The 112522-nt window shown below is 70.3% G+C and carries 108 protein-coding genes, 5 tRNA genes and 1 other RNA gene (2 of these 114 running past the window's edge); 49 read left to right on the forward strand and 65 right to left on the reverse strand.

All coding sequences use genetic code 11. From position 1 onward, the window contains the following. Both FHX82_RS11240 and FHX82_RS11245 read right to left on the reverse strand, forming a co-directional pair. On the reverse strand, positions 1-639 hold the 5' portion of the coding sequence (locus FHX82_RS11240; RefSeq protein WP_145937073.1) for an aspartate-semialdehyde dehydrogenase. The gene continues 399 nt to the left of window position 1, outside the view; 639 of the gene's 1038 nt are visible here — the first part of the coding sequence; its start codon is at positions 637-639; the stop codon falls past the left edge of the window. Next, a complete protein-coding gene (locus tag FHX82_RS11245; RefSeq protein WP_145937072.1) occupies positions 639-1901 on the reverse strand; it encodes an aspartate kinase in 1263 nt (420 codons plus the stop codon). Before FHX82_RS11245 ends, FHX82_RS11240 begins: the two co-directional genes overlap by 1 nt. A 283-nt stretch (positions 1902-2184) precedes the next feature. Between FHX82_RS11245 and FHX82_RS11250 the strand changes: the two genes are divergently transcribed. Both FHX82_RS11250 and FHX82_RS11255 read left to right on the forward strand, forming a co-directional pair. Then, positions 2185-2388 carry a hypothetical protein gene (locus FHX82_RS11250; RefSeq protein WP_145937071.1) on the forward strand — a complete coding sequence of 68 codons (204 nt, stop codon included), beginning with the start codon at positions 2185-2187 and terminating at the stop codon, positions 2386-2388. Between the two features lie 22 nt (positions 2389-2410). Further along, a complete protein-coding gene (locus FHX82_RS11255; protein ID WP_145937070.1) occupies positions 2411-3001 on the forward strand; it encodes a nitroreductase family protein in 591 nt (196 codons plus the stop codon). Here FHX82_RS11255 and FHX82_RS11260 read toward each other — a convergent pair. Then, positions 2968-3480: an NAD(P)H-dependent oxidoreductase gene (locus tag FHX82_RS11260; RefSeq protein WP_183176553.1), complete on the reverse strand. Its 513-nt coding sequence runs from the start codon at positions 3478-3480 to the stop codon at positions 2968-2970. The genes FHX82_RS11255 and FHX82_RS11260 overlap by 34 nt on opposite strands. A gap of 67 nt (positions 3481-3547) precedes the next feature. Between FHX82_RS11260 and FHX82_RS11265 the strand changes: the two genes are divergently transcribed. Beyond that, the gene (locus FHX82_RS11265) at positions 3548-4381 is read left to right on the forward strand and encodes a sigma-70 family RNA polymerase sigma factor (RefSeq protein ID WP_145937068.1); all 834 of its coding nucleotides are present in this window, start codon (positions 3548-3550) and stop codon (positions 4379-4381) included. On the opposite strand, the gene FHX82_RS11270 is transcribed toward FHX82_RS11265, so the two are convergent. Continuing rightward, positions 4378-4764 carry a hypothetical protein gene (locus tag FHX82_RS11270; protein ID WP_145937067.1) on the reverse strand — a complete coding sequence of 129 codons (387 nt, stop codon included), beginning with the start codon at positions 4762-4764 and terminating at the stop codon, positions 4378-4380. The genes FHX82_RS11265 and FHX82_RS11270 overlap by 4 nt on opposite strands. Positions 4765-4998: 234 nt before the next feature. Here FHX82_RS11270 and leuA point away from each other — a divergent pair, with 234 nt between their 5' ends. Next, positions 4999-6774 (forward strand): 2-isopropylmalate synthase, encoded by a 1776-nt coding sequence (gene leuA, locus FHX82_RS11275; protein ID WP_145937066.1) that lies wholly within the window; start codon positions 4999-5001, stop codon positions 6772-6774. Between the two features lie 43 nt (positions 6775-6817). On the opposite strand, the gene FHX82_RS36900 is transcribed toward leuA, so the two are convergent. From FHX82_RS36900 to FHX82_RS11290, 3 genes are read right to left on the reverse strand one after another with little or no spacing between them, the layout of a single operon-like run. Further along, positions 6818-7177, reverse strand: coding sequence for a hypothetical protein (locus FHX82_RS36900; protein ID WP_145937065.1), 360 nt, complete (start codon positions 7175-7177; stop codon positions 6818-6820). Beyond that, positions 7174-7638 (reverse strand): hypothetical protein, encoded by a 465-nt coding sequence (locus FHX82_RS11285; protein ID WP_145937064.1) that lies wholly within the window; start codon positions 7636-7638, stop codon positions 7174-7176. Before FHX82_RS11285 ends, FHX82_RS36900 begins: the two co-directional genes overlap by 4 nt. A gap of 39 nt (positions 7639-7677) precedes the next feature. After that, positions 7678-8574: a LysR family transcriptional regulator gene (locus FHX82_RS11290; protein WP_145937063.1), complete on the reverse strand. Its 897-nt coding sequence runs from the start codon at positions 8572-8574 to the stop codon at positions 7678-7680. A gap of 77 nt (positions 8575-8651) precedes the next feature. On the opposite strand from FHX82_RS11290, the gene FHX82_RS11295 reads away from it, so the two are divergent. Next, the gene (locus tag FHX82_RS11295) at positions 8652-9560 is read left to right on the forward strand and encodes an EamA family transporter (RefSeq protein WP_145937062.1); all 909 of its coding nucleotides are present in this window, start codon (positions 8652-8654) and stop codon (positions 9558-9560) included. On the opposite strand, the gene FHX82_RS11300 is transcribed toward FHX82_RS11295, so the two are convergent. The 9 genes from FHX82_RS11300 to FHX82_RS11340 form a co-directional block, all read right to left on the reverse strand. Then, positions 9515-10162, reverse strand: a complete 648-nt coding sequence (locus tag FHX82_RS11300; protein ID WP_145937061.1) for a DedA family protein — start codon at positions 10160-10162, stop codon at positions 9515-9517. The genes FHX82_RS11295 and FHX82_RS11300 overlap by 46 nt on opposite strands. Positions 10163-10212: 50 nt before the next feature. After that, positions 10213-11313 carry an ABC transporter ATP-binding protein gene (locus tag FHX82_RS11305; protein ID WP_145937060.1) on the reverse strand — a complete coding sequence of 367 codons (1101 nt, stop codon included), beginning with the start codon at positions 11311-11313 and terminating at the stop codon, positions 10213-10215. Beyond that, positions 11310-12302, reverse strand: coding sequence for an ABC transporter ATP-binding protein (locus FHX82_RS11310; RefSeq protein ID WP_145937059.1), 993 nt, complete (start codon positions 12300-12302; stop codon positions 11310-11312). The genes FHX82_RS11305 and FHX82_RS11310 overlap by 4 nt, the downstream gene beginning before the upstream one ends. 2 nt (positions 12303-12304) lie before the next feature. Beyond that, complete coding sequence (locus FHX82_RS11315; protein WP_145937058.1) at positions 12305-13234, reverse strand: ABC transporter permease; 930 nt, start codon at positions 13232-13234, stop codon at positions 12305-12307. Next, positions 13231-14235, reverse strand: coding sequence for an ABC transporter permease (locus tag FHX82_RS11320; RefSeq protein WP_145937057.1), 1005 nt, complete (start codon positions 14233-14235; stop codon positions 13231-13233). The genes FHX82_RS11315 and FHX82_RS11320 overlap by 4 nt, the downstream gene beginning before the upstream one ends. 90 nt (positions 14236-14325) lie before the next feature. After that, positions 14326-15990 carry an ABC transporter substrate-binding protein gene (locus tag FHX82_RS11325; protein ID WP_145937056.1) on the reverse strand — a complete coding sequence of 555 codons (1665 nt, stop codon included), beginning with the start codon at positions 15988-15990 and terminating at the stop codon, positions 14326-14328. Between the two features lie 106 nt (positions 15991-16096). Next, on the reverse strand, positions 16097-16693 hold the full coding sequence (locus FHX82_RS11330; protein ID WP_229881270.1) for a uridine kinase family protein: 597 nt from the start codon (positions 16691-16693) through the stop codon (positions 16097-16099). Beyond that, on the reverse strand, positions 16665-17261 hold the full coding sequence (recR, locus tag FHX82_RS11335; protein WP_145937055.1) for a recombination mediator RecR: 597 nt from the start codon (positions 17259-17261) through the stop codon (positions 16665-16667). Before recR ends, FHX82_RS11330 begins: the two co-directional genes overlap by 29 nt. A gap of 3 nt (positions 17262-17264) precedes the next feature. After that, positions 17265-17636 carry a YbaB/EbfC family nucleoid-associated protein gene (locus FHX82_RS11340; RefSeq protein ID WP_145937054.1) on the reverse strand — a complete coding sequence of 124 codons (372 nt, stop codon included), beginning with the start codon at positions 17634-17636 and terminating at the stop codon, positions 17265-17267. Between the two features lie 107 nt (positions 17637-17743). Here FHX82_RS11340 and FHX82_RS11345 point away from each other — a divergent pair, with 107 nt between their 5' ends. Then, positions 17744-18544, forward strand: coding sequence for an N-acetylmuramoyl-L-alanine amidase (locus FHX82_RS11345; RefSeq protein WP_229881273.1), 801 nt, complete (start codon positions 17744-17746; stop codon positions 18542-18544). 1 nt (position 18545) lies between these two features. Here FHX82_RS11345 and FHX82_RS11350 read toward each other — a convergent pair whose 3' ends face one another. From FHX82_RS11350 to FHX82_RS11375, 6 genes are all read right to left on the reverse strand, one after another. Then, on the reverse strand, positions 18546-20522 hold the full coding sequence (locus FHX82_RS11350; protein ID WP_145937053.1) for a DNA polymerase III subunit gamma and tau: 1977 nt from the start codon (positions 20520-20522) through the stop codon (positions 18546-18548). A gap of 51 nt (positions 20523-20573) precedes the next feature. Continuing rightward, positions 20574-20670, reverse strand: an RNA gene (ffs, locus tag FHX82_RS11355) — signal recognition particle sRNA small type. A gap of 16 nt (positions 20671-20686) precedes the next feature. Further along, positions 20687-22588, reverse strand: coding sequence for an ArnT family glycosyltransferase (locus FHX82_RS11360; protein WP_145937052.1), 1902 nt, complete (start codon positions 22586-22588; stop codon positions 20687-20689). Positions 22589-22601: 13 nt separating this feature from the next. Further along, a complete protein-coding gene (locus FHX82_RS11365; RefSeq protein WP_145937051.1) occupies positions 22602-23837 on the reverse strand; it encodes a bifunctional glycosyltransferase family 2/GtrA family protein in 1236 nt (411 codons plus the stop codon). A 99-nt stretch (positions 23838-23936) separates the two neighbouring features. Beyond that, positions 23937-25457 (reverse strand): sensor histidine kinase, encoded by a 1521-nt coding sequence (locus FHX82_RS11370; RefSeq protein ID WP_145937050.1) that lies wholly within the window; start codon positions 25455-25457, stop codon positions 23937-23939. After that, positions 25435-26184 carry a response regulator transcription factor gene (locus FHX82_RS11375; RefSeq protein ID WP_145937049.1) on the reverse strand — a complete coding sequence of 250 codons (750 nt, stop codon included), beginning with the start codon at positions 26182-26184 and terminating at the stop codon, positions 25435-25437. The genes FHX82_RS11370 and FHX82_RS11375 overlap by 23 nt, the downstream gene beginning before the upstream one ends. 170 nt (positions 26185-26354) lie before the next feature. On the opposite strand from FHX82_RS11375, the gene FHX82_RS11380 reads away from it, so the two are divergent. Then, the gene (locus FHX82_RS11380; protein WP_145937048.1) at positions 26355-26993 is read left to right on the forward strand and encodes a single stranded DNA-binding domain-containing protein; all 639 of its coding nucleotides are present in this window, start codon (positions 26355-26357) and stop codon (positions 26991-26993) included. 131 nt (positions 26994-27124) lie between these two features. Here the strand turns inward: FHX82_RS11380 and FHX82_RS11385 are convergent, their stop codons facing one another. Continuing rightward, positions 27125-27376, reverse strand: a complete 252-nt coding sequence (locus FHX82_RS11385) for a DUF397 domain-containing protein (RefSeq protein ID WP_145937047.1) — start codon at positions 27374-27376, stop codon at positions 27125-27127. A gap of 219 nt (positions 27377-27595) precedes the next feature. Here FHX82_RS11385 and FHX82_RS11390 point away from each other — a divergent pair, with 219 nt between their 5' ends. Together FHX82_RS11390 and FHX82_RS11395 are read left to right on the forward strand one after the other, a co-directional pair. Next, complete coding sequence (locus FHX82_RS11390) at positions 27596-28033, forward strand: hypothetical protein (protein WP_229881275.1); 438 nt, start codon at positions 27596-27598, stop codon at positions 28031-28033. Further along, positions 28014-28190: a hypothetical protein gene (locus FHX82_RS11395; protein ID WP_183176555.1), complete on the forward strand. Its 177-nt coding sequence runs from the start codon at positions 28014-28016 to the stop codon at positions 28188-28190. Before FHX82_RS11390 ends, FHX82_RS11395 begins: the two co-directional genes overlap by 20 nt. Before the next feature lie 51 nt (positions 28191-28241). Here the strand turns inward: FHX82_RS11395 and FHX82_RS11400 are convergent, their stop codons facing one another. Further along, on the reverse strand, positions 28242-29102 hold the full coding sequence (locus tag FHX82_RS11400; RefSeq protein ID WP_145937046.1) for a helix-turn-helix domain-containing protein: 861 nt from the start codon (positions 29100-29102) through the stop codon (positions 28242-28244). A 207-nt stretch (positions 29103-29309) separates the two neighbouring features. On the opposite strand from FHX82_RS11400, the gene gnd reads away from it, so the two are divergent. After that, entirely contained in the window at positions 29310-30749 is a 1440-nt protein-coding gene (gnd, locus tag FHX82_RS11405; RefSeq protein ID WP_145937045.1) for an NADP-dependent phosphogluconate dehydrogenase, read from the forward strand. 35 nt (positions 30750-30784) lie between these two features. On the opposite strand, the gene FHX82_RS11410 is transcribed toward gnd, so the two are convergent. The 6 genes from FHX82_RS11410 to FHX82_RS11435 all read right to left on the reverse strand — a co-directional run bounded on the left by FHX82_RS11410 (position 30785) and on the right by FHX82_RS11435 (position 37979). Next, positions 30785-31501, reverse strand: a complete 717-nt coding sequence (locus FHX82_RS11410; RefSeq protein ID WP_145937044.1) for a Clp protease N-terminal domain-containing protein — start codon at positions 31499-31501, stop codon at positions 30785-30787. Between the two features lie 88 nt (positions 31502-31589). After that, the gene (locus FHX82_RS11415; RefSeq protein WP_145939377.1) at positions 31590-32618 is read right to left on the reverse strand and encodes an IS110 family RNA-guided transposase; all 1029 of its coding nucleotides are present in this window, start codon (positions 32616-32618) and stop codon (positions 31590-31592) included. Positions 32619-32841: 223 nt separating this feature from the next. Continuing rightward, positions 32842-33639 (reverse strand): IclR family transcriptional regulator, encoded by a 798-nt coding sequence (locus tag FHX82_RS11420; protein ID WP_145935965.1) that lies wholly within the window; start codon positions 33637-33639, stop codon positions 32842-32844. A 9-nt stretch (positions 33640-33648) separates the two neighbouring features. After that, complete coding sequence (locus FHX82_RS11425; protein ID WP_145935964.1) at positions 33649-34770, reverse strand: 5-methyltetrahydropteroyltriglutamate--homocysteine S-methyltransferase; 1122 nt, start codon at positions 34768-34770, stop codon at positions 33649-33651. Positions 34771-34808: 38 nt separating this feature from the next. Beyond that, positions 34809-36719, reverse strand: coding sequence for an APC family permease (locus tag FHX82_RS11430; RefSeq protein ID WP_145935963.1), 1911 nt, complete (start codon positions 36717-36719; stop codon positions 34809-34811). Between the two features lie 102 nt (positions 36720-36821). After that, positions 36822-37979 (reverse strand): beta-ketoacyl synthase N-terminal-like domain-containing protein, encoded by a 1158-nt coding sequence (locus FHX82_RS11435; protein WP_145935962.1) that lies wholly within the window; start codon positions 37977-37979, stop codon positions 36822-36824. A 190-nt stretch (positions 37980-38169) separates the two neighbouring features. Between FHX82_RS11435 and FHX82_RS11440 the strand changes: the two genes are divergently transcribed. Then, a complete protein-coding gene (locus FHX82_RS11440; protein ID WP_145935961.1) occupies positions 38170-40899 on the forward strand; it encodes a sensor domain-containing protein in 2730 nt (909 codons plus the stop codon). Between the two features lie 96 nt (positions 40900-40995). Here FHX82_RS11440 and FHX82_RS11445 read toward each other — a convergent pair whose 3' ends face one another. Beyond that, the gene (locus FHX82_RS11445; protein WP_145935960.1) at positions 40996-41610 is read right to left on the reverse strand and encodes a TetR/AcrR family transcriptional regulator; all 615 of its coding nucleotides are present in this window, start codon (positions 41608-41610) and stop codon (positions 40996-40998) included. 411 nt (positions 41611-42021) lie between these two features. Between FHX82_RS11445 and FHX82_RS11450 the strand changes: the two genes are divergently transcribed. From FHX82_RS11450 to FHX82_RS11460, 3 genes are all read left to right on the forward strand, one after another. Further along, positions 42022-42588, forward strand: a complete 567-nt coding sequence (locus tag FHX82_RS11450) for a hypothetical protein (protein WP_145935959.1) — start codon at positions 42022-42024, stop codon at positions 42586-42588. After that, the gene (locus FHX82_RS11455; RefSeq protein ID WP_145935958.1) at positions 42585-42971 is read left to right on the forward strand and encodes a hypothetical protein; all 387 of its coding nucleotides are present in this window, start codon (positions 42585-42587) and stop codon (positions 42969-42971) included. The genes FHX82_RS11450 and FHX82_RS11455 overlap by 4 nt, the downstream gene beginning before the upstream one ends. A gap of 68 nt (positions 42972-43039) precedes the next feature. Next, positions 43040-44347, forward strand: a complete 1308-nt coding sequence (locus FHX82_RS11460) for a glycoside hydrolase family 28 protein (RefSeq protein WP_183176556.1) — start codon at positions 43040-43042, stop codon at positions 44345-44347. Positions 44348-44396: 49 nt separating this feature from the next. Here FHX82_RS11460 and FHX82_RS11465 read toward each other — a convergent pair whose 3' ends face one another. The 6 genes from FHX82_RS11465 to FHX82_RS11490 all read right to left on the reverse strand — a co-directional run bounded on the left by FHX82_RS11465 (position 44397) and on the right by FHX82_RS11490 (position 46311). Further along, entirely contained in the window at positions 44397-44957 is a 561-nt protein-coding gene (locus FHX82_RS11465) for a GrpB family protein (RefSeq protein ID WP_145935956.1), read from the reverse strand. Positions 44958-45060: 103 nt separating this feature from the next. Then, the gene (locus FHX82_RS36905) at positions 45061-45501 is read right to left on the reverse strand and encodes a nucleotidyltransferase family protein (protein ID WP_229880730.1); all 441 of its coding nucleotides are present in this window, start codon (positions 45499-45501) and stop codon (positions 45061-45063) included. 101 nt (positions 45502-45602) lie between these two features. Next, positions 45603-45676: transfer RNA gene (locus tag FHX82_RS11475), tRNA-Phe, on the reverse strand. Positions 45677-45707: 31 nt separating this feature from the next. Then, positions 45708-45781, reverse strand: a tRNA-Asp gene (locus tag FHX82_RS11480). 13 nt (positions 45782-45794) lie between these two features. Then, a tRNA-Glu gene (locus FHX82_RS11485) sits at positions 45795-45867 on the reverse strand. A 204-nt stretch (positions 45868-46071) separates the two neighbouring features. Then, complete coding sequence (locus tag FHX82_RS11490; protein ID WP_145935955.1) at positions 46072-46311, reverse strand: hypothetical protein; 240 nt, start codon at positions 46309-46311, stop codon at positions 46072-46074. 544 nt (positions 46312-46855) lie between these two features. Between FHX82_RS11490 and FHX82_RS11495 the strand changes: the two genes are divergently transcribed. Beyond that, a complete protein-coding gene (locus FHX82_RS11495; protein WP_145935954.1) occupies positions 46856-47275 on the forward strand; it encodes a hypothetical protein in 420 nt (139 codons plus the stop codon). A 111-nt stretch (positions 47276-47386) separates the two neighbouring features. On the opposite strand, the gene FHX82_RS11500 is transcribed toward FHX82_RS11495, so the two are convergent. Then, complete coding sequence (locus FHX82_RS11500) at positions 47387-47590, reverse strand: cold-shock protein (protein WP_027941311.1); 204 nt, start codon at positions 47588-47590, stop codon at positions 47387-47389. Between the two features lie 383 nt (positions 47591-47973). Between FHX82_RS11500 and FHX82_RS11505 the strand changes: the two genes are divergently transcribed. Then, positions 47974-49173 (forward strand): L,D-transpeptidase, encoded by a 1200-nt coding sequence (locus FHX82_RS11505; RefSeq protein WP_183176557.1) that lies wholly within the window; start codon positions 47974-47976, stop codon positions 49171-49173. Positions 49174-49236: 63 nt separating this feature from the next. Here FHX82_RS11505 and FHX82_RS11510 read toward each other — a convergent pair whose 3' ends face one another. Next, the gene (locus FHX82_RS11510; protein ID WP_183176600.1) at positions 49237-49404 is read right to left on the reverse strand and encodes a hypothetical protein; all 168 of its coding nucleotides are present in this window, start codon (positions 49402-49404) and stop codon (positions 49237-49239) included. 153 nt (positions 49405-49557) lie between these two features. After that, complete coding sequence (locus tag FHX82_RS11515; RefSeq protein WP_183176558.1) at positions 49558-50913, reverse strand: MFS transporter; 1356 nt, start codon at positions 50911-50913, stop codon at positions 49558-49560. Positions 50914-51074: 161 nt separating this feature from the next. Between FHX82_RS11515 and FHX82_RS11520 the strand changes: the two genes are divergently transcribed. Continuing rightward, positions 51075-51638 carry a PaaI family thioesterase gene (locus tag FHX82_RS11520; RefSeq protein ID WP_145935953.1) on the forward strand — a complete coding sequence of 188 codons (564 nt, stop codon included), beginning with the start codon at positions 51075-51077 and terminating at the stop codon, positions 51636-51638. Between the two features lie 30 nt (positions 51639-51668). Here FHX82_RS11520 and FHX82_RS11525 read toward each other — a convergent pair whose 3' ends face one another. From FHX82_RS11525 to FHX82_RS11550, 6 genes are all read right to left on the reverse strand, one after another. Then, a complete protein-coding gene (locus tag FHX82_RS11525; protein WP_145935952.1) occupies positions 51669-54044 on the reverse strand; it encodes a serine/threonine-protein kinase in 2376 nt (791 codons plus the stop codon). A 7-nt stretch (positions 54045-54051) separates the two neighbouring features. Then, entirely contained in the window at positions 54052-55011 is a 960-nt protein-coding gene (locus FHX82_RS11530) for a glutamate ABC transporter substrate-binding protein (RefSeq protein ID WP_229880735.1), read from the reverse strand. Further along, positions 55008-56396: a GlnX family signal transduction membrane protein gene (locus FHX82_RS11535; protein WP_145935951.1), complete on the reverse strand. Its 1389-nt coding sequence runs from the start codon at positions 56394-56396 to the stop codon at positions 55008-55010. Before FHX82_RS11535 ends, FHX82_RS11530 begins: the two co-directional genes overlap by 4 nt. A gap of 213 nt (positions 56397-56609) precedes the next feature. Continuing rightward, positions 56610-56813, reverse strand: coding sequence for a cold-shock protein (locus tag FHX82_RS11540; protein WP_145935950.1), 204 nt, complete (start codon positions 56811-56813; stop codon positions 56610-56612). A gap of 160 nt (positions 56814-56973) precedes the next feature. Next, entirely contained in the window at positions 56974-57855 is an 882-nt protein-coding gene (locus FHX82_RS11545; RefSeq protein ID WP_145935968.1) for an acyl-CoA desaturase, read from the reverse strand. A 171-nt stretch (positions 57856-58026) separates the two neighbouring features. Beyond that, a complete protein-coding gene (locus tag FHX82_RS11550) occupies positions 58027-59643 on the reverse strand; it encodes a thiamine pyrophosphate-binding protein (protein WP_145935949.1) in 1617 nt (538 codons plus the stop codon). A gap of 130 nt (positions 59644-59773) precedes the next feature. Between FHX82_RS11550 and FHX82_RS11555 the strand changes: the two genes are divergently transcribed. Together FHX82_RS11555 and FHX82_RS11560 are read left to right on the forward strand one after the other, a co-directional pair. Beyond that, positions 59774-61045: a hydroxyacid-oxoacid transhydrogenase gene (locus FHX82_RS11555; protein WP_229880737.1), complete on the forward strand. Its 1272-nt coding sequence runs from the start codon at positions 59774-59776 to the stop codon at positions 61043-61045. Continuing rightward, positions 61039-61470: an acyl-CoA thioesterase gene (locus FHX82_RS11560; protein WP_145935948.1), complete on the forward strand. Its 432-nt coding sequence runs from the start codon at positions 61039-61041 to the stop codon at positions 61468-61470. The genes FHX82_RS11555 and FHX82_RS11560 overlap by 7 nt, the downstream gene beginning before the upstream one ends. On the opposite strand, the gene FHX82_RS11565 is transcribed toward FHX82_RS11560, so the two are convergent. From FHX82_RS11565 to lanKC, 4 genes are all read right to left on the reverse strand, one after another. After that, positions 61436-63121: an ABC transporter ATP-binding protein gene (locus FHX82_RS11565; protein ID WP_145935947.1), complete on the reverse strand. Its 1686-nt coding sequence runs from the start codon at positions 63119-63121 to the stop codon at positions 61436-61438. The two genes, FHX82_RS11560 and FHX82_RS11565, sit on opposite strands and share 35 nt — an antisense overlap. Further along, positions 63118-64725: an ABC transporter ATP-binding protein gene (locus FHX82_RS11570; RefSeq protein WP_145935946.1), complete on the reverse strand. Its 1608-nt coding sequence runs from the start codon at positions 64723-64725 to the stop codon at positions 63118-63120. The genes FHX82_RS11565 and FHX82_RS11570 overlap by 4 nt, the downstream gene beginning before the upstream one ends. Positions 64726-64822: 97 nt before the next feature. Continuing rightward, positions 64823-64975, reverse strand: a complete 153-nt coding sequence (locus FHX82_RS11575; protein ID WP_145935945.1) for a SapB/AmfS family lanthipeptide — start codon at positions 64973-64975, stop codon at positions 64823-64825. 17 nt (positions 64976-64992) lie between these two features. Beyond that, positions 64993-67533, reverse strand: a complete 2541-nt coding sequence (gene lanKC / locus FHX82_RS11580; RefSeq protein WP_145935944.1) for a class III lanthionine synthetase LanKC — start codon at positions 67531-67533, stop codon at positions 64993-64995. A 240-nt stretch (positions 67534-67773) separates the two neighbouring features. On the opposite strand from lanKC, the gene FHX82_RS11585 reads away from it, so the two are divergent. The 4 genes from FHX82_RS11585 to FHX82_RS11600 all read left to right on the forward strand — a co-directional run bounded on the left by FHX82_RS11585 (position 67774) and on the right by FHX82_RS11600 (position 69251). Next, positions 67774-68139, forward strand: coding sequence for a hypothetical protein (locus FHX82_RS11585; protein WP_145935943.1), 366 nt, complete (start codon positions 67774-67776; stop codon positions 68137-68139). Beyond that, a complete protein-coding gene (locus tag FHX82_RS11590; protein WP_145935942.1) occupies positions 68132-68542 on the forward strand; it encodes a hypothetical protein in 411 nt (136 codons plus the stop codon). Before FHX82_RS11585 ends, FHX82_RS11590 begins: the two co-directional genes overlap by 8 nt. A gap of 50 nt (positions 68543-68592) precedes the next feature. Beyond that, a tRNA-Lys gene (locus FHX82_RS11595) sits at positions 68593-68665 on the forward strand. Positions 68666-68825: 160 nt separating this feature from the next. Then, positions 68826-69251 (forward strand): hypothetical protein, encoded by a 426-nt coding sequence (locus tag FHX82_RS11600; protein ID WP_145935941.1) that lies wholly within the window; start codon positions 68826-68828, stop codon positions 69249-69251. Positions 69252-69711: 460 nt separating this feature from the next. On the opposite strand, the gene FHX82_RS11605 is transcribed toward FHX82_RS11600, so the two are convergent. Beyond that, entirely contained in the window at positions 69712-69921 is a 210-nt protein-coding gene (locus FHX82_RS11605; protein ID WP_145935940.1) for a hypothetical protein, read from the reverse strand. 58 nt (positions 69922-69979) lie between these two features. Continuing rightward, the gene (locus FHX82_RS11610; RefSeq protein WP_145935939.1) at positions 69980-71155 is read right to left on the reverse strand and encodes a hypothetical protein; all 1176 of its coding nucleotides are present in this window, start codon (positions 71153-71155) and stop codon (positions 69980-69982) included. On the opposite strand from FHX82_RS11610, the gene FHX82_RS11615 reads away from it, so the two are divergent. The 3 genes from FHX82_RS11615 (at position 71154) to FHX82_RS11625 (ending at position 73520) form a co-directional block, all read left to right on the forward strand. Continuing rightward, positions 71154-71456: a hypothetical protein gene (locus tag FHX82_RS11615; RefSeq protein WP_145935938.1), complete on the forward strand. Its 303-nt coding sequence runs from the start codon at positions 71154-71156 to the stop codon at positions 71454-71456. The genes FHX82_RS11610 and FHX82_RS11615 overlap by 2 nt on opposite strands. A 195-nt stretch (positions 71457-71651) precedes the next feature. Further along, a complete protein-coding gene (locus FHX82_RS11620) occupies positions 71652-73184 on the forward strand; it encodes a TROVE domain-containing protein (RefSeq protein WP_145935937.1) in 1533 nt (510 codons plus the stop codon). A gap of 63 nt (positions 73185-73247) precedes the next feature. Then, positions 73248-73520, forward strand: coding sequence for a PASTA domain-containing protein (locus FHX82_RS11625; protein WP_145935936.1), 273 nt, complete (start codon positions 73248-73250; stop codon positions 73518-73520). Between the two features lie 17 nt (positions 73521-73537). Here the strand turns inward: FHX82_RS11625 and FHX82_RS11630 are convergent, their stop codons facing one another. The 3 genes from FHX82_RS11630 to FHX82_RS36910 are packed head-to-tail and all read right to left on the reverse strand — an operon-like array spanning position 73538 to position 74738. Beyond that, positions 73538-73813, reverse strand: coding sequence for a DUF6295 family protein (locus FHX82_RS11630; protein WP_145935935.1), 276 nt, complete (start codon positions 73811-73813; stop codon positions 73538-73540). A gap of 12 nt (positions 73814-73825) precedes the next feature. Further along, complete coding sequence (locus FHX82_RS11635) at positions 73826-74566, reverse strand: dienelactone hydrolase family protein (protein ID WP_145935934.1); 741 nt, start codon at positions 74564-74566, stop codon at positions 73826-73828. Between the two features lie 46 nt (positions 74567-74612). Next, positions 74613-74738 (reverse strand): hypothetical protein, encoded by a 126-nt coding sequence (locus FHX82_RS36910; protein WP_260171895.1) that lies wholly within the window; start codon positions 74736-74738, stop codon positions 74613-74615. A gap of 221 nt (positions 74739-74959) precedes the next feature. Between FHX82_RS36910 and FHX82_RS11640 the strand changes: the two genes are divergently transcribed. Then, the gene (locus FHX82_RS11640) at positions 74960-75244 is read left to right on the forward strand and encodes a DUF3040 domain-containing protein (protein WP_145935933.1); all 285 of its coding nucleotides are present in this window, start codon (positions 74960-74962) and stop codon (positions 75242-75244) included. A gap of 2 nt (positions 75245-75246) precedes the next feature. Here FHX82_RS11640 and FHX82_RS37670 read toward each other — a convergent pair whose 3' ends face one another. From FHX82_RS37670 to FHX82_RS11670, 6 genes are all read right to left on the reverse strand, one after another. After that, complete coding sequence (locus FHX82_RS37670) at positions 75247-76779, reverse strand: RyR domain-containing protein (RefSeq protein WP_145935932.1); 1533 nt, start codon at positions 76777-76779, stop codon at positions 75247-75249. Positions 76780-76869: 90 nt separating this feature from the next. Further along, a complete protein-coding gene (locus FHX82_RS11650) occupies positions 76870-78726 on the reverse strand; it encodes a tetratricopeptide repeat protein (protein WP_183176559.1) in 1857 nt (618 codons plus the stop codon). A gap of 367 nt (positions 78727-79093) precedes the next feature. Next, the gene (locus tag FHX82_RS11655; protein WP_145935930.1) at positions 79094-81028 is read right to left on the reverse strand and encodes a hypothetical protein; all 1935 of its coding nucleotides are present in this window, start codon (positions 81026-81028) and stop codon (positions 79094-79096) included. 80 nt (positions 81029-81108) lie between these two features. After that, on the reverse strand, positions 81109-83031 hold the full coding sequence (locus FHX82_RS11660) for a class I SAM-dependent methyltransferase (protein ID WP_145935929.1): 1923 nt from the start codon (positions 83029-83031) through the stop codon (positions 81109-81111). A 53-nt stretch (positions 83032-83084) separates the two neighbouring features. Further along, positions 83085-83549 carry a DUF6328 family protein gene (locus FHX82_RS11665; RefSeq protein ID WP_145935928.1) on the reverse strand — a complete coding sequence of 155 codons (465 nt, stop codon included), beginning with the start codon at positions 83547-83549 and terminating at the stop codon, positions 83085-83087. After that, on the reverse strand, positions 83546-84550 hold the full coding sequence (locus FHX82_RS11670) for a LacI family DNA-binding transcriptional regulator (RefSeq protein WP_145935927.1): 1005 nt from the start codon (positions 84548-84550) through the stop codon (positions 83546-83548). Before FHX82_RS11670 ends, FHX82_RS11665 begins: the two co-directional genes overlap by 4 nt. A gap of 93 nt (positions 84551-84643) precedes the next feature. Between FHX82_RS11670 and rhaI the strand changes: the two genes are divergently transcribed. From rhaI to dusB, 4 genes are all read left to right on the forward strand, one after another. Then, on the forward strand, positions 84644-85810 hold the full coding sequence (gene rhaI / locus FHX82_RS11675) for an L-rhamnose isomerase (RefSeq protein WP_145935926.1): 1167 nt from the start codon (positions 84644-84646) through the stop codon (positions 85808-85810). Then, complete coding sequence (locus FHX82_RS11680; protein ID WP_145935925.1) at positions 85798-87819, forward strand: bifunctional aldolase/short-chain dehydrogenase; 2022 nt, start codon at positions 85798-85800, stop codon at positions 87817-87819. The genes rhaI and FHX82_RS11680 overlap by 13 nt, the downstream gene beginning before the upstream one ends. A 44-nt stretch (positions 87820-87863) precedes the next feature. Further along, on the forward strand, positions 87864-89153 hold the full coding sequence (locus FHX82_RS11685; RefSeq protein WP_221215881.1) for a rhamnulokinase: 1290 nt from the start codon (positions 87864-87866) through the stop codon (positions 89151-89153). 69 nt (positions 89154-89222) lie between these two features. Next, entirely contained in the window at positions 89223-90368 is a 1146-nt protein-coding gene (gene dusB, locus FHX82_RS11690; RefSeq protein WP_145935923.1) for a tRNA dihydrouridine synthase DusB, read from the forward strand. Here the strand turns inward: dusB and FHX82_RS11695 are convergent. Then, the gene (locus FHX82_RS11695; RefSeq protein WP_145935966.1) at positions 90365-91405 is read right to left on the reverse strand and encodes an aldo/keto reductase; all 1041 of its coding nucleotides are present in this window, start codon (positions 91403-91405) and stop codon (positions 90365-90367) included. The two genes, dusB and FHX82_RS11695, sit on opposite strands and share 4 nt — an antisense overlap. A gap of 134 nt (positions 91406-91539) precedes the next feature. On the opposite strand from FHX82_RS11695, the gene FHX82_RS11700 reads away from it, so the two are divergent. From FHX82_RS11700 to FHX82_RS11770, 15 genes are all read left to right on the forward strand, one after another. After that, entirely contained in the window at positions 91540-92427 is an 888-nt protein-coding gene (locus FHX82_RS11700) for an AraC family transcriptional regulator (RefSeq protein ID WP_145935922.1), read from the forward strand. Between the two features lie 197 nt (positions 92428-92624). Continuing rightward, on the forward strand, positions 92625-93434 hold the full coding sequence (locus tag FHX82_RS11705; protein WP_145935921.1) for an HpcH/HpaI aldolase/citrate lyase family protein: 810 nt from the start codon (positions 92625-92627) through the stop codon (positions 93432-93434). Beyond that, positions 93431-94600 (forward strand): phthiocerol/phthiodiolone dimycocerosyl transferase family protein, encoded by a 1170-nt coding sequence (locus tag FHX82_RS37675; RefSeq protein WP_145935920.1) that lies wholly within the window; start codon positions 93431-93433, stop codon positions 94598-94600. The genes FHX82_RS11705 and FHX82_RS37675 overlap by 4 nt, the downstream gene beginning before the upstream one ends. Next, positions 94597-96183, forward strand: a complete 1587-nt coding sequence (locus FHX82_RS11715; protein WP_145935919.1) for an MDR family MFS transporter — start codon at positions 94597-94599, stop codon at positions 96181-96183. The genes FHX82_RS37675 and FHX82_RS11715 overlap by 4 nt, the downstream gene beginning before the upstream one ends. 10 nt (positions 96184-96193) lie before the next feature. Beyond that, positions 96194-96937: a FadR/GntR family transcriptional regulator gene (locus FHX82_RS11720; RefSeq protein ID WP_145935918.1), complete on the forward strand. Its 744-nt coding sequence runs from the start codon at positions 96194-96196 to the stop codon at positions 96935-96937. Between the two features lie 188 nt (positions 96938-97125). Next, entirely contained in the window at positions 97126-98640 is a 1515-nt protein-coding gene (locus FHX82_RS11725; RefSeq protein WP_183176560.1) for an ABC transporter substrate-binding protein, read from the forward strand. Next, positions 98637-99578 carry an ABC transporter permease gene (locus FHX82_RS11730; RefSeq protein ID WP_145935916.1) on the forward strand — a complete coding sequence of 314 codons (942 nt, stop codon included), beginning with the start codon at positions 98637-98639 and terminating at the stop codon, positions 99576-99578. The genes FHX82_RS11725 and FHX82_RS11730 overlap by 4 nt, the downstream gene beginning before the upstream one ends. Next, the gene (locus tag FHX82_RS11735; RefSeq protein WP_221215380.1) at positions 99575-101455 is read left to right on the forward strand and encodes a dipeptide/oligopeptide/nickel ABC transporter permease/ATP-binding protein; all 1881 of its coding nucleotides are present in this window, start codon (positions 99575-99577) and stop codon (positions 101453-101455) included. The genes FHX82_RS11730 and FHX82_RS11735 overlap by 4 nt, the downstream gene beginning before the upstream one ends. Next, positions 101433-102254 carry an ATP-binding cassette domain-containing protein gene (locus FHX82_RS11740; RefSeq protein WP_145935914.1) on the forward strand — a complete coding sequence of 274 codons (822 nt, stop codon included), beginning with the start codon at positions 101433-101435 and terminating at the stop codon, positions 102252-102254. The genes FHX82_RS11735 and FHX82_RS11740 overlap by 23 nt, the downstream gene beginning before the upstream one ends. Positions 102255-102265: 11 nt before the next feature. Beyond that, a complete protein-coding gene (locus FHX82_RS11745; RefSeq protein WP_145935913.1) occupies positions 102266-102793 on the forward strand; it encodes a MaoC family dehydratase in 528 nt (175 codons plus the stop codon). After that, the gene (locus FHX82_RS11750; protein WP_145935912.1) at positions 102790-103992 is read left to right on the forward strand and encodes a CaiB/BaiF CoA transferase family protein; all 1203 of its coding nucleotides are present in this window, start codon (positions 102790-102792) and stop codon (positions 103990-103992) included. Before FHX82_RS11745 ends, FHX82_RS11750 begins: the two co-directional genes overlap by 4 nt. After that, positions 103992-105854, forward strand: a complete 1863-nt coding sequence (locus FHX82_RS11755; protein ID WP_145935911.1) for a CocE/NonD family hydrolase — start codon at positions 103992-103994, stop codon at positions 105852-105854. The genes FHX82_RS11750 and FHX82_RS11755 overlap by 1 nt, the downstream gene beginning before the upstream one ends. Before the next feature lie 61 nt (positions 105855-105915). Beyond that, positions 105916-106173 carry a hypothetical protein gene (locus FHX82_RS11760; RefSeq protein ID WP_145935910.1) on the forward strand — a complete coding sequence of 86 codons (258 nt, stop codon included), beginning with the start codon at positions 105916-105918 and terminating at the stop codon, positions 106171-106173. Positions 106174-106186: 13 nt separating this feature from the next. Further along, a complete protein-coding gene (gene glmS / locus FHX82_RS11765; protein ID WP_145935909.1) occupies positions 106187-108013 on the forward strand; it encodes a glutamine--fructose-6-phosphate transaminase (isomerizing) in 1827 nt (608 codons plus the stop codon). Between the two features lie 514 nt (positions 108014-108527). After that, a complete protein-coding gene (locus tag FHX82_RS11770; RefSeq protein ID WP_145935908.1) occupies positions 108528-109166 on the forward strand; it encodes a class I SAM-dependent methyltransferase in 639 nt (212 codons plus the stop codon). On the opposite strand, the gene FHX82_RS11775 is transcribed toward FHX82_RS11770, so the two are convergent. Then, positions 109163-109561: a hypothetical protein gene (locus FHX82_RS11775; protein ID WP_145935907.1), complete on the reverse strand. Its 399-nt coding sequence runs from the start codon at positions 109559-109561 to the stop codon at positions 109163-109165. The genes FHX82_RS11770 and FHX82_RS11775 overlap by 4 nt on opposite strands. A gap of 56 nt (positions 109562-109617) precedes the next feature. Further along, positions 109618-110265, reverse strand: coding sequence for a YdcF family protein (locus FHX82_RS11780; RefSeq protein WP_260171896.1), 648 nt, complete (start codon positions 110263-110265; stop codon positions 109618-109620). Positions 110266-110296: 31 nt separating this feature from the next. On the opposite strand from FHX82_RS11780, the gene FHX82_RS11785 reads away from it, so the two are divergent. Next, positions 110297-110536: a hypothetical protein gene (locus FHX82_RS11785; RefSeq protein ID WP_145935905.1), complete on the forward strand. Its 240-nt coding sequence runs from the start codon at positions 110297-110299 to the stop codon at positions 110534-110536. A 626-nt stretch (positions 110537-111162) separates the two neighbouring features. On the opposite strand, the gene FHX82_RS11790 is transcribed toward FHX82_RS11785, so the two are convergent. Next, positions 111163-111233: transfer RNA gene (locus FHX82_RS11790), tRNA-Gly, on the reverse strand. A gap of 93 nt (positions 111234-111326) precedes the next feature. On the opposite strand from FHX82_RS11790, the gene FHX82_RS11795 reads away from it, so the two are divergent. Then, positions 111327-112496 carry an oxygenase MpaB family protein gene (locus FHX82_RS11795; protein ID WP_145935904.1) on the forward strand — a complete coding sequence of 390 codons (1170 nt, stop codon included), beginning with the start codon at positions 111327-111329 and terminating at the stop codon, positions 112494-112496. A gap of 14 nt (positions 112497-112510) precedes the next feature. Next, on the forward strand, positions 112511-112522 hold the beginning of the coding sequence (gene dcd / locus FHX82_RS11800; RefSeq protein WP_145935903.1) for a dCTP deaminase. 570 nt of this gene lie beyond the right edge of the window; only the first 12 of its 582 coding nucleotides appear in the window; the start codon lies at positions 112511-112513; its stop codon lies off the right edge, out of view.

The raw sequence follows: 112522 nt of genomic DNA on the forward strand, positions 1-112522 counted from the left end.
CCCAGCCATGGGCAGGACGTTGAACGCGATCGGCGCGACGTATTTCGCGGGCGCGGGGACCGTCACCGCCGACCCGTCGTGCGTCAGCTCCGCCGCCCGAGACGCGACGGCGTTGGCCTGCGCGGCGAGCTCCTCGACGCCGGCCAGCCCGCTGCCCGAGACCGCCTGGTAGGTGCTGGCGATCAGGCGCAGCAGCCCGGCTTCGTCGTGCAGCGGCTTGAGCACCGGCATCGCCGCCATGGTGGTGCAGTTGGGGTTCGCGATGATGCCCTTGCGCGCGTCCTTGACCGCCTGCGGGTTCACCTCGCTGACGACCAGCGGCACCTCGGGATCCCGCCGCCACGCCGAGGAGTTGTCGATGACCGTGACCCCGGCCTCGGCGAACCGCGGCGCCTGCGCCTTGGAGGTCGAGCCACCGGCGGAGAACAACGCGATGTCCAAACCGGACGGATCGGCGGTGGCCGTGTCCTCGACCTCGATCTCCCCGTCGCCCCAGGGCAGCTTCGTGCCCGCGGACCGGGAGGACGCGAAGAACCGGATCTCGGACACGGGGAAGTCCCGCTCCGCCAGCAGTTTCCGCATCACGCCACCGACCTGCCCGGTGGCGCCGACAACGCCTACTCGCAGACCGTCTGCCATCACCGACCACTCCCTGCGTAGACGACGGCTTCCTCGTCGCCGCCGAGTTCGAATGCGTCGTGGATCGCGCGCACGGCCTCGTCGACCTGCGCGTCACGGATGAGCACGGAGATCCGGATCTCCGAGGTGTTGATGATCTCGATGTTCACACCGGTCTTGGCGAGCGCCTCGCAGAACGTCGCGGTGACACCGGGGTGCGAACGCATACCGGCGCCGACGAGCGAGACCTTGCCGACCTGGTCGTCGTACAGCACGGAGTTGAACTCCAGCTCCGGCTTGAGCTTCTCCAGCTCCCCCACCGCCTTCGGGCCGTTGGCCTTCGACAGCGTGAACGTGATGTCGGTGCGACCCGCGGTGTTCGAGACGTTCTGCAGCACCATGTCGATGTCGATCTCGGCATCGGCGATGGTCCGGAAGATCCGCGCCGCGGCACCGGCGTGGTCCGGCACCCCGGTGACCGTGATCTTGGCCTCCGAGCGGTCGTGGGCCACACCGGTGATCAACGCTTGTTCCACGGGGATCTCCTCAATCGAACCGGCCACCGTCGTGCCCGGCTTGTCACTGTAAGAAGAGCGGACGCGGATCGGGACGCCGTAACGACGCGCGTACTCGACCGACCGCAGGTGCAGGATCTTCGACCCGCTCGCGGCGAGCTCCAGCATCTCCTCGTACGGCACCGTGTCGAGCTTCTTCGCGTCCGGCACGATGCGCGGGTCCGCGGTGTACACACCGTCCACATCGGAGTAGATCTCGCACGCGTCGGCGTTGAGGGCGGCGGCGAGCGCCACCGCGGTGGTGTCCGAACCGCCGCGGCCGAGCGTGGTGATGTCCTTCGTGTCCTGCGACACGCCCTGGAAACCGGCGACCAGCGCGATGTAGCCCTGCTCCAGCGCCTCGGTGACCCGGCTGGGCGTCACGTCGATAATCCGCGCGTTGCCGTGCACGGAAGTGGTGACGACGCCCGCCTGCGAGCCGGTGAACGACCAGGCTTCGGCGCCGTGCGCGGAGATCGCCATCGCCACCAGCGCGTTGGAGATGCGCTCACCCGCGGTGAGCAGCATGTCCATCTCGCGCTCCGGCGGCACCGGGTTGACCTGCTGGGCGAGGTCGAGCAGCTCGTCGGTGGTGTCGCCCATCGCCGAGCACACCACGACGACGTCGTTGCCCGCCTTCTTGGTGGCCACGATCCGCTCTGCCACGCGCTTGATCCGATCCGCGCTCTCCAACGACGAACCGCCGTACTTCTGGACCACGAGCGCCACAGCTATCGGACCTCCTAGGTGCGCTTTTCGATGCAGCCTACCGGGGCGGACGGCCACGGCCACCCGCTTGTGTGGCCGCGACCACTGACTTCACGCTGCGTGACCGGAGGCCGGTCGCGTTTAGCGCAGGTCGAGCCCGGGAACGGCGATACCCGCTTCGGTCCGGGGCGAATTCTGTGGTCCTGAGCACTTCGTCCCGGTGAACCCGGGGAACGCGACAGCCGTGTCCGCCCGGTGCGCGCTCGTACTGTGGAGGGCGGGGGGAGGAAGCGCGGGAGGGGCCATGGACGTCGCGACCCGCCGGGTGTTCCGGCGCGTGGTGTGCCCCCGCTGCGGGCGGCGCCGCACGGAGATGCGGGTGTTCGGCACCGACCGGTGCGACGAGCGCGGCCTGCCGAAGCCCCGCCGCCAGGTGCGGGAGGAACTGCGCAGGCAGGCGCGGGCGTGGCACCCGGACGGGGAGTGCGACCGCTGCGCCCGCCGGTGATCCTGTGCGAGCATCGGGGCCGATGCGGAAACCAGCTGAGAGCAGCGCGCCACTCGCGGACCTGATCGCCGACCGGTGGAGTCCGCGCGCGCTCGACGAAACCGGCGAAGTCACCTGGGACCAGCTGCGTGCGTTGCTGGAGGCCGCGCGTTGGGCGCCGTCGTTCGGCAACACCCAGCCCGCGCGGTTCCTCGTCGGCCGCCGCGGCGACGACACCTTCCGGCGCATCCTCGCCACGCTCACCCCGCGCAACCAGTCGTGGGCGCGGCGGGCCGGCGCGCTGCTGGTCGCGGTGATGGTGACGCACAACGAGAAGGGCGAGGTCCCGTACGCCGAGTACGGGCTCGGCCTTGCCGGGCAGAACCTGGTGCTGCAGGCCGTCGCCGAGGGGCTCGTGGCGCACCAGATGGCGGGCTTCGACCCGGACGCCGTGCGCCGGGAGTTCGCCCTGCCGGAGGAGGCGGTGCCCCGCGTCGCGATCGCCGTGGGCGTCCAGGCATCGCCTGAGGTGCTCGGCGAGGAACGCGACGTCGAACGCGAACGCGCGGCCCGCAAGCGGCTGCCGCTGGAGGAGTTCGCTTACACCGACGCCTGGGGCGAAGCGGCTTTTTGAACGGTGCCCTCCCTGAGGTGAAGGCTGACGTCGGCGCCGAAAACGTCGGCGAAGATCCGCCGCAGGTAGGGCACCGCGTGGTTCCACCCGGCGCGCGGGCCGTCCGGCTCGTAGGTCCACCCGCTGACCACGGCGAGCGCCACCGGCTTCCCGGCGAGCGCGGTCCCGAGCCCGCCGCGCGGGTTCAGCCGCGGGTCGGCGATCAGGAGACCGAGCCACGCCTTCAGCGCGACCGGGATGCCGAAGTCGTACACCGGCGCGCCCACGACGATCGCATCGGCAGCGAAGACCTCGTCGGCGAGAGTGGTGACGAGGGTCGCCGCGCCGCCGAGCACCACGTCCTGCCAGGCGTCCGCGAGCCCGCGCATGGCGGCGAGGTCGCGGTGCACCACCTCCTGCCCCGACGTGAGCTCGGCGGTCAGCGCGCGGCTGACCGACCCCTCGTGGCGAATGCTCGCGTCCACACGCAACACAGTCATCTGGTGTCCCTTCGATGGGGTCTGTTCCGTCACCGTGCTGACGGCGCACGACGGGCGGAGGGGACACATGGCTGACGGGTTCGAGGCACACCGGGAGCGGCTGCGCGGAGTGGCGTACCGGATGCTCGGCTCGGTCTTCGAGGCGGACGACGCCGTGCAGGAGACGTGGCTGCGGTACAGCCGCACCGATACCAGCGGTGTCGCGAACCTCGGCGGCTGGCTGACCACGGTGCTCTCCCGCGTGTGCCTGGACCTGCTGCGCTCGCGCGGCAGCCGTCGCGAGGAGCCGCTGACGGACGAGCCGGGGGAAAGTCCGGATCCGGCGAGCGAGGTGGAGCTGGCCGACGCGGTGGGCCGGGCACTGCTCGTGGTGCTGGAGACGCTCGCGCCCGCCGAGCGCGTCGCGTTCGTGCTGCACGACGCGCTGGCGGTGCCGTTCGCCGAGATCGCGCCGATCCTCGGCCGGACGCCGGAGGCCACCAAGAAGCTGGCCGGCCGTGCCCGGCACAAGGTGCGCGGCGAGAAGCTGCCATCGCCCACCGCCGGACATCGCGTGGTGATCGACCGCTTCCTCGGCGCCATCCGGAACGGTGACGTGCCGGGGCTGCTCGAAGTGCTGGCGCCGGACGTCGTGCGCCGCGCCGACCCGGCGCTCCTCGCCCCGGGTGCGCCGGTCGAGCTGCGGGGTGCGCGCGCCGTGGCGGAGGAGGCGAAGCTGCTGTCCCGCGAGCGCGCCCGCTACGCCGAACCCGCGCTGGTGAACGGGTCGCCGGGAGTGGTCGTGGCACCACGCGGACGACTGGAGATCGCGCTGCTGTGCACGATCGAGGGCGGGAGGATCACCGCGTACGAGGTCGTCGCCGACCCGGCGCGGGTGGTCAGCGTGGCGCTGCTGCCCTAGCCGGTGGCGCCGAAGATGCGGCGGATCAGCTTGGCCACGATGCTGGAGACGATGAGCCAGAACAGGGCCGCGATGCCGTAGTTGACCAGGACCCGCAGCTTCTCGTCGTTCGGCTCGAACAGGTCCTTGAAGCCCAGCGACAGGCTGTCCGCCCACCCGCGGACCCACGACACGATGCCGTTGCCCGGGTTGGCCGAACCGACCGTGAAGATCACGTGCAGCACCAGGATCACGGCGAAGACCAGGCCCACCCAGCGCACGACGCCGGCCACGAGGCCGACGCCGGAGTCCTTGATGCGGCGCCAGTCCACGTCGGACCCACGCCTCGTCCGCGACTCCTCGCCGGCGAGGTCTTTGTCACTTCTCTCGGCGTGTTCGGCCATGCCGGAAGTGTGTCACGTCGAAAGGCCGATGGCTACTCACCGGTAATCCACCTGGCGGACGCCGAGCGGCCTCCCCTGTTTCCATCATCAACTTCGCCGGGTTAAGGTGGGTTCGTGGCGCGTGCTCTCCTGCTTCGCTGCCGCGACGGGGCCTGACCAGACCGGCCCCCCGTCGCGGGGCTTCGTGATGCCGCCGGTCGCCCGACCCGATTCCGGCAGGAGATCCCGTTCAGCATGACCACTTCCGAACCCAGCGTGAGCCGCGTCCGCAAGCCCTCCCGTCCCGCGCCCGCCGGCCAGCCCGCCTGGAACCCCCAGCTCGGCACCTCGATGCCGGTGCACCGCTACCGGCCCTGGTACCGCCTGGTCGAGGACATCCAGCTGCCCGACCGCACGTGGCCCGACAAGCGCATCGAGCGCGCGCCGCTGTGGTGCGCCGTCGACCTGCGTGACGGCAACCAGGCCCTGATCGACCCGATGTCGCCCGCCCGCAAGCGCAAGTTCTTCGAGCTGCTCGTGCGCATGGGCTACAAGGAGATCGAGGTCGGCTTCCCGGCCGCGAGCCAGACCGACTTCGACTTCGTCCGCGAGATCATCGAGGACGGCGCGATCCCCGAGGACGTCCGCATCCAGGTGCTGACGCAGTGCCGCCCCGAGCTGATCGAGCGCACCTTCCAGTCGCTGGAGGGCGCGCCGCGGGCGATCGTGCACATCTACAACTCCACCTCGATCCTCCAGCGCCGCGTGGTGTTCCGCGAGGAGCGCGAGGGCATCAAGAAGATCGCGTTGCAGGCCGCGGACCTGGTGGTGGAGTACGCGCAGAAGTACTCCGACACCGACTTCCGCTTCCAGTACTCGCCGGAGTCCTACACCGGGACCGAGCTGTCGTACGCGGCCGAGGTGTGCAATGCCGTCACCGACATCTGGCAGCCCACGCCCGAGCGGCCGGTGATCCTCAACCTGCCGTCGACCGTCGAGATGGCCACGCCGAACGTCTACGCCGACTCGATCGAGTGGATGGGCCGCAACCTGGACCGCCGCGACTCGGTGATCCTGTCGCTGCACCCGCACAACGACCGCGGCACCGGCATCGCCGCCGCCGAGCTGGGCTACCAGGCCGGGGCGGACCGGATCGAGGGCTGCCTGTTCGGCAACGGCGAGCGCACCGGCAACGTCGACCTCGTCGCGCTGGGCATGAACATGTTCAGCCAGGGCATCGACCCGCAGATCGACTTCTCCGACATCGACGAGATCAAGCGCACCGTCGAGTACTGCAACCAGCTGCCCGTGCACGAGCGCACGCCGTGGGGTGGTGACCTGGTGTTCACCGCGTTCTCGGGCAGTCACCAGGACGCGATCAACAAGGGCCTCGACGCGCTGAAGAAGGCCGCGGACAAGGCCGGCGTACCCGTGGACGAGTTCCCGTGGGAGGTGCCGTACCTGCCGATCGACCCGAGGGACATCGGGCGCACCTACGAGGCCGTCATCCGGGTCAACTCGCAGTCCGGCAAGGGCGGCGTGGCCTACATCATGAAGGCCGAGCACCAGCTCGACCTGCCGCGCCGGCTGCAGATCGAGTTCTCGCAGATCATCCAGCGCTACACCGACAGCGAGGGCGGCGAGGTCGACCCGCGCACGATGTGGAACGCGTTCGCGAAGGAGTACCTGGAGACCGAGACGCCGCTGCAGCTGGTCAACCAGCACGTGACCGCGAACGGCGACTACCGGCTGCGCGCGACGGTGCGGGTGGACGGCGAGGAGCAGGAGATCACCGGCACGGGCAACGGCCCGATCGCCGCGTTCTTCGACGCCCTGTCGACCGTCGGGTACGACGTGCGGCTGCTGGACTACAGCGAGCACACCCTGACCCCGGGCGACGACTCCCGCGCGGCTTCGTACATCGAGTGCGCCGTCGGCGACAAGGTGTACTGGGGCGTGGGCATCGACCCGTCCATCGTGACGGCGTCCCTGCGCGCGGTGATCTCGGCGGTGAACCGCTCGCAGCGCTGATCTCGCGGACCGGCCTTCCTCACCTGAGGGAGGCCGGTTTTCGTTATTCGGTGAACTTCGGGTGGCCGACCCCGGCGTACTTGATCCAGACAGTGCGCCGTTTCACGTCGAGCAGGTAGATCACGCGACCCCCGCCGGTGACCTCGATCTGCCACTGCGGGAGCTCCTCACCCTTGTGCATCCCAGTGCACAGCGGGCCCTTCAGCTGCTGGTGTCGGCTGTGCGGCCGGCCCGGGCCCGGGCCTGGGGCGCTCCGCATGATCTCCCATGCCCAGCGGGCGTTGTTCGGCGCGGCGTTGACCAACTCCTTCCAACCTTGGACGGCTTCCGAGGCGTCGAAGCGGATCTCCCACTCCTCGCCGACCCTCGGCTGCGGCACCTCGTCACCACGCTTCGGACTCACGGCCTGGGCACCGGCCCGAAGTCCTCGCCGTCCTGGCTCAGGATCCGCATGATCTCAGGGTCGGCCATGATCTCGGCCGTGTTCCGCCACTCGATGACCACCTGCGCGACCGGCGCGAAGTTGTCCAGCGACTCGCTGCCCTCCAGGACCCCCAGCAGCTCCTCCAGGAACTTCGGCGCATCATCGGCGGGCAGGAACCGCATCCACGGGAACACCTGTGGCGCGATCTCGAGCGCGCTCGCCCGCGCCTGCTCGCTGTGCTGCAGCAGCGTCACGAACAACTTGATCGTGACCGAAAGCGTCTCCGAGATCTGCTCGGCGCGGCTCTGCGTGGTGAGCACCAGGTCCTCCTCCGTCCGGCGGTGCACGCGCAGGACGCCATGGGGGGCGCTCTCCAGCTTCCCCAGCGTCTCCTTCGGCCTGTTCAACAGGTCCGAGAACGTGACTTCGTCGATGCTCATAGTTCGAAACTAGTTGAAAACTCGGATCGAGGCAACTCCTCAGCCCTCGCTCAATGACGCCGCCTCCGCGTGCAGTGCTTCCAGCACCTTGGTCACCGCCGGGCGGGTGGACGTGCCCGTGCGCAGCACCGCTTCGATGTGGCGCGCCGCGCGCAGGCCCGCCAGCGGGCGACTGACCACCGCGGGCGACATCGTGTACCTCGGCAGCAGCGCGACCCCGTGCCCGGCCAGGACCAGTGCCTCGATCACCCGGAAGTCGTTGATGCGGTGCACCGGCCGGGCGGGCACGCCGGTGCGCACCGACAGCGAGCGCAGCACGTCGTCCACCGGGAAGCCGACGTTCACGCCCAGCCAGCGTTCGCCCGCCAGCTCGGTGAGCCGCACCTTCTCCTGACCCGCCAGGCGGTGACCCGGCGGCAGCGCCACATCGAGCGGCTCCCGCAACAGGTGAACGATCTCCAGCCGGTCGGTCGGCAACTGTTCGGCGTGCTCGTCGCGGTGGGTGACCACGATGTCGAAGTCCGCGATCAGTGCCGGCACCTCCGCCGGGGTCATGTCGACGTCCCGCACGTCGACGTCCAGCGCGGGAAACTCCGTGAGCCGGTGCAGCAGGCCCGGCAGCAGCATGAGCGCGGCCGACGGGAAGATCGCGACACGCACCCGGCCGCGTGGCTCGCTGCGGTACGTGTCCAGCTCCGCCTCCGCGCGGTCGAGTGCCGCCAGCACGTCGTCCGCGCGGGCGACCAGCGCCCGGCCCGCGTCGGTGAGCCGCAGGCCACGGCCCGCGGGCTCGGTCAGCGCGAGCCCGACCTCCGCCTGCAACGCCCGCAGCTGCTGCGAAACCGCCGACGGCGTGCAGTGCAGGGCCCGCGCGGCGGACGTCACGCTGCCCCGGTCGGCGAACTCCCGCAACACCCGCAACCTGCTGATATCCACGTCTGTGAAGGGTAGCTGCAAGATCCCTGCAATTTATCTCGATTGTCCTTCAAAGTTCGAGAACGCAAGCTGGACGGGTGAGCGCACGCGACCGCCTTCTCGCCCTCTTCGTCGCCGTCCTGTGGGGCTGCAACTTCCTCGCCGTCCACTACACGCTCGGGCACTTCCCGCCGCTGTTCACCGGTGCGCTGCGCTTCCTCGTCATCGCGATTCCGACGATGCTGTTCGTCCCACGGCCGAAGGTGAAGCTGCGCTGGCTGATCGGGTTCGGACTCGGCTTCGGCACCGGGCAGTTCGCGTTCCTGTTCCTCGCGATGAACCTCGGGATGCCGACCGGGCTGGCGTCGCTGGTGCTGCAGGCGTCGGCGCCGCTGACCGTCCTGCTCGGCAGCGTCTTCCTGCGTGAACGCCTCACCCCGCGGCAGCTGGGCGGCATCCTGCTCGCCGTCGGCGGGATGGCCGTCATCGCCTGGCACCAAGCGGAACACGCCGTGCTGCTGCCGGTGGTGCTGACCCTGCTCGGCGCGCTGAGCTGGGCTGTCGGCAACGTCTGCGCGCGGCAGGCCCGGCCGGAGAACGGGCTGCACTTCACGCTGTGGATGTCGGTGGTGCCGCCGATCCCGATGCTCGCGCTGTCGCTGGTCTTCGAGGGACCGGCCGCGGACTGGCACTCGCTGGCCACCCTGAACACGGCGAACGGCTGGACCGCGATCGGCGGTTTCGGCTACGTCGTCGTGCTCGGCACGCTCGTCGGCTCCGGCGTCTGGACCACGCTGATGAACCGCAACCCGGCGAACATCGTCGCGCCGTTCTCGCTGCTCGTGCCCGTGGTCGGGATGAGCGCGTCGTTCCTGCTGCTCGACGAGCGGCCCGCGCTGGTCGAGGTGCTGGCCGGAGTGGTGGTGGTCGGCGGGGTGCTGCTCGGCTCGCTGCCGAGGCGTCAGCGGTCGGCCGAAGCCGTGCTGGCCGTCTCCTCCTCGTCGTGATGGCGGCGGCCCATCCGCTTCTTGAGCACCAGGCTGATGATCACCCCGGCGACCACCGCGACGCCCAGCGCCACGTACGAGAACCGCGACAGCCACTTCTCCGCGACGATGCCGAGGGAGTACACCAGCGCCGTCGTGCCGCCGGCCCATGCGATGCCGCCCAGCGCGTTCGCCGCCAGGAACTTGCCGTAGTTCATGTGCAGCGAACCCGCGAGCGGCCCGCACAGGATCCGCAGCAGCGCGACGAACCGGCCGAAGAACACCGCCCACACGCCGCGGCGGGCAAACAGCCGTTCGGCGTTGCGCACGTGCTCGGGCCCGAAGTGCTTCGGGAACTTCCGCCCGGCCCAGTCGAACAGCCGCCGCCCGCCCTTGCGGCCGATCAGGTAGCCGATGCTGTCGCCGACGATGGCGCCCGCGCTGCCGACGATCCCGACGAGCCACGGGTTGAGCCCCGCGTGGGTCGACGACAGCAGCGCGGCGCTCACCAGCACGATTTCACCGGGAAGGGGGATGCCGAGGCTTTCGAAGCCGATCACGGCCCCGACCGCGATGTACACCAGGAGTGGCGGGATCGTCTCCAGCCACTGGTCGATGTGCACTCCTCAGTCCCCCTCCGCAACCGTGTCTCAGGCCCGCCAGGGTACCGAAATCACGGCTCCAGCATCTCCGCGACGGACGAAGCGTGCGGAACCGCCGGCCCGGCCGTGGTGTCCACCTCGACCAGCTCCGGGCGCACCTCGTGCGGCGTGATCCGGCCGGCCTGGATGTCCTCCGCCCAGTGGCACGCCACCCGGTGCCCCGCGCCGATCTCCCGCAGCTGCGGGCGGTCGGTGTCGCACTTCGTCTCCTGCCGCCACGGGCACCGCGTGTGGAAGCGGCACCCGGTCGGCGGCGCGGCCGGCGAAGGCAGGTCGCCGGCGAGCAGGATCTGCTCACGGGTGTCCTCGACCTCCGGGTCCGGCACCGGGATCGCCGACAGCAACGCCTTCGTGTAGGGGTGCAGCGGCTCGGCGTAGAGGGTCTCGGAGTCGGTCTCCTCGACCATCGAACCGAGGTACATCACGCCGATCCGGTCGGAGATGTGCCGCACCACGGCGAGGTCGTGCGCGATCACCAGGTACGTCAGGCCCAGCGTGTCCTGCAGCTCCTCCAGAAGGTTGATCACCTGCGCCTGCACGGACACGTCGAGCGCCGACACCGGCTCGTCGGCCACGATCAGGTCCGGCTCGACCGCCAGCGCCCGCGCGATGCCGATCCGCTGGCGCTGCCCGCCGGAGAACTCGTGCGGGTACTTGCGCAGCGCGTTGTCCGGCAGCCCGACCGCGGACAACAGCTCCCGCAAACGCTTGCGGGTGCTTTCGCGGCCCTTGTCGAGCCCGTGTGCCCGCATGCCCTCGATCAGGATCGACTCGACCGACTGCCGCGGGTCGAGGCTGGACAACGGGTCCTGGAAGACCATCTGCATCCGCCGCCGCATCTTGCGCAGCGACTCGCCCTTGAGCTCCGACAGGTCCACCCCGTCGAACACCACGCGGCCGCCGGTCGGCTCGACCAGCCGCAGCAGCCCGCGGCCCAGCGTCGTCTTGCCGCAGCCGGACTCGCCGACCAGCCCGTACGTCTCGCCGCGCTTGATCTCCAGGTCCACCCCGTCGACCGCGTAGACGTGCCCGACCGTCCGGTCCAGCACCACGCCACGCTTGATCGGGAAGTGCACCTCGATGCCTTCCACCTGCACCAGCGTCTCGGTCACGAGCGCACCCCCTGCTTCACCGCGTATCCGACCGGGTTGTGGCAGCGCAGCAGACCGCCGTTGTCCGGCAGCAGCTCGGGCCGCACCTGGCGGCAGCGGTCCAGCGCGTTGGGGCACCGCGGCGCGAACGCGCAGGCGGAGTCCCAGGGGATGTTGTCGTTCACGGAACCCTTGATGGGCACCAGTTTCTCCCCGCGCGGCGCGTCCAGCCGCGGGATCGACTCCAGCAGCCCGTGGGTGTACGGGTGCCGGGACGCGGCGAACAACGCGTGCCGCTCGGCCTTCTCCACGATCCGGCCGCCGTACATGACGTTGACCTCGTCGCACAGCCCCGCGACCACGCCGAGGTCGTGGGTGATCATGATCAGCGCGGTGCCGGTGTCACGCACCAGCTCCGACAGCAGCGCCAGGATCTGCGCCTGGATCGTCACGTCGAGCGCGGTGGTCGGCTCGTCCGCGATGAGCAGCCGCGGCTTGCACGCCAGCGCGATCGCGATGAGCGCGCGCTGCCGCATCCCGCCCGAAAGCTGGTGCGGGTACTCGGTAAGCCGCCGCGACGGGTCTGGGATGCCGACCCGGCCGAGCAGCTCCTTCGCCTCGCCGCTCGCCTGCTTGCGGCTCATCCCGCGGTGCCGTTCCAGCACCTCGGTGATCTGCAGGCCGATCGGGATCACCGGGTTGAGCGACGACAGCGGGTCCTGGAACACCATGCCCAGGTCGCGCCCGCGCCGGTCGCGCAGCTGCCTGCGCGAGAGGGTGAGCAGGTCGGTGTCCTCGAACAGCACCGAACCGCTGACGCGCGTGCCCCGCTCGTTCAGCAGGCCCATGATCGCCAGCGCGGTCACGGACTTCCCGCTGCCCGACTCACCCACCAGGCCGACGGTGCGGCCCGGCTCGACGTCGAAGCTGATGCCGTCGACCGCGGTGAACTTGCGGATCCCCTTGCGTTCAAAGGTGACCGAGAGGTCTCGTACTTCCAGCAGTGCCACTACTACCGCCTGTTCTTCGGGTCGAGCGCTTCGCGCAGCGACTCGCCCAGCAGCGTGAAGCCCAGCGCCACGATGATGATCGCGATGGCCGGGTAGAACGCCAGTTCCGGTTTGACGTCGAGGTAGTCCTGCGCCTTGCCGAGCATCAGGCCCCACTCCGCACGGGTCCAGTCGGAGTCGCCGAGGCCGAGGAACGACAGCGCGGCCGCGTCGATGATCGAGGTGGCCAGCGTCAGCGTGGCCTGCACGATCACCGGGCCCACCGAGTTCGGCAGCATGTGCCGGAACACGATGGTGCTGCGCCGCACGCCGAGCGCGGTCGCGGCCAGCACGTGGTCGCTGCTGCGCTGGGCCAGCATCGCCCCGCGCAGCAGGCGCGCGAAGACCGGCACGCTCACCACGGAGACCGCGATGATCACCGTCCACTGTGAACCGGGGATCAGTGCGGCGATGGAGATCGCCAGCAGCAGCGACGGGATCGCGAGCAGGATGTCGGTGAACCGCATGAGCAGCGTGTCCACCCAGCCGCCGAGCGCGCCGGCGAACCCGCCGATCACCATGCCGACCGCGACGCCGATGAGCGTGGCGACCACGCCCACGATGAGCGTCTGCTGCGAACCGACCAGCAGCCGCGAGAAGAAGTCGTAGCCGTTCTGGTCGCTGCCGAGCAGGAACCCCGGCATGGCACCGGGGATCGAGTCCGGCCGCAGGTTCGCCTTCAACTGGTCGTACGGGATGTGCGGGTCCTTGGGCGCCAGGAACGGCGACAGGATCGCCAGCAGCACGAACAGGACCGTGATGACCGCGCCGATGATCGCGATCGGGCTGCGGGACATCCGCTTGAGCGCGTCGGCCGCGAGGCTCGTCCCGCCCGAGGTCTCCGCCAGGTCGTCGATGCGGTCGCGCTTGCGCCGCAACAGGTTCGTGGTCATCGCACCCGCACCCTCGGATCGATGATCGCGTACGAGACGTCGACCAGGAGGTTCACGATGACGTACACGAACGCGGCCAGCAGCAGCAGTGCCTGCAGGCGCGGGAAGTCACGGCGTTCGATGCCCTGCGCGAGCAGGTAGCCCACGCCCGGGATGTTGAACACCTTCTCCGTCAGCACCGCGCCCGCCAGCAGCAGGCCGGTCTGCAGGCCGATCGTCGTGGACACCGGCAGCAGCGCGTTGCGCAGGATGTGGCGGCGCCGGATCACCGGCGTCGTCAGGCCCTTCGACTCGGCCGTGCGCACGAAGTCCTCCTGCTGCACGTCCAGCACCGACGCGCGCGTGATGCGCACGATGACGGCGAACGGGATGCTCGCCAGTGCGATGCCCGGCAGGATCAGGTGCTTGAGCGCGTCCCACGCGGCGTCGAACTCGCCGGTCAGTATCCCGTCGAGCACGAAGAAGCCGGTGACGTGCGTGGCGTCGATCGTGACGTCCTGGCGCCCGGACGGCGGCAGGATGCCCAGCTTCTGCGCGAAGACGTACTTGAGCAGCACGCCGAAGAAGAACACCGGCACCGCGACGCCGACGAGCGTCGTGAGCACGGTGGCGTTGTCCAGCAGCCGCCCGCGGTGGCGCGCGGCCAGGTAGCCCAGCGGGATGCCGAACACGACCGCGAGGAACAACGCGAAGATCGACAGCTCCAGGGTGGCCGGGAAGGCCCGCCCGATCTCGGCGATGACGGAGTCACCGCTGATCAGCGAGCTGCCGAAGTCGCCGGTGATGATGCGGCCGAGGAACTTGACGTACTGGACGGGGATCGGCTGGTCGAGGCCCAGCAGGTGGTTGAGGTCGGCCAGCTTCTGCGGGGTCGCCTTGTCACCGAGCAGCGCGCCCGCCGGGCCGCCGGGCAGCATGCGCAGCCAGGCGAACACGAGGATCGAGAGCACGAGCAGGGTCGGCACGGCCTGCAGCAGCCGCCGGATCAGGAATCGCAGCATGTGGTGGAAGCCCTCACGGGGTCACTTCCGCGGCGAGCACCGCGCCCCGGGATCGCCGGGACGCGGTGCCGTTCGTCGGAAGCCTGGCCGTCAGCCCTTGGTGACCGTGTAGAAGCGCTCGTCGGTCAGCGGGGTCGGGATCAGGTTGTGGATGTTGCTCTTGACCACGATCGCCGGCGGCGACGAGGTCAGCGGGATGGCCGGGACGTACTGGGAGATCAGCACGCTGGCCTGCTCGTACGCGGTCTTCTTCGCGTCCGGCGTCACCTGGGAGTCCGCGTTGGCCAGGGCGGAGAAGATCTGCGGGTTGTCGAACCCGAACTCCGCCTTCTGGCGGCCGAAGAACGTGCCGACGAAGTTGCCCGCGTCGGCGTAGTCACCGGTCCAGCCCAGCAGGTGCAGGTCCTGCTTGCCCGCCTTCTGCACGTCGTCCTTGTACCCGCCGTTCCACGGCTCCTGGACGATGTTGACGTTGATGCCGACGGCCTTGAGGTCGTCCGCGATCGCGCCGCCGATGTCCACCGGGTTCGGCATGTACGGCCGGGTGACCTCGGTGGGCACGTAGAAGTTCAGCGTCAGCCCGGTGGCCCCGGCCTGCTGGAGCAGCGCCTTCGCCTGGTTCGGGTCGTAGCTGTGCTTCTCCACCGCGTCCGTGTAGCCGGGCACGTTGTTGGGCAGGAACTGGGTCTGCGCGTACGCGCCGCTGGGCAGCTTGTTCTTCGCCAGCTGGTCCTTGTTGATCGCGTACTCGATCGCCTTGCGGACCCGCACGTCCTGCAGCTTCGGGTTGTTCTTCTGGTTGATGCCCAGGTACAGGATGTTGAACGCGGGGCGGATCAGCACCTGGTTGCCGGCGTCCTTGAGCGAGTTGTAGTCCGCCGGGCTCGGGAAGTCGTAGCCGTCGATGGTGCCGGCGGCCAGTTCCTGCTTGCGGGCGTTCTCGTCCTCGATGATCTTGAAGATCAGCTTGGCGGTCTTCGCCTTCTCACCCCAGTAGTCGTCGTTGCGGACCAGGGTGATGGTCTTGTTCGTCTTGTCGTAGCTCTCGAACTTGTACGGGCCCGTGCCGGTGGGGTGCTCGTTCGCGTACGCGGGGTAGGTGAACGAGTCGCCGCTCTGGGTCACGTTGTCGGCGTCGTACTTCTTCAGCGCGTCCGGGCTGGAGATCGACAGCGACGTGAGGCCGAAGGCGTCCGGGAAGGCGCCCTTCGCCTTGTTGAGGTTGACGACCGCGGTGAGGTCGTCCTTGGCCTCGCAGGACTTGTAGACGGGGGAGCCGGTGGCGTCACCCTCGTTCTTCGCGAAGCCCTCGAAGACGTCGCCGTAGTAGATCATCTGGCTCTGGGCGGCGGCGCCCTTCATGTTGTACCAGCGGTCGAAGTTGAAGCAGACCGCCGCGGCGTTGAAGGGCGTCCCGTCGTGGAACTTCACGCCCTGGCGCAGGGTGAAGGTCCAGGACTTGCCGTCCGGGCTCGGCGTCCACGCGGTGGCCAGGTCGCCTTCGAGCTCGGTGGTGCCGGGCTTGTAGGTGACGAGCGTGTCGAACATCTGCCGCACGGGGCGGAAGCTCTCGCCGTCGTCGTTGAAGATCGGGTCGAAGTTCTTCGGCGCGCCCGCGGCCCCGAAGACGAACGTGTCGTCGGCGCCACCACCCGAACCGCGTTCGGAGGCGCAGGCCGACATGGAGACGGCGAGCGCACCGGACAACCCGATCAGGGCGAGCCGGCGCCAGCGTGCCACCCGCTGAGGGAGCATGTGAACTCCTAGTAGAAGTTGCAGTTTGATCGACGACCCTAGCCCCAGATGGGCGGATTGCTTAACCACGCGAGGTTACGATCGCGCTACGTAAGAACTGAAACACCTACACACTGGGAGTTTCCGGTCGCTCTGCGTAGAAGATCTGCCCGGAATGTCCTATCGCCGCTAGGCCGAACGGGTGGTCAACGGCGAACCAGCCCCGCTCGAACGCCTGCCACTTCTCCAGGTCCTTCCGCGCGTTTTCCCCGTCCCGGCGCACGGCTCGTTCGAGCCGCGTCCCAGGGTCTGGACCACCGAGCCAGCAGAGCGCTGTCAGCAGCGGCCGCACCGACCGGCGAGCCGCGGACACGCCTTCGAGGATGAGGACGTCCGGCACGGGCACGTGGACGCGCTCGCCGGGCCGCGGGCTGCCGCTGGTCCAGTCCAGCCGGACGTAGCTGCCCGGCTCGCCCTTCGAGAGCGGTTCGAGGACGCCCGACACGAGCCGCGGCCACCACGAGACGGGATCGTCCCAGGTGGCGAAGGAGTCGGTGCTGACGAGCGCCGAGCCCGGCAGCTCGGCGCACAGCTTCGCGGCGAACGTGGACTTGCCCGCACCGGACGGGCCGTCGACCGCGACCAGGCGGACGCGGCCCAGCCGGGGCGGCGCGGCGAGCACCGCGCGCGCGAGGTCAGAGAGCGCGGCGTCCGGAGAGGGCACGGCCGAGGGTGAGCTCGTCGGCGAACTCCAGGTCCCCGCCCATCGGCAGGCCGGAGGCCAGCCGGGTGACGGCGAGACCGGGGAAGTCACGCAGCATCCGCACCAGGTACGTGGCCGTCGCCTCGCCCTCGGTGTTCGGGTCGGTCGCGATGATCACCTCGGTGACCTCCTCGCCACCGATCCGGGTGAGCAGCTCACGGATGCGCAGCTGGTCGGGACCGATGCCGGACAACGGGTCCAGCGCGCCGCCCAGCACGTGGTAGCGGCCCTTGAACTCACGCGTCCGCTCGACGGCGAGCACGTCCTTGGGCTCCTCGACCACGCAGATCAGCGACGTGTCGCGGCGCGTGTCGCGGCAGATGCGGCACTGCTGCTGCTCGGAGACGTTCCCGCAGATCTCGCAGAACTGCACGCCCTCGCGGACCTTGCCGAGGACGTCCTGCAGCCGCGCGATGTCCGCCGGGTCGGCGGCGAGCAGGTGGAACGCGATGCGCTGCGCGCTCTTCGGCCCGATTCCCGGCAGGTGCCCCAGCTCGTCGATCAGGTCCTGGACTACCCCCTCGTACATCGCCTACTGGCCGAAGCCGGGCAGGCCGAGGCCGCCGAGGTCGGGCATCCCGCCGCCACCGCCGAGGGCGCCCGCCACCGGGCCGAGCTTCTCCTCGGTGAGCTTCTGCGCGTTCTGGCTCGCGTCCCGCACCGCGGCGACGACCAGGTCGGCCAGCGTCTCGGTGTCCTCCGGATCGACGACCTTCGGGTCGATGGTGAGGCTCTTCAGTTCCATGCCGCCGGTGACGGTCGCCGTGACCAGCCCGCCGCCCGCGCTCCCGGTGACCTCGGTGCGGGCGAGCTCCTCCTGCGCGGCGACGAGCTGCTGCTGCATCTGCTGCGCCTGCTGGAGGATCGCCTGCATGTCGGGCATTCCACCGCCGGGGTTGACCATGTTGCGTTTCCCATCCGTGAGGGACTAGCACGTAGTGCCCAGCGTAGTCGCGCGAACCGGGCAGGGTGCGGGTGGTGGGCGCGCCACGCTGTGACACCGTGAGCGGTATGCGGTCGCGGGTGTTGCCGGTGATGCTGGCTGGGTCGTTGCTGCTCACGTCGTGCACCGCGCACGTTCCCGCGCCCCTGCCTTCCCCGGCCGCCACGATCTCCGCGGTCGCGCCGTCGCTGGGCTCGCCCGCGCCGACGGTTGCGCGCAAGGGGCCGGTCGTGGTGCTCGACCCTGGGCACAACGGCGGCAACGCGAGCCACCCACGCGAGATCGACAAGCCCGTGCCCGCCGGGCGCGGCGAGACCAAGCCGTGCAACACCACCGGCACCGCCACCAAGTCCGGCTATCCCGAGCACGCGTTCAACTGGGACGTCGCCCAGCGCGTCGGCGCGCTGTTGACCGCTCGCGGGATCCTCGTCCAGTACACGCGCCAAGACGACAACGGCGTGGGCCCGTGCGTCGACCGGCGCGCCGCGTTCGGCAACGACTCCGGGGCCGCGGCGGTGGTGGCGATCCACGCGGACGGGTCGACCTCGTCGAGCGCACACGGGTTCCACGTGTCGTACTCGGACCCGCCGCTGAACGAGGCACAGGGACAGCCTTCGGTGTCGCTGGCCGAGGCCCTGCGCGACGGGCTGCGGCAGGCGGGTTTCGCGACCTCCACCTACCTCGGGAAGAACGGCATCTACCCGAGGGACGACCTGGCCGGGCTGAACCTCTCGACGCGTCCGGCGGCGCTGGTCGAATGCGGGAACATGCGCAACGCGGCTGAGGCGGCGGCGATGTCCAGCCCCGAGGGCCGCGCCCGTTACGCGCAGGCCCTCGCCACGGCGATCCTGGCCTACCTGAAGGTCTGAGTCAGTCCAGCGGGCGCGCGCCCAGGTGCTCGGCGAGGAGGCGGTGCGCCTCCTCCTCCGGGTCGATCGCCGGGGCGGCCGCGACCGGCGCCGGGTCGAAGGAGGATTCCTCGGCGAGCATCGCCGCCTCGTCCTCGTCCGGCTCCGGCGGCAGCGGGATGTCCGGTTCGGTGGTGGCGGGCTGGGGCTTCGCCGGGGCGGCCGCCGCCGGCGCCGGCCGTTGGAAGGTCCGCTGCGGCGGCGCCTCCCGCTGCGGCGGGCCCTGCGGGCGAGGGCCGTTGCCGGACGGACGCGCCGAGCCACCTCCGCCGCTGCCGCCGTGCACGCATTTCACCTGCCAGGTGCCACCCAGCACCTCGTGCAGCGCCGCGGCGATGAAGTCCGCGTTGCGCGCCTCGGAAAGCCTGCGTGCCAACGGTTCCGCCGTGTGCGACAGGATCACCAGCGAGCCTTCGACGCTCTGCACGGTCGCCTGCGTGAGCATCGCCTCGGTGCTGCGGCTCGTCTTGCGGATCGCGGCGAGCAGGTCCGGCCAGACTCGGCGGATCGCCGCGGCGTCCACTCCGCCCGGCGACGCGGGCGCCGGCGCCTGCACCGGTTCTTCTTGCGCCGCAACGGGTTCCGGCTGCGCCGCGACGGGCTCGGGCGCGGCCACGGGACGCGCGGGCTCGACCGGTTCCGGCGCCGGGCGCGCGGGCTCGGGACGGGGGGCTTCGGGCGCGGAACGCGCGGGCTCCGACCGCTGGGACGGGCGCTGGAAGGTGCGCTCCGAGACCGCAGCGGGCGCGGGCGCCTCGGCCGGACCCGCCGGTGCACCGGTGGCCGCACGGCGTTCGAGGCGTTCGAGCCGCTGCAGGACCGCCGCCTCGCCGTCGGACGCGGCGGGCAGCAGCATCCGGGCGCACAGCAGCTCCAGCAGCAGCCGCGGCGCGGTGGCGCCCCGCATTTCGAGCAGTCCGTTGTGGACGATCTCGGCGTACCGGGTCAGCGTGGCGAGGCCGACGCGCTCCGCCTGCGCCGACATCCGGGCCAGCTCGTCCTCCGGCGCGGACACCAGGCCCCGCGCCGCCGCGTCGGGCACCGAACGCACGAGCACCAGGTCCCGCAGCCGGTCGAGCAGGTCGGACGCGAACCGCCGCGGGTCGTGGCCCGCCTCGGTGAGCCGCTCGACGGTGCCGAACACCGCGGCCGAGTCCTCGACCGCCAGCCCGTCGATCATGTCGTCGATCAGCGCCACGTCGGTGACACCGAGCAGCGACAGCGCGCGCTGGTACGTCACGCCCTCCGGCCCGGCACCCGCGAGCAGCTGGTCGAGCACCGACTGCGTGTCACGCGCGGAACCGCCGCCCGCGCGGATCACCAGCGGGTACACGGCGGGCTCGACGTGCATGCCCTCGGCCGCGACGTTGCGCTCCAGCAGCTCCCGCATCGCACTCGGCGGGATCAGCCGAAAGGGGTAGTGGTGCGTGCGCGAGCGGATCGTCGGCAGCACCTTGTCGGGCTCGGTGGTGGCGAAGATGAAGATCAGGTGTTCCGGCGGCTCTTCGACGATCTTCAGCAGGGCGTTGAAGCCCTGCGTGGTGACCATGTGCGCCTCGTCGATGATGAACACCCGGTAGCGTGACTCGGCGGGCGCGTAGAACGCCCTGTCCCGCAGCTCGCGGGCGTCGTCGACACCACCGTGGCTGGCGGCGTCGAGCTCGGTGACGTCGATGCTGCCGGAGCCTTCGGGGGCGAGCGCGCGGCAGGAGTCGCACTTGCCGCACGGGTCTGGCGTCGGCCCCTCGACGCAGTTGAGGGAGCGCGCCATGATGCGGGCGCTGGAGGTCTTCCCGCAGCCGCGCGGCCCGGAGAACAGGTACGCGTGGTTGATGCGGCCGGCGGCGAGCGCCGTGCGGAGCGGTTCGGTGACGTGCTCCTGCCCGACGACCTCGGCGAAGGTCGCCGGACGGTACTTCCGGTAGAGAGCGAGAGCCACGGAGCGAGACTACCGTTCCCCGGCGATCTTCCGTCGGTGGACCAGTCCGGGCAAAAAGGGGACCCCCGCACCCGTCAGAGCCTGCTTATCCTTGCTGCCTTCCGGCCCTGGGGAGGTTCACAGGATGGACGCCGCGGGGGTCCGCCTCACAGTGTAGTGGAGAACTACGTCAGAGGTTTCGTCAGGTCGTAAACCGTGCTGTTGCCGACCGTCGTGGCGGTGAAGTTCTGCTCCACCCACTGCGAGATCGAGCCGCTGCCGTCACGGCCGCCGAAGCCGCCCATGCCGCCGGAGACGTAGTACGTGATCTCGTGGTTCGCCACGTACTGCTTGAACTCCTCCAGCGTCGGGGCGGGGTCGCTGCCGTTGAAGCCGCCGATTGCGATGACCCACTTGTCGGAGTTCAGCGCGAGGCCGGCCGCCGACTGGGAACCCTGTGCCGCGGCCGCCCACTTCGTGGTGGTGTTCTTCAGCAGGTCGATGACCGCGCTGTCCGATTGGCCGCCACCGAAACCGCCGCCACCGCCGGGTCCACCGCCCATCCCGCCGCCCATCCCGCCGCCGAAGCCGCCCGTGCCGTAGCCGGACGGTCCGGACGTGGGGATCGAACCGGTGTGCGGCGTGGCCGCCGTGACCACGGCGTACGCCGTCGTGCCGAGCATGCCCGTAACGAGGGCACCGACGCCGAGCACCACGCCCAGCTGCCGGATGCGGTCCACACCGAACAGCAGCCCCGCCACGAAGATCGCGGTGAGCACCAGGATCGTGAACCGCAGCCACGGCTGCCACGACGAGACCCGCTCCAGCAGGATGAAGTCCCACACACCGGTCGCCGCGAGCAGGACCGCGAGCCACACCCGCGCGGAGAAGTTGTGCCTGCCCTTCCACAGCTCCAGCGCGCCGATGCCGATCAGGCCGCCGATGCCCGGCGCCAGCGCGACCGTGTAGTACGGGTGGATCGTGCCGCTCATGTAGCTGAACACCAGCGCGGTCACGACCGTCCAGCCGCCCCACAGCAGCAGGCCGGCGCGGGTGCGGTCGGTGCGCGGGAAGAACCGCGTGAACCACAGCCCGGCCACCAGCGCGATCAGCGCGGCGGGCAGCAGCCACGAGATCTCCGACCCGAACGACGAGCCGAACATGCGGGTGATGCCGGTTTCGCCACCGAACATCGAGTTCCCGCCGCCACCTCCGCCACCGCCACCGCCGTTGCCCTCACCGCCGAAGATGCGGCCGAGGCCGTTGTAGCCGAAGGCGAGTTCGAGTGCGCTGTTGTCGGTGGAGCCGCCGATGTACGGCCGGCTCGACGCGGGCCACAACGCGACCACGGCGACGTACCAGCCCGCCGACACCACGACGGCGAGCCCCGCCGCGAGCACCTGCAGGACCCGCTTGCCCAGGCCCGTCGGCGCGGCGACCAGGTACACCAGCGCGAAGGCGGGCAGCACGAGGAACGCCTGCAGCATCTTCGCGATGAAGCCGAACCCGATCGCGACCCCGGCGAGCACCAGCCACCACGTGCCCGCCTTCTCCAGCGCGCGCACCGTGCACCAGGCGCCGAGCGTCATGAGCAGGACCAGCAGCGCGTCCGGGTTGTTGAACTTGAACATCATGGCCGCGACCGGGGTCAGCGCGAGCACCGAACCGGCCAGCAGGCCGGCCGCCGGGCCGTTCGTGCGGCGGACGGCGAGGTACAGCAGCCCCACCGAGCCGACGCCGCACAACGCGTTCGGCGCGAGCATGCTCCAGCTGGAGAACCCGAAGATCCTCCCGGACAGCGCCATCAGCCACATCGCGGCGGGCGGCTTGTCGACCGTGATCACGTTGCCCGGGTCCAGCGAGCCGAAGAACAGGGCTTCCCAGTTCTTCGTGCCGGCCTGCACCGCCATCGCGTAGAAGTCGTTGCCGTAGCCGGACGCGCTCAGGTTCCACAGGTACAGCGCCGCGGTCGCGAGCAGCAGCACGGCCACGGACGGGCGGACCCACCGTGGTCGTGTCACCTGGCGAGTGGCTGCGACGGGGCCGGTCCCGATGGACACGGGTGGCGCGGCGGACGCAGTCGTCATCTGCGAGATTCTCCTATCGGTTCTTGCGGAAGACCCAGTTGCGGAACAGCAGGAAGCGGAGCACGGTCGCCGCGAGGTTCGCCGCCACCAGCACCACCAGCTCCACGAGGCGGTTCGGCTCGCCGCCGGAGTGCAGCAGCGCGAGCGAACCGCTGGTGAGCGCGAGCCCGAGACCGAACACGATCAGCCCTTCGAACTGGTGCCGCCCGGCGCCGGACGAGCCTCGCACGCCGAAGGTGAACCGGCGGTTGGCCGCGGTGTTCGCGATCGCGGTGACCAGCAGCGCGAGCAGGTTGGACCACTGCGCGCCCACCGCGCCACGCAGCAGCACGTACAGCACCAGGTACGCGAGCGTGCTGCCGACGCCGATCGCGGCGAACCGCACCAGCTGCGTGGCCAGCCGCGGCGGCACCCCGGGCGTGGACACGCCGATCGGCGCGCGGCCGAGCTGGGCGCGGATCTCGCTGAGCGGCAATGATCCCTTCGCGAAGGCGCGGATCATGCGGGCGACCCCCTTCAGGTCCGCGGTGGCGGTGGCGACGATGTTCACCGAGGAGTCCGGGTCGTCGATCCAGTCCACCGGAACCTCGTGCGTGCGCAGCCCCGCGCGCTGCGCCAGCACCAGCAGCTCGGTGTCGAAGAACCAGCCGGTGTCCTCGACGAGCGGCAGGAGCTGCTTCGCGACGTCGGCGCGGATCGCCTTGAACCCGCACTGCGCGTCGGAGAACTTCGCCGCCAGCGTGCCGCGCAGGATCAGGTTGTAGCAGCGGGAGATGATCTCCCGTTTGGGCCCGCGCACCACCCGCGCGCCGCGGGCGAGCCGGGAGCCGATCGCCAGGTCGGAGTGACCCGAGATCAGCGGGGCGACCAGCGGCAGCAGCGCCGCGAGGTCGGTCGACAGGTCGACGTCCATGTACGCCAGCACCTGCGCGTCGGAGGCGGACCAGACGGCGTTCAGCGCCCGCCCGCGGCCCTTCTGGTCCAGGTGGACGACCTCGACCTCGGCGATCTCGTCCGCGAGCTGCCGGGCGATGACGAGGGTGCGGTCGGTGCTCGCGTTGTCCGCGACCGTGATGCGGTAGCGGTACGGGACGGTGTCACGCAGGTAGGCGTGCAGCCGCCGCACGCACTGCGGAAGGTCCTTCTCCTCGTTGTAGACCGGGATGACCACGTCGAGGACCGGGGATGGACTGCCTTCGGGGAGAGGAGCCCGCGCCGCTGCGGGGGAAGCGTCTGCGGAGGTCGTCATGGCGACAACGTTGGCGGGGCCGATTGTGCCGACCATGTGGTTCGGCTGTGCGGAAGCTGTGAGCCCGCCACTTACGGGCGAACGACGGGAGACAGTTGGTCAGTTGTTCACACGGGTGAAACTGTCGGCCTCGCCGGCCGCCGGAAAACGCACGCGGAACTCGGTTCGTCCCGGTCTGCTCGCGACGCTCACTTCGCCCTTGTGCGCGGCCACGACGGCGGCCACGATCGCGAGCCCGAGCCCGGTGCTGCCCGCCGCCCGCGAGCGGGAGGTGTCGGCGCGCGCGAACCGCTCGAACACCTCGGGCAGGACGTTCTGCGGGATACCGGGCCCGTTGTCGGTGACGGTCAGCATCACCGATCTGTCCTGAGTGGACAGTGCGGTGGTGACGTGCGTGCCGGGCGGCGTGTGCGTGCGGGCGTTGGTCAGCAGGTTGAGCACCACCTGCTGCAGCTGGTCGGCGTCGCCGACGACGGTGAGCGGTTCGGGCGGCACGTCCAGCACCCACCGGTGGTCAGGACCGGCGGCGTGCGCGTCGGCGACCGCGTCCATCACCAGGCGCGTCAGGTCCACCGGCTCGTGCACGCGGTTGCGCCCGGAGTCCAGACGCGCGAGCAGCAACAGGTCCTCGACGAGCGTGGTCATACGGGCGGACTCGGACTCGACGCGGCTCATCGCGAACGCGATCTCCGGCGGCACGGCGTCGGAGCTGCGCCGCGTCAGCTCGGCGTACCCCCGGATCGCGGCCAGCGGCGTGCGCAGCTCGTGGCTCGCGTCGGCGACGAACTGCCGCACCCGGCTCTCGCTCGCCTGCCGCGCGGTGAGCGCCGCCGCGACGTGCCCGAGCATCCGGTTGAACGCCGCGCCCACCTTGCCGACCTCGGTGCGCGGATCCGTGTCGGCCTCGGGCACGCGCACGGACAACGCGACCTCGCCGCGGTCGAGCGGCAGCTCGGAGACCTGGGCGGCGGTGTGCGCGAGCCGGTCGAGCGGGCGCATGGTGCGGCGGATCGTGACCGCGCCGATTCCGCCAGCCAGCAGCAGCCCGCCCAGCGCCACCCCGCCGAAGATGAACCCGAGCTGCCACAGCGTCGCCGTCACGTCGCTCAGCGGCAGGCCGGTGACCAGCAGCGTGCCGTCGGCGTGGCGGACCGAGACGACGCGGTACTCGCCGAGCTCGCCGAGGTCCACGCTGTAGCGCTGGCCGTTGGCGGGCAACGCGAGCAGCGTCCGCAGCTCCGGGGCCGGCACGTCCTTGGTGGGGAACGGGTTGTCGGGCGTCGGGGCCGTCGCGCCCAGCACCCCGGAGTGGATCACCCCGGCCTGGTCGACGAACACGCCCAGCGTGCCGATGCCCTGCCCCGGCACGCGCAGCGAGTCGGGCGGCCGCGGCCCGGCGGGGTACGACGGCGTGCCCGCGGGCGGCGGGCGCGCGCCGCGCTCGCTGGCGGCCGCGAGCCGGTCGTCGAGCTGGGAGATGAGGAAGCTGCGGAGTGCGACCTCGGTGACCAGTCCGACCACCAGGCACACCACCGCGAGCAGCGCGATGAGCTGCGCGATCAGCTTGCCGCGCAGTGAGGAGGGCAGAACGCGTCGGCTACGTGGCCGGCTTGAGGACATACCCCGCGCCGCGCATGGTGTGGATCATCGGCTCCCTGCCCGCGTCGATCTTCTTCCGCAGGTACGAAATATAGAGCTCCACGATGTTGGCCTGCCCACCGAAGTCGTAGCTCCAGACCCGGTCGAGGATCTGCGCCTTCGACAGCACCCGCTTCGGGTTGCGCATGAGGAACCGCAGCAGCTCGAACTCCGTCGCCGTGAGCGAGACCGGCTCACCGCCGCGGTGCACCTCGCGACTGTCCTCGTCGAGCGTCAGGTCGCCGACGACCAGCGTCGAGCCCATGCTGCTGGACACCGCGTGCGAACGGCGCAGCAGCGCCCGCAGTCGCAGCACGACCTCCTCCAGGCTGAACGGCTTGGTCACGTAGTCGTCGCCGCCCGCGGTCAGTCCCGCGATCCGGTCCTCGACCGCGTCGCGGGCGGTGAGGAACAGCACCGGCAGGTGCGGCACCTCGGCACGCAGCCGCGAGAGCACCTCCAGCCCGCTGAAGTCGGGCAGCATCACGTCGAGCACCACCGCGTCGGGGCGGAAGTCCCTGGCGATGCGCACCGCGTCGGTGCCGTTGCCCGCGCTGCGGATCTCCCAGCCCTCCATGCGCAGCGCCATCGAGACGAGCTCGGCGAGGGTCTCCTCGTCGTCGACGACGAGGACCCGCACCGGTGAACCGTCGGGACGCTGCAGGTCGGTCTTGCCCGGCCCGGAGGTGGCCGCGTTCATGCTGGTCATGGTCCCATCCTGGGCGCCGGTCGTGAGGTGCGCCTGTGCGCGCTCTGTGGGTTTCCTGTGAGCGCGCGAGTGCACAGCGTGCGCCCACGTCGTTCACAGCCTGCGCACAGAATGCCTGCCGACCCTGGTCGGCGTAAGCGCCCGCCGGGCGAACACCGGGAGAGGACACGATGACTACCGAGCCGACGACCACCCCGCCGCAGGCTCCTCCGCCGGCCTGGGGCGACCCGCAGCCACCCGCGCCGAAGTGGTCGGGCCGCAAGACCGCGATCGCCGCTGTCGTCGCCGTCGTGATCGCCGCCATCGGCGGGGTCGCGATCTACCTCGGCACGCAGAGCAGCGCCAGCGGCCAACAGGGCTTCGGCGGCCAGGGCGGCTTCAACCGCATGGGTGGGATGGGTGGCAGCGCGTCGCTGCTGACCCAGGCGCTGCACGGCGACTTCACCGTCTCCGAGAACGGCGGCTACGTCACCGAGCGGCTGCAGAGCGGCAGCGTGACGGCGCTCGACGCCACCTCGGTCACGGTCAAGAGCAAGGACGGCTACACGCAGACCTACGCGATCGACTCGTCGACGCAGAAGGCGAGCAACGTCGCGACCGGCACGTCCGTCGAGGTCATCGCGAAGGTGAGCGGCGACAAGGCGACCGCCACGACGATCACCGACGCGAGCCAGACGTCACGCAGCGGCGGCCAGCAGGGCGGTTTCCCCGGCGGGAGTCAGCAGGGTGGCTTCCCCGGTGGCGGCCAGCAGGGCGGCTTCCCGGGCGGTGGCCAGATGCCGGGACAGCAGGGCGGTTCGACCAACTGAACCAGCCCGCTACGACGAAGGCCGCCTTCCGGGTGCTCCGGAAGGCGGCCTCACTGTGGTCCTTCAGTGTGCCGTCGCCAGCTCGACGTCCACTGTGGTCAATAACACACGAACGCCGATAATCGCACTCGTCACGAGAGGTCGAACTGGCCCGCCTTGACGCCGGTCAGGAAGGCCTCCCACTCGCCGGTGTCGAACACGAAGACAGGGCTCTCCGGCAGCTTCGTGTCGCGCACGCCGACGAGGCCCGCGCTGCCGATGTTGACTTCGACACAGTTGCCGCCGTTGGGTTCGCTCGCGAACGACTTCTCCCACTGCGCATCCTCGAAGAGCGCCGCCGCGGTCTGCGGGTCGTAAGCCAGGGGGCGCGGGTGTTCCGCCATGGGTCCTACCTCCGTGCAAGTCCGGCGCGCTTCTGACGTGCGGGAACGCTGGGCGCGCCTGGTTTTTCCGGACCCCGACGGGTCCAGTCGAGTGATCGAAGGATTGACCGCTCGACACCAAGATTATTCCAGGAGTAGGATTATTCCATCGATCGGGGGGTAGCCCTCCAAGATCGTGAAGGCGACCCGCCGACGCTCATCCTTCCGGGGGAGGTTCTCGTGTTCCCAGGAGCAGCAGTCGCGCCCCCGGCGCTGGATCCCTTCGTGGTGGTGGGCCGGGTCAACGGGTACGAGGAGACGGCCTGCGCCGCCACGCCCGCGGACGCCCTCGAACTCATGCTGGACTGGCTCCGCGCCGATGAACGCGCCGCGGCCGTCTGGTACCTGCGCGAGGACTGGCCCGGCACGCTGACGCTGATCGGCCGCCCCGTGCACGGCGTCGTCGGCGAGTCCCGCCGCTGCGCCCACCTGTTCCGCATCCGCCCGGGAGCCGCGTTGCACGGCTCGGTCGTGGCGTGCTGCGGAACCGAACTCTTGCTACCGGAGATCGAATGGCTGCGTCCCGGCGCCGGAATGCCCTGCGAGTGCTGTCTCGTGCTCGGCGCCCGGACGCTGCCGGAACTGGAGGGATATCCGGATGACCGTCAGAATCGGTGATGTCGCCTCGGCCGTCCGCCGCCGCGGGCGCGACGAGGACAACGGCCCCGACGTGGCCGACGACCGCCCCCGCACCCCGGTCGTCGCGCAGCTGCGGCGCCCGCGGCACGCGTGGTGGTACCACCTGGAGTTCGCACTGCAGAAGTCTCGAGCCTGACAACGATGACATCCGGCTCGCGAGCCTGGGCCGGATCGCTCGTGCGGGTGGTCAGCCTTCGCCCATCTTGCGGCGGTAGCCGTCGGCCAGTTCCTTGAGGAACTCGCGCGTCTCCTGGCGTTCCAGCGCCGCTCCGCGCAGCCTGTCCCAGCTGTCCACGAACAGCTGGAAGTCCTTCTGGTCGTCCAGGTACACGCCGCTGGCCGGGTGCTCGATGTACGCGAAGTCCCGCGTGCGGTCGGCGAAGCGCATGATCGTGAAGTCGTTCGGCACCGAGGCGAGCCGGGCCTCGAACGTGAGCACGTGGATGTACACGCGCGGGCGCTTGTCGAGCTCCAGCAGGTGCTCGATCTGGTCCAGCATCACGGCGGGCGCCCGGCCACCGGGCGCGCGGCGCAGCGCGGCCTCGCTGAGGATGAACCGGTAGTACGGCGGCTGGGGCTGGTCGAAGACCGCCTTGCGGTCAAGCCTGTTGCGCACCAGCGACGTGACGTCCGTGGCGCCGAACTCCGTGAACTGCTTGAGCATGTAGTGCTCGGACTGCAGCGGGCCGGGAATGCGCTCGCCGTGCCACGTCATGATCTCGACGGCGGCCGGTTCGAGGTCGGTGAAGGTGCGGAACCAGTGCGGCACCACCGACCGGTAACCGGACCAGTGCCCGCGCTGCCCGGCGGCGGCGCGCGCCAGGTTCATCAGCGCTTCGGACTCTTCGCCGTTGATGCCGAACGCGTCCAGCATCGCCCGGACGTCGCCGAGTTTGACCCCGACGGCGCCGGACTCGATCTTGTTGACCTTGCCCTGCGTGCAGCCCAGCACCTCGGCCACCTGCTGCTGGGTCATCCTGGCCGCGGTACGGGCATGGCGGAGCTCGTTGCCGAGCTGCTTGCGCCGCGACGTGACGGTGCTAGCCATCGCTCACTTTCCCGCGCCTCGACCCTTCGTTCCCACCCAGTGATCCTAGGCCGTTGACCGTCTGTGATCACGCACCGGATTCGTCACGGTGACGACCGACAAGGATGGCAGGAAATACCACTTCGTGCCAGTTACCCACGCGTTCACCTGGGGCAACCGCCGCCCCGCGCTAGGGTTTCGAGTAGACGCAGAGACGGAAGGACGTCCATGAGCAAGAAGGCGAGTATCGGTGTCACCGGGCTGGCGGTCATGGGCCGCAACCTCGCCCGGAACCTGGCCCGGCACGGGCACACCGTCGCCCTGCACAACCGGTCCGAGCAGCGCACCCGCGACCTGGTCGAACAGTTCGGCGACGAGGGCGACTTCATCCCGGCCTACTCCGCGCAGGAGTTCGTCGACGCGCTCGAACGCCCCCGGCAGATCGTGATCATGGTCAAGGCCGGCGCCCCCACGGACGCGGTGATCGAGGAGTTCGCGCCGCTGCTGGAGGAGGGCGACGTCATCGTCGACGCCGGCAACGCGCACTTCGCCGACACGCGCCGCCGTGAAGCCGCGCTGCGGGAGCGGGGGCTGCACTTCGTCGGCACCGGTGTCTCCGGTGGCGAGGAGGGCGCGCTGCACGGGCCGAGCATCATGCCGGGCGGGTCGAAGCAGTCCTACGAGTCCCTCGGGCCGCTCTTCGAGGACATCTCGGCCAAAGTGGACGGTGAGCCGTGCTGCACCCACATCGGGCCGGACGGCGCCGGGCACTTCGTGAAGATGGTGCACAACGGCATCGAGTACGCCGACATGCAGCTGATCGCGGAGTCGTTCGACCTGCTGCGCGGCGCGCTCGGCTACGAGCCGGCGCAGATCGCCGACGTGTTCCGCACGTGGAACACCGGGCGTCTCGACTCGTACCTCATCGAGATCACCGCCGAGGTGCTCGCGCACACCGACGCCGCGACCGGCAAGCCGTTCGTGGACGTGGTGGCCGACCAGGCGGAGCAGAAGGGCACCGGGCGCTGGACGGTGCAGATCGGTCTGGACCTCGGGGTGCCGATCAGCGGGATCGCGGAGGCGGTGTTCGCCCGGTCGCTTTCGGGCAGCGCGGGCCTGCGCGAGGCGAGTCGTGGGCTGCCGGGGCCGTCGCGGACGCCGCTGACGGGTGCGGCGGCGGAGACCTTCGCCGACGACGTCGAGCGGGCGCTGTACGCGTCGAAGATCGTCGCCTACGCGCAGGGCTTCAACCAGATCCAGGCGGGCGGCGCGGAGTACGGCTGGGACATCGACCTCGGTGCGGTGGCCAGGATCTGGCGCGGTGGCTGCATCATCCGGGCGAAGTTCCTCGACGACGTGACGGCCGCGTACGCCGCCGAGCCGGGTCTGCCGACCCTGCTCACGTCCGGTGACTTCCGCAAGGCCGTCGAGGAGGCGCAGGACTCGTGGCGGTCGGTCGTGGGCACCGCGACGCGCCTCGGCATTCCCACGCCGGGCTTCTCCACCGCGCTGGCGTACTACGACGCCCTGCGCGCGGAGCGCCTCCCGGCCGCATTGGTGCAGGGACAGCGCGACTTCTTCGGCGCGCACACCTACCGCCGCGTCGACCGGGAGGGCTCGTTCCACACCGAGTGGGCCACCGACGAGCGGCCCGAGCACTCGGCCTGAGCCGCGGTGACGGGCGTTCCCCCAGGGAGCGCCCGTCACTTGCCGGGGAACATGGTGGCGAGCATCGCCTTGATCTCCTCCTCGACCCCTTCCTTCGTGATGCCCAGGTCGACGAGGATGTCGTACGCCGGGCCCTCGCCCTGGTCGAGCAGGCCGAGCAGGATGTGTTCGGTGCCGACGTAGTTGTGCCCGAGGCGCAGCGCTTCGCGCACGGTGAGCTCGATCGCCTTGCGGCTGCGGGCGTTGAAGGGGATGTGCACAGGCACGGTCCCGGCGGCGGCCGGCAGCACGGCATTGACGCGCTCGCCGAGTTCCGAGGGGCTGGCGCCGAGCTTGTCGATCGCCCTGGCCGCGAGGCCGTCGCGCTCGCCGACGAGCCCGAGCAGGATGTGCAACGGGTCGATCTCGTCGTTGCCGACCCCGCGGGCGGCCCCCTCGGCGGTGACGAGCACCTTGCGCGCCCGCTCGGTGAAGCGGCTGAACGGGCTCTCCCCACTCGCGGCCGTGAACTCCTTGGGCACGAAGCGTTTCTGCGCCGCCTGCTTCGAAACCCCCATGCTGGTCCCGATTTCGGCCCACGAGGCACCGGAACGCCTTGCCTGGTCGACAAAGTGGCCGATGAGGTGGTCGGCGACCTCGCCGACCTGCTCGGCGAGGAGCATGGCGTCGGACAGTTGCTGGAGCGCGTCGGCCCCGGGGTGCTGGCTCTTGACGGAGTCGATCAGATCGTCGAGCCGGACTGGATTCGTCATAGCGTCAACTCTAGGTTGACGATGGGCGTTGCGTCAACCTTGGGTTGACGATCACGGCTGTTCAAACCACCGGCTGCCGAAGAAGCTTCTATGTCAAGTGGTGGTGGTCGGTTTGTAGTGCGTGGTAGATGACGTTGGTGAGGTGGCGTTTGAGGGCGCGGATGGCGGCTTTTTTGGTGGCGTGGGGGTGTTGCTGGGTCCAGCGGTCTCGGAATTGCTGGGCGGGTGGGTGGTGGATGAGCTGGATGAGGGCGATGCGGTGCAGGCAGGTGTTGAGTTGCCGGTTCCCGCCGCGGTTGAGCCGGTATTGGGGTGTGTTGGAGGACCAGACCGGGATGGGTGCGGTGCCGGTGTGCATGGCGAACGCGGCGGGGCTGCGGAAACGGGTGATGTCGGCGACTTCCCCGATCAGTTTGGCCGCGGCGAGGACGTTGATTCCCACGATCGCCATCAGGGTGGGTGCGATCGGGGTGACCAGCTCGCTCAGGCGTCGCTCGAGTATCAGGATCTGCTCGGTCAGCCGGGTGATGTCGGCCAGCAGGTCCAAGGCGATGTCGCGGCGGACACTGGCGGGCAGGGCCGCAACCATCCCGGTGAGGGCGTGCTGGCGGCGGCGCCCGGTCAGTGTCCGCGTCCCCTCGTCCAGCCCGGGTGCCAGGTCATGCAGGTGCCAGCGCAGCCGGCAGATCGCGGCGGTGCGGGCCGCCACCACCGTCTCCCGCCGGTCGATCAGCAACCGCAGGTCCAACGCGACCTGATCCAACCTCGCCGCAGGCAAACGCGGTTCACGCAGCGCGGCCCGGGCGATCGCGAGCGCGTCGATCGGGTCGGACTTGCCCCGGGTGCGGGCACTGGCCCGGCACGCGACCATCAGCTTGGGCGGTACCCACACCACCGCCGACCCCATCCCGATCAGCGTGCGCACCAGACGACCCGCCACCGCACGCCCGTCTTCCACCGCCCACCGCCGCTGCCCGAACCGCCCGGCCCACACCCACAACCGCAACACCCCGGCCTCGTCAGCCGCCACCGTCACCTGACCGAGCTTGCGACCCACCTCGTCCACCGCGACCGCGGTATGGGTGTGCTTGTGCGGATCAATCCCAATGACCACCATGGTTCTCGCGTGTCCTTCCACTCCAGGGCAGGCATGCACCCCGGGCCAGGCTGGACGGACACACCTCAGTCGAGTTGATGGATGGCGTCTCGTCCACGCTTCTATCAAGTCACGCCCAGCCGGCCCGGGACCCCGGCCACGCTGGACAATTCTTCGCCAAGCCAACCACCAACACGCAGGTGACAGCGCCCTTGAGAGTCACCACGCAACCGAGGACCAGACCCTAACCGCCACACGACGGCACCAACACCCCACCACTGAGCGCCCTTGGTGCTCCGAGGTTCCGCGAGATCCCCCGTGCCGCCGCGCGGACGGCCGGGACCAGGGTGCGCGGCTCGACTCCGCGGACCGGGACCACGATCGAAATCGCCGCCACCACGCTGTCCTCCGGGCCGTACACCGGGGCCGCGACGGAGAGGGACACCATCTCCACTTGGCGGTCGCTCACCACGAAACCGTCGCGCCGGACGTCGGCCAGTACGCGGCGCAGCTCGTCCGCCGTGTCGATCGTCTTCGGCGTGTACGTCTTGAGCGGGCCGGCCAGCACCTGTTCCTGCACGTCGACCGGGGCGTGGGCCAGCAGCACCAGACCCACCCCCGTCGCGTGGGCCGCCAGCCTGCCGCCGGCGCGGGACATGATGCTCACCGCGTTGCGGCCGGAAATCCGTTCCACGTAGACAACTTCCGGCGCGTCAAGCACCGCCAGCTGCACGTTCTCGTGCGTCGCCTCGTAGAGGTCCTCCAGGAACGGCATCGCGGCCTCCCGCAGGCCCATGCCGCGCGGCGACAGCGACGCCACCTCCCACAGCCACAGGCCGACCCGGTACCGCCCGTCCTCCTGCCGCTCCAGCGCCCCGCGCCGGGCCAGCTCGCCGACGATCCGGTGCGTCGTCGACAGCGGCAGCCCGGCCCGGCGGCTGAGGTCCGAAAGGCTCAGCGCGGGCCGGTCCGGGCTGAACGCGCCGAGGACGGCCAGCACCCGGTCGACCACCGAAGGCGCCTGTGCCGAGGTGTGCCGCATCGGAAAAGGCTAACCCCAGACCGACGCGGCGGTCTCCACGATCCGCTCCAGCTTCGCCTTCTGCTGGTCCTGCGTCAGGTCGTTGCCCTCCTCCGTCGACGAGAACCCGCACTGCGGCGACAGGCACAGCTGCTCCACGTCGACGTACTGCGACGCGCCTTCGATGCGCCGCCGCAACGAGTCCACGCTCTCCAGCTCCCCGCGTTTGGTCGTGACGAGCCCCAGCACGACGTACTTGCCCTTCGGCACGAACCGCAGCGGCTCGAACCCGCCGGAGCGCTCGTCGTCGAACTCCAGGAAGTACCCGTCCACGTTCAGCTCGTTGAACAGCGCGTCCGCCACGAAGTCGTACCCGCCCTGCGCGACCCACGACGAACGGAAGTTCCCTCGGCACAGGTGGGTGGTGACGGTCAGCCCCTCCGGGCGCCCGGCGAGCGCGGCGTTCATCGTCTTGATGTTGCGCACGTGCTGCTTGTCCGGGTCCCCGCCCATCTTCGCGACGAGCGCGCGCTGCTCGGGGTCGTTGAGGTACGCGAGGCTCGTGTCGTCGAGCTGGAGGTACGTGCAGCCCAGCGCCGCCATGCCGGCGATCTCCTTGGCGTACGCGGCGGCGAGGTCCTCGTAGAACTCTTCGAGGTCCGGGTACACCGACTCGCTCACGGCCGCCCGGCCGCCGCGGTAGTACACCATGCTCGGCGAGGGAATGGTCTGCTTCGGCGTGATCCGTCCATCCACAATGGACTTGAGGAACTCGAAGTGCTGCCCGAAGATCACGCCGTCGAGCCGGACCTTGTCGTGCACCTTCAGCCCGGCGGGGTTGAACTCGATGTCCCCGGCGGCGTTGTGGAACTTGACGTGCAGCTGTTCTTCGCTCTTGCCGATGCCGCCCAGCTGGTAGATGAAGTCCATGTGCCAGGACGCGCGGCGGAACTCGCCGTCGGTGGCGGACTGCAGCCCGGCGGCGCGCTGCAGCTCGACCACCCCGCGGATGGCCTCGTCCTCGACGGCGCGGAGCTGGTCGGCGGTGATGCTTCCTTCGGCGAACTTCGTCCGTGCCTCGTGCAGCTCGGCGGGACGGAGCAGGCTGCCGACGTGATCGGCGCGGAACGGCGGTGTCGTGCGCGGAGTCATGCCCCGATCCTTCGCCCAACCCGGGGCCGGGGCAACCCTCAGCCGACGTGCACGAGCGGGCGCCGCTCCGGATCCCGCTCCGCCCGGCGCAGCACCTCGCGCGTCACCGGCGGCACGTCGCCGTCGCCGGAGAACAGGTAGCGCACGAGGAACTTGAACGGGTTGCCCTCGGTCCAGCCGAAGTACACGTGCGGCCGGATGCCCGTCTCGTCGCGGATCTTCAGCAGGATCGCGGCGATGGCGTTGGCGATCGACGGGCTCTGCACGCGCAGGATCCGGTAGCCGTAGCGCTTCTCGCCGTGGACGTGCAGCGTCGACTCGAACTCCGACGCGTCCGAAATGGTGACTTCGAGGAACACCGGCGGGCAGTCGTGCGGGAGGTGGCTGTTCTCGCGCGCCTCCTGCTCCTTGTCGCGGTACTCTTCCTCGTTCCGCGCGTCCGGTTCGTTCGCGATGATCCGGACGTGTCCGCTGCGGACTGCCTTGTCGAGGATGCGCCGGGCAGCGGCGTCGAACTCGACGTCCACCGCACGAAGTTCCAGCGAACGGGTGGCGCGCGAGACCAGTGAGGTCGCGATGATCGCGAGGATGAAGAACGCGGCGATCTTCACGCCGTCCGGGCGCTCCACGATGTTCGCGACGGTGGTGTAGACGAAGACGACAGTGATCAGCGCGTAGGCCGCGAAGGCCACGCGCCGGCCGCGGCGCCACGCCGACAGGGTCACCGCGAGCGCCGCCGACGAGATCAGCACCAGCACGCCCGTCGCGTAGGCGCCACCCTGCGCGTCCACGCTCGCGTCGAAGATCCAGGTGATCACGAACGCGATCACCGCGATCACGATCACCAACGGCCGGGTGGCGGCCGCCCAGCTGGGCGCCATGCCGTAACGCGGCAGGTACCGCGGGACCAGGTTGAGCAGCCCGGCCATCGCCGACGCACCGGCGAACCACAGGATCGCGATCGTGCTCGCGTCGTAGACGGTGCCGAACGCGTTGCCGAGGTACTCGTGCGCCACGTAGGCCAAGGCACGGCCACTCGCGCTGCCGCCCTCCTCGAACTCCCGCTGCGGGATCAGGACCGTGGTGGCGAAGCTGCTGGTGATCAGGAACGCGCTCATGACCAGCGCGGCGGTGGTGAGCAGGCGGCGCGTGTTGCGGATGCGGCCGCGCAGCGGGTCGTCCCCACCGCCCTGGACCAGCGGCATCACGGACACGCCGGTCTCGAACCCGGACAGGCCCAGCGCGAGCTTCGGGAACACCAGCAGCGACACGCCGACCATCGCCCACACGCTGCCGTGTTGCGTGACCAGCAGGTTCTTCCAGTCGACGACGAGGTGCGGGCTGGTGAAGACGTGGACGAGCGCGTCCACCACCACGACGACGTTCAGCGCGAGGTAGATCCCGACGAGCGTGACGGCGACCCCGATGGCCTCGGCGAACCCCTTGAGGAACACCGCGCCGAGCAGGGCGATCAGCAGGAGCGTGAGCAGCATGTTCTCGCCGTGCAGCCAGCTGGGCACGTACGGGTTCTGCACCGCGTGCTCGGCGGCGTCCGCGGCCGACAGCGTGATGGTGATGACGAAGTCCGTCGCGGCGAACCCGAGCAGCGCCAGCACCAGCAGCTTGCCCTTCCACCGCGCCAGCAGCTTCTCCAGCATCGCGAGCGAGCCCTGCCCGTGCGGGCTCTCCGCGGCCACGCGGCGGTAGATCGGCAGCGCGCCGGCCAGCGTCAGCACGATGAGCACGACCGTCGCGAGCGGCGACAGCAGCCCGGCCGCGACCGCGGCGATGCCCGGCTGGTAGCCGAGCGTGGAGAAGTAGTCCACCCCGGTGAGGCACATGACCTTCCACCACGGGTGGCTCCGCTCGGCGGCCTGTTCCCGCCCGTCGCCGGACAGCTGGCGGCCCCGCTTGTGCTCCCCTTCGAGCAGCCACTCCCTGACCGTCACCCGGACCCCTTCCCCAACCGTGCGTCGGGGCCATGATCCCGGATCGCGGGCAGCGGCGCCGTGAAGGGCATCCGGGGGGCGGACGCCCTTCACGGCCCGTGCTCACGCGGGCGGGGCAAGGACGACGACCGAGTTGTGGCCACCCATGCCGAGCGAGGACTTCACGGTCAGCCCGTCCTCGACCGGCGTCTTCCCGTTGAGCAGCTGCGGGTGCCCGGGAGCCACCGCCGGCGGCGCCGGGATGCACCCGCGGTCGTACCCGAGCGCGGCCACCGCCGTCTCGACCGCCGAGGCCGCGCCCTGGCAGTGCCCGACGAGCGGCTTGACCGAGTAGATCCGGGTCTCCGGCTCGAACAGCTCCTCCAGGATGGTCGCCTCCGCCCGGTCGCACTGCGCCGTGCCGGGGCCGTGCGCGTTGAGGTACCGGACGGCCGCGGCGGGCACCCCGGCGTTGGCCAGCGCGTCGCGGAAGCACCCGCGGATCTCCTGGAGGCTCGGGTCGATCGACGTCACGTGGTGGGCGTCGTGCGACATCGCGCCGCCGAGGGCCAGCGCGTACGGCCGCTCCGCGTTCTTCGACAGGACGAACGAGACGGACGCTTCACCCATGCTGAACCCGCGGCTGCCCTCCTGGAACGGGCGGCACGCGTCGAGCGGTTCGGCGTCGGTGATCGCGACCCCGAGCCGTTCGAAGTGCAGCACGTTCTCCGGTACCAGCGAGAGGTCGGTCGCGACGAACACCACGTCGTCGACGATTCCGCCGTCCAGCCAGGCCTTGGCGGTGAGCAGTCCGGCGTTGCCGGAGGCGCACATCGCCGAGACGTTCATCGCGGGCCCGTGGAAGCCGTACTCCTGCATGAAGGTCGACATCGGGGTGGACGGCATCAACGCGAGGTAGTCCCTCGATTTGAGGGTCTGGCGCTGGAGGTAGAACTCGCGCCAGAGGTCCACCTCGCCGAGGACCACGGCGTGCAGGAGGCCGACCCGGCGTCCCGGGTGCCAGCCGCGCTGCTCGGCGTCGGCGATGGCTTCCCTGGCGGCGGCCCGCATGGCCCTGGCGAACCGGCTGGTCCCGTCGGCCGGGTTCCCGCCGTCCGGCACCTTCGCCACCAAGGCCGTTTCGTTCTCACCGGCCCCGTAACCGCCGTGCAGGCCGGCCGCCGCCTTCCCGGAGATCAGCCCCTCCCACAGCACCTCACGACCCCAGCCGTAGCCGGTGACCGCTCCGATTCCGCAGATTCCCGTTGCTCGCGCGCTCATCGCACTCGCCCCTTCTCGTGATTGGCTCTACGATCCGTTCGGAAGAAACGGACCCAAAGGGGCCAACGACCGCCGACTCCGGTCACTTGCACGTGGCAAGCTGGCAGCGGCAGGAAGGTGCTTTTGCCCCACTGACCTCCGCCGAACGGAGTAACGACGGCGGTGGGGTGAATCGGCGGATCGGACGATCATGGACGCAAACGCCAACAGCGCGGAGGGTCGCAGCGGCGTGTCACTGGAGAACGAGGTCATCGACCTGGCGCTGTCCGCGGGCCGCGGCATCGTCTGGTCGCTGGACTTCGCCTCCGACCGGCTGTCGTGGGGGCCGGGTTTGGACACCCTGCTCGGCGTGTCCGGCGGGGACGACGCCGAGATCCGGGCGCGGCTGGCGGAGCTGATCAAACCACTCGTGCTCGCCTCCCGCACCACGGAGCTGTGGAAGGACCTCGACCTGGAGCAGCCCTACGAGACGCCGGACGGTGACCTGCGCTGGCTGCGGTTCACGGCCCGCCGGAACGAGGAGCACCTGCTGGGGATCGCCCACAACGTCACCGACCGGCACGAGGACAGGCGTGAGCTGGCCGACCTCGCCGACCGCTACCGGCTGCTGGTCGAGCTGAGCCCCGACATGATCGCCGTGCACCAGGACGGCGCGCTCGTCTACGCCAACCCGGCGGCCGTGCGGTTCGCCGGCGGGGAGTCGCCCGCGGCGTTGCTGGGGCGGCCCATCACGGACTTCGTGGACACGCGGTCGAAGACGGAGATGCTCGGCAGGCTCAAGCGCCTGTCCGAACCGGGCGCCACCACCGAACCCGCCGAGGCGGTGTTCGTGCGACCCGACGGCACCAGCTGCCCGATGGAGGTCGTGTCCGTCCGCACGACGTGGGCGGGCCGCCCCGCCTACCAGGTGATCATGCGCGACGTCAGCGCGCAGAAGGCCGCGGAGGCGGCGCTGCGCTACCAGGCGGCGCTCGTCCAGCACGTCAGCGACGCGATCATCGCCACCGACGCGAAGGGCCGCGTGACCAGCTGGAACCCGGCCGCGGAGACCATCTACGGCCTGCCGTCGGGTGGGGCACTGGGGCGACGGGTGAGCGAGCTGGTCGGCGCGCAGCTGGACCCGGGGGCGGTGATCCGGGCGGGCGGGGTGAGCCAGCAGACGCACCGGGCGGCCGACGGCGCGGCGCTCACGGTCCGCGTCTCGGCGGCCGAGATGGACGACGGCTACGTGCTGGTGTGCGCGGACGAGACCGCCCGCCGCCGCGCGGAGCGGCAGTACAGCACCGTGGTGGCCTCGCTCGACGAGGGCGTGCTGGTGATCAGCCCCGGTGGCACCGTGCTGTCGGCGAACCCGGCGGCGGAGCGGATCCTGGGCGTGCCGGAGTCGGCGATGCTCGGCTCGTCGCCGCACGAGTGGCCGATCTACGACGAGTCCGGCAAGCGCATGTCGCCGAGTGAGTACCCGTCGGCGCAGGTCCGCCGGACGGGGATCGCGCAGCAGGGCCGCGTGATGCGCGTGCTGCGCCGCGACGGCCACAACGTGTGGCTGTCGGCGTCCTGCCGCGCGATGAACCCGGAGGACACCGACTACAGCGCGTACGTGCTGTCGTTCACCGACATCACCGAGCGCCGCGCGATCGGCGAGCGCCTGGAGCACGACGCGACGCACGACCCGCTGACGGGGCTCGCGAACCGGACGCTGGTGCTGGACGAGCTGAGCGCGCGGCTGCACGGGCCGCGCCGGGCGTCCACCGCGGTGCTGTTCATCGACCTCGACAAGTTCAAGGTCATCAACGACTCGCTCGGGCACTCGGTGGGCGACCGCGTGCTGCGGATCGCCGGCGAGCGGCTGCGCCGCACGGTGCGCCGCGACGACGTCGTGGGCAGGCTCGGCGGCGACGAGTTCGTGGTGATCGCGTCGGGCGTGCACGGTGATCCCGAGGTGCGCGCGCTGACCGAGCACCTGCGGGACTCGCTCAGCAGGCCCATCTCCGTCGACGGCCGGAAGTTGCATGTGGACGCCAGCATCGGCATCGTGCTCGCGGCGGGCGGCGACCCGCGAGCGGCGGACGAGCTGCTGCGTGACGCCGATGTCGCGATGTACCAGGCGAAGACGCTCGGCCGCGGCCGGTACGAGTTCTTCGACGTCGAGCTGCGGCGCCGGATGCAGCGGCGGCTGCGGCTGGAGCAGGACCTGCGCGACGCGGTGCGGCTCGGCAAGCTGTGGGCGGCCTACCAGCCGGTGGTCGACCTGCGCAGCGGCAAGATGGTCGCGGTCGAGGGGCTGCTGCGCTGGACGCATCCGGTGCACGGCGCCGTGCCGCCCGCCGAGTTCATTCCGCTGGCCGAGGAGAGCGACCTGATCCGCCAGCTGGGCTCGCACGTGCTGCGGATGACCACGCACGAGCTCGCCGCCCGCCGCAGGAGCGGGCTCGACGTCGAGCTCAAGATCAACCTGTCCACGCGGCAGCTCGACGACCCCGGGCTGGTGCCCGAGGTGGAGGAGGCGCTGCGCACCACGGGCCTGCCCGCGAAGGCGCTGTGCCTGGAGATCACCGAAAGCGCGCTGATGCGGGACTCCGCGCTGGCCGGGGAGACACTGGCGGCGCTGCGCGAGATCGGGGTGCGGCTGGCGATCGACGACTTCGGCACCGGCTACTCGTCGCTCGCACAGCTGCAACGGCTCACTTTGGACACATTGAAGATCGACCGCTCCTTCGTCATGCGCCTCGGCGAATCCGCCGACGCGGAGGCGATCGTGCGGAGCATCATCGCGATGGCCCACGCCGTGAAACTGACCGTGGTGGCCGAGGGCGTGGAGCACCAGGGGCAGCTGGACCTGTTGCGGGAGCTGGACTGCGACCAGGCTCAGGGTTACTACCTCGGCAAGCCGATGCCCGCTCGGGAGCTCTGGGGCTGAGCACTGCGTGACCGGAACGCCCCCTGCGCGCTCCGGTCACGCAGAACTGCGCAGAAATATACCGGCGCGCACGTATGTACTGTCCACTCGGGAGGGTCAGGACCGCCCGATCGCGTCAGCCACCGCCTGTTCGACCTCACCGCGGGTGACCGTCCACAAAGTCCCCGTCGTCCGGCCGCTCGACACGAAGCTCATCAGCAGCACCCCGCGGATGGCCGCGAGCGCGGTGAGCAGCACCGCCGTACCCCGCGGCCTGCTGAGGAAATCGGGCACGACCTCGTTGACGATCTCGCCGATTCCCGTGGTGAGGAGCCGGTTGAAGCGCGTGACGTGCCGGCGCAGCTCGGGATCGGTGCGGCTGCCCAGCCACAGCTCCAGCACCGCGAGGAACGGCTTGCTGTCGTGCATCGCCCACAGCCGGTCCACCAGTGCCATCACGGTTTCCGCCTCGGTGGGCCGGTGCGGCGGCTCGGCGCGGAACTCCGTCAGGACGCGGCCGGTGGCGTGCTCCAGCCCGGCGACCACGAGCTCCGCCTTGGTGGCGAAGTAGTGCGCCTGGGCGCCCCGTGTCACACCGGCGCGCGCGGCGATCTGCGCGGCGGTGACGTTGGAATAGCCGTACTCGACGAGGCACTCGACGGTCGCCTCCAGCAGCGCGGTGCGGGTGGCCGCCCGCCGCTCCGCCTGGGTGCGCCGCTTAACGCCAGCCATCAGGCCACTTTATCGGTAGCGCGCAAATCGGGCCTGTCCACTGTGCCGGAAAGATCGACAACTCGGCCCCTTCGCTTCCCGCCGTTCCGGCGAGTCGAGAAAGCGCTTTCCGAAGACAGTCCACTGGAGACTCAGCGTGCACACCACCCCCGGAGTCAGCGCGCAGGTGGTCACCTCGTACTGCGGTTCGCCCGCGGCCGAGCGCGCCTGCCCGAACAGCCGGTGCACGATGCCCAGCTCGATCGGCTCTGGGTGCACCCGCGGGAGTGACTCGGCCGAACGGCTCAACCCGCTCCTGCGGAAAGCGCTCCCTTGATCGATTCACCTCAGGCGCGGGGTTTCCCGTTCCCGGCCCGGGCCGATCCGTCCTAGCGTCCGGGGGGACCACGTTTCACACAAGGAGAAATTGCGATGTCCCCAACGATGATCATCGTCATCGTGGTCGTCGTGGTCGTGGTGCTGGGCCTGGTCGCGTTCCTGGTGCAGTCGCAGAAGCGGCGGCACCTGCGCGAGCGGTTCGGGCCGGAGTACGACCGCGCGGTGGAGGACAGTTCGAGCCGGCGTGAGGCCGAGCGCGAGCTGGCGAACCGCGAGCGGCGGCACCAGAAGCTCGACATCCGCCCGCTGTCCGACGAAGCGCGCGAGCAGTACCGGGCGCGGTGGTCGAGGATCCAGGAGCAGTTCGTCGACCAGCCCGGCGAGGCGATCGCCGAGGCCGACCGGCTGCTGACGCAGGTGATGGCCGACCGCGGCTATCCGGCCGACGGCGACCCCGCGCAGCAGGAGAGCGACCTGTCCGTGGAGCACGCCCGCACGCTCGAGCACTACCGCACCGCTCGGCAGACCCTGCACGGGCACGAGGAGAGCACCGCGGACACCGAGGAGCTGCGGCAGGCGCTGGTCAACTACCGCACCGTGTTCGACGACCTGCTCGGCAAGCCGGAGCACGCCCACCGTTCGGAAGGGGAGCGCCGATGACCACGGAAGAACGCCTGAGCACGGAAGACCTCGTAGCGCCGAAGCAGACCGACGAGCAGCCGGCCGAGGAACAGCCTTCCCGGGCGGAGGAGTCTTCGCGGGCCGTGGAAGACCGGGTGCAGCTGTTCGGCCAGGACGAGGTGGAGCAGTTCCGCGGCCGGTGGCAGTCGCTGCAGACCGCGTTCGTCGACGACCCGCGTTCGACGGTGCAGGAGGCCGACCAGCTGGTGGCCGAGGTGATGCAGGCACTGGCCGCCACGTTCGCCGAGCACAAGCGCGAGCTGGAAACCCAGTGGCAGCAAGGAGAAGAGGTGGCGACGGAGGACCTGCGGCTGGCGCTGCAACGCTACCGCACGTTCTTCAACGAACTCCTCCGCGACTGAGTGAATTGTCCACAGTGGACCCCCGGCTACTCGGCCGGGGGTCCGCTTTTTTCGGGCACACTCGTGAGGTGAACGTTCGAGACCACGGTGCCGTCGGTGACGGCTACGCCGATGACACCGCCGCTCTGCAGGCGGCGATCGACGCCTGCGCCGCGGCGGGCGGCGGGCGCGTCGTCGTGCCCGGCCCGCGCACGTACCGCCTCGGCACGATCTACTTGCGCAGCAACGTCGAGCTGCACCTGGAGGAGACCGCGGTCCTCCAGGCGAGCCTCGACCGCGCGCACTACGCCGAAGCGGCGCTGATCGCCGCCGACGGTGCCCGGAACGTGACGGTCAGCGGCGGTGGCCGGATCGACGGGCGCTCGCACGACTTCATGACGGCGTGGAACGACCCGTCCGGCCTCGGCCCGTGGATCTACACCCCCGCGTCGTGGCGGCCGAAGATCTTTGAACTGCGTGCCTGCACCGGCGTCACCGTCCGGGACATCACCTTCGGCGACGCGCCGCACTGGGGCCTGCACCTGTGGGGTTGCGAGCACGTGCTGGTCGATCACCTGACCGTCGCGAACGACCTGCAGGTGCCCAACTGCGACGGCGTCGACATCGACCGCTCACGGGACGTCGAGGTGCGCGGCTGCGTCCTGCGGACTGGCGACGACTCGGTGGTGGTGAAGGCGTCGGCGAACCCGGCCGGCCGTGACTTCGGCGTCACCCGCGGGGTCCACGTGCACGACTGCGAGCTGACCACGCAGGACTCGGCGCTCAAGATCGGCACCGAGACCACGGCTGACGTGCTCGACGTGCTGTTCGAGCGCTGTGTGGTGCGCAGCAGCAACCGCGCGTGCAGCATCATGCTCCGCGACGCGGGCGACGTCCGGAACGTGGTGTTCCGGGACATCCTGTTTGAAAGCCGCCTGTTCAGCGATCCGTGGTGGGGGCACGGGGAGGCGGTGTCGGTGACGGCGTTCCCACGCGCGGACGGCGGCGCGATCGGCGTGGTGAGCGGAATCCGGTTGGAACGGCTGACGGGCACGAGCGAGAACAGCCTGCGCGTCGACGGGAGCGCGCAGAGCAGGCCGCGCGACATCACGCTGCGGGACGTGCACCTGACGCTCACGAAGTGGACGACCTTCCCGGGCGGCGTCTACGACAACCGCCCGACGACTGTGCGGCCCGCCCTGCAACCACACGACACGCCGGGCTTCCACCTCTCCGCGGCGGACGACGTGCTGGTGCGCGACTGCAGTGTGGCGTGGGGCCCGAACCCACCGGACTACTACTCGAACGCCCTGGTGGCGGAGGACGTGACCGGCCTGCGACTCGAAGGTTTCCGCGGGCAGGCCGCCCATCCCGGCGGGGTGGCGGTGCGCACCTGACAGGACTGGATGAGCAGGTGCGCGAGAAGCTCGCCGACCTGGGGCTTGGCTAGAGCGAGTCTTCCGTCCAGCCCGCGTGGGCGAGGATCTCGAAGATCAACGGGCGTTTCGCCTCGGCGTAGTAGTTGACGTCGCGCCACTCGCGCTGCGCCAGCTCGCGTTTGAGCGCCGCGTAGCGGTCGCGGTCCTCGTCGCTTGCGCGCAGCCGGTCCCGGAACGCGAGGTATCTGCGCACCTCGACGTCGTCCGGCGGGTAGCAGTGCAGGTTCACCGGCTCGTCGGGTTCGCCGGCACGGAGGCAGCGGTGCCCGGGCTCGCGGACCCGCACGTCGTAACCCACCGCTTCGAGGTCCGGCAGGTAGGCGGGTTCGTCATCCGGATCGTCGATCCCCAGGACGATGTCGATGATCGGCTTCGCGGCCAGCCCGGGCACGGAGGTGGAGCCGATGTGCTCGACGAGCCGGGCGCGCTCACCCAACACGGCACGAAGCTCCGCCGCGCGACGCTCGTACCGCCCCGGCCACGCCGGGTCGTAGTCGGCGATGGTGACCTTCCCGGGCCGCAACCCGTGCACCAGCTTGACGGAGAGCTGGTCGTCGTCGAGTGGCATGCCTCGACTCTGGCGCGCGGACGGCTGGTACGCAAAGGCATTTCAGGGCCACGGCAGCACGGTGAGCTCCGGCCACTGCGCTCGCCACCGCCGGGTCTTGGTCTCATACACACTGCGCGGGCTCCAGGCGGACGCCGAGGCAGCAGGTGGTGGCGGCGAACGAGTCGATCGCCGCCTCCGAGGAGGGGTACGGCGGGCACGGCACGCCGAAGTGGTCCTCGTACCACAGGTGGACCCGGGCTTCGTTGCGGATCTCCACCGGCAGGTCACCGAACAGCGTGCGACCCCTGCGAATGACCTCGTCCTCGGCGGCCCACCCCAGGTCGGAGCCGTCGTAGTAGAAGACGTCGTAGTCCCTGATGCCCTGCGCCGACGCCCGGCCGGTGACCACGTTCCAGACCGTCTGGAACAGGCACCCCGCTGTCAAGTACCAGCCCGGCAGGCCGAGCGCGGCCGCACGGTTCAGCACCTCGACCAAGGTCTCGTTGCGACCGAGAACCTCCCGGAACGCGGCGAGCTGCTGCTCCACCGGAAGCCGCGCCACCACACGCTCATCGGACCTCCCCAGCCGGTCGAGCGACAGCGTAACGGGGGGTACCGACAGAAAAACCGCCCTGAACTGTGTCAGAGCGGTTCTCGTGAAAGTGGCCAGGGCCGGGGTCGAACCGGCGACCTTCCGCTTTTCAGGCGGACGCTCGTACCAACTGAGCTACCTGGCCGGAAACGCCGGCGACGTGCCAGACGCTATTGCGACCCTGACGGGACTCGAACCCGCGACCTTCGCCGTGACAGGGCGACGCGCTAACCAACTGCGCCACAGGGCCTTGCTGTACTGCGTACTCCCAACGGGATTCGAACCCGCGTTGCCGCCTTGAAAGGGCGGAGTCCTAGGCCGCTGGACGATGGGAGCTCGGCCGGTTTCGGCTGACCGACCGACCGCGCTTCCAGGTCCCCCCGGGAGCGATTACAAGCATAGGGTACGCCCGAACCCGCCTCCAACCCGGTATCCCTTAACGCCTAAAACCGGCCTTCACCTGCGAAAACAGTAGCCGCTGAGACCTCGTGACCGGCGATATCCACCCTCGCAGCAAGAAGTGGCGCCGGTCACTTTCGGCTACCGCTGGGCCGGGATCTGGCCGTCCTCGTCCGGGATCAGGCCGAGCATGTCCAACAACTGCGCGCAGTCCTCGGCGTCGAGCGCGCCCGCCGCCACCGCCAACCGCGCCCGCCGGACCTGGTCGTCGGAAACCCTCGGTGCGTCGGCCTGACCGCCCCGCTGCGAAGGGACCCCGCCGGCCGCGTCACCGCCTTCGTACCGAAGGAGGAACTGTCGCACTTCCACAGACCCGCTCATAGCTCCTCCAAAACGCTTGCCACTAGCAACTTGGCCGCGAGGCTAGCCAGAGAGATCAGGGCGCCACAGCCCCCCGCAGAGTGAACCTCGCCGTCGGAAACGCCCACGCAGAGCCACGAAGCCAGGTGAACGGGCAGCAACGGCCGGATGACGTTCCACCCGACTTTTTCGGCCTCAGCACTCGCGAACGCGGCCCCACTCATGCAACAATTGACTTGCTGACACACCCCCGGTCAGCGCCTGTGGAGATCCCCTCCGGCCCCCGCGTTCCTCCCCCTGGCGCGGGGGCCACTCCATTCCTGCTCACCGCGAAGCGGTTTCGCCGTGTCCCTTTTCCCGCCGCCCAGGTGAGACCAGCAGGAGCGCGGAGCAGTGGGAAAATTGCTGACGAGTCCCCGGTGAGCTGCGGGGATTACGCATGGCTTCACTGCGGTTGCGGCGTGTGGGTGGACGCACCCCCTGGTTGGAGTAGCGGAGCCCAAAGAACCGTGTGTCTTGGGTCACAGTCGCTAGGGTTGCGTGATCTAAACGTTATTGTGGCCGGGTGCCTCTTCCATCGTTAGGACGCCGCGGCAACACGCGGACCGATCTGAAGGCCGTCGTCCCCGGACGGCACCGGAACTCGCCGACCAAGGAGGCCGAAGGCGCGGTCGAGGACCACGAGCTCACCAGCTACCTCGCCGCCCTGGCCCCCGAGACAGCGGGCCCGGAAAGCACCGGGACCGGCAAGCGCTTCGGCGAAGCCCAGGTGTACCAGCTCCGCATGAACCTGGTCGCCAGCTCCCAGCTGCGCGACCTCGCCGAGGAGCGCGGCACCTCGCCGCAGGCGCTGGCCCGCGAATGGGTCCTCGAACGCCTGTCCTGGGAAGCCCAGTCGGCCTCCAGCCAGCGGCGCCAGTTCGCCGACCACACCGGAACCGCCAACACCGACCAGCACTTCTTCGACAAGCAGCCCTGGGCCTGATCCCCGCCCCCGGCGCCGGAACCCCCGACCGGCTACGGAAAAACCCGACCCACACAGAACAAGCCCCCGGCGGAAGACCGCCGGGGGCTTGGCACGTTCATGCAGGAAGCGTCAGATGACGCGCACCTTCTGGGCCTGCGGGCCCTTCTGGCCCTGCCCGACCTCGAACTCAACCCGCTGGTTCTCTTCGAGCGTGCGGAAACCGCGCCCATCGATCTCCGAGTAGTGCACGAACACATCGCCCTCGCCGCCGTCCTGGGCGATGAAGCCGAAGCCCTTCTCAGCGTTGAACCACTTCACAGTGCCTTGCGCCACCGCTTTACTCCTTGTTACTTCGCATCGAGCACCACCGCAGCGGCACCCGGGCCGCCCCGGGCGGTTCCAACGAGACGAGCGAAGAGCGTGTTCGGCTCATGGCTCGCGTCAGAAGTTCCGCGAGTGTGAAGCCACTAACACGCAAAACGACGGCCTAGAGGGAAGGGTACCGGGATCTGGCGAAAGCGAAAGCCCCTTCCACAGCGTTCCCGGATGTCACCGGAACGTCGCAACGGTGTGATCCGGGCAAGCCCCGGAAACCCGTTAGGCTGATCATCTGCCCGAAAGATCATCCCGCGTGACCGTGATCACCCGATCGGACGTCAACGCTGGTCGCCCGAGCGGCGTCTGTTCAGGCAAAAGGGGAGAAGGGGCAACCACCGGTGAAAGCACTCAGGAACGCACGTCGTCTGCCCGCCACACTCGTGGCGCTCGGCTTGGCCGCCACGCTCGGGCTCAGCGCCTGCACGGGGGATCCGGCGCCCAGCGCGCCGGCTCCGGCCGCCGGGGGCAGCGGGAGCGCATCCGAGGTCTCGCCGGCGAAACTCACCACCCAGCCCGCCGCGGGTGCGCAGAACGTCGCGCCCGGCGACCCGGCGAAGGTGACCGTCGCCGACGGGCAGCTGCAGTCGGTGGCCCTCACCAATCCCGACGGAAAGCAGGTGGCGGGCCAGCTCGCCGCGGACAAGCGGAGCTGGACCAGCACCGAGGCGCTCGGCTACGGCAAGACCTACACCTGGTCCGGCACCGCGACCGGAGCCGATGGCAAGACCGTTCCGCTGTCCGGGCAGTTCACCACCGTCACGCCGAAGCGGCAGGTCTCGGGCACCCTCAACGTCGGGGACGCGAAGACCTACGGCATCGCGATGCCGATCGCGCTCACGTTCAGCAGCAAGGTGACCGACAAGGCCGCCGCGGAGAAAGCGCTTACCGTCGAGACCACGCCGAAGACCGAGGGCTCGTGGGCGTGGCTGTCGGACACGCAGGTGCACTGGCGCCCCAAGGAGTACTACCAGCCGGGCACGAAGGTGACCGTCACCGCGAAGATCTACGGCGTCAAGATCGGCGACGGCGTCTACGGCAAGCAGGACGTCTCCGCGTCGTTCACGATCGGCCGCTCGCAGATCGTCAAGGGCGACACCCGGACCCACCGCATGCAGGTGATCCGCGACGGCAAGCAGATCGCCGACTACCCGGTGAGCTACGGCCTCGACTCCGACCCCGGCCGCGTCACGCACAGCGGGACGCACGTGGTGATGGAGAAGTACCCGACGTACTCGATGAGCAACCCGCGCTACAACTACACCGACGTGAACGTGCCGTGGGCGGTGCGGATCTCCAACAACGGCGAGTTCATCCACGGCCTGGCGGCATCGGTTTGGGCGCAGGGCAAGAAGAACATCTCGCACGGCTGTCTGAACCTCTCGCCGGCCCGCGCGAAGGAGTACTACGACGGCGTGCTGACGGGCGACCCCGTGGAGATCACCGGCAGCACGCAACAGCTGTCCCCGAAGGACGGCGACTACTCGGACTGGACCTACTCCTGGGCCGACTGGTCCAAGCTGTCCGCGCTGAGCGCTTGACCGGTGTTCTACGAGCGGCAGGGCCGCTCGCCGGAGGTCGTCGACCGCACCGGCGGCCGACGCCTAGAGCACGTGGCCGTCGAGGTTGTCCTCGGCAGCCTGGGGGTGCCCGATGCGTTCGGTGCGCGTCTCCTCGTCGAGGAGTGCGGGCACCGGGGTCAGCTGCTGGGTCATGTCGTCCAGCAGCCTCGCGGCCTCCGCCACGCCGGACGGGTCCCTCGGGTCGATCATGTGCCGCCCTCTCCTGCTTCTGCGGTGCCACCATCTTGCCGTGGTCGAGATCACGACTCAACGCCAGGTTGCCCTGAGATACCGGGTAGTCGGTGAACGAGGAACGAAAGGGCCGCGCCCCCACGAGGAGAGCGCGGCCCTGTTCCGGAACCCTCAGGCGGTGCGCAGCCCGTCCGCCGGAGCGGACTGCACCTCGATGCGGGCCATCGGCACGCGGGCGGTCTCCGGGATCCGCATGATCGGCACGAGCGCGATCGCGGCGGCGATCATCAGGTAGAACGCCGGCCAGTCCTCGTTGCCGGTGCCGTGGATCAGCGCCGTGACGATGACACCGCACGTGCCGCCGAAGAGCGACGTGGACACGTTGTAACCGATGGCGAACGAACCGTAGCGAACGCGCGTCGGGAACATCGCCGGGAACGTCGAGCCGATCACCGCGAGCATCAGCACCAGCAGCAGCGCGACGATGCCGAAGCCGACCACCAGCAGCGCCGTGCTGCCGCTCTGCATCAGCTTGATCGACGGGTAGCTCAGCACGATGTACCCGATGGCCGCGGTGAGCAGCAGCGGTTTCCGGCCGATCCGGTCGGACAACGCGCCCAGCGGGGCGATCAGCGCCATCTGCACCAGCTCCACGCAGATGATGATCACCGTCGACGTGTTGTCGTTGATCTTCAACGTGTCGGTGAAGTACGTCGGCATCGTGGTCAGCAGCATGTAGTCCGCGATGTTCAGCAGCAGCACGATGCCGATGAGGTTGAGGATCATCCGCCAGTTGCGGGTCAGGGTCTCCCTCAGCGGCGCCTTCTCGGCCTTCTCGCCCGCCTTCTCCAGCCGGCGGAACTCCGGCGTGTCCTCCAGCTTCGTGCGCAGGTAGAGCCCCACCAGGCCGAGCGGCAGCGCGACGAAGAACGGGATTCGCCACGCCCAGCTCGACACCTGTTCCGAGGTGAACGACAGCGTCACGGCGAGCACCACGATGTTGCCGAGCACGTACCCGGACAGCGTGCCGAACTCCAGGAAGCTGCCGAAGAAACCCCGGCGCCTGGTGGGCGCGTACTCGGCGATGAACGTCGCCGCGCCGCCGTACTCACCGCCCGTCGAGAAGCCCTGGATCAGGCGGAGCAGCAGCACCAGGATCGGGGCCCCGATGCCGATCGCGTAACCGCCCGCGTAGGTGGGCAGGCAGCCGACCAGGAAGGTGCAGCCGGACATCAGCAGGATCGTGATGGCCAGCACCTTCTGGCGGCCGATCTTGTCTCCCAGTGGGCCGAAGAACGCGCCACCGAAAGGTCGCACCACGAAGCCGATCGCGACCAGTGCGAGCGACTTCAGTACCGCGTTGCCCTCGCCGGGAAAGAAAACGGTGCCGATGGCCGTGGCAATGGCGCCCGACGTGAACACACCGTAGTCGTACCATTCCGTGGCGTTACCCATCGCGGACGCGATTACGGCCCGTCTGACGGTTCTCTGGTCGATTTCCGATTGCTGAGTCGCCGTTTCCGCCATGCGCCCCGACCTCCTCATCAGCAGTTCCGTACCAGCGGTCAAGGTTGCGACCTTAGTGGCATCCTCGTGTCAGGTAGTGATTTTCGCGCGTCTCGTGGTCCTTGTCTCTTCGAGCGCGGGTTCGCGGGGAAAATCCCGGTGCGGCGAGCTACTTTGGTCGGATGAGCGAGGCACGCAGGTCCACCCCCTGGCCGCCCGTCGAGACCGAGGCGCCGGCCCCGCACCCCGACGCGCCCCCGCCCGGCACGAAGCTCGACATGCACTACGACCAGTGCTTCGGCTGCGGCGAGGTGGAAGGCGGGCTGCACATGCGGTCCACCATGGGCGAGCACGCGTTGGTCCACTCGCAGTTCACGGTGACCGAGGCGCACCAGGGCGCGCCCGGCCTCGCCCACGGCGGGCTGCTGGCGTGCGCTTTCGACGAGGCGCTCGGCTCGACGGTCGGCAACCTGCTGCGCCGGCCCGCGGTGACGGGCAAACTGGAGACCGACTTCCTGCGCCCGGTGCCGGTCGGCTCCACGCTGTTCATCACGGCCAAGGTGGACGGTGTGGCCGGACGCAAGCTGTACGCGAGCGCCGAAGGGCGGCTGGACGCCGAGGACGGGCCGGTGGCGTTGCGGGCCCGGGCGTTGTTCGTCGAGGTGGGGTTCGAGCACTTCACGAAGCACGGGGATCCGGACGCGATGGCGAAGTTCCGGGAGACCCAGGGGCGGATCAATCCGTAGGAGAACCCGGCGCATCGCCGGGCTTTCCCGCTACGTCAACGTTCTCGGCCTGATGGCGTTCGCCTTGTCCACCAAGGCGATCCTGTCCTCCTGGGTGTGGGCCAGCCTTGCCAGGGCGCGGTAGCACCGTTCCAGCCCCAGCCGGATGTCGCGTTCGGACAGTGGGTGGCCCAGGATCCTTGCGCTGCTGCGGTGTTCCGGCGGGGCATTGCGCACCCACTCGAACGCCGCCTCCAGGACCTCCGCCGAGAGGCTCGTGCGGCGTTCCGCGTCCAGGGTCAGGCGTTCCAGCCTCGCACCCGCGTCGGCCAGGTCCGCCTCCGACACCGTGCTGTTGCCCGCCGCCCTGGTCTTGATCTTTATGGCCGCCACCTGGGCCGCCACGTAGTGCGTCGACGACGACGGCACCGACTCCAGCACCTCGATCGCGCTCGCCCGTGCGCCCTGCGCCAGGTACACGCGGGCCAGGCCGAAGGCCGCGCTCACGTAACTGCGGTCCGTGCGCCACACCAGCTCGTACAGCCTCGACGCCGCGAAATAGTCCCCGACGCCCTCGGCGCTCACCGCGAGCGCCAGCTTCGGGGCGATCTCGCCGGGCAGGTCGTCGTACACGGCCTCGAAGGCGACCTGCGCGACCCGCTGACGCCCGCCCGCCAGCTCGATCAGCCCGCGATGCCAGTCGATGCGCCAGTCGTGCGGATAACCCGCCCGGATCGCCAGGTACTGCGCGGCCTGCAGCTGCCTGTTCGCCTCCGCCAGCTCGCCCAGCTCGATGCGCGCCCGGACGATCCGCAGCCGCACCTCGATCGACTCCCTCGGCGCGCCGATCAGGGCGTCGATCGCGCCCTTCGGGTCCACCGCCGTGGTCGTGGCCAGCACACCCGCCGCCGGGTCGCTGGTGTCGACCTGCGGGATCGGCAACCCGCCCACGACGTCCTCGCCCTTCGGCAGCGCCACCGGCTGCCCCGGCTCCGGCACCACGATGTCCACGCCGAACGTGTTGGTCTCCGGACCGAACACAGTGGACACTCCGGGCCGGGCTTTTCCGGTGCCTAGCGCCATGATCTCGCGCAGCACGCCCGCCAGCTGGTCGGCCATGTCCTCGGCCGTGATGAACCGCCGGTCCGGGTCGCGGTGCGTCGCGCGCTTGAGGAACCGGTAGTACGACCCGAAGAGCTTGAACAGCGGCACCTCGTCCGGACTCGGCAGGGTGTCCTTGTACTTCGTGGTGTACCCGTTGAACTCGAAGCTCAGCACGGCGAGCGTGCGGCCCACCGTGTACAGGTCCGACGCCACCGACGCGCCGTACGTGGCCAGCTCCGGCGCGCTGTACCCGGTGGTGAAGAACAGCGGGCTGGAGTAGTCGTCGGTGCGCCGCACCGCGCCCAGGTCGATCAGCTTGAGCTGCTCGTGCGTCTGGATCACGTTGTCGGGCTTGAGGTCGCAGTACAGCAGGTTCTGGCTGTGCAGGTAGCCGAGCGCGGGCAGGATCTCCAGGCCGTACGCGATGACCTGCGCGATCGGCAGCGGCTCCGGCCGCCCCACCCTGCGGTAGTGCGCGAGCGCGAGCTGCCGCAGCGACTGGCCGCCCACGTACTCCATCACGATGTAGCCGACGGAGTGCCCGGTCTGCGGATCCGGGTGCTGCACGAAGTTGTAGATCTTGACGATGTTCGGGTGCTCGACCTCGGCCAGGAACCGCGTCTCGTTGACCGCCGCGGCCGTCGCCGTGGCGTCGCCGGCGTCGATCAGTCCTTTGAGGACGACCCAGCGGTCGTTGACGTTGTGGTCCTGCGCCAGGTAGATCCAGCCCAGACCGCCGTACGCCAGCGCGCCGAGCACCTCGTACTGCCCGCCGACGAGGTCGCCGTGGCGCAGCTTCGGCACGAACGAGTAGGGCGTGCCGCAGTTCGGGCACACGCCTTCGGGGCCGGCGTCACCGCGCCCGACCTTCGCCGAGCAGTTGCCGCAGTAGCGCTTCTCCTCCGACACCACCGGGTTGGTGAGCACGGCGGACGTCGGGTCGCGGTACGGCACCGGCGGCACCTCGACCAGGCCGAGACCGAGCCGGCCCCGCCGCGAGGAACGCCGTCCGGTGCGCCGCGACGTGCCGGGGAACGCACCCGAGCCCGTGCCGGGGCCGGTGCCCGGGCCGGAACCGGAACCGGTGTGCCTGCCGCTGGACGTCTCGGGCAGCACGCTCTCGGTGCCCGGGTCCGGCAACTGCGGGCCGGTGCCGCCGGACTCCTCCACCGGCGCCGGCGGGCGGATGCTGGTGGTCGGCGCCGGCGAGGCCAGCACGCTCGTCAGCTGCGGCTGCTGCTGCGGCTGGACCGGGCGGATGAACTGGGTCGACTCGGCCGGGGATTCGTCGAGCCGGCCGGAGATGGGCTCGTGGTCGGGCATGATCCCCTCACTGGTACGAAACGGACGGCGGGCCGGCTGGTCCGAGCACGGGCGCGATCCACGTGTCGTAGGTCTGCTGCCAGACCCCGTTGTGGCGGACGTTCTCCAGCACCGAGTTGACGAACCTGACCATGTCGTCCTCGCCCTTCGGGATGCCGACGCCGTAGTTCTCCGTGGTGAACCGGTCGCCGACGACCTCCAGGTTCGGGTCCTGCTTGGCCATGCCGGCGAGGATCACGTCGTCGGTGGAGATCGCGTCGACCTGGCCCTGCTGCAACAGCACCAGGCAGTCGGACCAGTTGTTCACCGACACCGGGGTCGGTTTCGCCGGCGCGTCCTGGATCGCGGCCAGCGAGGTGGAGCTGCGGGTGGCACACACCTTCCTGCCGCCGAGGTCGGACATGCCCGTGATGCCGGAGTTGCGGGCGGCGAGCACGCGCTGGCCCGCCTGGTAGTAGGTGGCCGAGAAGTCGACGTCCTTCAGCCGCGCGCACGTGATGCTGTAGGTGCGCACGACGATGTCGACCTTGTGGTCGCGCAGCACGCTCTCCCGCTGGGACGACGGGATCGCCGTCCACTGCACGTGCCCCTCCCACGAGCCGAAGATCGCCGACGCGATCTGCTTGACCATGTCGATGTCGAAGCCCTCTAGGTTGCCGTTGGCGGGGTTGAGGAACCCGAACAGGAACGTGGTCTGGTCCACACCGGCGATCAGCCTGCCGCGCGAGCGGATGGCGGCCATCGTCGAGCCGGACGGGATGCCCGAGCTCGGCGAGAGGCTGCGCGTGTCGCAGTTGGCCGCGCTGGACCCCGCGGCCGCCGGGTCCGCGCCGCCGACGTTCGCCGGCAGCGGTGGCTGCACGGCACCCACCGGGGCGGGGTCGACGGGCGTGCCCGCGCTGCCGCAGCCCGCGGCCAGCAACGCGACCGCCGCGCACAGGGCGGCGAGCGTCTTCCTCTTGGTCACCGGTACTCCCTCAGCCGATCGCGGATCCCGATCGTCACACCCGCGGCCGCGACCACGGACAGCACCGCCACGCCGGGCGCCAGCAGGGTCAGCGCCCGGTCGGCGCCCCGCGTGTCGTCCAGGAAGTTCTGGCGGGCCGCGTCGATGGCCGTGACCAGTGCCTGGTCGAGCTTGCCGAACGCGGTGGCGGCGCTGTCCGCCGCGCTCGTGTCGACGGCCTTGCGCACCGCGTCGGTGTAGTCGCCGCTGTCGTCCTGCGCGCGGATGTCCTTGTGCGCGGTCAGCCAGGTGTTCGCACTGGTCAGCGCGGTGTTCACCTGCTGGGCGGCCGGGCCGGTCAACAGGCCCTGCGCCTCCTTGAGCATTCCGGTGAACATGGGGGCGAGGTGCTCGTAGTCCTGCTGGTAGGCGGTGCCGTCACCGCGCGCGACGAGCGTCATCATCTCGTCCGCGCGGGCCTGCACCGCGGCGGTGCGCGCGTGGACCAGGACGTCGGCGGGGTGGCTGCCGTCCTCGCGGCCGCTGCCGACGAGCACGCTCTGCACGATCAGCGCGACCAGCCCCCACAGCAGGACGAGCACCATCGCGCCGGACGCGACGACCAGCCCGATGTTGAGCAGCCGGTTGGTCCGCCGCGTGAGGTACACCTGGGTGGCGACGAGCGCGCCGAGCACCGCGAGCAGCAGGATCGTGCTGAACCACGGGAAGCCGGCGGCGTCGTCCTGCTCCGCGTTCAGCCGGGCGGTGTCGATGTTGTAGAGGTCCGCGGCGGCGGGCAGGATCGTCGTGCGCATGAGGTTCGACGCCTCACGTAGGTAGGACGCGCCGACCGGGAAGCCCTGCAGGTTGTTCGCCCGCGCCCGCTCGATGACTCCGGTGTAGACGGGCAGGTTGCGGCTGATCACGTCCACCTTGCCGGTGGCGTCCGCGACGCCCTCGGCGTCCGAAGCGGCCTTGGCGAGCGCGGCTCCGGCGCGGGCGATGTCCAGGTCGTACCTGTTGCGCAGCTCGGCCGGTTCGGCGCCGATCACGAGGAACGCGTTGGCCGACGTGGCGTCCGCGTCGGACAGCGAGCGGTACACCTCCTGCGACGCGGCCGTCAGCGGCTCGCGGTGGTCGATCAGGTCATTGATCGTGTCCTTCTTGCCCAGCGCGGCGAACGTGCCGACGAGCCCGAAGACCAGGACCAGCACCACCAGCCCCACGCCGATCACGGTGAGCCGCCCCGGGCTGGTGCGCACGGAGCGCATCAGCCCGCGCGCGGCGGCGACGGGCAGGTCGAGCAGTCCGGCGAAGCCGCCGCGTTCGGCCGACGGCGATCCGGGCGCGGGAGGTTCCGGTACGGGCCCGCTCGGCGCCCCCGGCCGCACCGCGGTACTCGTCATCAAAATCCACCCCTCGCCCGGTGACCCACGCGCATGAAGGTATCCGAGTGGCCGAAGCGTCCACCATCGAGTCCGGGCGGCGCCCGGGATTTCCGCCGACGTTATGGGAACGTGTCTTGGCGTTGGCCTCGGCGAGCCGGAAGCACCCGGATGACACGGGCACAAAGAAGCCCCCGCCTCGCGAGGAGGCGGGGGCTCACTTCGAAGCCTGTGTCAGATGAGGCTGACCGAGGTGGCCTGCGGGCCCTTCTGGCCCTGGCCGATCTCGAACTCGACGCGCGCGTTCTCCTCGAGGCTACGGAAACCGTTGCCCTGGATCTCCGAGTAGTGCACGAACACGTCGCCGCCACCGTTGTCGGGGGTGATGAAGCCGAACCCCTTCTCGGAGTTGAACCACTTCACAGTGCCCTGAACCATAAAAAATTTCTCCAAATACAGCAAACAAGCGAAGCACCGCTGCGGTGCTCCGGGTCAATGCGAGGCGGTTTGCTCTCCCGAGAGGGAAACCACTACGCCCGCTAAGTCTTGCGAGCGTGGGCTAACACGAACACAAAAGCTTGAGACCACGACCAGTTAATCACAGATCTGGCTCGAGCGCCAGTCTGTGTAGCCGCTGGGGCGTCGGCCAGCGGACCTGCGAGGCCCAGCCGAGCTTCTCGAAGATCCAAATCAGCCGTGCCGTGATGTCGATCTGCCCACGTTGGACGCCGTGCCGGGCGCACGTCGGGTCGGCGTGGTGCAGGTTGTGCCACGCCTCCCCGAAGGAGAAGATCGCCAGCGGCCAGAAGTTCGCCGCCTTGTCGCGACTGGCGAACGGTCGTTCGCCGATCATGTGGCAGATCGAGTTGACCGACCACGTCACGTGGTGCAGCAGCGCGACCCGGACGAAACCGGCCCAGAAGAAGGCAGTGAACCCACCCCACACCGACCAGGTGATGAGGCCGCCCGCGATCGCCGGCAGCAGGAACGTCGCGGCCACCCAGACGGGGAACAGCCGATCGACCGTTCGGATGTCGCGGTCGGCGAGCAGGTCGGGAGCGAACCGCTCGGCGTTGGTCACGTCCCGCTTGAACAGCCACCCCATGTGCGCGTGCCAGAAGCCCTTCGCCAGCGCGCTCGCTCCGGTGCCGAACAGCCAAGGTGAGTGCGGGTCGCCCGCCCGGTCGGAGAACGCGTGGTGCCGCCGGTGGTCGGCGACCCACGTGATGGCGGGGCCCTGCGCGGACAGGTTGCCCGCGATGGCCAGAGCGATCCGCAGTGGACGCCGCGCCTTGAACGAGCCGTGCGTGAAGTGGCGGTGGTACCCGGCGGTCACGCCGAGCCCGGACACCACGAAGAAGAACGCCCCGAGGCCGATGTCGAGCCAGCTCAGCCCCCAGCCCCAGGCGAACGGCACCGCCGCGGCCAGTGCGACCAGCGGCAGCAGGACGAACACCGTCACCAGGACGTGCTCGGGCATCGAGCGCAAGCCGGAAAGGATGGGTTTCGGTTTACGGACAGGGGTTTCCGTCACCATACAGCAATACCAATTTCAGAATTCGAGGAATACCAAGGAATTCCGACGGTACGCGAGTTCACGGCAAAACGCGAGGGAGCGGCGGGGCCGGCACACACGGATCCCACAACCGGGTCAGGTGGAACGGTCGGCCCGGAACAGCGCGCTGAGCCGGACGTCGGGGTCGATGACATCGGGATCGGTGCGCACGTCCAGCAGGCTCGGCCGCTGGTGCCGCAACGCCCGCGCGAGCGTCGGTTCCAGCTGTTCGGGTGACTCGATGGTGTAGCCGACAGCACCGAGTGACCGGGCCCAGGCCGCGAAGTCCACGTGCTCCAGCGCGACGCCGGACAGCCTGCCGTGCGCCCGGGCCTGGTGCATCGCCAGCTCGCCGTACAGCCCGTTCTGGCTCACCACGATGATCACCGCCGCCCGGTAGCGCACCGCGGTCTCCAGCTCCTGCCCCGTGCTCAGCAGGCCGCCGTCCCCGGTCATCGCGACCACGCACCGCTTCGGCTCGGTGAGCTTCGCGGCCACCGCCGCGGGCACGGCGTAGCCCGTTCCCCGGTCGGCCGGGCCGAGCTGCGTGTGCGGCGCGGTGAAGCACCAGTAGCGGTGCACGAACCCGGCGAACTTGCTGGAGTCGCTGGTCACGATCGTGTCCTCGGGCACGGTCTTGCGCACCGCCCGCACCACCTCGGCCGGGTGCACGTACGCGCTGTCACGCGTGTCCGGCGGGGTCATGAACGTGTGCGTGGCCGCGTTGGCGGCCGAGCTGCGGCGCGTCCGCGGGATGGCGACGGCGCTCAGCTCCCGCAGGAACGGGCCGATCTCGCACTCGATCCGGAAGGTCAGCCCACGCCGGCGCGTCGGCGTCAGCCCGGTGCCGATCACCACGAGGGTCTGGCCCGGCAAGGGGTAGCGGAAGTTCTGCGTGGTGACCTCGTCCAGCCGCGTGCCGATCGCGAGCACCAGGTCGGCGCGGTCGAGCGCGTCGAGCTGGCGGGCGGGGATGCCGAGCCCGAGATGCCCGGCGTAACGCGCGTGGTTCTCCGGGAACGCGTCCTGCCTGCGGAACGCGTTGTAGACCGACAGGCCCAGCTGCTCGGCCACGGCGACCAGCTCGTCCCGCGCCGCGCGGACGCCGGCTCCGGCGATCACCACCGGATACCGGGCGTCGGCGACCAACCCGGCGACCTCGTCCGCGGAGCGCAACAGCGCACCCGTGCGGTCGGGTTGTACGGGGATCTGGGGCACCGGGCCGCCGTAGGGCGCGATCCAGAAGTCGTCCGGCACCGCGAGCACGGCGGGCCCCCGGCGACCGCGCTGGACCTCGCCCAGCGCCTCCGCGAGCAACCCGGGCACCTCGGCGGCGACCTCGGCGCGGGCGCTCCACTTCACGAACGGGCGGAACAGTTCGAGCGGGTCGAAGTCGTCGGCGTCGTCACCGGTCAGGTTCACCGACGGCCGGTCGGCCAGCAGCACGACCAGCGGGGACTCGTCCTGCGCGGCGTTCCGCACGCCGGAGAGCAGGTGCACCACGCCCGCGCCCCGCGCGCCGAGCAGCACCGCGGGTATCTCGCGGAGCTTGCCCTCGGCCTCGGCCATGAACGCGGCCGCGGTCTCCTGCCTGGCGTTGACCAGGGTCAGCGGGGACTCGAACTGCAGTACGTCGAGCAGGTCGAGGAACGAGTCGGCGGGCACGGTGTACGCGCGCTGTACCCCCGCGTCGCTCAGCACCCGGACCGCCATCCGCGCCACGGTCCACCCTTGTTGATACGTGATGGATCAAGGTAATCAGCGTTCATTAACCCGGTCAAGTGAGGGCAAGGGCGTTCCGATCACCTCTGAGTAGAACCCCAGCAGGGCTTAGAGTCGTGCTGTGCCGAACGAGACCGTCTTCACCTACGGGGCACCCGCGCTGAAGTACGGCGCCGGTGCCTGCGAAGAGATCGGGTACGACCTCACCCAGGCCGGCGCGCGCCGGGTCCTCGTGCTCACCGACCCGGGGGTCGCCGCCACCGGCTGGCCCGCCCGCATCGCCGAGGGCCTCCAGGGGTACGGCCTGCACGCGGAGGTCTTCGACGGGGTGCACGTCGAGCCCACCGACGTCAGCATGGCCAAGGCCGTCGACCACGCGCGCGGCACGGGGCCGTGGGACGCGTTCGTCGCCGTCGGCGGCGGGTCGACCATCGACACCGCGAAGGCGGTCAACCTGCTGACCAGCAACGAGGGCGAGTTGATGGACTACGTCAACCCGCCCGTCGGCGGCGGCCGCGCCCCGAGCGCGCCGCTGAAGCCACTGGTCGCGGTGCCCACCACCACCGGCACCGGTTCGGAGAGCACCACGGTGTGCGTGCTCGACGTGCTGTCGCTCAAGGTCAAGACCGGCATCAGCCACCTGCGGCTGCGCCCGACGCTCGCGGTCGTCGACCCGCGGCTGACCGCGAGCCAGCCGTCGCTGGTCACCGCGGCCAGCGGGATGGACATCCTGTGCCACGCCGCGGAGAGCTACACGGCCAAGGCGTACACCGACTTCGAGCGCAAGAAGCCCGAGGAGCGCGTGCCGTACTGCGGCGCGAACCCGATCGCCGACATGTTCGCCGAGCGCGCGCTCGTGCTGCTGCGCGACTCGCTGCCCGCGGCCGTGGCGAACGGCGAGGACCTGCACGCACGGGAGAACCTGTCGCTCGCGGCGACCTTCGCCGGGATGGGGTTCGGCAACGCCGGCGTGCACATCCCGCACGCCAACGCGTACCCGATCGCCGGGCAGGTGCGCGACTTCGTGCCCGACGGCTACCCGCCGGAGGAGCCGCTGGTGCCGCACGGCATGGCGGTGTCGCTCACCGCGCCCGAGGCGTTCCGGTTCACGTTCGACGCCGCCCCGGAGCGGCACCTGAAGGTCGCGCAGCTGCTCGGACCCGAGGTCGAGCGCCCGCACGACGACGCGGACTACCTGCCCACCGTGTTGCGGCGGCTGATGGAGCGCATCGGCATTCCGAACGGGATCGGCGCCGTCGGGTACTCGGAGTCCGATGTGGACTCCCTCGTCGAGGGCACGGTCAAGCAGCAACGGCTGCTCGCCACCGCGCCGCGCACGCCCACCGAGGACGACCTCGCCGGCATCCTGCGCCGCTCGGTGAGCCTGTGGTGAACGAGTACGCGCACTGGCAGCGGGTGCCGACCCGCTGGAAGGACAACGACGTCTACGGGCACGTCAACAACGTCGTGCACTACTCGCTGATGGACACGGTGATCAACACGTGGCTCATCGAGCGCGGCGGGCTGGACGTCGAGACGAGCCCGGTGATCGGCCTGTGCGTCGAGTCGCACTGCAACTACCACGCGTCGGTCGCGTTCCCCGACGTCCTGTCGGTGGGCCTGCGCGTCGGGCACCTGGGCACGTCGAGCGTGCGGTACGAGATCGGCATCCGCCACGGGGAAACGCTCGTCGCGGAGGGGCACTTCGTGCACGTGTTCGTCGACCGGGAGACCCGGCGTCCGGTGCCGGTCGAGGGGAAGCTGCGGGACTGCCTGGAAGCGCTCAGGCCGCCACCGGATCCGTCCACGCCCGCATGAGCGCGGCGTAGCGGGGCGAGGCGGCGAGCAGGTCGTCGTGGCGGCCCAGCAGGGTCGCCTGGCCGTCCATGACCAGCACCCGGTCGGCGCGCAGGGCCGACGAGAGCCGATGCGCGATCACCACCAGCACGCCGCCCCGCTCGGCGAAGGCGCGTTCCGCGCGGGCCTCGGCCGCGGCGTCGAGGCTCGACGCCGCCTCGTCGAGGATCACCACCCGCGCGGGGCTCGCGTACACGCGGGCCAGCGCGAGGAGCTGCGCCTCACCCGCGGACGTGGCACCGAGTTCGGCGTCCAGACCGCCGAGTCGCGTCACCACGTCCTCCGCGCCCACGGCGGACACCGCGGCGAGCAGCTCGTCGTCGGTGCTGCCGGGCGCGAACAGGGCCAGGTTCTCCCGCACGGTGCCGGCGAACAGGTACGTCTCCTGCGGTACCAGGGCCACCAGCCGGTGCAGCGCCGCGGGCCGCAGTTCGCCGACCGGGACACCGCCGACCAGGACCTCGCCCGACTGCGGCCGCACCATCCCGGTCAGCAACGCCGCGAGTGTCGACTTGCCGATACCGCTCGGGCCGACGACCGCGAGGTGGTCGCCGGGCACCAGTCGCAGGTCCAGGTCCCGCACGATCGGCTCGGCGTTCGCGCCCCAGCCGAAGGTCAGGGCGCGGGCTTCCACGGTCGCGTCGACGGGTTCCCGCTCACCACCGCGCGGCGGCGGCAGCACCGTCGTCTCGGCGACCCGGCGCAGGGCCACGAGCAGCCGCAACATGACGCTGCTCGACGTGGCGCCGAGGTTGTGCACGGCGGGCTGCAGGCTGGTGGCGAGGTACACCAGCGAGCCCAGGGCCGCACCGGCGCTGAGCCGGCCGGACGCGACGAGCCCTGGCCCGGCGGCGAGGGCGAACAGCAGCGGGAGGAAGCCGCCGAGCGCGATCACCGCGGTGCGGGCGGCGCTCATCCTGGCCAGCCGCATCGCAGAGCGGGCTTGGTGGCCGATCGCGTCGTGCAGGTCCCGCCCGACCTCGGCCTCCGCCCCGCACGCGACCACGTCCCGCATGCCGGCCAGCGCGGTGCCTGCCCGCTCGGCGGTGGTCTCGTCGGCGAGGGTCACCGCGCGCTGGCGGCGGGCGAGCGCGGGCAGCAGGCAGGCGAACAGGAGCAGCGAGCCGCCGACCGGCGCGGCGACGACCCACGCGAGCGGCCCGGCGACCGTGAACAGGCCGATCAACGCGCCGCCCGTGGTCACCAGCATCGCGCGTGCCTGCACCAGCAGGCCCGCGGTCGCGTCCCGGATCACCTCGATGTGCTGGGTGATGCGGGCGACCGCCCCGGCGTCGAAACCGTTGCGGCGCGGCGGGTTGTGCAGCACCCCGCGCACGACGGCGGTGACCAGCGCGTCGCGCACGGGTTCGACGAGCGTGCCCAGCTGCCGCCACACCACGCGCGAACCCAGCGCGCCGAACAGGGCCAGCGCACCGAAGACGAGCAGCCACACGACGCCGCGCGCCGGGCGTCCCGCACCGAACCCGTCGTCCATCGCCTGTTGCACCAGCCGTCCGGAGCTGAACGCGGGCAGCCCCTCGGCGACCGAGCACACAGCGAGCACCAGGCCGCCCCGCCACTGCGCGCCCAGCGCACGCCAGTACAGCTTCACGCCGCCTCCTCGGTGAACACGGCGCGGTACGCGGGCTCCCGCCACAGCACGTCGTGCCGGTCCGCCTCCCGGATCCGGCCGTTTTCCAGCCAGAGCACCAGATCCGCCCGCGCCGCGGTCGCCGCGCGACGGGTCACCACGATCCTCGTGCTGCCGGACTCCTGGACCGCACTGTCCACAAGCGACTCCGTGACGGTGTCCAGGCTCGCGGTGGCGTCGTCGAGCACCAGCACGCGCGGGCGGCGGACGAACGCGCGGGCGAGCCCGAGCCGCTGCGCCTCCCCACCGGACAGCGGCGCCTCGGCGAGCGGGGTCTCGTACCCGTCGGGCAGACGGACGACGAGGTCGTGCACCTGCGCCTGCCGGCAAGCGGCCCGCACGGCGCGCCGGGGCGCCGACGTGCCGAACGCGACGGCGTCGGCGACGGTGGCACCGATCAGAGCCGGACGTTCGAACGCGTAACCGACCAGTGCCCGCGCGTTCGAGATCTCCCCGACCGGACGGCCGTCGAGGCGGACGTCGCCGGGCGCCAGTCCGCCGAGCCGGGCGGCCAAAGTGGACTTTCCCGCCCCCGAGCGGCCGACGACGGCGACCAGGCTCCCGCCGGGGATGCGCAGTCCGTCGAATTCGAGCACGCCGTCCCCCTCCGGCGCGTCGAGGACACCGGGCTCCGGCGCGGGCGCGTCGAGCACCTCGGCGATCCGCCGCGCGCAGGAGCGCGCGCGGGAAAGCGTGGTCAGCAACGGAATCTGGCGCACGAGGCTCATGCCCAGCGTGACGTAACCGAGCGCGGCGAGCACCTGTCCGATCGTCAGCCGCCCGGCGAGGACGCCGAACCCGGCGGCGATCAGCACGGCCAGCTCCACCGCGGGCAGCAGCAGGGCCGCGCGCCACACCATCCGGGCCTGCGTCCGCCACATCCCGCGCCCGGCCGCGGCCAGCTCCGGCAGCGGCCGCAGCACGCGGTCGGCCTCCCGGTCGGCGGTGCCCGACGCGGCGATCGTGCGCAGCCCGCGGACGGCGTCCAGCAGCCGCGCCGACAGCCTGCCGGAGACCTGCTGGTAGGTGAGGACGTCGTCGGCGGTGTGCCGCAGGTGTGCGCGGGCGGTGAGCAGCGCCAGCGGCACGCTGCCGAGGAACACGAGCGCGAGCCGCCAGTCCAGCAGCCCGAGCAGCACCACCGCGCCGGTGCTGAGCACGACCGAGGAGCCCAGCTGCACGACGATCGAGACGATCGCGCCGGCGCTGTAGCAGTCGCCGGTGAGCCGGCTCAGCGCGTCGCCCTCGTCGAACGGCGAGCGCAGGCCCAGCGCGAGCAGCCGGTCCGCGAGCTTCCGACGCAGCCACGCCGTCGACGTGCTGGTCACGCTGGTGGTCAGGACCCCGCCGAGCACCTCGGCGAGGATTCCGGTCACGCCCAGAGCCAGCACGGCGACGACCGGCAGCAGGCTCGCGCGGCCCGAGACGGCGGCGTCCACCGCCTGCGCCAGTGCCGACGGCAGCAGGAGCCCGGCCGCGGTGGCCACGGCGGTGACGACCACGATGAACAGGGCGCGGACCCACACGAGCCGGGTCGCCGTGACCAGCAGCGGATCGCCCGTCATGTGGAACCTCCTTGCCCTACCCGGGCCGGACGCGGTAGGCACGAGTGGGAGCGGCGCACTTGGCCTGCGCCGCTCCCACCGTTTTCCTGCGGGTGTGTCAGATGGTGCTGCAGCCCAGCAGGCTCAGCGTGCTGTTGGCGCAGCCGGCCAGCAGGCTGAGGTTGCTGATCGGGTGGCCCGCGCCGCCGTCGCCGCCGCCGTTGAGGGCTTCGGGGGTCTCCATCGCCTGCAGGTCGAGAACCATTTCCATGGTCGTGCCCTTCTCTTCTACTTTCCCCGGTCCGGTCGGACCGAAGTTCTGGGGCCGCCGAGGAACGGCAGCACGGGCGTGCCGTCGAGGACGGCGGCGAGCGCGAGCAGGACGCCCGCTCCGCCGGTCGCGACGTCCATCGACAGCCGCAGCAGCTGGTTGCCGGGGAACGCGATGCCACCCCGGAAGGGGATCGCGTACCAGGCGAACCGGGACAGGTGCAGTGCGATCGCCCGCTCGGCGACCGGGTCGTCGCCGCGGTGCCTGCCCGCGGCCAGCGCGGTCATCAGCCCGGCCCGCCCGTACAGTAGGCTGGGGTGGATGACGAACTCGCCGCGGCAGGACTCGCGCAGGCCGGGCAGCTGCGCGACGCTCTCGGCGCCGGGCCGGTGGGCGGCGAGGTGCTCGGCGACCACCGCGACTCCCGCGCTGCCAACCGCGAGGTAGGGCAGAGTGCGCGCCTCACCGTCGCGGACCTGCAGCGAGCCGTCGTCGGTGGCCACGCACTCTTCGAGCTCGCGGAGCAGCGCGCGATCGGCCGCGTCGAGCCAGGCGCCGTCACCGGTCTCCTCGAACAGCCGCACGAACAGCAGCGCGGGCCCGGACCAGCCGCTGAGCAGGCCCGCCGTGGCGAACTTGCGGGGCGGCTGCGGCGTGGTCTCGGCCAGCCGCGCGCCGATCCGGATCGCCTGCTCGCGGAAGCCGCGGTCGTCCCGCGTCGCGGCGAAGTGCAGCAGGTTCAGCCCGACGCCGGAGAGCCCGGACTGCAACCCGTGCTCGGTGGTCTGCTCGACGAGCGCGGCGGAGCTCTCCAGCAGCCGGTCGGCCTCGGCCCGGTAGCCGAAGTTCTCCAGCACGTGGGCGATGCCGTGCGTCCCGTCGAGGAACCCGGGGCGGCCAGGCGGGTCGCGGCGCACCGAGTCGAGCAGCCACTGCTCGTGCTCGGGATACCGCCCCGCGCCGGTGACGTCGAGCGCGTGCAGCACGCCCGCGGCGCCGACGCCGAAGCACGCGCCGCCGACCTGGAACTGCTCGATGTCGCCGGGGAAGAGCCGGTCGGTGCGCTCGGGCGTGGCGGAGGCGAGGATCCCGGCGGCGACCGACTTGCGCACCAGTGCCCAGTCCGGCTCCGGGGCGTCCAGCTCCGTCCGAGCTGGTTCGAGGCCGGGCAGGGCCAGCTCGGCGGCGTGGTCCTCGGGCAGGCCGAACCGGTTCCGGACGAACCCGAGCAGGCTCGGCAGCTTGCCGGGAGCAAGTTCGAGCAACGCGTTGAGCGGCAGGAAGATCCACAGTTTCAGCGCGGCGAGAGCGTGGTCGTCGATCGCGACACCGGACAGTCCTGGCGGCGCCTTGAAACCGGGGGCGCCCAGCGCGGGGCGGCCGGGATCGTCGGCCTCGAAGGTGAGCTCGAAGTCGACCAGCGAGACCTGGTCGTCCTCGTCGACGAGGACGTTCATCGGGTGCAGGTCGCCGAAGACGAGACCGCGCTCGTGGATCGCGTCCAGCAGCGCCCCGAGCCGTCCGAGGATCGCCCGGACGCGCTCGGCGTACGCCGGCAGGTCCCGCTCGTCCGGGTCGCGGCGGGTGAGCGGGTAGTGGTGGGCGAGCCACGAGCCGAGGGACAGGCCGGGCGCGCGGTCCATCGCGAGGAAGTGGTGCTCCCACACCGTGAAGAGGCGGTGCACGGCCGGTACGCCGGGGATGCCGGCGAGGCGCCGCAGCACGTCGTGCTCGCGGTGCAGGCGGGCGACGGCGTCGACGTGGTCGCGGTCGAGCCCGGCGTGCGGACGCGCCTCCTTGAGGACGACCTCGCGGCCGTCGGCCTTGTCCTCGGCCAGGTACACGCCGCCGCCGTTGGAGAAGTGCAGCGAGGAGGTCACCCGGTACGGGAACTGGGCCGGGTCACCACCACGCCGGGCGGCGAGGTGCGGTTCGAGGCATTCGGGCAGGGGTACCCAGTCCGGGAGCTGGAAGGTGGGGGTGCGGCGGTCGGGCACGAGTGTCCCGTCGGGCTTGCTCACGGCGAGCACTCTGCGACCGTCTGCTTCCACCCAGCGCTCCGCGAAGCCGCCGTAGCGGACGTGGAGCGGGCCAGCGCCGTAGCGCAGATCACTCAGAATGTACGGCCCCGGCTCGCCGGAAAGGATCTCCGAGAGCTCCTGAAGCGTGCGTTTCAATTCCTTGTTGTCACGCGGATAAATAGTGGCCAACTTGCCACTACCCTCACGTGCGGCATACTTGGAGTTATTTGCGAGAACCATCTCGACGGTGCGCAGGTGCTTGCAGGAAATAGACCGTTCGATGCAGTAGTCCCACACCTTCCGGAGCACGCGAGCAGCGTTCGCCGGTGTGCCGGAGACATGAATTTTCCAACCCTGGGAAGGAAGATCTCCACTTTCACGACGGAGGTAGCGCCAGACGCCGCGCTCGGCGCTCACCCAGCCACGTGAAGGAACGGGCAGCAGTTTCGCAAATTCTTCACGGCTTTCTCCGGATCCGCGTTGTTCATCGAAAAAGAGCGGATCCGCGAAGCAGAAAGCCTCGTATCGAAGATCCATTTCCTGGACTCCTACCCACTTAATTGGCGGTGCCTAATCTTGCACCCCGCAACCCCGGTAATGCCAATACGCCGTTTCGGCGTTTGTGATGGTTGAAACGGCCGCGTTACCACCAGGTAACCAGACGCGCTGTGACGACTTCGCCACCCAAACGGACGAGTAACGCTTTGAGTGCCGGTTCTTTTGCCGTCTTGCTTCACCCCCGAGTAGGGAGTAGGACGCGCGGGTTAAGCTCTACAGGTGATCTCGGGCTTCGCGGTGGCGGTGGCGGTGACCTCGCTTTTCGTCGCCGCCTGGGCCTTTGTGGCCGCAGCGCGGAACCGGGAGCCGGGGCGTGCACTGCTGGCGGCACTGGGCGTGGTCGAGGTGTTGCTGGTGGTGCAGCTGGGAATCGGCGTGGTGCTGCTCGCCGGCGGCGGCCACCCGGGGAACTTGGCGACGTACCTGGCGTACCTGATCGGCGCACTGGTGATCATTCCCGGCGCGACGGTGTGGGCGCTGGCCGAGCGCAGCCGGTCGAGCACGGTCATCCTGGGGATCGCGTGCGTGGCGATCCCGGTGATGGTGCTGCGGCTGCACGAGATCTGGGGAGGCGCGAGTGCCTGAGGCTGCGAAGAAGACGGCGACGGGCCCTGGCCGCATCCTGGTGGCGGTGTACGCGATCTTCGCGCTGGCCGCGACGTCCCGGGCGGCGGTGCAGATCTCGACGAAGTTCGCGGAGGCCCCGCTGGCGTACGTGCTGTCGGCGGTCGCCGCGGTGATCTACATCGTGGCGACGGTGGCGCTGGCCCGCTCGGGCGCGACGTCGTTCCGGGTGGCGCTGGCGTCGTGCACGGTGGAGCTGCTGGGGGTGCTGACGGTCGGCACGTTGAGCGTCTTCGACCGCTCGGCCTTCCCGGACGCGACGGTCTGGTCGGGCTACGGGGAGGGGTACCTGTTCGTCCCGCTGGTCCTGCCGGTGATCGGCCTGCTGTGGCTCCGCCGGACGGCCCGCGTACCGCAGACCTGACCTGAGCGGCTAGGCTTCTCCGTGGTGACCCGCGCGGTGCCGGGTCTCCGGGGGCGTTAGCTCAATTGGTAGAGCTGCGGACTTTTAATCCGTAGGTTCTGGGTTCGAGCCCCAGGCGCCCCACTCCTTCCGCAGGTCAGCGACTCGTGAAGCACCTGAGGTGTGGTCGTCTCCCCGGTTTGTCCCCATCGATCGGGACGGGCACGGGCGAGCACCGGGGCACGAACAGCTCAGCGTGAGCGGGTCCTCGCAACAACATGTTCCTGGAGGCGTCCGCCATGTGTTGGCTGGAATCGTCACCGGCAGCACCGCATGCGAAGCGACGCCGGTGAAAGTTCGCGGCGGGACGTCTATCCCCTTCTCGTTCGGATACCTCAACCTCAGCTGGCCGATGGGCGTGCTTGTCACCAACCACCTCGGGGTAGGAATCCGCGTCGAGCCGGTGTGGATACAGACGCTACTCAGCCGGTCGGTTGTCGGTCCGGCGCGACTGTGGCCCGGATACTTGTGGCTCACCACCTGGCAGGACCTGGTCACCGTCGAGCACTCGCTGCGGTCGGTCTACCTGCACAGCGCGAGCAACTACCGCGGCGCTCGATTCGTCACTTTGGTCCCCGACTCGATAGATCCCTTCCTCGCCGAAGTGCGCCGCCGGGGAGTTGCGGTCAGCAAGACAGTCAGCACCACGAACCGACTCCGGGACACTTAGCCGAACAAGCCGTAAGTTCTGGGTTCGAGCCCCAGGCGGCCCACTCTTCCCGCAGGTCAGGCGGGTAAGGCCACTCCCAGCGAATGCCAGCGTTCCAAGATTCCTGGTGACGAGCAGGAGTCCGATCTCGAACCCCTGCGGAATCACCACGAGCGCCCGCACGTCGACGATCTCGCGGCCGACCAGGTCGGCGAGTGGCGGCGGTGCCACGTCCTCCACCGTGACACGGCCACCCAGCTCGGGCATGGCGTACGGCTCAGGTGGCGGCAGCGAGTCGAGGTGAAGCCCGGAACAGGCGTGGCAGCGCACCAGCCCCAGCCGGTCGAGGTGGAGCCACGCATGGAGCAGTGTCGGCGGCTCTCCGTCGGTGAGGTACCAGGTCGAACAGACCCGGTGACGGTCTGGCCGACCAGCATCGATGCGGCCATCTCACTCACTTCGACATCCTCGCGCAGGCGCGTCAGGAGTCGTCCGCCCGGTTGCGGATGCGGCGACGTAGTGCCCTCGCCCCCTCCTGTCCCAGGACCATGAGGACGCCGAAGAGTCCCCAGGCCCACGGCTCGTCCCAGTGGAACAGGTACGCGATGCCGACAACCCCGAAGTAGGGGACGGCCAACTCGACCACCCAGCTCGCGACGTGGACGAGCAGCCGCCGCTTCGATCGTTCCACCGCGCCCACCTCCGGTTTGCGATCTTGCCGAAACCAGCGGTCCCAACGAGACCGGCCCTCAGGTGATCGGCTTCGCGGCGGTGAGACTGGGGGCGCCGGGCGAGGAGAGCGCCAGTCGGCCGCCGGGAGTGCCGAGGATCCGGACCGGCGCGCCGGACTGGAGATGCGCGACCAGATCCAGGCCGGGGTGCGGCACTGCGATCGCGAGAACCTGGCCACCGGGTAACTGGACCCGGCCGGTGAGGGGCCTGCCCGGGGACCACGAGTGCACCTCGAACCGCGCGGCGGCGGTCAGTTCCGGCAGCGCGGCCAGCCTGGCTCGGCGGGAGACCCGGACGAGCGCCCGAGACACCGCGAAACCCCTCAGCAACCCAGCCACCGCCAGGATCTCACCGACAGCCATTGCCGCCAAGGAATCCTGCCGCCAGCCGGACACCGTGAGGACGGCGCCGAAGGCGAGCAGGCCGACCGGGATGAGGACCGGGAAGAGGAAGGCCGCAGAACCCGCGATCGCGCGAGGAGCCCGCGTCGCAGGTCGCCCCGCGACCGCGCGAGGAGCCTGCGTCGCAGGTCGCGGTGGCGGGTTGTCGGACAGCGTCACGCGCCAGGTGACGGTGAAGCCCGCGACCCGCAGTGCTGCTCTGCCCTTCTCGTCCGGGCCGCAGAGCCACACCCGCCCGTCTTCCCGGATCACCCGCAGCGCCCGGCGCCTGGTCGCCCTGGCGGAGAGCAGCAGCAGCTTCGGCTTGCCCTCCAGGGTGACGGCGATCTGCGCGGGTTCGTCCTGACGCCCTACCCGGAGCACTTCGCCGGCCGTCAGCTGCCACGGGAAACGTCCCAGCAGGTGAACCAGCCGACGGAACGACACTGCCCTCCGCACCAACACGAATGCGAACACGACGAAGAGCAGCCCGATGGGCACTGCGGGTGCGATTGCCCGAGCGGTCTTTCCCAGCTCGGCGACGACCACCGACAGTCCGAACACGACAGCGAGCGCTCCCGCCACGAACGTCCGTCGCCGCAGGATGCGCCTGGTCATGTCCACGCGAACCCGGATGTTCGGGTCATCAAGGGCGAAACCACCGCTGCGCGGCAGCACACCTGCGGGAACAGCAGTGGAATCCACAACACCTCCCTGAACTGCTTCATTAAACCCGGTTGACGCCAACCCTTGAAGGCACCCTCTCGTCGTCCGGCGAAAATCGTTTTCCCGCGCCCTCATGATCAGACGCATGGAGGACACCGAGACGGAGTTGCGCTGCGCCTTGTGCGAGCGCACGCCCGAGAAGGAAGACGAGAACTGGCTGGACGTCGACGTGCGCGTTGGCGAGGACGACTACTACCTCTGGTTCTGCTCGCAGGATCACGCCGCCGAGTGGTTCAGTCGGCCGTTGCCGCCGGTCGAGGGCGCCGAGTCCGCCGCCGTGGACTCGGGGGACGGCGTCCTGTTCGGGATCGTCTTCACCACCATGTTGCTCGCTGTCCTCGGGCTGATCGGGATCGGCATTTGCACCGTCGTCGGCTGGCTGTTCTGAAAAATGAGTTGATCCCTCCCGTCCACATTCCTTAGTTTGGTACAACCGCGGCTCGCCGGAGACCGGTGCGCAGGCGAGGGTTACTTCTGGCTCCCAGGTTCGATTCCTGCCCGTGCGGGTCCGCCCGCACGGAGACCTTCGCCGTCCTGATCTCGGTCTTCGGCGAGCCGCGGCCCAACTTCGAGGAGGCGAGAGATGGCCAGGTTCAACGTCCGGGGACTGCGCGAGGCGCTCTCCTCTCCGTTGCGCACCAACAATTCCTCCCGTAACCACGAAAACGGCCACGCGTACGGGTTCGACGCCAAGACAGCGCTGTTCGTGCTCGCCGTGTCGGGGTTCGCCGGGGAGGACGCCTTCTACGAGTCCGCCGAGACACGTGACCACCGGTTCGTCGAGCTGGTACGGGAAACGACCACCGACGATCCCGAGTGGACAGTGCGCTTCCTGCGCTGGCTGCGATCGGAGGCGAACCTGCGCACAGCCGCGCTCGTCGGCGCCGCCGAGTTCGTCCACACGCGACTCGAGAACGGCGCGCACGGGTTGTCCCGAAGCGTGATCTCGTCGGTGCTGCAACGCGCCGACGAGCCCGGCGAGCTGCTCGGCTACTGGTTCTCCACCCACGGCCGCGCCGTTCCGAAGCCCCTCAAGCGAGGTGTCGCGGACGCGGTCACGCGCCTGTACACCGAGCGCGCGTACCTCAAGTGGGACTCCGACTCCCGCGCGATCCGGTTCGCCGACGTCGTGGAACTGGTGCACCCCAAGCCGAAGGCACGCTGGCAGGCCGCCCTGTTCGAGCACATCCTCGACGCGCGCCACGACCGCGGGGACGACGTTCCCGCCTCGCTCGGCACGCTGCGCGCCCGGCGACGGCTCACGGCACTGCCCGCCGAGGAACGGCGCGTCGAACCGGTCGCGCTGGCCGAGGCGGGCATGACGTGGGAGTCCGTCGCCGGGTGGCTGCAGGGGCCGATGACGGCCGCGGTGTGGGAGGCGCTACTGCCGTCCATGGGTTACATGGCGAAGCTGCGGAACCTGCGCAACTTCGACGAGGCCGGGCTGAGCGACGAGGTCGCCGCGCGGGTGGCGGCCGAGCTGTCCGACCCCGAAGCGGTGCGGGCGAGCCGCCAGCTGCCGTTGCGGTTCCTCTCCGCCTACCGGGCCGTGGCGCACGACCGCTGGCAGGCGCCGCTCGACCAGGCGTTGCAGCACTCCCTGCGCGGGGTGCCGCGGCTGGCCGGGCGCACGCTGATCCTGGTCGACACCAGCAGCAGCATGACGGCCCCGTTCTCGCGGGACGGCATGCTGCAGCGGTGGGACGCGGCGACGTTGTTCGGGCTCGCGCTGGCCAAGGCCTGCGCGGGTGCGGACGTCGTCTCCTACTCCCACCTCAGCAAGGAATTCCGCCTGCGCCGCGGGGAGAACCTGCTGCGGGCGGCGGAGCGGTGGCGCTCGTCGGGGTACTTCCTCGGCGGGGGCACGCGCACCGCGACGATGGTGGAGCGCCACTTCCGCCGCCACGACCGGGTCGTCGTCCTGACCGACGAGCAGACCGCCGACGGCGTGGTGCGGGCGCCGGTCCCGCTGTACACGTGGAACCTCGCCGGCTACCGGTTCGGCCACGCGCCGAGCGGCACCGGCCGGAGCCACACCTTCGCCGGGCTGAACGACGCGTCCTTCGGGATGATCGCGCTGCTCGAAGCCGGCCGGAACGCCGACTGGCCGTTCTGACCGGCGCCGGTGCCGCCTCCGTGAAGTGGGGCGGCACCGGCTCCAGGGCCCTAAAATCGAGGTATGCGCGGACGTCGTCCGGTGACCGAGGTGCCCGATGTGGTGGGGTTGGGCGCCCAGGACGCCTGCGACATCGTCCGCCGGGCCGGTCTCGTGCCGCGCGGGCCCGAAGGCGAACCCGAACCGGCGTCCGGCATCGTGGTGGCGCAGGCGCCCATCCCCACCGCCGGCGCCGAGGAGGGCGACGAGGTCGTCCTGTGGACCCAGCTCGGCCCCGGCAAGGGATCCGACATCGCGCCCACGCCGCCCACCGAGTCGGCGCTGCTGCCCGCCTGATCAGTCCACTGTAGACATCAGGGCTGGTTCACCGAAGCCAGCCCCTGTGGCGCGGACGCGATCGCCCGCTGGATCGCGTCGGCCAGCGCGAGGGCGGCTTCTTCGGTCAGCTCCACCGGAACGCGCGCCGACGGGCCCTCAGCCGGGTTGATGAAGTCGATGTTCACCGTGTGTGCGAACGGCGCGTGCACGGGGTGGTCGACGTAGACCGTCGCGTGCGACAGCGAGAACCAGCCCTTCGCCGCCTTGCCGCTGCCGGTGACCTCGATCTTCTCGGTCTGGTAGGTGCACATGGAGAAACTCCCTTACGCGGAGAGGTGCTTGCCGAAGAACTCGAACACGCGCTGCCAGCCCGCCACCGCCGCCTGCGGGCGGTAGCTGGGCCGGTCCACCGCGAAGAACGCGTGCCCGGCGCCCTCGTAGGAGTGGAACTCGTGGTCCTTCCCGAGCCGCGTGAGCTCGGCGTCCAGCGTCGCGACCTCTTCCGGCCCCGGGAACTTGTCCTCGGCGCCGAACAGGCCCAGCAACGGGCACGACAGCTGCGAGGCCAGCCCGAGCAGGGGCTTCATGTTCGCCATCTCGGGCGGCGGCTCGTTGACGACGAACGCGCCATAGCAGTCGACGGCGGCGTCGATCTGCAGGCTGCACGCGGACAGGAAGGTCTGCCTGCCACCCGAGCAGTAGCCGATCACGCCGATCCTGCCGTTCGCGCCGTCGAGCTCCTTGAGGTACTTCGCGGCGCCGTCGACGTCACCGACCAGCCGGTCGTCCGGCACCCCGCCCGCGGCCCGCACGGTGGCCGCGGCGTCGTCGGGATCGGCTCCCGGCGCCTCGCGGGAGTACAGGTTCGGGCACAGCGCGTTGTAGCCGTGCGCGGCGAACTTGCGCACGATCTCCTTGGTGGCCGCGTCGTAGCCGGGCAGGTGGTGGATCACCACGACCCCGCCGTGCGGCTTCTCGTCCAGGGGCCTGGCCAGGTACGCCTCGATCTCGGCACCACCGGCACCGGTGATCGTGATCGTCTCGGCCCGCATCGCATCGGTCATGCCGCCAGCTTGGCACGATCATGAACCCGGCGGCGCCGGATCCGGGTCACTCGCCCTGAACAGCACCTTTTTCCGGTTCGGCGGTCTCGCCCAGTAGCCGGTCGAGGTCGAACTCGGCGGTCAGCTCGGCGAAGATCGGCGTGGTCTCCAGCTCGTCCTGGCTCACGCTCATCTGCTTACCTCCCTCTCCCGCGGCCACTGACGTGTCCGCGGTCCGTCCTCGTGGGGCAGCTGTCTCCCCCTCGCTGCGATTCCCACGAGAGTGTTAACGGCAGGTTATGTTACCTACTCACCGTGAGCAACTTGAGGAGCGTCGGAAAAATTTCACACTGATCGCCGCGATGACAAGCACCGGTGGCGGGATCATAATGTGGAGTGCGAAGGCGGTGCGGCATGGCACTTCACGACGAAGAGCAGCGGAGGCTCGCCGAGATCGAACGGCAGCTGGCCGAGGAGAACCCGCGCCTTGCCCAGCGGCTGTCCGAACTGCGGCCGATGCGGATTCCCGGCGTGGTCGTCGCGCTGCTCGGTGCCCTCTGCTCGATCGTCGCCGGCCTGTTCGTGATGACCGCGGGCGCGCAGTCGCACGCCGCGTTCCTGATCGTCTTCGGCGCGGTCCTGACCAGCGGCGTTCCCACCGCGATCATCTGGCGCACCTGGCTGCACCGGCTGCGCTGACCTCAGCGCCGCACGATGCGGTAGCCCGCGTCGGCGAGGATCTCCGGCAGCGCCAGCACCACGTTGCGGTCCTTCTGCCGCTCCGCCTCACCCAGGTCGCTCCACGGCCGCAGGTCGGGGTGCAGCTTGCGCTCGTTGTCGCGCCGCGACCCATATCGCCAGCCGTCCGCGCGGCGCTCGGCGACCCACCGCTCGTGCTCGGCGACCGCCAGCCGCTCGACCTCCTCGGGCTCGAACGTGAACGCGGCGGCCTCCAGACTCGGCACGAGCCGGCAGCCGACGAGCTCCAGCTTCCGCTCGATGTCACCCGCTGAGGCGCGGTTGGCGTCACGCAGCGTGTCCGGCAGGTCGTCCCAGTCGACGAGCGACGGGTTGCTCCGCACGTCCTGTCCCAGTGCCCGCTGGGCCCGCACGTAGCGCCGGTGGACGGCACGCGCGAGGGAGTCGGTGATGCGCTCGGATAGGTACACGCTCGCCATGTCCAGCACTCCCACGAATCGCAGCCGGTCCTCCTGACCGTGCTGCACCATCATCTCACCGACCCCGGCGAGCTCCGCCATCCGCACGATCACGGTGCCCCGGGTCGCGTCGACGGTCGCCGCCGCGTTGAGGCCGTCCCTGAGCGCTCGCTCCTCGTCATCGTGGCAGACGAAGACCAAATGCACACCTGGTTCCGGCTGGTAGACGGGTACCACGCTGACGTGGCACGCAACTGCGAAGAACGGGTGACGTGCGGCGAGTTCCGCCACGACGGCTTCCCCGTCCGGGTCGACCACCGTCACCTCGACGGGTTCCGTGCGGCGGCGGGCCAGCTCCAGCAGCAACGCGCGGCCGAACGCGCTGAGCCCGATCACCACAAGCCGCTCGCCGTCCGGCTGCTCCGCCGCGATCACCTGCTTGGCCGCCACTCCGTCGAGGGAGAAGAAGTCGACCTCCAGGCCCTCCCGCCACCCGCGGTCACGCAACGCATCGCCGAGTTCCGGGTCGGACACGTGGGCGTGGATCTCCAGCGGGGCGTGCACCTTGCGCTCGACCTGGCTGGCGGCGAGGACGGTGGCGATGTTCGCGGCCGTCTCGTCCGCGCAGGCGTAGAGGCGCGCGGCGCGGGGCAGCCCGGCGGCGATCAGCGGGGCGGGACTGCGGGCGCTCTCGACGCGGACGACCCTGTGCTCGGCGTCCAGGTGGGAAGCGAGTGTGCGGGCAGCGAGCGAGTCGCCGCACACGATGATGTGCCGTGCTCGGCGCCGGGCGCGCAGGCGCGCGATCTCCGAGGCGAACAGCAGGCGCGCGGCCTCGACGACGGCGTACGCCGTGACGGCGGGCGTGAGGAAGCGGCTGACCTCCAGCGGCCACGGATAGGGCCCGCCGTTCGACACCGGCGCGGAGTTGATGACGAACAGCTGGAGGTCGTAGTAGAGCAGGTCGAGCGGGCGGTGGGCGTACTGCGCGCTGGTGGCCAGGTACTCGGCCAGCCCGACGTACCCGAGCACCAGGGACACCACGACGAGCACGGCGAACAGCACGCGGATGAGCACCGCGGGCCTCGAGGTCAGTGCGGTAACGGTGGCCTCCCGTCCGACCGGGCAGGGATCCAGTGTGGAGCAGGTTCGCCTGCTCGTCGACCCTCAGAGATCGCCCGGCGGGCGGGGCGCCAACTCGAGCCACGCCAGGGCCATCCTGACCCACCCCGCGCGCCGGTGATCGTGGAGGTCCTCGAAGATTTCGAGCGATTCGGTGAGCGCGGCTGCGGCGTTCCGATGGTCACCCAGCGCCGCGAAAGCCTGCCCCTGGCGGTAGCGGGTCTCCGCTACCCCCCATCGTTCCCCCGACCTGCGCCGGAACGGCAGAGCCGAATCGAACTCGTCCACGGCGCCGCGGTAGTCCCTGTTCCGGTAACGCAGGTGACCGAGCTGGTGCCGAACCAGGCCCCGCAACGGGATGTTCTCCAGCTCGTCGCCGATGTACGACGCCTCCTGGCCGGCCCGCAGTGCGGCGTCGTGCCGACCCGCCTTGTCGAGAGTGATCGCCCTCGTCGCCTGCACGATGGCCACGCCGAAAGGCAGGCCGGTAGCGCGGAAATGGTCGAGCGCCCTGCGGAACGCCCTCTCCGAGTCCGCGAACCTGCCCTCCTCCGCAAGGCTCTGACCGTACCCGAAATCCGTCCACGCCAGACCGCGATAGTCCTTGTTCTTCACCTGGAGCAGCCGGGCTTCCTCCAGGTCGTGGGCAGCCTGCTCGTCCTGCTGCACTTCGTGCTCGACCCAGGCGAACATGTGCAGGCACCGGCCTTCACCCAACTCGTCCCGGGCGCTACGGGCGATCCCGAGGCCGAGTTGTGCGAGTTCGAGGCATTCTGCCTGTGGCTTGCGCAGGTACAGGAACGGTGTGAAGAACAGGGCTAGCCGCCAGGACCCGGGTTCGTCGCGCCCGAAGTCGCGCAGGAGTGCGACGGCGGTCGGTAGTTCCTGCTCGAACCAGTTCAGGACCCGGTCGGGACGGTCGGCGCTGAACGTCAGCGGGTGGATGCCCTCCTTGTCCGCCTCGACTTCCCCCGCCCAGTCGGCCGCGAGCGCGTTCCCACCTGCCTCGGCCGAAGCCTCGTACCAGCGGAGCAACCTGTTCCGGGCTCCTTCCCGATCCTGGCCGAGGGTCGCCGCGTAGGAGCGCAGCAAGTGGTGCAGGTCCACGCGGCCAAAGCGATCGGTCCTGATCAACTGCAGCTCCCGGAGCGCGTCGATGGCGCCCTGCACGGCGTCGGGGTGCAGATCCGCGAGAGCTGCCACCGCCCCGGGCGGCAGCGGCGGCAGGCGCCAGGCACCCAGGGAACGGAACACCTGCCTGGCGTTCGCGTCGAGCCTCCCGTAACACAGGTCGATCACCGGGCCGAGCGCCTCGTCGACACCGTTCGGGCTGCCTTTCCCCCGCCCGGCCAGCGCACCGGTCAGATCGTGGAGGAGCAGGCCGGCGTCGGCCTTGAGCAGACTGCCGACGAGCAACAACGCCAGTGGCCGCCCCGCACACTGCCGCACGAGGGCTTCGGTTTCCTCGGCCCTCTCGCAAACACGACTCCCGCCTGCCACCTCGGCGAGCAGGCGCTTCGCGTCGGCGAACACCAGCGGTTCGAGCTCGATCACGTCCGAGCACAGGTCGGCCAGGCCGGGCAGGGGGACGCGACTGGTCACCACCAGGACACTGCCCGCGCCAGGCAGCAGCTTCAGGACGTGCTCGACCGTCTTCGCGTTCTCCACGATCAGCACCCAGTGCCTGCCACGGCTCTCGTTCCTGAAGAGCTTCTCGAGTCCGGCAGGCCCGGCTGCCTCGATCAGGGCGGGCGGAACTCCGGCTTTCCGGAGGATTTCGGTCAAGAGGCCCTCGATCGGCTCCTTGCTCGAGGTCGCGTTCAGATCCAGGTACAGGAACCGGCCCGTGAAAGGGCGTTCCGCCACCGCCGCCCAATGCGCGATCAGCGTGGTCTTCCCCATCCCCGAACCGCCGACCACCGCACACAGGCGCGTCTCGAATGACGGTTCGAGGAGCCGGTCGAGCTGAGCGACGAACCTCTCCAGTCCGACCACAGGTCCTCTGTGCACCGGAACGTCCAGCGGCCACGGAACGTGGATCTCCGGAAGCGACGCCCGCTCCCCGAGATCCACATGCCGCAGGCGCTGCCAGAGAGTCACCAACCAGTTCGACACCGATTTCTCCCTTGCGTACCGGGCCGCGAGTCACGCGCTACCCCCAGCCGACTACCCCAGTCGAGTTGCCCCACAGAGTGAAACTCGTAATTCACTGAGCAAGATACACCCTAAAGAGCGGTGGGGTGCGCCTGGCCGCGGCCATTGGAGTGGCTCAGCTCGCCCGTTCCTTCTGGAACACCACGATGCGGAAGGGCAGGGTGGGCGCGCCGACGACCTTCACGCGTGTCTTGAAGCCGTGGGCTTCCGCGACCTTGCGCAGCTGGGAAACCGGCGCCGCGCTGGTCATGTCGGTGTTGCCGGCCATGTAGGCGTCCACTTCGGACTCGCCGAGGCCGTAGCGGATCATCCACTCGCGCCACTTCTCCATCGCCGACGCGCCCTTGCGGTCGCCGTTCACGCCGAACACGTCGGCGAACACCAGGGTGCCGTCCTCGGTGGTGTGCTCGGCGCTGTTGGCGAAGAACTCGTCCAGCACCTCGTCGCTCGGGTCGGGGCCGATCAGGAAGTGCATGACCAGCGAGCCGAACACGACGTCGTACCGCCCGTCGACGTCCTCCCACGCCGTGCCGCGCACGAGCCGCATGTCGAGGCCCGTCTGCTGCTCGGGGTGCAGCAGCTCCCGCGCGTACCGGGTCATCTGCTCCGCCCTGTCGACGCCGCGGTACAGGCGCACCGGGCCGTGGTGTTCGAGGTCGTAGAACGGCCTGTTGATGTTGCGGATCCACGGCACGATCTGCCGCGTCAACCGGCCCGTCCCGTACCCGATCTCCAGCACGTCGACCGAACGCATCTTGTCGGCGTAGATCCGCAGGATCTCGCGGAAGACCGTGGCCGCGCAGTCGTTGATCAGCTGGGCGTAGCGCGGGATCCAGCAGCGGATGTGCCGGTCGTAGGAGTCGAAGTAGTCCGGCGAGCGGAACTCCGTCTCGCTCGTCCAGTCCTCGTCCCAGCGGCCGACCCCGTTGCGCGCCACCCACGCGCGCCGCAGGTCCACCGCCTTCATCGTCGGTTCGAAGCGGACCGCGCGGGCCTTGATGGAGTCGTAGAACTGGCTCGCACCGGCGTAGCGCAGCGAGTTGCGTTCGATGACGAGCTGGCGCCCGTCGACGCGCCCGGGGTTCGGGCGGTAGCCGCCGATCAGGTCCGGGTCGAGCAGCAGCAGGTGGTGCCCGACCGCCGTGGGACCCATCGGATGCACCTCGCCGACGCGCAGCTCCTCCTTCGCGGCGATGTAGATGTCGTACGGCCCTTCGCGGTGGCGGGCCTGGTGCCGCTTCCACAGCTCGATCTGCCGGGCGAGGCGGTCCTCGTTCTCGAAGAACCACGACCAGTCGATGAGGAAGATGCGCTCGCTGACGTTCGCGGTCATCTCCTCCGGGTGGTCCGGCGTCCAGAACTGCTCGGTCTCGTCGGTGAGGTCGGCGATCGCGCGGATGTCACCGCCGTTCCATTCGCGCAGGCTGGAGAAGCTCGGCAGGTAGTAGTCGGCGTCCACGACCAGCTGCGAGGCGCCACCCGAGTCGAGCTCGTGCGCCAGCGCGCCCGCCCAACCACCGAGCAGGTGCAGGCTCGCGTGCTCCTCCGGATAGCCGTCGATGAACTTGTTGATCTGCTCGGTCAGCCTGTTGCGACCCTGGCGCGCCGAACGCTGACCGGGCGAGAGCGTGGTCTGGCAGAGCTTGCGGAGCCAGTCGGCGAAGCGGGTCTCGAAGGTGCGGAACCCGGTCTCGTCGCCGACGTCCGACGGGTACGACAGGTAGTCGGGCTCGCCGAAGTTCTCCGGCAGGCGCTCGGAGTCGACCTGCTTGACCACCACGAGCGGCAGGTGCAGCGCGTGCGCGAACCCGACCTCGTAGGCCAGGTTCGGGCGCTGCTTGCTGCCTTCGAGGATCACGAGGTCGGACTTGAGCAGCTCGTCGCTGACCTTCGCGCCGATGTCCTTGTTGACGCTCTGGTTCTCGTTCCAGTCGTAGTAGTCGAAACCGTGCTCGCCGAGCTTGTTCTTCATCACCGACAGCGCCTTCTTGACGGCGTCCGGGGAACCGGCCTGGGTGGACCAGGCGAGGAAGGCGGCGAGGCGGGTCAAGGAAGCCTCCGTGGGGTGACGGGCCGGATCAGCAGTGTAACCAGCGAAACGGGGCGGACAGGCCGGTTTCGGGGAGACGGTCACTCCTCGCTGCGGAACACGACCGTGCGGAACGGAAGATCGCGGTCGCCGACCACGCGCACCAGCGTGCCGAAGCCGTGCCGGGTCGCGGCCTCCCGCAGCCGCGTCACCGGAACCGCGGTGGTCATGGCTTCGTTCGCGGCGAGGTAGGCGTCCACCGCGTCCTTCGCGAGCCCGTTGCGGACCATCCACTCCTGCCACAGCTCGACGGCGGCCTGCCCGTTCTCCCTGCCGAAGACGTCGGTGAAGACCAGCGCACCGCCTGCCGCGACGTGCTCGCCGGCCGCGGTGAAGAACGCGTCGAGCGCGTCCACGGCCGGCTCCGGTCCGATGAGGAAGTGCAGCACCAGCGCCCCGAAGACCACGTCGTAACGGCCTTCGACCTCTTCCCAAGGGGTGCTGCGCGCGAGGCGCAGGTCCAGCCCCGTCTGCTGCTCCGGCCGCAGCAGCTCACGCACGTACCGGGCGCTCTGCTCGGTCCGCTCGATCGCGCGGTAACGCCGGATCGGGCCCTCCTGCTCCAGGTCGTAGAACGGCCGGTTGAGGTGCACCGCCCACGGCACGACCTCCCTGGTCAGCCTGCCCGCCCAGAAACCGAGCTCCAGCAGCTCCACCGGCCGCATCCGCGCGCGGTAGGTCCGCAGCACCTCGCGGAACACCGCTGTCGCGCAGTCCTGGACCAGCTCCGCGTAGTGCGGGATCCAGCAGCGGATGTGCCGGTCGTAGTGCTCGAAGTAGCCGCGGGGGAAACCGTTGGTGCTCCACTCCGGGTCCCACCGCCCGGTGCCGGTGCGCGCGAGCCACTCACGACGCAGGTCCGCGGCGGTCATCCCCGGCTCGAACCGCGACGAGCGGTTGAGGACGCCGTCGTAGAACTCGGCCGCGCTGCCGTAACGGTGCGGATCGCGTTCGATCACCAGGCGCCGCCCGTCGGCGCGTGCCGGGTGCACCTGGTAGCCGCCGACGACGTCCGGCTCGGCCAGCAGCAGGTGGTGCCCCACCGCCGTCTGCCCGAGCGGGTGCACCTCGCCCGGCCCCAGGTCCTCCTTCGTCGCGACGTAGATATCGTACCCCTCGGCGTGCCGGGCCTTGTGCCGTTCCCACAGCTCGATCTGCTGCTCCAGCCTGTCCTCGTCCTCGAAGAACCAGGTCCAGTCGACGAGGAAGATGCGCTCGCTGACGTTGAACGTCATCTCCTCGGGATGCCGCCGCGTCCAGAACTGCTCCGTCTCGTCGGTCAGGTCGGCGATGGCGCGGATCCGGCCACCCTCCCAGCCGCGCAGGCTCGCGAAGCTGTGCTGGTAGTAGTCCGCGTCGACGCCGAACTGGGCGGCGCCGCCCGAATCCAACTGCCCCGCGAGCGTGGCGGCCCAGCCGCTGATGAGGTGCAGGCCCGCGTGCTCGGTGGGGTAGCCGTCGATGAGGCGGGAAAGGCGGTCCCCGAGCGCGTTACGGCTCCGGCGCGCCGCCCGCTGTCCGGCGCCGAGGGTGGAACCCGCGAGTTCCGTCAACAACGCGTCGAAACGGTTCGCGAAGGAGGTGAATCCCTCTTCGTCATCGGCTTCGGGCGGGTAGACGAGGAAATTGGGCTCCCCGAAATTCTCCGGCAGCCGTTCGGAACCGTTCTGTTTCACCACGATCAGCGGCAGCCGCAACGCGTGGGCGAAACCGGCTTCGTACGCGAGGTTCGCCCGGTGGGTGGTGCCGTCGAGCACGACCAGGTCCGAGTCGGTGATTTCGTCACCCACCTTGTCGTGCACGTTCTTCAGGCTCTGCCGCTCGAACCAGTCGTAGGTCTCGTAGCCGTGCTCGCCCAGAACGCGTTTGACCACTGCCACCGCCCGGTCGACCGCCACCCGGTTGGGCGCTTGACTCGACCAGGCGAGAAAAGCGGCGAGCCGGGCCACGAGACCTCCGGACACGAAGTTGATTTTCTCCCCGAGAACGCAATTCAGTTTATCGGGGCAGGCAAGGCTCAGCGCCTTCTCAGCAGTGCCGGGATCACGAACCACAGCACGCAGAACGCCGCGGCGACCAGACCACCCACCACGGCCATCGCGATGGGGCCGTACACCACCTTCGCGATGAGGGCGACCACGTCGGACACCGCGGCCGCCAGGCAGACCAGGCCCGCCAGCACGGTCCTGTTGCCCACTCGCAGGATGTCCTCGCGGCGGCGCTCGCGGAACAGGATCCGGTGCCACGCCGCCGGTGCCGCGAGCAGGGCCGTCGCCAGTGCCGCGAGCAGCACCGCCACCAGGTGCATCGACTTCTCGACCCCGCTGGCCTGGCGGAACTGCGCCGTGAACACCACCGACAACAGGAAACCGAACAGGATCTGCACGCCCGCCTGCGCCACCCGCAGCTCGCTCAGCAGCTCACTGACGTTGCGGCTGAGGCGCTGGTTCGGGGTCTCGTCGGGCTCGGGCACGCCGGTCAGCGTACGTGGTGCCGCGTCGAATCGCGGACCACGAGCTCCGGCGTGAACACCACCTGCCGGTGCTCCACCTGCTCACCGTCGCCTTTGGTCTCCGCGATGAGCAGCTCCGCGGCGGTGCGCCCGAGCCGTTTCGCGGGCTGGCGCACCGAAGTCAGCGGCACCGCGGCGGCCGCGGCGAACTCGATGTCGTCGTAGCCCACGATCGCCATCTCGTCCGGCACCCGCACCCCCGCCGACACCATCGCCTGCAACACGCCCAGCGCGAGCAGGTCGTTGGCGCAGAACACGGCCGTCGGCCGCGGGCTCATGCCCAGCAGCCGCGCGCCCGCGTCCCGGCCCGACGCCACGTCCAGCGCGCTGGTCTCCAGCACCGACAGCCGCGCGCCCGAACCGTCGAGCGCGGAACGCACGCCCTGCTCCCGGTCCCGGCACTGCTCCAGCACATGCGGCCCGTTGACGAACGCCACGTGCCGGTGCCCCGCCTCCAGCAGGTGCCCGCCCGCGAGCGCGCCGCCCGCGACGTCGTCCACCGACACGGAACTCGCCTTGGCCGCGGGCACCTTGCGGTCGACCAGAACGTACGGAATGGAGCGACGGCGGAAAGTTTCCAACGCCTCGCCCGTGGTGTCGACCGGGCTCAGCAGCACGCCGCGAACGCGTTGCTCGGCGAGCATCGACAGGTACGACGCCTCCAGGTCGACGCGCTGGCCGCTGTTGCACGTGATCACGTTGAGGCCCTCGTCGTGCGCCGCCTCCTCGGCGCCGCGCGCGAGGTCCACGAAGAACGGGTTGCCGAGGTCGAGCACCAGCAACGCCATGATGCGGCTGCGGCCGGCGCGCAGCTGCCGCGCGGACTCGTCCCGGACGTACCCCAGCCGCTCGATGACCGACAGCACGCGGGTGCGGGTCGACGCCGACACCACGTGCGGCCGGTTGACCACATTGGACACCGTGCCGATGGAGACCCCGGCCTCCCTGGCCACGTCCTTGATGCCGACCATGGCCCCCCTTGCTCTGACTGGCTGCACACCCTATCATGCACATGAAACGTTTCAGGCTAAAGTGGCGGCCCACTCCCCCTTTGGGAGAACTTCATGCCCACGCCTTCCGCGGTCAAATCCCGCCTCCGTTCCCAGCAGATCGAAACGCCCTCCTGGGCCTATGGAAACTCCGGTACCCGATTCAAGGTCTTCGCCCAGCCCGGAGTTCCGCGCACGGTCGAGGAGAAGATCGACGACGCCGCCCGGGTGCACGCACTCACGGGCATCGCGCCGTCGATCGCGCTGCACATCCCGTGGGACCGCGTGGACGATTACGGAAGGCTCGCGAAATACGCGGAGGCCGCCGGAATCCGGCTCGGCACGGTCAACTCGAACGTGTTCCAGGACGACGACTACAAGCTCGGCAGCGTCACGAACCCCGATCCGCGCATCCGCCGGAAAGCGCTTGCTCACCTGCTCGAATGCGTCGACGTCATGGACGAGACGGGTTCGCGCGACCTCAAACTGTGGTTCTCCGACGGCACGAACTACCCGGGCCAAGACGACATCCGCGCCCGCCAGGACAGGCTCGCCGAAGCGCTCGCCGCGGTGTACGACCGGCTGGGCGAGCACCAGCGGATGGTGCTGGAGTACAAGCTGTTCGAGCCCGCGTTCTACACAATGGACGTGCCGGACTGGGGCACGTCGTACGCGCACTGCCTGCAGCTGGGCGAAAAGGCCGTGGTGTGTGTCGACACCGGGCACCACGCGCCGGGCACCAACATCGAGTTCATCGTCGCCTTCCTGCTGCGGGCCGGAAAGCTCGGCGCGTTCGACTTCAACTCCCGTTTCTACGCCGACGACGACCTGATGGCAGGCGCGGCGGACCCGTTCGGGCTGTTCCGGATCATGTACGAGGTGGTGCGCGGCGGCGGGTACGAGCCCGAGACCGGCGTCGCGTTCATGCTCGACCAGTGCCACAACATCGAGGCCAAGATCCCCGCGATCATCCGGTCGGTGCTCAACGTGCAGGAGGCCACCGCCAAGGCGCTGCTGGTGGACCGCGATGAGCTGGCCAGGGCGCAGAACGCGGGTGACGTGCTGGCCGCCAACGAGGTCCTGATGGACGCCTACCGAACCGACGTCCGCCCGCTGCTCGCCGAACTGCGCGAGGAACAGGGACTCGACCCGGACCCGCTCGCCGCGTACCGGCGGTCCGGCTACGGCGAGCGCATCGTGGCCGAGCGCGTCGGCGGCGAGCAGGCGGGGTGGGGCGCGTGATCGAGGACCTCGTCGCGCGCGCCAACCGGCTCGGCTCCGATCCGGCCAACACGAACTACGCCGGCGGCAACACCTCCGCGAAGGGCGAGGCCGTCGATCCGGTGACCGGGCGGCCGGTGGAACTGTTGTGGGTCAAGGGTTCCGGCGGTGATCTCGGCACCTTGACCGAGGCCGGGCTGGCCGTGCTGCGGTTGGACCGGTTGCGCGCCTTGGTGGACGTGTACCCCGGTGTCGAGCGCGAGGACGAGATGGTCGCCGCGTTCGACTACTGCCTGCACGGCCACGGCGGTGCCGCGCCCTCGATCGACACCGCGATGCACGGGCTGGTCGACGCCGCGCACGTGGACCACCTCCACCCGGACTCCGGCATCGCGCTGGCCACCGCCGCGGACGGGCAGAAGCTGACCGAGCAGTGCTTCGGCGACCGCGTGGTGTGGGTGCCGTGGCGGCGGCCGGGTTTCCAGCTGGGGCTGGACATCGCAGCGATCAAGGCGGAGAACCCGCAGGCGATCGGCTGCATCCTGGGCGGGCACGGGATCACGGCGTGGGGCGACACCTCGGATGAGGCCGAGGCGCACTCGCTCGAAATCATCCGCACGGCGGCGCGGTTCCTCACCGAACACGGCCGGGCCGAGCCGTTCGGTGCAGTGGTGCACGAGCCGCTGCCCGAGGCCGCCCGCCGGGAACGCGCGGCCGCGCTGGCGCCGGTGATCCGCGGTCTCGCGTCCACGGACAAGCGGCAGGTCGGGCACTTCACCGACTCGGACGTGGTGCTGGACTTCCTGGCACGCAAGGAACATCCGCGGCTCGCGGCGCTCGGCACGTCGTGCCCGGACCACTTCCTGCGCACGAAGGTCCGCCCGCTCGTCCTCGACCTCCCGCCGACGGCTCCGCTCGACGCGGTGATCGCGCGGCTGAAGGAGCTGCACGCGGAGTACCGCGAGGAGTACCGCGCCTACTACACGCGGCACGCCCTCCCGGACTCGCCGACGATGCGCGGCGCGGACCCGGCGATCGTGCTCGTGCCGGGCGTCGGCATGTTCTCGTTCGGCGCCGACGCGCAGACCGCGCGCGTCGCCGGGGAGTTCTACGTCAACGCGATCAACGTCATGCGTGGCGCCGAGGCCGTGTCCACCTACGCGCCGATCGACGAGGGCGAGAAGTTCCGCATCGAGTACTGGTCGCTGGAGGAGGCGAAGCTGCGTCGCCGCCCGAAGCCGAAACCGCTGGCAACCCGGGTTGCCCTCGTGACCGGCGGTGGTTCGGGCATCGGCAAGGCCATCGCGCGGCGGCTCGTCGCCGAAGGCGCATGCGTGGTGATCGCGGACCTGGCCGACGCGAGCGAGGTCGCCGAGGAGCTGGGCGGGCCGGACAAGGCGGTCTCGGTGGTCGCAGACGTGACCGACGAGGAGCAGGTCGCGGCCGCGTTCCGTGCTGCCGCACTGGCTTTCGGTGGCGTGGACCTGGTGGTGAACAACGCGGGGCTGTCGATCTCCAAGCCGTTGCTGGAGACGTCGGCGCGCGACTGGGACGTGCAGCACGACGTGATGGCCCGCGGCTCGTTCCTGATGTCGCGCGAGGCGGCGCGGGTGATGACAGCGCAGGGCTTCGGCGGCGACCTCGTGTACATCGCCAGCAAGAACGGCGTGTTCGCGGGCCCGAACAACATCGCGTACGGCGCCGCGAAGGCCGACCAGGCGCACCAGGTGCGGTTGCTCGCGGCGGAACTGGGCGAGCACGGCATCCGCGTCAACGGCATCAACCCCGACGGGGTGGTGCAGGGGTCCGGCATCTTCGCGGGCGGCTGGGGCGCGCAGCGGGCGGCGGTCTACGGCGTGCCGGAGGAGGAGCTGGGCGCGTTCTACGCCAAGCGGACCCTGCTCAACCGCGAGGTGCTGCCCGAGCACGTGGCGAACGCGGTGTTCGCGCTGACCGGCGGCGAGCTGTCCCACACCACCGGCCTGCACGTGCCGGTGGACGCCGGGGTGGCCGCGGCGTTCCTGCGGTGAGCGCCTTCGCGGCGGTGGACCTCGGCGCGTCGAGCGGACGGGTGATGGTCGGCGACCTGTCACGCGGGCTCGAACTCACCGAGGTGCACCGCTTCCCGAACCGCCCCGTGCGCGCGGGCGCGCGGCTGCACTGGGACATCCTCGCGCTGTACCAGGAGGTGCTGACCGGGCTGCGCGCGGCGGGACCGGTGGACGCGATCGGCATCGACTCGTGGGCCGTGGACTACGGCCTCCTCGACGACGAGGGCGAACTGGTCGGCACGCCGGTGCACTACCGGGACGACCGGACCGAGCGGGTGCTGGAGGAGGTGCTGGCGAAGGTCCCGAACCTCTACGCCGAGACCGGAATCCAGTTCCTGCCGTTCAACACGGTGTTCCAGCTGGCCGCCGACTCACGGCTGCGGTGGGCGGACAGCGTGCTGCTGGTGCCGGACCTGCTGTCGTACTGGCTGACCGGCGTCGCGGGCACGGAGCTGACGAACGCGTCGACGACAGCGCTGCTCGACCCGCGGACCGGCCGCTGGTCGACGGAGGTGGCGAAACGGGTCGGGCTGGACGTCGACATGTTTCCGCCCCTGCGGCGTCCCGGTGACTTCGCCGGCACGTACGAGGGGACGCCGGTGCACGCGGTGGGTTCGCACGACACGGCGTCGGCGGTGGCGGCGGTCCCGGCGGGCGGGGCGAACTTCGCGTACATCTCGTCGGGCACGTGGTCGCTCGTCGGGTTGGAGCTGGACGAGCCGGTGCTGACCGAGGCCGGGCGCGCGGCGAACTTCACCAACGAGGTCGGGGTCGACGGCACGATCCGGTACCTGCGGAACGTGACGGGCCTGTGGTTGCTGCAGGAGTGCCTGCGGACGTGGGAGATCGAGGGCCTGACGCCGCTGCTGGCCGAGGCGTCCCGGCTCCCGCGGCGGTCGGTGGTGGACGTGGACGACCCGCGGTTCCTGCCGCCGGGCGACATGCCGTCGCGGATCGCGGCCGTGTGTGCGGAGACGGGCCAGCCGGTGCCACGGACGCCGCCGGAGTTCACGCGGTGCGTGCTGGACAGCCTGGCGGACGCGTACCGCCGGGCGATCGCCGACGCGGTGCGGCTGTCGGGCCGGCGGGTGGACGTGGTGCACATCGTCGGCGGCGGGGCGCGGAACGAGCTGTTGTGCCGCCTGACGGCGGAGGCGTGCGGCCTGCCGGTGGTGGCGGGCCCGGTCGAGGCGACGGCGCTGGGAAACGTCCTGGTGCAGGCCCGCGCGGCAGGGGTGTTCGACGGCGGGCTGGCGGAGATGCGGGAGCTGCTCGCGCGGACCCAGGTGTTGCGGGAGTACCAGCCGGGGTGAGGTGCGTCCGCCCTGCTCAGCGAGGTGTACGACCAGGGCGGATGCACGTGGGCTCGGGCACGGGCGACAATGGAGGGCGTGACCCAGACCCTGACCAAGCCCGCACTGAGGATCGGTCCCTACGACGTCGATCCGCCGGTCGTGCTCGCGCCCATGGCCGGGATCACCAACGTCGCGTTCCGGCAGCTGTGCCAGGAGTACGGCGCCGGCATCTACGTCTGCGAGATGATCACCGCCCGGGCCGTTGTCGAGCGGCATCCCGGGACCATGCACATGATGACGTTCGGCGAGCACGAGAAGCCCCGGTCGATGCAGCTCTACGGGGTGGACCCGAAGACGATGGCCGAGGCTGTCCGCATCATCGTGGGCGAGGGGCTCGCCGACCACATCGACTCCAACTTCGGCTGCCCCGTCGCGAAGGTCACCCGCAAGGGCGGCGGCGCGGCGCTGCCGTTCAAGCGGCGGCTGTTCGGGCAGATCGTCGCCGCGTCCGTCAAGGCCGCCGAGTCCGCCGGGGTGCCGTTCACCGTCAAATTCCGCGTCGGCATCGACGACGACCACCACACGTTCCTCGACGCCGGGCGCATCGCCGAGGCCGAGGGCGCCGCCGCCGTCAGCCTGCACGCCCGCACCGCCGCGCAGCGCTACTCCGGCCAGGCCGACTGGACCAAGATCGCCGCGCTCAAGGATGCCGTCACCACCATTCCGGTGCTGGGCAACGGTGACATCTTCACCGCCGACGACGCGCTGCGCATGATGGCCCAGACCGGCTGTGACGGCGTGGTCGTCGGCCGCGGGTGCCTCGGCAGGCCCTGGCTGTTCGGCGAGCTGGAGGCCGCGTTCGCCGGCCGCCCCCAGCCGACCCCGCCGACGCTGGGCGAGGTCGCGCGGGTGCTGCGCCGCCACACGGAACTGCTGGTCCAGCACGACGGGCACGACAAGGCGATGCGTGACATCCGCAAGCACATGGCCTGGTACTTCATGGGCTTCCCGGTGGGCTCGGAACTGCGCCGCGGTTTCGCGATGGTGTCGAGCATGGCGCAGCTGGACGACCTGATCGCCCAGCTGGACCACGACGCCCCCTTCCCGGAGGCGGCAACCGGCCCGCGCGGCCGCCAGGGTTCACCCGGCAAGGTCACGCTGCCGCACGGCTGGCTCGACAACCCCGACGACGACCTCGTTCCCGAGGCCGAGGACATGCACTCCGGCGGTTAGCGGTTTCGGCGGTTGTTCGCGCGGACCAGCGGCACCGACAGGTATCCGGCGTCGTCCGGGTTGACGGTCGTGCCGGGCGGGACGATCTCGTCGATGCGGTCGAGGAGGTCGTCCTCCAGTTCGAGGTCCGCCGCGCCGAGCTGACCGGTCAGGTGCGCCATCGTGCGCGGCCCGATCACCGCTGCGGTGACCGCGGGGTGGCGCAGCACGAACGCCAGCGCGAGGTGCACCAGCGGAACACCGGCGTCGTCGGCGAGCTGCGCCAGCGCGGTCGCGGCGTCGAGCTTCGCCTGGTTCGCGGGAATCCCCAGGTCGTAGTGCGCGTGCGTGGCCGCATGCGGCATGTGGATTGTTCGGCGGCTCGACAGTCCGTCCCGGTCGCGCCGCCACTGCCCGCTGAGCCAGCCACCCGCCAGGGGACTCCACGTCAGCACACCCATCCGGTGCCGCTCGCACGTGGGCAGCACCTCCGCCTCGATCCCGCGGACCAGCAGCGAGTACGGCGGCTGCTCGGTGACGAACCGCTCGTGCCCGCGGCGCTGCGCACTCCACTGCGCCTCGACGATCGCCGACGGCGAGAACGTCGACGAGCCCACGTAGCGAACCTTGCCCTGGCGCACGAGATCGGTGAGCGCACCGAGCGTCTCGTCGATCGCGGTGTCGGGATCGGGCCGATGGACCTGGTAGAGGTCGAGATGGTCGGTGCCGAGCCGGCGCAGGCTGTCCTCGCAGGCCCGCACGATCCAGCGGCGGGAGCTGCCGCGCCGGTTCGGGTCCGCACCCATCGGGGAGTTCACTTTGGACGCGAGCACGACGTCGTCCCTGCGTTTCGCCAGCGCCTTGCCCACGATCCGCTCGGATTCCCCGGCGGAGTAGACGTCCGCGGTGTCGACGAAGTTGACCCCGGCGTCCAGTGCGGCGTGGACGACGCGCACGGCGTCGTCGTGGTCGGCGTTGCCCCAGGCGCCGAACATCATGGTGCCGAGGCAGAGCGGGCTCACCTTCACCCCGGTCGAGCCCAACGTGCGGTAGCGCATGGTCCTCCTGTCGCTGATCGTGACGAGGTCCATTCGACCAGCTATTCGGGGCCTCGGTGTGCGTGATCCTGCCGCCGCCGTGCCGGATCCTGCTCGCCGCGGCGCGATCGCGACCGGCGTGCTTGGCTGGGACCGTGGACCTCCGTGACGAACTGCGCGCACTGATCCTGCGCCACGCCGGCACCTCCGGGCACAAACGGAGGTTGCCTGGCGGCGCCGCGATCACCGGCGTCGCGCGCCCGACCCGGCCGGTGGCGGTGATGGCGGAGCCGTCCGTCGCGATCGTGGCGCAGGGGGTGAAACGCACTGTGGTGAACGGAAAGGCGTACGACTACCACGCCGGGCAGTACGCGGTCGTGTCCGTCGACCTGCCGGTGACCGGGCAGGCGTTGCGTGCCGCCCCGGCCGAGCCGCTCGCGGTGTTCAGCATGAACCTCAAACCCGAGGTGCTGGCGCCGCTGCTGCTCGAAGCGCCGTCCCCGGCCGCCCCCGCGCTGACCGGTCTGGTGGTGACCGACGCACCGGCCGCTTTGCTCGATCCTGTCGTGCGGTTGCTGCGGACGCTGGACGACCCCGCCGATCTGCGGGTGCTCGGGCCGGCGCTGGAGCGGGAGATCCACTGGCGGCTGCTGACGGGAGAGCAGGGCGGGCTGGTGCGGCAGATCGGGCTGCCCGGCAGCCACCTCGCGCACGTCGGGCGGGCTGTGCGGTGGTTGCGCGAGCACTTCCGCGAGCCGGTGCGGGTGGCGGAGCTGGCGGCGATCGCGGGCATGAGCCCGTCGGCGTTCCACCGGCACTTCCGAGCGGCGACGTCGATGACGCCGATCCAGTTCCAGAAGCAGATCCGGCTCCAGGAGGCCCGTTCGCTGCTGCTCACCCAGCGGGTCGAGGCCGGGGAAGCCGGTTTCCTCGTCGGGTACGAGAGCCGGTCGCAGTTCAGCCGGGAGTACCGGCGTGCGTTCGGGCTGCCGCCGGGACGTGATCTGGCGCGCACGGGAAGCGCCGACGAGGTGCGGATCTGACCGGGGTCCGTGCGCGTATCGGACGAAACCCTTCGGATCACGGATGGTTGCCTGCGCTACGGATTCAATAACGTCGATGTCCGGGCGGGAGTCACGGCCGACTCCTGGAACTGCTCGCCCGCAATCCCTGGAAGTCAGCGAGGGCCGCACGCTGCCCTTTTCCGGGGAAAGACACCGACTACCGAACTGGAGTAACCGTGTTCTGGAGTCCCCTCACACAGGCACGCTCGCTGCTCTTCGTCCCCGGGCACCGGCCCGACCGTTTCGCCAAGGCCGCCAACAGCGGTGCCGACGACATCGTGCTCGACATCGAAGACGCCGTGGCACCACAGGAAAAGCCGCTGGCGCGCGAGAACATCGGCCGCTGGTTCGCCTCCGGCGGCACGGGTGTCGTCCGCATCAACGGTTACGGCACGCCCTGGTACGACGACGACGTGGCCATGCTGAGCGATCACCGTTGCGCCGTGATGCTGCCGAAAACCAGTGGTGCGGCCGAAATCGCCGACCTGCTCGACCGGTTGCCCGCCGGGTCCGGGGTGCTCCCGCTGCTGGAGACGTCGGCGGGCGTCCTCAACGCCCGCGAGGTGTGCGCCGCGCCCGGTGTCGTGCGGGCGGTGTTCGGAAACGCCGACCTGGCCAGGGAAATCGGCATCGACCTCGCCGACCAGCCCGCGCTCGCGTTCGCCCGCTCGCAGGTCGTGCTGGCCTCGGCCGCAGCCGGCGCGCCCGCGCCGATCGACGGCGTCACCGTCGCGCTGGAGGACCTCGACCTGCTCCGGTCGGACGCGGCTCACGCGGTGGAGTTCGGCTTCACCGGCAAGCTGTGCCTGCACCCGCGACAGGTTCCGGTGGTGAACGCCGCCTTCTCGCCGTCGGCGGAGGAAGTGCAGTGGGCACGGGAAATCGTTGCCGCGTCAGGGAACGGTTCCGTCACCGCGCGCGACGGGCACGTCGTGGGCAAGCCCATCGTCGACCGCGCCCGCCGGGTGCTCGCGGTGGCCCGGTGAAGCGCTACCTGGACGACCTGGAGATCCGAAGCCTGGACAACGCTCCCTCCTACGTCGTCGAATACCGTGGGGAACTCGACGAAACCGCGCTGGACCGGTCGTTCGAGCTGGTGTGCCTGCGGCATCCCGTGCTCCGCGGCCTGATCCACCACGACGGAACCGGTTACCTGCTGCACGTTCCGCCCGAGCACCAGCCGAAGCTGGAAGCGCACGACGGCGGCGAGGAGACCCTCCTGCGGATCGTCCGCAGCCCATGGGACTCCGGGAAGACGCTGGCCCAGCTCGTCCTCGTCCGCGGCGATCAGGGCGGGTTCGTCGCCTTCCGGCTGGACCACGCCATCGCCGACGGGGGCAACCGGATGGCGATGTTCTCCGAGCTGTGGCAGCACTATCGCGAGCTCAAGACCACCGGTATGTCCACTGTGGAACCGGGGAACACGCTACCTCGATCTCCGGAACACCTGCTGCACGAGCGGCTGCACGGCACGGAGCTGACACAGGAGCCCGGGCAGGCCAAACCACCGAAACCGGCACACGACCTGCTCGAAGGCCGAATTCATCTGTCTACAGTAGACACCAAGATGATCGTTCGGCGAGCGAAGAAGGCCGGAATCTCCGTGCACGCACTGGTCTCCGGCGCGATACTGGCCGCGCACCGCGACCACGGCACGGCCGACGGCCCGGTGGCGATGATGTACTGGTCCCCGGTCAACGTGCGCCACCGGCTCACCCCGCCGGTCGGCCCGACGGAGACGACGAACCTGTCGCTGATCCACGAGGCGCTCGCCGTCGTCGAGCCCGAGGCCAGCCCCGTCGCGATCGGGCGGACGCTGAAAGCCTCGCTGGACGAGGCGATCGCGAACCACGAGCTGCCGACCGGGCCGCCGACGACGGTGTTCGACACGTCGCTCGACCGGCACCTGGCGATCGTGCTGGTGTCCAACTACGGCGTCATGCCGCCGTTCGCCGAGGCGCCGGGCCTCGAGATCGTCGACTTCCGCACGCTCTCGCCCGCGAAGGTCGGGATCTACCCGAGCTACCCCGTCTACACCTACGGCGGCAGGCTCACGATTCTCAGCCGCTATCCGGGTGACCTGTACTCCGCGGACGACGCGTCACAGCTGCACAAGCGCATCACGGCGAACCTGCTGCAGGAGGTCCCGTGACGGCGAAGCTCGATCCGAAGGTGCTCGTGGTGCTGCCCGGCTTCATGCTGGCCACGCTGCTCGCCGCGCTGGACCAGACGGTGGTGGCGACGTCGCTGCCGACGATCGCGACCGACCTGGGGGAGCTGACGCACCTGTCCTGGGTGGTCACCGCCTACGCGCTGACCGTGGCGATTTCCATGCCGGTGCACGGAAAGCTCGCCGACCTCTTCGACCGGAAGCGGCTGTTCCAGACGTCGCTCGTGTTGTTCCTGGCCGGTTCCGCGCTGTGCGGGCTCGCCGGGAGCTTCACGCAGCTCGTCGTGTTCCGCGCCGTGCAGGGCCTGGGCGCGGGCGGGCTCGTGGTCGGTTCACAGGCGATCCTCGCCGAGCTGATCCCGCCCGCGGAACGCGGCCGCTACCTGGGTTTCATGCAGTCCGTCCACGCGCTGGGCACCGTGACGGGGCCCCTGCTCGGCGGCCTGCTGACGCAGGGCGTGGGCTGGCGCTGGGTGTTCTACGTGAACGTGCCGATCGGCGTGGCCGCGCTGGTCGTCGTGGCGCTCAAGCTGAAGCTGCCCGCGCGGCCGCCGGGGAAGCCGCGTATCGACTGGTGGGGCCCGGTGACGCTCTCGATCGGCGCGGCGGCGCTGCTGTCGGTGGCGAGCTGGGGTGGCAACACGCTGCCGTGGTCGTCCCCGGCGGTGCTCGCGCTGGTGACGGTCGGGGTGGTGTTCCTCGGCGTGTTCGTCGCCGTCGAGCGCAGGGCGCCGGAACCGATGCTGCCGCTACGGCTGTTCGGCAACCGCGTGGTGCGCGTGCTCGTTCCGCTGGTGTTCTGCCTCGGCGTCGCGACCCTCGGTGCGACGATCTTCGTACCGCTGTTCCTGCAGGTCGTCGACGGGGTTTCGCCCGCCGCGTCCGGGTTGCGGCTGGCTCCGCTGTGGTTGTGCTGGGCGGTGACGGCGACGACTTCGGGCCACCTGGTCGCGAAGTTCGGGCGGTACCGGATCTTCCCGCTCGCGGGCACGAGCCTGCTCACGGCGGGCATGTTCGGGCTGGCGGCGCTCGGGGTGTCGGCGCCCTACTGGACGCAGGCGCTCGCGCTGGGCGCGCTCGGCGTCGGGCTCGGGATGGTCAACTCCGTGATGCTCGTGGTCGCGCAGAGTGCCGTGGGTCAGCGGGACGTCGGCGTGGCGACCTCGACGACGACCTTCAGCCAGACGCTCGGGGCGTCGTTCGGGGTCGCGGTGCTGGGTGCCGTCTTCGCCGGACGGCTGGGCTCGGCGCTGTCCGCCACGGTGCCCGCACCGGTCGTGGAGCGGTTCTCCGCGCGGGGGATCAACATCGACCGGGCGCAGATCGACGCGTTGTCCCCGGACCTGCGGGCCGGGTTCCTCACCGCGTTCGCCGACGCGCTCCGAGCGGTGTTCCTGACCGCAGCCGGGGTCGCGGTGCTCGCGGTGGTCCTCGCGTGGGTGCTGCCCGAGATCCGGCTGCGGAGGCGCGGTGAAGCTTCCAAACCTCCGAGTTTTACGGGTACAGTCTTCGTATCGACGAGGAGGAGCACCATGACCGCCGAGCAAGCCGGCCCCGACCAGTAGCGTGCTCTCCATGGCTGGCAACGGCGACTCCCCCGGCACGGCCTACGACCGGCTCGCCGACCGGATCCGCGAACAGATCCTCGCCGGCGAGCTCAAGCCGGGGGACCGCCTGCCCGCCGAGCCCGAGCTGTCGGCGCACTACTCGGTCAGCCGCAACACCGCGCGCGAGGCGTTGCGCGCGCTCGCCAGCCAGGGTCTGGTCACGGTCAAGCGCGGGGTCGGCGGGGGCACGTTCGTGACCACGCCGAGCCCCGCGCAGATCAGCGCCTCGCTGCGGACCAGCCTCGTCCTCATGGCCGACTCCGCGCACCTGACGGTGTCCGCGCTGGTGGAGATCAGGGAGATGCTGGAGGTGCCGGCCGCCGAGATGGCGGCCAGGCATCGCACGGACGAGGAGCTGGCGCTCATCCGGGAGGCGTTGTTCGACCCGGCGACCGTCGACCCCGCGACGGTGTTCACGAGCAACCGCAACTTCCACTTCCGCCTCCTGCGCGCCACCCACAACCCGCTGCTGGAGGTGCTCGCCGAGCCCGTGTTCCGCGTGCTGCAGGAGCGGTTCCAGCGCGAGCGGGCGTCGCGGCAGTTCTGGGTGCGGGTCGACGCCGAGCACCGCGAAATCGCCGGCTACCTGGAGTCGGGCGACCAGGCGGGGGCGCGGGAGGCCCAGCGGGCGCATCTGCGCTACCTGCGTGGCACGTACGAAAGCATCGACCGCGAAGGTTCCGCTCCGGCGAACGGCGAGATCGTCCGCTGAAACCTGACAGGGTTGACCACTGAAACCTCGGAGGTTTAACCTGCCTCCAGAACACCCCAGCCACCGGAAATCGCCTCCCCCCGTGAGAACGCCCGTGGCTGAACCCTGTCCGGAAACAGCGGCGACGACGAGGTCTGCTTGCGATGCACGAAAAACGCTTCCCCCTGAGTACCCGGTGGCAGCCGCTGGTGGCTCTCTTCGCCGCCTTCGCGCTCCTCCTCACGGCCTGCGGCACGGCGGGCAACTCCGGCTCCGGCTCCGGCGGCGACCACACGCTCACCATCGCCAAGGGCGGTCCCCCGAACAGCCTCGACCCGGCCAAGATCAGCCAGGACTGGCAGTGGTACGCGAACCTGGCGTACGACCCACTGATCTACCGCGACCCCGCGGGCACGCTCCAGCCGCGGCTCGCGGAGTCGTGGGGCTACACCGGCGCCGGCAACACGGTCTTCGAGCTCAAGCTGCGGCCGAACGTGCAGTTCAGCGACGGTTCCCCGCTGACCGCCGACGGCGTCAAGGCGAGCATCGAGTACTACCGCAAGACGCACACCGGCTCGTCCGCACTGTCCACTGTGTCCGCCATCGACGTGACCGGCCCGCTCACCGTCCGGCTCACGCTGTCGCAGCCGAACCCGCAGCTGCCGGTCGTGTTCACCCAGGACTACGGCGCCGGGAACATCATCGGCACCGCCGCGCTGAACGACCCGGCGCAGCTCGCGACCACCACCGTCGGCGCGGGCCCGTACGTGCTCGACAAGTCCGGCACCGTCGCGAACGACCACTACGCCTACGTGCCGAACCCGCACTACTGGAACAAGGCCGCGGTCGCCTACTCGAAGGTCGTCGTCCGCGTCATCCCCAACCCGAACACCTCGCTGGCCGCGTTGAAGACCGGGCAGGTGGACGTGATCCAGGGTGTCTACTCGACGGCGGAGGCCGCGAAGTCGGCCGGACTGCGGATCGCGTCGGCCCCGCAGGTGTTCGTCGGACTGTCGCTCGCCGACCGGCAGGGCACCCTCGCGCCGCAGCTGCGTGACGTGCGCGTGCGGCAGGCGCTGAACTACGCGGTGGACCGGCAGAAGATCGCGAAAGCCCTGTTCGGCGAGTACGGGACGCCGACCGAGCAGATCGTGCTGCCCGGCCAGGACGGCTACAACGACAACCAGCTCTACACCTACGACCCGGCGAAGGCGAAGCAGCTGCTGTCGGACGCCGGGTATCCCAACGGCTTCACGCTCCCGGTCGTCACCACGTCGTCGGCCAACATCGGGCTGACCACGCAGGCGATCGCGGACGAGCTGAAGCAGGTCGGCGTCCAGCTCCAGCTCACCAACCACCCGGACGCGGCGAGCTACAACAAGGACGTCGCCGGCGCGAAGTTCCCGGCCTACGGCATCGGGTTCGGCACCATGCCGGTGTACCTGATGGGCCAGACGCTGTACCTGCCGTCGGCGGCCCAGTTCAACCCGTTCAAGAGCAGCGACCCGGCGCTCACCGCGCTGTACCAGCAGGCGGCGGGCGCGGACGAAGCGACGCGGGCGAAGCTGGACCAGCAGATCGTGCGCTGGCTCGACGAGCAGGCGTGGTTCCTGCCGGTCGTGTTCACGCCGGTGTTCTTCTTCTCCCGGACCACCGTCGCGGGCGTGCAGTCCACGCGGGGTGAGCCGATCGCGAACCCGACCGACTGGCGGCCCGCGTCATGACCCGGCTGATCCTGCGCAGGCTCGCGATCTCGGTGTCGCTGGTGTTCGTGGTGTCCCTGCTGACGTTCCTGTTGCAGTCACTCACCCCGGGTGACACCGCGCGCACGATCCTCGGCAGCAACTACACGCCGGAGGGCTACGCGCAGCTGCGCGAACAGCTGCACCTCGACCAGCCGCTGCTCGCGCAGTACGGGAACTGGCTCGGGCACGCGCTGACCGGTGACCTCGGCACCTCGCCGATCAGCGGGCTCGGCGTGGGCACGGAGATCGCCCACCGGCTGGGCGTCACGCTCGCGCTGGTCCTCGGCACCACCGTCGTCGCCACGGTCGTTGGCATCGGGCTCGGCGTGCTCACCGCCGTGCGTGGCGGGCGGCTCGGCCGGGCGGTGGACGTGCTGTCGATGGTCGGCTTCGCGTTGCCCAGCTTCTGGCTCGCGCTCGTGCTGGTGGTGCTGTTCGCGGTGGCGATCCGGCTGTTCCCCGCCACCGGGTACGTGCCGTTCCTGGAGTCGCCGGGCGGCTGGGTGGCGAGCCTGGTGCTGCCGGTCGCCGCGCTGTCCGTGCACGGCATCGCGCACCTGGCGAAGCAGACGCGGGACGGCATGCTCGACGTGCTCTCCCGCGACTTCGTGCACACCTTGCGCGCCAACGGCGTGCCGGAGCGCTCGATCATCTTCCGGCACGCGCTGCGCAACGCCGCGATCCCGGTGGTGACGGTGATCGGGCTGATGCTGATCAGCCTGCTCGGCGGCACCGTGCTGGTGGAGGCGGTGTTCGCGATGCCGGGGCTGGGCGGGCTCGCCGTGCAGTCCACGACCCAGCACGACCTGCCGATGATCCAGGGCGTCGCGCTGACCTTCACGCTCATCGTGGTGGTGGTCAACTTCGCCGTCGACCTCGCCTACGGCTGGCTCAACCCGAAGGTGAGGGTGCCGTGAACCCCGTGTGGAAGGCGCTGCGGCGCCCGTTGACCGCGGCAGCCGTGGCCTACCTCGGCGTCGTCCTGCTCGCGGTGGTCTTCGCCCCGCTGCTGGCGCCCTACGACCCGACCGACGGCGACCTGGACCACGTGCTGTCCGGCCCGAGCGCCCTGCACCCGCTGGGCACCGACAGCCTGGGCCGGGACGTGCTGAGCCGCCTGATGTACGGCGGGCGGGTGTCGCTGTCCGGCGTGGCCGAGGCCGTGCTGACCGTGCTCGTGCTCGGCGTGCTTTCCGGGCTGCTGGCCGGTTTCCTCGGCGGCTGGGTCGATCGCGTGGTGATGTGGGTGGTCGACGTCGTGCTCGCCGTGCCGGTGATCGTGACGCTGCTCGTCGTGCTCGCCGTGGTGGGCAGCAACGAGACGGCCGCGATGATCGCGCTGGGCGTCCTCGGTTCGCCGCTGCTGACCCGCGTCGTGCGTGGTTCGACACTCGCGGTGCGACAGGAGCTGTTCATCACCGCCGCCCGCGTGGCCGGGTTGTCGAACCGCGCCATCGCGGTGCAGCACATCCTGCCGCGTGTCGCGGGCCCGATCACCGTGCAGGCGTCGATCTTCGCGGGCGCCGCACTGTTGACCGAAACCGGTCTCGGCTACCTCGGGCTGGGCGCGCAACCGCCCACGCCGACGTGGGGCGGGATGGTCGCGGACGCGTCCACGGTGATCGACCAGCAGCCCTGGCTGCTCGTGCCCTCGGGTGTGGTGATCGGGCTGGCGATCCTGTCCTTCGGCCTGATCGGCGACGCGGTGCGGGACGCGGGCGCGCGCCACGCGCCGCCCAACCCGCGGCGGCGGAAGCAGGTTCCCGTGGTACCGCCGGAAACCGCGCCCGAGCCGGACGCGCTGCTGTCCGTGCGCGACCTGACGCTGACCCTGCCGCGTGGCGGCGAGGACACGGTCGTCGTCGAACGGCTGCACCTCGACATCGGTCCCGGTGAGGTCGTCGGGCTGGTCGGCGAATCGGGCTGCGGCAAGAGCATCACCGGCCGCGCGCTGCTCGGTTTGCTGCCTCCGGGCGGCCAGGTCACCGGAGGCAGTATCCGGTTCGGTGGCGAGGAGCTCGTGGCGCGGCGGCAGGCGGACCTGCGGAAGCTGCGTGGGTCCGGCATCGCGCTGGTGTCGCAGGAGCCACTGTCCTGTTTGGACCCGGTGTTCACGGTGGGCCACCAGGTCGACGAGCTGGTGCGCATCCACCGCGGCGGCAGCCGGAAGCAGGTGCGGGCCAGGACGCTGCAGCTGTTGCGCGACGTCAACCTGCCGGACCCGGAACTGGTGGTGCGCAAGTACCCGCACGAGCTGTCGGGCGGTATGGCGCAACGCGTGCTCATCGCCCTGGCGCTGGCGGGCGAGCCGAAGCTGCTCATCGCGGACGAGCCGACCACCGCCCTGGACGTCACGGTGCAGGCGGAGATCCTCGAACTGCTGCGCACGCTGCGGGCCCGCACCGGCATGGCGGTCCTGCTGATCAGCCACGACTGGGGTGTGGTCGCCGACCTGTGCACCCGGGCGTACGTGATGTACGCGGGGCACCTCGTCGAGACGGCGACGGTCGAGGAACTGTTCGACCACCCGCGCCACCCCTACACCGCGGGCTTGCTCGGCTGCGCCCCGAGGCGGGCCGAGCCGGGGCAGCGCCTGCCCGCGATCCCCGGCACCGTCCCGGATCCCCGCCACTGGCCGACCGGCTGCCACTTCCAGCCGCGATGTCCACTTGCGACGGACGACTGCGCCGTGCCGGTCCCGCTGCTCGAACCCCGCACGGGACACCGGGCCCGCTGCATCCACCACGACCGCGTCGAAGGAGGTGAGCGGGATGCCAGGACAGCCGTTGCTTGAGATCGAGAACCTCCAGGTCACGTTCGGCACGAGGGTGACCGCGGTGGACGGCGTGAGCCTCCACCTCGACGAGGGCGAGACCCTCGGCCTCGTCGGTGAGTCCGGCTCGGGGAAGTCCACGCTGGGCAACGCGGTACTCGGGCTCGTGCCGGTCACCGGAGGCCGAATCCGGTTCGAGGGCGAGGACATCACGCACGTGTCCCCGAAGCGGCGGCGGGAGCTGGGCGAGCACGTCCAGGTGGTGTTCCAGGACCCGTACGGCTCGCTGAACCCGTCGCGCACCATCGGGCACACGATCACCTCGCCGCTGCGGGCGCGCCACCGGTTCGGCCGCCGCGAGGCCGTCGAGCACGCGGCGGCGGCGCTGGCGGAGGTCGGCCTCGAACGTGACGCGCTGACCCGGTTCCCCGCCCAGTTCTCCGGCGGGCAACGGCAACGCATCGCGATCGCCAGGGCGCTCGTGCTCGAACCGCGGCTGCTGATCTGCGACGAACCGACGAGCGCGCTGGACCTGTCGGTGCAGGCGCAGATCCTCAACCTGCTGCTCGACCTGCAGGAACGCCGGGGCCTGAGCTACCTGTTCATCTCCCACGACATCGACGTCGTCCGGCACGTCTCGCACCGCGTCGCGGTGCTGCGCCGGGGCCGGCTGGTCGAGCAGGGGCCGGTCGGGCAGGTGACCGGGCAGCCCGGTCACGAGTACACGCGGACGCTGCTGGCCGCGGTGCCCGTGCCCGATCCGCACGAGCAGGCGGCCCGGCGCGCCCGGCTGCGCGAGCTGCTGCCGTCTTCCCACTGAATGGAGTTGCGATGGGCGTCAAGTCCGGTTGGCAGGGCCGGTTCTTCGAGGACTTCGAGGTCGGCGACGTGTACCGGCACCCGCTGGGGCGCACGATCACCGAGACGGACAACACCTGGTTCACGCTGCTGACGATGAACACCAACGAGGCGCACTTCAACGCCGAGGTCGGGCGCCAGTCGGAGTTCGGCAAACCGCTCGTGGTCTCCACGCTCACCATCGCGATCGCGATCGGGCAGAGCGTCACCGACACCACGCAGAACGCGTTCGCCAACCTCGGGCTGGACCAGCTGAAGCTGACGCACCCGGTGTTCGCCGGGGACACGCTGTGGTCGGAGTCGATGGTGACGGCCACGAGGGCGTCGGGCAGCAGGCCGCACGCGGGGATCGTCACGGTCAAGACCCGCAGCCTCAACCAGCACGGCGACGAGGTGCTGTCGTTCCTGCGCACCTTCTACGTTCACCGCCGCGACTCACCGCTGGCCAAACCCACCTTTCCCGAGGCGAAAACCCCGTTCACCGCGGAGGAGACCCCATGAGGCCACTGGAAGACGTGCGGATCGTCGCGCTGGAGCAGTACGGCGCGGGCCCGTTCGGCTCGCTGCACCTGGCGCAGCTGGGCGCGGACGTGATCAAGATCGAGGACCCGACCGCGGGCGGCGACGTCGGCCGGTACGTGCCGCCGTTCAACGAGGGGGAGGACTCGCTGTTCTTCGAGTCCTTCAACCGGGACAAGCGCAGCGTCAGCCTCGACGTGCGCCACCCCGACGGCCGCGCGGTGCTGGAGGACCTGGTGCGGCACGCGGACGCGGTGTACTCGAACCTGCGTGGTGACGTCCCGGAGAAGCTCGGAATCCGTTACGCCGACCTGAAAGGCGTCAACCCGCGGATCGTGTGCTGCTCCCTGTCCGGGTTCGGCATGACCGGTCCGCGCGCCACCGAACCCGGTTACGACTACGTGCTGCAGGGCCTCGCCGGGTGGATGACGCTGACCGGCGACCCCGACGGGCCACCGGAGAAGACCGGTCTGTCCCTTGTGGACTACTGTGGCGGGTTCGTCGCCGCGATCTCGCTGCTCGCCGGGATCCACGCGGCCCGGCGGGACGGCGTCGGCATGGACTGCGACCTCAGCCTGTACGACACCGCGATCAGCCTGCTGACCTATCCCGCGACGTGGCACCTCACCGCCGGTTACGAACCCGCGCGCACCCGCCGGTCCGCGCATCCGTCGCTGGTGCCGTTCCAGGTGTTCCAGGCGAAGGACGGGTGGCTCGTGCTCGGCTGCGCCAAGGAGAAGTTCTGGCAGCGGCTCACCGTCGTGCTGGAACGGCCCGACCTCGCCGAAGACGCCCGCTTCGCCACCTTCGCCGACCGCCACACCCACCGCGAGGAGCTGCAGCTCATCCTCGACGACGTGCTCTCCCGGCAGCCCGTGGACCACTGGCTACCGCGCCTGCGCGCCGCCGCCGTCCCCTGCGCCCCGGTCAACACCGTGGCCGAGGCGCTGCGGGACCCGCACACTCTCGCCCGCGACCTCGTTTTGGAGACCGAGCACCCTCGGTTCGGCATCGTCAAGCAGGTCGCTTCCCCGGTGCGTGCGGGCGATTCCGCGCCGCCGCGCCAGCGGGCGCCCTTCCGCGGCGAGCACACCGGCGAGGTCCTGCGCGACCTGCTCGGGTACGACGACGAGACCGTGCACCGGCTGATCACCGCCGGCGCCTTCGGAACGGAGAGCTGATGCTGCACGAGGTGGAGGTGCGGCGCGACGTGCGCGTGCCGACCCCGGATCCGCGGGTCACCCTGTCCGCCGACGTGTACCTGCCCGTGGGCGCGGGCCCGGTGCCCGCGCTGGTCTCGGTCTACCCGTACCGCAAGGACATGAACGCCTTCGGCGCCAAGCTCCGCTGGTTCGCCGAACGCGGTTACGCGGGGGTGCTGGTGGACCTGCGCGGCACCGGTTCGTCGGACGGCGTGCGGCGCCCGGAGTTCGACCCGGCCGAGGGCGAGGACCCGGTGGCGGCGGTCGAATGGGCGGCGGACCAGCCGTGGTGCGACGGTTCGGTCGGGCTGTGGGGCGCCTCCTACGGCGCGCTGCTGACGATGCGCGCGGCCTGCCGCCGCCCGCCGCAGCTCAAGGCGATCATCTCGATGATCGGCCCGCTCGACCCGGAGCTGGACCTCGTGCACCCCGCGGGCGCGCGCGGCGACCTGCACCCGATGGCCTTCCGCGGCACGCTGATGCTGCTCGAACAGCTGATGCCGCCGCTGGTCGACACCACGTCCGCGGCGGAACGGCAGCGCTGGCACCGCCGCCTGCACGACACCGAGCCGATCTTCGACGACTTCGTGCGGCACGGCCCCGGCGACCCGGTGTGGCGGGAGCGGGCTGTCGACCCGTCGGTGATCGATGTGCCCGCGTTGTGCGTCGGCGGCTGGCGCGACAAGAACGCCGACGCCATCCCGCGTGCGTTCGAGCAGTTCAGGGGCCCGAAGAAGCTGCTGATGGGCCCGTGGATGCACACCTCCCCCGAGGACTCGCCGTACGAGTCGGTCGACTTCCCGGAGCTCGCGCTGCGCTGGTGGGACCACTGGCTCAAGGGCGTCGAGAACGGGGTGCTGGCCGAGCCACCGGTGACCCTGTACGTGCAGGGCGAGCGGCCCGGCTGGCGCAGCTACGACTCCTGGCCGCCGGCCACGAAGGAGCTGTCGCTGAGCACCGGAACCGAATGCGCGCTGGGCGATCCGGCGCTGCTGCCGCGCCGCGAAGGCGCCGTGATCGGCGAGTACCGGCCGGACCCGACCACCGGTGCGCTCAGCGGCCAGTGGGGGCTGGCGGCGAACGGCGTCGGCCTGCCGGTGGACCAGCACGACGACGACGTGCGCGCGCTCACCGCCACCAGCGCCCCGCTGCCGGACCCGCTCGTGGTGTGCGGCCGGGCCGAGGTCACCGTCGAGGTGGCCGACCCGTACGTGGAACGGCTGGTGGTGCGGCTCACCGACGTGGACCCGGACGGCCGGTCGTTCTTCCTCGCCGCGGGCGTGCTGTGCCGCGGCGAGGGGACGCGGCACCGCGTGACGTTGTGGCCCATCGCCCACCGCGTGGCCGCGGGGCACCGGCTGCGGGTCGTGGTCAGCGACTCCGACTTCCCACGGCTGATGCCCCTGCCGTCTCCGGCGGTCCTGCGTGTGACGGGGATCGACGTCACCGTTCCGGCCGTGCCCGACGACACCGGCGTTCCTGCCATCCTGCCCCTGCGCGAGCGGCCGGAGTCGTCGGCGACCTCCCGCTGGGAGGTCACGCGGGACCTGGTCAACGACGGCGTCGAGGTCCTCATCGGCGGCGACAGCGGCGTCACGAGGACGAGCGAAGGCCACCGGTTGGAGACGCGGAGCCTGACCACGGCGAAGGTCCGCCGGGCCGCGCCGGCCGCGGTCGTCGTGAGCCGCACCAGCGACGCCACGGTCCGGTTCACCACCGGCGAGCTGGTGGAGGTCTCGGCGACGGTGCGCTGCACCCAGACCGCGCTGTGGGCCCGGGGCAGGGTGACGGTCGACGGTGAGGTCGTGACGGAGCGCCACTGGCACCTGCTTCGCCTGTGAAATCTGCCCGGATTCGGGCAGGAAATTTGCCTCCTACCGGTGCCGCTGGGAATGTCGAAGCATGGACCAGCAGCTGGTGCGGCACGTCGCGGGCTCCACGGGCCTGCCCGTGCCCGTCGCCGAGCGCGTGATCTCCGACGTCCTCGCGTACTTCAGCGAGACCACGGAGGAGTTCGTGCGGCGCAGGCACGGGGAGCTGCAGCGGCGCGGCCGCCGGAACGCAGAGATCTGGCGGGTCATCGCGGCCGAGCTCGCGCAGCGCCCCGTGCAGGCGGGCGAGCTGAGCGAGCGCCAGCTGCGGCGGATCGTCTACGGGTAGGGAAGGGCTGAACATGTGCGGAATCGTGGGGTACGTCGGGAGCAGGCCCGCCACACCGATCCTGTTGGAGGGTCTGCACCGGCTGGAGTACCGCGGTTACGACTCTGCGGGGCTCGCGGTCGCCGCACGCGGCAGGCTGAAGGTCACGAAGGCCGCGGTGCGGGTCGACGAGCTGCGTGACCTGGTCGAGGAGAACCAGCCGTCTCCCGTGGGCATCGCGCACACCCGCTGGGCCACCCATGGCGAGCCGACCGACGCCAACGCCCACCCGCACGTCGACGGCGCGAAGCGGATCGCCGTGGTGCACAACGGGATCATCGAGAACTCCGGGCGGCTGCGCGAGCGGCTCGCCGCGCAGGGCGTGACGTTCGCGTCCGAGACCGACACCGAGGCGCTCGCGCACCTGATCGGCGCGGCGCTCGCGGACGGCGCGGAGTCGCTGGAGGACGCGGTGCGCGCGACGTTGCGGGAGGTCAACGGCGCGTACGGGATCGTCGTGCTGGACGCGCAGAACCCGGGTCAGCTCGTGGTGGCGCGCAACGGCAGCCCGATCGTGCTGGGCATCGGCGACGGGGAGATGTTCGTGGCGTCCGACGTGGCCGCGCTCGTGCGCTACACCCAGCGGGTGGTGTACCTGGACGACGGTGAGCTGGCCACGATCACCGCCGACGACTTCGTGACCAGCACGCTGCAGGCCCACCGCACGGCGAAGACCCCGACGACGGTGGACCTCGACGACGCCGACTACCAGCTGGGCAGCTACGCGAACTTCATGCACAAGGAGATCTGGGAGCAGCCGGAGTCGGTGCGCCGGACGCTGCTGGGCAGGCTCGACGAGCGGTTCGGCACGGCGCGGCTGGGCGGGATCAACCTGGACGCCCGTGCGCTGCGCGCGATCCGGCGCGTGAAGTTCTTCGGCTGCGGTTCGGCGTACTACGCGGGCCAGCTGGGCGCGAACCTGGTCGAGGAGTGGGCGCGGCTGCCCGCGGACGCCGAGCCGGCGTCGGAGTTGCGGTACCGCAACCCGGTGGTCGAGGAGGACACGCTGTACGTGGCGATCAGCCAGTCCGGCGAGACGGCGGACACGCTGGCGGCGGTGCAGGAGCTGAAACGCAAGGGCGGCCAGGTCATCGGCATGGTGAACACGGTCGGCAGCGCGATCGCGCGGGAATGTGGCAGTGGCACGTTCCTGCACGCGGGGCCCGAGGTGTCGGTGGCCTCGACCAAGGCGTACACGAACATGGGCGTGTGCTTCGCGATGCTGGCGCTGGCGCTGGGCCGGGTCCGCGATCTGTCCGTTTCGGACGGTGCGCGGATCGTCGCGGGTCTGGATTCGCTGCCGTCGTTGATCGTCGAGGTGCTGGGGGCGGAGAACGAGATTTCGGCCGTGGCGAAGGAACACAGCGGCGCGGAGCGGATGTTCTTCATCGGCCGCACGCGCGGCTGGCCGGTGGCGCGGGAGGGCGCGCAGAAGCTGAAGGAGATCTCGTACGTGCACGCCGAGGCGTACCAGGCGGGCGAGCTGAAGCACGGCCCGCTGGCGCTGATCGAGCCGGCGATGCCGTCGGTGGTCATCGTCCCGGACGACGAGCTGCTGGCGAAGAACATCGGGACGATAGAACAGATCAAGGCCCGCGGCGGCCCGGTGATCGCGGTGACGAACGCTGACCTGCCCGACGGACTGGCCGATTCGGTGATCCAAGTACCGCGCAGCGAGCCGGAGCTGGACCCGATCCTGTTCACCATCCCGCTGCAGGTGTTCGCGTACCACCTGGCGCACCACCTCGGCCGGGACATCGACAAGCCGAGGAACCTGGCGAAGAGCGTGACGGTGGAGTAACACAGGCCCGGCTCCAGGCGACCTCTCCACGAGGAAAGCTTGGAGCCGGCATGTGGATCAGGGTGTTCGCTACCACCGCGGTCCTGTTGGGCACGGTCACCGCCTGCTCGTCATCACTGCCGGGAATCCCGGCCGCTCCGCCGCAGGCGCCCGCGACCACGGCCACAACGGCCCCCGTCACGACGGCCGTCGCGCCGCAGGCCACGACGAGTCGGCCGAAACCGACCTCCACGGGAATGCCGTCCAGTAAGCAGAAGGCGTCGGCTCCGAGGACCACCACTCGCGCCGCACCGCGATACGGCTACCAGTGCCGCGACGGTGACGAGAAGCTCTACTCGGTGTGCGCCGGCCATAAAGAGTGGGTCGACGGTCAGCTCGAGTACACGAATTGCCTCTCCGGTGGAGGCACCTGGGATGTCAAGACGCAGCGCTGCGTCCATCCATCACGCACTACGACGCCTACCCCAAGTGTTCGCAACTGAGAACTGTCGGTGCCCGCCGGTACGTTGCGGGCGTGACCGAACCCTCCTTCGTGACCGAGACTCGTGCCGCGTACGACACCGTGGCCGCCGACTACGCCGAGCTGTTGCGCGACCTGCTCGCCGACAGCACCTTCGACCGCGCCATGCTCGGCGCCTTCGCCGAGCTCGTGCGCGGCGGCGTGGTCGCGGAGCTCGGCTGCGGCCCGGGGCGCATCACGGGCCACCTGGCGTCGCTGGGGCTGGACGTGTTCGGCGTGGACCTGTCGCCGCAGATGGTGGCGGTGGCCCGGCGGGCGCATCCGGAGCTCCGGTTCGAGGAGGGTTCGATGCTGGCGCTGGACCTCCCGGACGCGAGCGTGCACGGGATCGTGGCGTGGTACTCGATCATCCACACTCCGCCGGAGCAGCTGCCGACCGTGTTCGCGGAGTTCGCCCGTGTCCTGGTCCCCGGCGGCCGAGTCCTGCTGGCCTTCCAGGTCGGCGACGACCACCGGCACCACATCGAGCACGCCTACGGCCACGACATTTCCGCGGACGCGTACCGGCTCTCGCCCGACAACGTGAGCAAGCGGCTGGCCGAGGCGGGTCTGTCGGAGACGGCACGGCTGGTGCGCGAGCCCGAGGGACAGTGGGAGAACACCCCGCAGGCGTACCTGCTGGCGCGCGCCTAGTACGACGGCCGGGTGGTGGGAGTCGGGGTCAGGACACCGAGGTCGATGGTCGTCTCACTCGTCGAGGTCCGCGCGATGTTGGGCTGCGCCGGCGGTCGCGGGTGGGGGATCATCGCGTCGCGGCTGACGCGGGCCGCCCGCTCGGACTCGCTCTCAGTGCCTTTGGCGCCTGCGGCGGCGGGCTTTTTCGGCGCGCTGCTGCTGCGCACGGGCGCGGCCGCAGGCACCGTGCTCGGCGGCGCCGGTGCGGGCACGAGGTCGAGCGGCCGCACGGCATCGGAGTCCGCCACCGCTGCCGGCTGCTTCGAGACGGGGTCCTCGGTGAGGCTTCCGGGCACGAACGCCAAGCTTGCCGCCGCGACAGCGAGCACCAGGACGAGCATGAACTTCCGCATCGGGCAGAAATCTAGCACCCGCGTTTTTGTGACTGTTTCACTGAAATGGCCTGAAATCAGTGAACAAGCCGACTCGTGTACCCGGCGTCGACGAGCCTTTCGTAAGCGTTCTCGACCTGAGGCGGCACGTCCTGCGGAACGGCGAACCCACGCTCCGCGTACACCCGGATTCGTTGCGTGTCCCCGACGAGCATGGTGATCACGCGCTCGACGTCCCCGATCTCGTTCACGTACTCGTCGAGCGGCATGGGTTTCGAGGCGCAACGGATATCGATCTCGGGCCAGAGCTTCCGGGCCGTGGCGTACGCGCGGCGCTGTTGGTAGGGACGAGTGATCAGGATGGCATCGCGAATGTCGTGGTGCGCGAGCAGCTTCTGCGTGAGGGTGATGTTCTCACCGGTGTTGCGGGCTTCGGTCTCGATCAGGATCACGTCGTCGGGCACGCCGAGCGCGAGCGCGTGTTCGCGGTAGTGCACGGCCTCGCCGCGGGGAAAGCGCTCGACGGTGGTCGGCGCGTTGGCGCCGGTGAACACGATGAGCGGAAAGAGTTTTCGGTGGTACAACTCGGCGGCGCAGGTGGCGACGCCGAGGTCGTGACTGCCGAGCCCGATGCCGACGTCGGCGGGGCGGAGTTCGTGGTGCAGCTGGTGGTAGTTCCACAGCGTCTCGACGTCGTCACGCAGTCGGGGGGCGATTTCGGGCAATTCGCGTCTCCTGTTGCGTACGCTCGACACCATGACGGGTTTCGTCGTGACGGTAGCCCTCTTCGCCGTGATCCTCGGCGGCCTCCCGCTGCTGGCACGCCACGTCCGCCGCACCGGCGTCGGCGGCGGCCTGCTGGGCCCACTGGAGGAGGTCTGGGGCTACCCGGACGCCCACCGCGCAAGGTTCGAGATCGAGGCCCAGGTGGAACGCCGAGCCCCGGCGCCCTCGCCGGGCGACTCGCCGGATGCCGGGAACGGGAGTGCGACCTGATCACCTTGGCGTGCACCATCGCCGGTACTCGGGCTACCACGAACCTGCCCTTGCGGCGCCCGCCTCGGGCGCGCCGGAGGTGATGTCTCATCTCTGGTGATGGGCTTAGGTTTCGAGGATGTGGGACGACCTTCTCGGCGACCTGGTGGGTTTGCTCGTCGGGGTGCCTTCGGGCGAGTGCGATGCCGACTGGCGACGTGGACGGGTGTCGTCGAAGCGACGTCGGGTGTTCGAATCAGGTCGCGAGATCCGGCTCCGGTGCGCGCTGCGGTGGCCGGACAGCGAGTTCCGCCGGTGGCGGATGGGAACGCTGCGCCTGTCTCGGGGTAGTGCGCGCTGGTCTCCGCGTTTCCGCCGGTCGCTCGGGGTCGAGCTTGACTACCGGAAGACGACACCGCGGACGATGCGGCGCCGGGGTCTGTGGGAGCGCTTCCGGCTTGCCCGCACGGATGTTGTGCTGGTCTACGGATTGCACGATGGCCGACTCGAGCTTGCGATACGGCGTTGGGAGTTGACCGAGGTGGCGAGACTGTTCGAGATGCCACCGGCGCGTTAGCCGCCCAAACCGTCGACCGAACGGTGAAGGCCCAGACCAGAGAACCTCTGACCTGGGCCTTCACCTACAGAGCGGATGACGGGAATCGAACCCGCGTATTCAGCTTGGGAAGCTGATGTTCTACCATTGAACTACATCCGCAGCGCCACAGATCATACACAGCGCAGCGCCTCCCTTCACACCAGGGCCCCCCGGAACTTGACGCCACAGCCGCAACTGACAACACTTGTTGTCATGAGCCAGCGGTTGCCTGATCCCGAGCTCTTCCGCCACGGGGGGTTCCGGCTCGCTGCCCGGTTGTTCGCTCCTCCGGCGGACCTGCGGAGCACCGAGGCGCAGCTGCGCCGCTTCCGGGCCTTCGCCCAGGCCGAGGATCCGCTCGCCGACGCGCTCGTGGACGCACCCCGTGATGTCTTCGAGGAGGCCCTGACCAGGGGAATCAGCAAAACACCGCAAGCGCCCGCTGAAGTCGAAAACTTCTTCGCCGTCGTCGAGTCCGCTCCCTACTGGCTCGACCTCGACCGCGTCGACCGGGGCGCCAAGGCGATCACCCGGACCGGCTTGCTGGGCCTCTTCCCGCTCGGCGACATGTCCCTCATGGGCGGCTACCTGGCCTCCCGCGCCACCAAGTCTCTGGTCGCGACCGGGGAGATCGAGCACCTCGCCGGGCGGCGGCTCATCGAGACCGCCGCCTGGTGGATCGACGTCACCACGCCCGGCAACCTCCGCCCCCACCGCGCCGGGTACGCCGCCGCCCTCCGGGTCCGGCTCGTGCACGCCCACGTGCGCGCCGCGATGAACCGGCGCCGCGACTGGGACTACGACGCCTGGGACCGGCCCGTCAACCAGGTGCAGACCGCCGGCACGCTCATCCTCTTCTCCCTGGTCTTCGTCCTCGGCACGCAGTTCCTCGGCATCCGCTACACCGAACGCGAGCGCGGCGACATCCTCCACCTGTGGCGCTACGTCGGCTGGCTCATGGGCGTCGACGAGGAGCTCCTGCCCGCCGACGAGACCGACGCCTGGCGCCTGCTCTGGCTCCTCGCCACCACCGAGTTCATCCCCGACGACGACTCCAAACGCCTCGCCAAGGCCCTACTGACCACCCACGAGAACAGCCGCGCCGGCAAGGTCCTCTCCCGCGTCCACTCCGCCATCAGCCGCCTCGTGCTCGGCCGGGTCAACGCCGACTTCCTCGAACTGCCCGACGACCCCGTGGCACAGGCCGCCGTGCTCGCCGCCGCCGCGGCCAACTTCGCCGCCGAGACCGCGCGCCGCCACATCCCCGGCGCCACCGCGCTGCAGGAGCTGATCGGCGGCCTCGAACGGCGCCGTTACGTCGGTCAGCTCGCGAAGATCGTCCAGCTCGACCCCACCTATGCGCGCCACATGCGGGCCGCCTAGCTAGTCTCGTGCTCGTGCTGCTGAGT

The sequence above is a fragment of the Amycolatopsis bartoniae genome (assembly GCF_014191255.1).
Taxonomy (GTDB): Bacteria; Actinomycetota; Actinomycetes; order Mycobacteriales; family Pseudonocardiaceae; genus Amycolatopsis_E; species Amycolatopsis_E bartoniae.

What these genes read in the sequence shown, in the direction of transcription:
- FHX82_RS11745 (WP_145935913.1), top strand. Translation starts at nt 102,266, where the DNA reads ATGGGCGTCAAGTCCGGTTGGCAGGGCCGGTTCTTCGAGGACTTCGAG.
- FHX82_RS11360 (WP_145937052.1), bottom strand. Translation starts at nt 22,588, where the DNA reads ATGACGACTGCGTCCGCCGCGCCACCCGTGTCCATCGGGACCGGCCCC.
- FHX82_RS11760 (WP_145935910.1), top strand. Translation starts at nt 105,916, where the DNA reads ATGGACCAGCAGCTGGTGCGGCACGTCGCGGGCTCCACGGGCCTGCCC.
- FHX82_RS11685 (WP_221215881.1), top strand. Translation starts at nt 87,864, where the DNA reads ATGGTCGGCGACCTGTCACGCGGGCTCGAACTCACCGAGGTGCACCGC.
- FHX82_RS11795 (WP_145935904.1), top strand. Translation starts at nt 111,327, where the DNA reads ATGAGCCAGCGGTTGCCTGATCCCGAGCTCTTCCGCCACGGGGGGTTC.
- rhaI (WP_145935926.1), top strand. Translation starts at nt 84,644, where the DNA reads ATGCCCACGCCTTCCGCGGTCAAATCCCGCCTCCGTTCCCAGCAGATC.
- FHX82_RS11375 (WP_145937049.1), bottom strand. Translation starts at nt 26,184, where the DNA reads ATGACCAGCATGAACGCGGCCACCTCCGGGCCGGGCAAGACCGACCTG.
- FHX82_RS11465 (WP_145935956.1), bottom strand. Translation starts at nt 44,957, where the DNA reads ATGCCACTCGACGACGACCAGCTCTCCGTCAAGCTGGTGCACGGGTTG.
- FHX82_RS11615 (WP_145935938.1), top strand. Translation starts at nt 71,154, where the DNA reads ATGGAGGACACCGAGACGGAGTTGCGCTGCGCCTTGTGCGAGCGCACG.
- FHX82_RS11425 (WP_145935964.1), bottom strand. Translation starts at nt 34,770, where the DNA reads ATGACTCCGCGCACGACACCGCCGTTCCGCGCCGATCACGTCGGCAGC.
- FHX82_RS11535 (WP_145935951.1), bottom strand. Translation starts at nt 56,396, where the DNA reads ATGACGAGTACCGCGGTGCGGCCGGGGGCGCCGAGCGGGCCCGTACCG.
- FHX82_RS11385 (WP_145937047.1), bottom strand. Translation starts at nt 27,376, where the DNA reads ATGGCGGAACACCCGCGCCCCCTGGCTTACGACCCGCAGACCGCGGCG.
- FHX82_RS11670 (WP_145935927.1), bottom strand. Translation starts at nt 84,550, where the DNA reads ATGGTCGGCATCAAGGACGTGGCCAGGGAGGCCGGGGTCTCCATCGGC.
- FHX82_RS11380 (WP_145937048.1), top strand. Translation starts at nt 26,355, where the DNA reads ATGACTACCGAGCCGACGACCACCCCGCCGCAGGCTCCTCCGCCGGCC.
- FHX82_RS11550 (WP_145935949.1), bottom strand. Translation starts at nt 59,643, where the DNA reads ATGGCGGTCCGGGTGCTGAGCGACGCGGGGGTACAGCGCGCGTACACC.
- FHX82_RS11270 (WP_145937067.1), bottom strand. Translation starts at nt 4,764, where the DNA reads ATGGCCGAACACGCCGAGAGAAGTGACAAAGACCTCGCCGGCGAGGAG.
- FHX82_RS11315 (WP_145937058.1), bottom strand. Translation starts at nt 13,234, where the DNA reads ATGACCACGAACCTGTTGCGGCGCAAGCGCGACCGCATCGACGACCTG.
- FHX82_RS11255 (WP_145937070.1), top strand. Translation starts at nt 2,411, where the DNA reads ATGCGGAAACCAGCTGAGAGCAGCGCGCCACTCGCGGACCTGATCGCC.
- FHX82_RS11410 (WP_145937044.1), bottom strand. Translation starts at nt 31,501, where the DNA reads ATGACGAATCCAGTCCGGCTCGACGATCTGATCGACTCCGTCAAGAGC.
- FHX82_RS11635 (WP_145935934.1), bottom strand. Translation starts at nt 74,566, where the DNA reads ATGACCGATGCGATGCGGGCCGAGACGATCACGATCACCGGTGCCGGT.
- FHX82_RS11755 (WP_145935911.1), top strand. Translation starts at nt 103,992, where the DNA reads ATGCTGCACGAGGTGGAGGTGCGGCGCGACGTGCGCGTGCCGACCCCG.
- leuA (WP_145937066.1), top strand. Translation starts at nt 4,999, where the DNA reads ATGACCACTTCCGAACCCAGCGTGAGCCGCGTCCGCAAGCCCTCCCGT.
- dusB (WP_145935923.1), top strand. Translation starts at nt 89,223, where the DNA reads ATGGAGGGCGTGACCCAGACCCTGACCAAGCCCGCACTGAGGATCGGT.
- FHX82_RS11695 (WP_145935966.1), bottom strand. Translation starts at nt 91,405, where the DNA reads ATGCGCTACCGCACGTTGGGCTCGACCGGGGTGAAGGTGAGCCCGCTC.
- FHX82_RS11520 (WP_145935953.1), top strand. Translation starts at nt 51,075, where the DNA reads ATGAGCGAGGCACGCAGGTCCACCCCCTGGCCGCCCGTCGAGACCGAG.
- FHX82_RS11325 (WP_145937056.1), bottom strand. Translation starts at nt 15,990, where the DNA reads ATGCTCCCTCAGCGGGTGGCACGCTGGCGCCGGCTCGCCCTGATCGGG.
- FHX82_RS11365 (WP_145937051.1), bottom strand. Translation starts at nt 23,837, where the DNA reads ATGACGACCTCCGCAGACGCTTCCCCCGCAGCGGCGCGGGCTCCTCTC.
- FHX82_RS11610 (WP_145935939.1), bottom strand. Translation starts at nt 71,155, where the DNA reads ATGCGTCTGATCATGAGGGCGCGGGAAAACGATTTTCGCCGGACGACG.
- FHX82_RS11540 (WP_145935950.1), bottom strand. Translation starts at nt 56,813, where the DNA reads ATGGTTCAGGGCACTGTGAAGTGGTTCAACTCCGAGAAGGGGTTCGGC.
- lanKC (WP_145935944.1), bottom strand. Translation starts at nt 67,533, where the DNA reads ATGGATCTTCGATACGAGGCTTTCTGCTTCGCGGATCCGCTCTTTTTC.
- FHX82_RS11250 (WP_145937071.1), top strand. Translation starts at nt 2,185, where the DNA reads ATGGACGTCGCGACCCGCCGGGTGTTCCGGCGCGTGGTGTGCCCCCGC.
- FHX82_RS11320 (WP_145937057.1), bottom strand. Translation starts at nt 14,235, where the DNA reads ATGCTGCGATTCCTGATCCGGCGGCTGCTGCAGGCCGTGCCGACCCTG.
- FHX82_RS11750 (WP_145935912.1), top strand. Translation starts at nt 102,790, where the DNA reads ATGAGGCCACTGGAAGACGTGCGGATCGTCGCGCTGGAGCAGTACGGC.
- FHX82_RS11415 (WP_145939377.1), bottom strand. Translation starts at nt 32,618, where the DNA reads ATGGTGGTCATTGGGATTGATCCGCACAAGCACACCCATACCGCGGTC.
- FHX82_RS11740 (WP_145935914.1), top strand. Translation starts at nt 101,433, where the DNA reads ATGCCAGGACAGCCGTTGCTTGAGATCGAGAACCTCCAGGTCACGTTC.
- FHX82_RS11455 (WP_145935958.1), top strand. Translation starts at nt 42,585, where the DNA reads ATGACCACGGAAGAACGCCTGAGCACGGAAGACCTCGTAGCGCCGAAG.
- recR (WP_145937055.1), bottom strand. Translation starts at nt 17,261, where the DNA reads ATGTACGAGGGGGTAGTCCAGGACCTGATCGACGAGCTGGGGCACCTG.
- FHX82_RS11650 (WP_183176559.1), bottom strand. Translation starts at nt 78,726, where the DNA reads ATGGGGAAGACCACGCTGATCGCGCATTGGGCGGCGGTGGCGGAACGC.
- FHX82_RS11545 (WP_145935968.1), bottom strand. Translation starts at nt 57,855, where the DNA reads ATGCCCGAGCACGTCCTGGTGACGGTGTTCGTCCTGCTGCCGCTGGTC.
- FHX82_RS11450 (WP_145935959.1), top strand. Translation starts at nt 42,022, where the DNA reads ATGTCCCCAACGATGATCATCGTCATCGTGGTCGTCGTGGTCGTGGTG.
- FHX82_RS11570 (WP_145935946.1), bottom strand. Translation starts at nt 64,725, where the DNA reads ATGACGGGCGATCCGCTGCTGGTCACGGCGACCCGGCTCGTGTGGGTC.
- FHX82_RS11510 (WP_183176600.1), bottom strand. Translation starts at nt 49,404, where the DNA reads ATGATCGACCCGAGGGACCCGTCCGGCGTGGCGGAGGCCGCGAGGCTG.
- FHX82_RS11420 (WP_145935965.1), bottom strand. Translation starts at nt 33,639, where the DNA reads ATGCGGCACACCTCGGCACAGGCGCCTTCGGTGGTCGACCGGGTGCTG.
- FHX82_RS11620 (WP_145935937.1), top strand. Translation starts at nt 71,652, where the DNA reads ATGGCCAGGTTCAACGTCCGGGGACTGCGCGAGGCGCTCTCCTCTCCG.
- FHX82_RS36910 (WP_260171895.1), bottom strand. Translation starts at nt 74,738, where the DNA reads ATGAGCGTGAGCCAGGACGAGCTGGAGACCACGCCGATCTTCGCCGAG.
- FHX82_RS11775 (WP_145935907.1), bottom strand. Translation starts at nt 109,561, where the DNA reads ATGCGGAAGTTCATGCTCGTCCTGGTGCTCGCTGTCGCGGCGGCAAGC.
- FHX82_RS11370 (WP_145937050.1), bottom strand. Translation starts at nt 25,457, where the DNA reads ATGTCCTCAAGCCGGCCACGTAGCCGACGCGTTCTGCCCTCCTCACTG.
- FHX82_RS11575 (WP_145935945.1), bottom strand. Translation starts at nt 64,975, where the DNA reads ATGGAAATGGTTCTCGACCTGCAGGCGATGGAGACCCCCGAAGCCCTC.
- FHX82_RS11490 (WP_145935955.1), bottom strand. Translation starts at nt 46,311, where the DNA reads ATGAGCGGGTCTGTGGAAGTGCGACAGTTCCTCCTTCGGTACGAAGGC.
- FHX82_RS11400 (WP_145937046.1), bottom strand. Translation starts at nt 29,102, where the DNA reads ATGGCTAGCACCGTCACGTCGCGGCGCAAGCAGCTCGGCAACGAGCTC.
- FHX82_RS11395 (WP_183176555.1), top strand. Translation starts at nt 28,014, where the DNA reads ATGACCGTCAGAATCGGTGATGTCGCCTCGGCCGTCCGCCGCCGCGGG.
- FHX82_RS11345 (WP_229881273.1), top strand. Translation starts at nt 17,744, where the DNA reads ATGCGGTCGCGGGTGTTGCCGGTGATGCTGGCTGGGTCGTTGCTGCTC.
- FHX82_RS11435 (WP_145935962.1), bottom strand. Translation starts at nt 37,979, where the DNA reads ATGAGCGCGCGAGCAACGGGAATCTGCGGAATCGGAGCGGTCACCGGC.
- gnd (WP_145937045.1), top strand. Translation starts at nt 29,310, where the DNA reads ATGAGCAAGAAGGCGAGTATCGGTGTCACCGGGCTGGCGGTCATGGGC.
- FHX82_RS11260 (WP_183176553.1), bottom strand. Translation starts at nt 3,480, where the DNA reads ATGACTGTGTTGCGTGTGGACGCGAGCATTCGCCACGAGGGGTCGGTC.
- FHX82_RS11265 (WP_145937068.1), top strand. Translation starts at nt 3,548, where the DNA reads ATGGCTGACGGGTTCGAGGCACACCGGGAGCGGCTGCGCGGAGTGGCG.
- FHX82_RS11340 (WP_145937054.1), bottom strand. Translation starts at nt 17,636, where the DNA reads ATGGTCAACCCCGGCGGTGGAATGCCCGACATGCAGGCGATCCTCCAG.
- FHX82_RS11785 (WP_145935905.1), top strand. Translation starts at nt 110,297, where the DNA reads ATGACGGGTTTCGTCGTGACGGTAGCCCTCTTCGCCGTGATCCTCGGC.
- glmS (WP_145935909.1), top strand. Translation starts at nt 106,187, where the DNA reads ATGTGCGGAATCGTGGGGTACGTCGGGAGCAGGCCCGCCACACCGATC.
- FHX82_RS11445 (WP_145935960.1), bottom strand. Translation starts at nt 41,610, where the DNA reads ATGGCTGGCGTTAAGCGGCGCACCCAGGCGGAGCGGCGGGCGGCCACC.
- FHX82_RS11625 (WP_145935936.1), top strand. Translation starts at nt 73,248, where the DNA reads ATGCGCGGACGTCGTCCGGTGACCGAGGTGCCCGATGTGGTGGGGTTG.
- FHX82_RS11525 (WP_145935952.1), bottom strand. Translation starts at nt 54,044, where the DNA reads ATGCCCGACCACGAGCCCATCTCCGGCCGGCTCGACGAATCCCCGGCC.
- FHX82_RS11730 (WP_145935916.1), top strand. Translation starts at nt 98,637, where the DNA reads ATGACCCGGCTGATCCTGCGCAGGCTCGCGATCTCGGTGTCGCTGGTG.
- FHX82_RS11515 (WP_183176558.1), bottom strand. Translation starts at nt 50,913, where the DNA reads ATGGCGGAAACGGCGACTCAGCAATCGGAAATCGACCAGAGAACCGTC.
- FHX82_RS11630 (WP_145935935.1), bottom strand. Translation starts at nt 73,813, where the DNA reads ATGTGCACCTACCAGACCGAGAAGATCGAGGTCACCGGCAGCGGCAAG.
- FHX82_RS11640 (WP_145935933.1), top strand. Translation starts at nt 74,960, where the DNA reads ATGGCACTTCACGACGAAGAGCAGCGGAGGCTCGCCGAGATCGAACGG.
- FHX82_RS11285 (WP_145937064.1), bottom strand. Translation starts at nt 7,638, where the DNA reads ATGAGCATCGACGAAGTCACGTTCTCGGACCTGTTGAACAGGCCGAAG.
- FHX82_RS11720 (WP_145935918.1), top strand. Translation starts at nt 96,194, where the DNA reads ATGGCTGGCAACGGCGACTCCCCCGGCACGGCCTACGACCGGCTCGCC.
- FHX82_RS11440 (WP_145935961.1), top strand. Translation starts at nt 38,170, where the DNA reads ATGGACGCAAACGCCAACAGCGCGGAGGGTCGCAGCGGCGTGTCACTG.